Genomic DNA, 111,468 nt, shown 5'->3' on the forward strand with positions numbered 1-111,468 from the left:
GCCGGTTGCTGGGTCAGGCTTAAATCTCGTAGTCGAGAATTACGAGAACACTCTTTGCCATGTCGTAAAGATTCATAAGCGAGTAGGCAAAAACTGAAATTACAAGTGTGGCAATTATTGGTTTTATACTTTCGTTGCCGGAAATGTAACTTGAAGAATTTGCCGTTAGCAAAACGATTGCGGACACTATTAGTGCAATTTGTTCACGTATTGATAACAGCATGTGCTCTTTGGTTTCAGTGAAGCTCTCAGGGCTCCCGTGCTTATCTGTAAGCTCTCGGATTTTTGTCAAAACAATCCCCATTGTTGCCGAGTTCACGGCAAGCAAAGCTACCAGTAAGTTTATTAAGTTATCTTTCAAAAAGCCATTAAGGTAGTGACTCTGAGCAAGGTTCTGAGCTTGATAGCAAATGCACCCTATCCCTAGGGCAATTAGAAAAGTAGTCAGAACCTGCTTTATCATTTTAATATATCCAAAATTGCCTGCACTACGAGTTTAGCATTTCCTTCAATGTTTACCTCATCTATTTCCAGCTCTCTACTCGCTCCTTTTGTTTTTACCTTTTTCTTTATCCCTCTAATCGTAAGTGCGATTGCGCCACCGCCATCGCCCGCATATGAAGCCAAGCCTCCAATGACAGGGTCATCCTTATCCAGAGTAAGGCTAGCATCGTGTGCAGCTTCTATTGCCAGAACGCCCTTTGTAGCGTTGGATTTCTTGGCTAGATTCTTCAGTCCGTCAGGTAGAACTCTAGATATGCCAGCCATGTTCGGCGTAATAAACTCAAACTCAACCTTTTTAACTCTGCCTTCGTAGGTCTTTACGAGATCCCAGAATGCTTTTTTCTCGAACAGGGGCTCCCACTCTACAACGAGTTGATAATTGTGCAAAAACGACTCTACGGACTTCATTGCCATGCGCATTACCGCATCGGTGCTTTGAAAGGCATTGCTGCGATGCTGAATTGCAATAATTTGTTGGTCGGGTTCGTTAAGTATCGCAAAAAGTATTTTTGGCCAGTTTTCAGTAGACTTTGTGCTAAAGTCTTTCGCTTCCAGTGTGATTGATCTGTTTGCTGCTAATCTAAATAAAAGAAAATTCCCTTCTTGGTGGATTGGCCTGACTGCTACATCCGTTCTTCCTGACTGAAAGGCTCCTTCGCTTAATAGAGCGCTTTTGAATATGTCGTTTTTTTGGCTTATCAAGTCTTCTATCGAGCTTGCGCCATATAGGTCGCCTTGAAAAAAACGGTCCCTTGGAAGTATTTGGTATCTATAAAGATGGAATCTAACTTTCGACACGGCCCGTCCCTGCGTTGTGCATCATATTGTTTTGCAAAGCCTTTCAGGGCGCGCAATAAGACCAGCTATTCACTCAACCTTCTCCCGCACAATCCTTCCCGCCTTCACCTCGTCAGCGCAAGCAGTCAGCCTGCCATTGCGATTCTCAGCGCCACCGCCGCCTCAAGCAGCTTATTTGCCTGGTTCGAGACGGCAGTCGCCAAGACATCATTTCCAGCGTCCTTCAGCATTGCTGCCAAATCGAGCAGTTTCCCCACCTCAATCTCAACGACGCGAACGGATTCGGTTATCTGGTATTGAAGTGAGTGCGCCATGCCGTCAGCCCTCGTTCCAGATCGGCTGGGATTCCCGTGGACCAGACGGTCCGCTGCACCTTTAATGATTGTCGCGACAACAGTTAACCGGATTAACACCTACGCCGGGGGCGTGTGACCCAAATCCCCACTGCGCAGCTACCCAGCCTCTGCCCGTACGATCCGACCACCCCGCACCTCGTCAGCAAACCCCAAAAGGCGCGACTCAGATTCTTGGTAGTTGCCGACGATCTTCAGCAGTGCGTCTGCTTCGGCCTGCTTTCCTGCCTCAGACTGCCCATGTGCCTTGCTGAGAATATCGGCGCTGGACCACTTGAGGAGGAATGCCGCTGATATGAGTGTGTCGTGTAGCTGCTGACTTTCCATCGAAATGCTCATGTAAATCCCTTTTAAATTTGGCTGCTAAATTTGACTGCTAAATTTGAGTGAGTTGCCCCACCGACTCCGACTTCCCCCGCACAATCCTCTCGCCCGCGACTTCCGCCGCATAAGCAGTCAGACGATCCTCGTCGTTATGGAAAATCGTGATCATGCGCATGATGGCCTGGGCATCAGCTTCATTCCCGGCCAGGCGAAGGCGTTCGGCGATGCGCAACAGCTCCACCGCTGACCACTTCAGATCGGAGGCGACACCCTGAAGGTCGCGCTTTAGTTCTTGGTTGGGCTTGTTGAGTCCCATCATCACTCCTTGGAAATCCACATGGCGCCCAGTCATCCCCGACGAGGCGCTCGGCGGACGGTTGACCACCAGAAAACACGACCAAGAATTCTGATCTCAGCCATCAGCTCCGGCGTGAAGATCTCGTCAGGATATTCCTCGTAGTTCTCGCTGCGAGCTCTGACATTGCCGCCTGGCATTTTGTAGAGATACTTGGTCCGAAGCATGCCTTCATGGTCAAAGGCATAGATCTCACCATCAATAATGTCTGTTTGGCCGCGATCGACGCCGACAGCTGCGCCATCCAGAATCATTCGCTCCATGCTCCTGCCGTGAACTCTCGCGCACATCGCGTCATTGATGCTTACACCAGCTTCGCGAAGGGTGGCCTTGGAGAAGCGCAGCTTCCTTCCTGGAACCTCAACTACGTGCGTCATGCCGCTTCCGGCAGACAACTGGACTTCTGCAAAATACGGAACCTCAACTTCATCATCATCGAGCGGGGTGTCCTCATCCCAAATACTCATGGGGACGAGGTCTGCGCTTCTACCAGGCTCCGCATCGCTCGGAGTCGAATTAAGGCTAACCATAGAAAGAAGGCGAGTACTCACTTGCTCGGGACTGAAGTCGAGCACCTTGGCCAGCCTGAGAAGCGCCTCAAGGTTCAGCGGAACCTTCCCGGTAGCGAACTGGCTGAAAGCGCTTTGCCCCGACCATCCGCACGCCTCGGCAACGTCTGCCTGTGTGAGGCTCTTCCCGGATGCTTTGGAAGCTGCTTTCTTTTCTTCATAAATAGCTTTGAGCCTGACGCTCTCGGCGAATTCTTCGGGTGTTAAAGGGCGTCTATTTTTCATACGCATAAGGGTATTAGCAGCGCTGTTTAAATCACAAATAGCGGTGCTAGTATTTTGTTGCTCGTAAAAAGCAGCACTGCTACTATCCATGGCGGATACCGAACCGTGGAAATTCCATGAAAACGATTCCTTTGAATGAATATCTCGAAAAGCACGGCACTCAGTCCGTGCTGGCTGCGGCTCTCGGGGTAAATCAGAGCGCGATTTCCCAGATGGTTAGATCTGGAAGAAACATTGAGATCTCGCTTCTTGATGATGGTCGCGTCGAGGCGAATGAAATCCGCCCGATTCCCGCTCGACCACGAAACACAAGTCACGCCGCCTAACTCAATCCCGTCCCATCCAGCGGAAGTGAACCAATGGCCTACAAAAACAAGACGCACCGCAACACCCACCAGCTGAAGTCGCGCCTCAATGACGCCGCTTACGCCGCTCTTGAGGTGGAAGCGTTAGCGCGTGAGATTCAGCCGGGCGCCTTGGTTCGTGAACTCACCTTGGCGGCTCTGCGGTTCAAGGAGGATTACGGGTACTTCCCATTGGTAGATGACGGCGAGTCGGACGAACTGGACGGCTTTCCAGCGCTGGGCGAGCTGGCCCGAGAGCTGAAAATTCAGCCTGGCGCATTAGTTCGCGACCTCATCCGCGCAGCCCTGAAAGCCAGGCGAGAGCAGGACACGATTTCCCAGGTTAACGACAAGAAACTTAGCGCCTGAGTAGGCCATGGAGGAGGCACCAATGTCTGCAATACCCGAAGTAGGGCAGTACACGCAGGACGAGAAGGATGAGCTTGAGCGCTGGGCAGATGAGGTTGGTATCGGCATGGATCAACTCGCTGACCGGATTTTGCAAATGACAGAGCTGGCGGTCGAGCGGCGCAGCGCTGCTCGCCTCGCAACGGGTAAAACAACCTTGCGAAGACGCCTCGCTGATCACTGCGCACAAGAAGCGCGGACAGGAAACGTGGTTTCAATTTTCCCCGTGAGGTAACGGTCTGGCCCCTTATTAGGGGCCAGCTTGGCAACGATTGGGCCGAGCGGGGCTGGCACCTAATAAGGGGCCAAGTAGAAAAAAGGGTCATGGGTTCATCCCTGATCAGTTGATGAATGATCGCGGAAGTAGTGGCTCGGTGCCACGCGAGAAGAAGAGGGGATTTCGCAATGGAAGAATTTGAAAGAACGCTGCACCGGGAAGTGAAGGCTGACGGCGGCACTGCGCTGGCCAAGCGGATGGGTGTGAACGAAACCACGCTGCTGGATTGCGCGAACCCAAACCGGGCGAATCACAAGATGAACATCCAGATGCTGGGGATGGTTCTGACTCACCTGCCACTGGAAGGGCGCCTGAGCGTGTTGAGCGCACTCACCAACCAGTTCGAATGTGACGTTGTGCTGCGCAAGCGTCCAGAGCCGAAGCCGCTCATGGCTGCGCTGTGCCATCTGACCGCCGAATGCGGCGACGTGGGCCGACTGATCTTCGACGCCACTTCTGACAACCACATCAGCCAACACGAAAAAGCCCAAGGCGATAAAGCCATCCAGGAAGCCATCGACGCGCTGCATGTGCTGCGCGAGTCGCTGAAGGCTGCCTGAATTTCAGACACAAAAAAGCCGACGGAGAAGGTCGGCTGATTCGCAAAACTAGAGAGCGCCGATTATGCAGAGCCAACCCAATTCAAGCAATACCCCGAACAATGTCGCGACACGTTTTCCTAATTCGCAAAACGTGTCGCGCCTTAAATCTCGTTCTCAGGGAGTCAAGCAATGACCCCCGACAACATCATCCAGCTGAACAGCAGCAGGGGATTCACCCGTATGGACAACAGCCTGATGGAGGCTTTGGCTACGGTTGACCTGCCAGCGCGCGAACTGCGCGTTCTCATGGCCATTGCACGGCAGACCATCGGCTATCAACTCGAAACCAAGCGCCTGACCGCCGACGATATCGGCAAGCAGACCAACATGCGCCGAGACGTCACGTCGAAAGCGATCAGTCATCTCCTTGAGCGTCGAATCATCTTCCGGGTAGGGGGAAGCCGAGGTGATATCGGGATTTCCCCTATTCGCGAGTGGTGCTTCTATGAGGAAAAACCTGACCGTCTCACTGAGACCAAAACGTCTCACTCAGCCCAAATCGTCTCACTGAGACCTGATGCGAGTGAGACCAAAACGGCAACTTGCCTTCTTTATACAAAGAAAGAACCCCTATTAACTCTTCCTTCGGAAGAGATTAATCCGCCCCAAGAGCAACCCCAACCGCCGAAGCCTGATCGCAAGGCTCCGTTCGGCATGACTCAGTTGCTGGCCGACAATCCGCACAACGTCCCTGAGCAACTGCTGGCCGACTGGCTGACGCAGCGCAAGGCTAAGCGCGCCGCCGTCACCGCCACCGTCTGGTCAACCGTCAACGCTGAGCTGGCCAAGTGCGTAGAAGCTGGAATCACGGCGCCCGACGCAATCACCGAAGCGCTGACTTCTGGGTGGCAAGGGTTCAAGGCGTCCTGGGTGATCAAGCGTATGGCCGAGTCGGCCCCGGCCCCGGTCGTTAAGTCCCGTCACACCGGCTTCGCTGATCGCAACTACACCGACGGACTGATCCAGCGGGAGGACGGTAGTTATGCGTTCTGAACCGGTACAAACGACTCCTGAGTTTCCACCAGGAACTCGCATCCAGCCCGCCGACTGTGACACCCACGGTGAGTTCGAGCAGAAGATCTTCTCGGTCATCGGCCGCGAGCTGAAGACCGGTTGCCCCGAGTGTTCCCGCAAAGCCCAGGAAGCGACGGATGAGTCCGAGCGCCAGAGTAAGGCGCTGATGCTCCGCATGGCCATGGAGCGCAAGCTTGGCTCGGCGCTGATCCCGAAGCGCTTCGCTGGCAAAACCTTCGAGGGCTACGTGGCCACCACCGCCGAGCAGCACAAGGCCCTGAACACTTGCCGCCGGTACGCTGGTGAGTTCTCGCAGATCGCCGAGTCGGGCCGCTGCCTGTTGCTGCTGGGCAAGCCTGGCACTGGCAAAACGCACCTCTCCGTGGCGATCGCAAACGAGATCATGGCCCGATCGAGCGCCACCGCCGTGTACCGCACTGTCGGTTCGGTCCTGCAATCCATTCGCGCCAGCTACGACCGGACCTGCGAACAGAGTGAAAGCCAGATCCTGTCGAGCCTCATCAGCCCATCACTGCTGATTCTCGATGAGATCGGCGTCAGCAAGGAAAAGCCCAGCGACTTCGAGCTGACCACGCTGTTCGCAATCATCAACGGCCGATACGAGGAACAGCGCCCGACGGTGATCGTTTCGAACTTGGACGCCAAGGCTCTGCCGGCCGCGATCGGCGAGCGGTGTGCGGATCGTCTGAGGGAGGGCGGGGTGATCGTCATTCCGTTCGAGTGGGAATCTCAGCGCGGCAAGGAGGGTTTCTGATGATCCCTAAATCCGCAAACACACTGGCCTGCACCATTGCTGGCTTTTCCATCGGCGTGTTCTGCGTCCTGATCACAATGGCGGTGACGGCATGAGCGATGTGATCAGCAAGCCGCGGCACTTTTGGTCGGCAGGATCCAACCGAATTCGCGAAGTGTTCAAGGTTGCCTACCTCTTCGCTACCGAACTGTCCGCCGCCGGCGCCGTCGAGATCATCGTTCGCCCGGTGAAGTCCCGTCGCACCTTGGAGCAGAACGCCAAGTTGTGGGCAATGCTCGGCGACATTTCCCGCCAAGTGGATTGGCCGGTCAATGGCGTCATGCAGAAGCTCGGCAGCGAGGATTGGAAGGCGCTGATGACCGCAGCAGCCCGTCAAGAGATCCGCATGGCCCAAGGCATCAACGGCGGCGTGGTGATGCTCGGTGAGAGCACCAAGCGCATGACCGTCGGCGAGCTGGGCGACGTGATCGAGTGCATGTACGTCTTCGGTGCAGAGAAGGGAATCACCTGGAGCGAGCCGAAAGGGCAGATGCCAGAGCAATGGGAGGCGGCAGCGTGAACACGAAAATAGAGGTTTGGAAGGACGCACCGGGTCTGTCCGGTCGCTACATGGTTTCTTCATGGGGGCGCGTGAAACGAATTGCCCATAGCTACATAACCCTCACGGGCATCCAGAAAAACCACTCGGAGCGAATCCTTCAGCGGAAGAAAACCGAAGACTACCCTAGGTTTAACTTACAGGAAGATGGGAAGGCGAAGGCTTACCTGGTTCACAGGTTGATCGCGCAAGCATTTGTCCCAAATCCGCACGAATACAGCTGCGTAAATCACATCGACGGCGACAAATCCAATCCGCACCCAGAAAACCTTGAGTGGTGCACGCATCAGCAAAACATGCAGCACGCGATAGAGACGGGCCTGTCGAAATTTTCAGTGCCTGTGATGTGCGCTGATGGCGGGTCAGGCTTTTGGTTTCCGTCCCTCAAGAGCGCGGTAGAGCATACCGGTGTGAGCAAGCCATGCATCTGTGCCGCCGCGAAGAAGAAGCAGAAAACGGCCGGCGGCATGGTTTGGGATTACACCGATTTGCTTAGCAAGGAAGCCGCATGATCGCCAAACAACCCAAGCCGAAGAAGTGCAAGAACCCGGCGTGCGGCATTAGCTTCCCGCCGCAGCGATTGGGTCAGGCCGTGTGCAGTCCCAAGTGTGGTCTGGCCATCAAGGACGTGAATCGAGAGAAGGCGCGTAAGTCGCTGGCCCAGATCGAGCGCAAAGAGATCAAGGTCCGCAAGGAGAAGCTGAAGAGCCGGGCGGAACACCTCAAAGACACGCAGACAGCGTTCAACGCCTGGGTGCGTGAGCGGGATGCCGAGCTGCCGTGCGTCAGCTGCGGCCGCCACCACCAGGGAAAGTACGACGCAGGGCATTACCGGACGGTAGGGAGCAACCCTGCGCTGCGATTCGAGCCGCTGAACTGCCACCGTCAGTGCTCGCCATGCAACACCCAGCTGTCCGGAAACATCGTGAATTACCGCATCGCGCTGGTTAAGCGGATTGGCGCCGAGCAGGTCGACTGGCTGGAAGGCCCGCATGAGCCGAAGAAGTACACCGTCGAAGAGCTGAAGGCGATGACCGCCGACTACCGGGCAAAAACAAGAGAGCTGAAGGGGAGAGCGGCATGACATATCGCAACGTGGTATCCGCAGTAGTCCGGGCGCTCGCCGCCGAAACCATCAACTCCGCCGGCGGCTGCGACTTTGAGCCTAAGGTGCAGTGCGCCAAGCAGAAGGGGGAAATCGTCGGCAAGGAGGCAGCGTTCCTCACCGACTGCTGGGTGTTCGGTCGGCTGCACAAGTCGCTGTCGGCCGCGCACTGGCGTGCCTTGGTCGCGAAGTTCTCGACGCACACAGAGCGTAAGCACGCCGCCATTGCCGAGCTGACGAAGGTCATGCGGTCGCCGGCGCCTGAGCGGTTCCTACATTGCGCCATTGTTACCTGGGCGCTGCCAAAGCTGCCGGGGTCGGACGGGAAGCGCTCGACCAACGTGCTGCCTGCTGGGTGGTACGAGATGGACAACTGGTCCAATGAGCCGCACCCGATCAAGACTCAAGAGCGGTGGCGGAGGGAGATTCGTAAGGCTCTGGAGAGCGGTGTCGACATGGCTCTGGTCGAGGCTCAGCACATACTTGAGCATGAAGGCCTTGTGATGTCAGAAGTTGCTTGACTGGCATTGAGCCAATGAGCCATTATCTACCCATCCTGTCATTCCTGCGCGTAACGAGGCTTGACTAGAAAAGCCCGGCCACTGAGTCGGGCTTTTTTGTGGGCGCTCGGTATATGCTTGCCCTTCATTAATGAATTTCAGGTCGGGCTTCATGAAGAGAAATATTCAAACGGCAAGGAGTGTCCTCTATGCCGTTCAAACGTATTCAAAGCCTGATGGGATTGAAAAATTCCACTTGGAATCCCTTCACAGCAACAATGGCTGCTCGCAGGAAGACTGGGACTACGCCGTTAGGCTGCTGGCTGACAGTCGTTACCTCGTGTTTGACACGGGGTATTTTCGAATGACTTGGGCGGGCCATGACCTGCTTGACTCGCTGAGCTGATAATTCGACAAGTTTTCACGAGCCCCGCCAAGTGCGGGGTTTCTTTTAAGCCCGCCAAGTGCGGGTTTTTTGTTGACCAAATCAGGGCCTCGACATTGATCGAGGCTTTTTCGTTTTCGGCTCCACCACACCCATCGTTCTGAGCTGGGAGTGCTGCTGAGGCTGATTCAATTCACGTCATGCCAACGGAGTCGAGCGCATGGAGTATTTACAGCGCCTGCTCGACAAGATCGACAGGTTTGAATTGCTGATCGCGGGATTGGTCGGCGCCGTCGTTGCCAGTTGGTGGCACAAGGACGATCTGTCGGACTGGCGTGCCTGGATGGTGTTCTTGGTTACCGGTGTCGCATGCTCGTTGTACCTGACGAGTATGGTGAGCACCTACCTGAATGTCACCGAGCCCAAGATCGTGGCTGGCATTGGTTTCTTGCTGGGCACGTTCGGCGGCTCCCTTCTTGCGGCGGTCAATCGCGCTATCAAAGCCGCTGACCTCTGGGCGCTTATCCGCCAGCGGTTCGGCGGAGGTAATCCACCATGAATTACGAACTGATCAACTCCATCGCCTGCGGCCTGATTGCCTTGTGGGCCACCTGGTGTGTGCTGAGCGGGAAGGTGAGGGACGGCATTCTCGGCAAGCTCGTCTACTCGGCGATCGCCATCAGCGGGTTTGTCGTCATGGCTCGCAACCAAACTCTGTTCTTCGGGCCGACCAGCGCCGGATTGACGCTGCATGTGTCTCTGGCCCTGGCTGGCGTTCGCCACATCTTCATGGTCACGTACTGGCAGCCAGTGAAGGCATGGCTCTGCCGCACGTTGAACTGTGAGCACTGCATGTCCTGCGACAAGGTTGGCAAGGCATCAGAGAGAAAGACTCCGTGACTCTTCTTCGGATAGTCCCGATGTGGATGTGGGTCGTCCTGGCTGCGCTGGCATCCATCGGCTACCTCTCGTGGCGGCTCGATAGCGTGAAGGCTGATCGGGAGTTCGTAGCAACTGAGCGGGACACGGCCAATGCCAGGGTGACTTCCCTCGGCAACACGCTGCGCCTGCAACGACAAATCACTGATGACATCAACCGAGTCTCCGACGATGCGAAAGCCAAAGCTGAACACGTTACGGCTGCCGTTGTTATTGCTGATGGCCGCGCTCGCAGCTTGCAGCAGCAAATCACCGACCTCATTGCCGCCCGAAAGTCCTGTACTGCCGAGGTTGCCAGTGGAAGCAAGGCAAGAGCCGACCTTACCGTTCTGCTTGCCGACCTGCGTAGAAGCGCTGACGAAAGAGCGGGAAGCCTGGCAGCAGCGCTTGATCGAAGCCGAATAGCAGGCTTTGCGTGTGAGGCGGCTTACTTGGCCGCACAGAACATCAAGTAGTCCGCGACACGTTTCGCGAATCAGCAAATTGTGTCGCGACATTGGAGTGAGCATGACCAACATCACCCGCCTGCACCACGCATTGCCGCTGAGCCCCGCCATTAACTTGGCTATTACTGAGCTTGATAGCACCATCGCCAAAGCGATTGACGCTGCCAAGGCAGCCGGCCTTCCTCAGGGCTTGGTCGTATCACTCTTGCACGGGCACGCCCAGTTGCAGACGCAGATCATGGTTAGCTGACACAGAATGTTCAGCACGCACGCTTTGAAGGTCTACAGCATTGAGCCGTTCACATTCTGCAGCAGCCTCTAATTGGGTTGGATAGCAGGCTTGCAGTCTGCACTTATCTTGATTGTCATAGAGGTTGAAGCCGATAGCGGCGGTCGTGCAGTAGAAGCGTGACCCGCTGCGCGTTGATCCGGTTTCCTTTGGTACTGCGGGGACAACAACGAATCTTGGAATCATGGCCTTTCCCTGTAGTGCCCATGTGTCAGTGAACTTAAGGAATAGCGGCTACTTGCCACTGTATCAAGTGAGCACCTCGGGAATCCGATGAGCAGCTCGCTGCCACCATTCAGATTCACCAATGTGACTACTGCTCAATCATGCGGTTTAGGAGTGTCGGATGACCGCCAAGGTGCTGGAGTTCAAACGTGAGGGATGGCGTGACACAGTCCGCTCGCTACGCAAGATCGCCGATGACCTGGAATCGGGTGAGCGGGAAGCCTGCTCGGTCGGTGTGATCGGCATGCGCACGGAGAGCGGCCGCATCGATGTGTTCGGGTTTGGCCCAATGGCCGACGATATGCAGTCGCTTGCCCTGTTCCGACTGGGTGAGCAGAAGCTGATTGAAATCATTCTGGAAGACGCAGAGCCGTAAGGATTCCCATGACAACCAAGCAACCCGACTGGGAGCGCATTGAACAGCTCTTCCGGGCTGGCCTGCTCTCGGTGCGTGAGATCGCCTCAGCTTGTAGCGTATCTCACACAGCAATCAACAAGCGGTCGAAGGCTGAAGGCTGGGACCGTGACCTCAACGCCAAGATCAAGGCTAAAGCTGATTCGCTGGTTTCCAAACGGGAGGTTTCCACAAAGGTTTCCACGGAAACGCTGGCAACCGAGCGTGGAATCGTAGAGGCGAATGCAGAGGTCATTGCTGACATCAGGATGGCCCACCGAACGGACATTGGTCGGTCTCGCCGACTGGCCAACAAGCTGCTGGATGAGCTGGAATCGCTCACCGATGAGCAGGGGACGATCAAGTCTCTGATCAAGCAGTTCAAGGAAGGCGATCACGAAGACGGCGAGGCGATGGCGGACATGCTGGCACTGGCCAACAAGATCGGCGCGCTCCCATCCCGGACCAAGACCATGAAGGAGCTGGCCGAGACACTAAAAACGCTGGTTGCCCTGGAGCGCCAAGCCTACGACCTGGACACGAAAGCCGGCAGCAATGATGCCGACGAGCTATCGAACATGATGGACGAACTATCGAAGGAAGCCTGACATGAAGCCCGAGCACTTGAAGCTGCTCCGGGATAAGCGATGGCGCCTGAACAACCTCTACTTCATCACGGATAAGAAGGGCAAGAAGGTCCGCTTCCGGATGACGGACGAGCAGATCGAGTACTTCGATGGGATGCACACTCGGAACATCATCCTGAAGGCTCGGCAGCTCGGCTTCACCACCGAGTGCTGCATCATTCAGCTGGATGCGGCTCTGTTCGAGTCGGCCAAGTGCGCGTTGATCGCTCACACCCTGAACGATGCCAAGCGCCTGTTCCGCGAGAAAGTGAAGTACGCCTATGACAACCTGCCTGCTGAGATACGCGCTGCCAACCCTGCTTCTAACGATGCTGCTGGTGAGCTTGTGTTCAGCAAGGGCGGATCGCTCTACGTGTCCACGTCCTTCCGGGGCGGGACTCTACGGTATCTGCACGTATCCGAGTTCGGGAAGATCTGCGCCAAGTTTCCCCACAAGGCCAGAGAGATCGTCACCGGCGCCTTCGAGGCCGTGGCCACTGACTGCTTCGTCACGATTGAATCGACGGCGGAGGGCCGGGCGGGCTACTTCTTCGATTACTCGCAGAGCGCGGAGCGCCAGCAACTGGCCGGCGTGCCCCTGGGTCTGCTGGATTGGAAGTTCTTCTTTTTCAGTTGGTGGAAGAACAAAGCCTACTGGCTTGACCCTACCGACGTGGTCATCCCGCAGCGCCTGACCGATTACTTCAATGAACTGCAAGCCAAGCACGGGATCGTCACGAACGACGGTCAGCGCGCCTGGTACGCGGCCAAGGAGAAGACACTCGGCGATGACATGAAGCGGGAATACCCATCGATCCCGGTCGAGGCCTTCCAGCAGTCGGTTGAGGGTGCCTATTACGCGCAACAACTGACCAAGCTTTACGCCCAGCAACGCATTGGCGCGATACCGAACAACAGCCACCTGCCGGTGATGACCTTCTGGGACATCGGCGTCGGCGACTCCACGGCCATTTGGTTCGTGCGTCAGGTCGGCACCGAATACCACGTCATTGATTACTACGAGAACTCAGGCGAAGGCCTGCGACATTACATGAAGGTGCTCAAGGACAAGGGCTACATCTATTCCGAACACTGGGGGCCGCACGACATCGACAACCGCGAGTTCGGCAGCGACGCCAAGACTCGCCGCGAACTGGCGCGAGAGGGTTACGACATCGACGGTCAGAAATACAGCATGACGTTCCAGGTGGTCCCGAAGATTGGCATCAACGACGGCATCGAGCAGGTCCGGGAAATCCTCCCGCTTTGCGTGTTCGATGAGTCGAAATGTGAGCAGGGCATCAACTGCATCGAGAACTATCGCAAGGAATGGGACGACAAGCGCGGGTGCTGGAAAGACAAACCTCTGCACGACTGGACGTCTCACGGCTCAGACGGATTCCGGTACTTCGCTGTCGCCAAGAGCGCAAGGAAGCCGGTCAAATCAATCAAAATGGGATACGCCCGATGAGCAACGACGTTTCTTTCAAGCGGCCCGAGTACATCGAAGTACTGGATCGCTGGGCGTCAGTGCGCGACGTGTGCGCCGGTCAGCATCGAGTTGTATGCCGATTGCCCGAGCTGAATGCTCATGACAAGTCGGAAGAGAACAAAGGCCGCAATAAGTCGTACCGCGAACGCGCCGTGTTCAAGAACGCAACCGGTCACACGCGCAACGGCTTGCTCGGCCTGGCCTTCCACAAAGACCCGACGCTCACGGTGCCGAAGAAGCTGGAATATCTGCAGGACAACGCCAACGGATCCGGGGTGAGCATCTACCAGCATTCGCAAGGTACGCTGGAAAAGGTGCTTGAGGCCGGTCGTCACGGCCTGTACGTCGATTACCACCAGGACAAAGGTGTTGGTGGCCATTCGGTGATTCTGTCGTACTGCGCCGAGGACATCATCAATTGGCGCGCCGGAATGGTGAACGGCCACAACGTGCTGACGCTGGTCGTGTTGCGGGAGATGATGGAGGTTGAGGACGGCTTCGGATTCAAGGCTGTTGAGCAGTTCCGCGAACTCGTGCTTGAGGCTGAAGGTTTCGTCTGCCGAGTCTGGCGTCGATCTGGCCCGAGAGGTGGCGGTCCGCTTGAGGTCACCGAGATGTTCACGCCGGAAGGCATTACCGGGCGCCTCAAGGAAATCCCGTTCACCTTCATCGGCGCACAGAACAACGATCCATCTATCGACGAATCGCCGCTGTACGACATCGCAATGATCAACCTTGGGCATTACCGCAACAGCGCTGACTACGAAGACAGCGTCTTCTGGTGCGGGCAGGCTCAGCCATGGATCTCTGGCCTGGATGAGCAGTGGCGCGACCATATGGAGAAAAACGGCGTTTACGTCGGCTCCCGGGCGCCAATGCTGCTTCCCGCAGGCGGTGCCTTTGGTTACGCACAGCCATCGCCGAACACCCTGGTCAAGGAGGCCATGGCCGACAAGAACCAGATGATGATCGAGCTAGGCGCCCGCATGGTTGTCGCATCGCTGGCTGCCAAAACGGCTACCGAGTCCCGCGGTGATCAGTCTGCATCAACATCGGTGCTGGCTGGGTGCGTGGCTAATGTCAGCGAGGCTTACACCCGGGCGATCATGTGGTGCGGTCTTTACATGGGCATCACCGACAAGGTTGCGTACCAGATCAATCAGGAGTTCGTCGAGCTGACGGCTGATCCGCAAATGATCACCGCGCTGGTTGGTCTCTGGCAGAACGGTGGTTTTGCGAAAGCCGATCTGCGCATGTACTTGCGCAAGCTTGGGCTGATAGCTCCTGAGCGGACTGACCTGCAGATCGATGAAGAGATCGACGGCGATGGCGCGGGCTTGAATCTCGACAAGGTGGACAACAATGGCAACGGCACCGGTACTGATTGAAGCGACGATTCGCCACCAAGTCCTGCTCGAGCAATTGAAGTCGGGCGAAGTAGAAAAAATCGCGAAGTACCTGCGCGAAATCGACAAGGTGGTGCGCGACCGGTTGAGTCGTGATGATCTGACAGGTTGGGGTCGGGATCGACTGGAGAAGATGCTTGCAGAGGTCGATGGGCAGATCCTTGCCATCTACGCGCGGTATTCGCGACAGCTCAATAGCGACCTAGTGGATATTGCGGAGTACGAGGCAGCATTCGAGGCGCGAAGCCTGGATCAGGTGCTCGTCAATTACTCTGCTGTTGCCCCGACGCTGCCAGCATTGCGGGCAGCGATCAAGGCCAGGCCGCTGCAGGTGCAAGGCGCTGGTGGCGGCAAGCTACTTGAGCCATTCCTTGAGGATTGGACCGGTACCGAGCGCAGCCGAGTAATTAACTCAATACGCCTCGGCTTCAGTCAGGGCCTAACCAACTTCCAGATCATCCAATCGATTCGCGGAACGAAAGCGGCGAACTACACCGACGGCATCCTGGGGATCAACTCCAGAAACGCGGACGCCATCGTTCGAACCGCTGTTCAGCACGTATCGAACGTGGCGCGCTTCGAGACCTGGAGCGCAAATCGTGACGTTGTGACCGGCTACCGCTGGGTTTCGACTCTCGACAGCCGGACGACTCAGGCTTGCCGGTCGCTTGATGGTCGCGTGTTCAGTATGGGCAATGGTCCGATGCCGCCGGCGCATATCCGCTGCCGGTCCACGACTGTAGCTGAGCTGGATAGCCGTTTCGACTTCCTCAAGGAGGGCGCTACGCGATCCAGCAAGGACGGCTATGTCGATGCCGGGGAAACCTATTACGACTGGCTCGCCAAGCAGCCTGTAACGTTTCAGGACCAGGCCATCGGCAAAGCACGGGGCAAGCTGTTCCGTGATGGCGGGCTTTCCACTGAGCGCTTCTCGGCGCTGCAGCTAGACCGACGATTTAAACCTCTGACACTACAACAGCTGAAGGCGCTGGAGCCTCTGGCGTTCGAGCGAGCAGGGATCTGACGAAAAGCATTCATACCGCCGCCTAAGGGCGGTTTTTTATTGCCTGCAAAGCAGGCAGAACAAACCCAAGGGGTGCATCAAGTGGCAGATGAAAACGAAATCGACCTGGAAAACCCGGCAATCAAGGCCGCTATCGCGACTGCCGCCGAAGCATCCGTTACCGGGCTGAGCAACAAAAACAAGGAGCTGCTGGGAAAACTGAAAGATGCCACCGGCCGCATTACTCAGTTCGAAAGCCAGTTCGAAGGCCTGAACATCGATGCGGTGAAGAGCCTGTTGGCCAAGGCCGGACAGGACGAAGAAACCAAACTGCTGACCGAGGGCAAGATCGACGAGGTCTTCGGCAAGCGCACAGAGCGCCTACGAGGTGACTTCGAAAAACAACTGGCGGGCGAGAAAGCCCGTGCGGACAAGTCCGATGCCTTCGCCAGCAAGTTCCGAGACAAGGTGCTCGGTGACTCCATTCGCGCTGCCGCCATCAAGGCTGGCGCGCTGCCCGAGGCGGCGGACGATCTGATCCTTCGCGCCAAAGGCCAGTTTTCGCTGAATGAAGAAGGCGAAGCAGTCGCTGTCGACAAAGATGGCCAGGCCATCCTCGGCAAAGACGGCAAAACCCCACTGTCTCCTCTGGAGTGGGCTGAATCCTTGCGCGAAAGCGCACCTCATCTGTGGCCAAGGGCTTCAGGGACCAATGCCCCGGGCGGGGGTGGCGGTAATGCCGCATTGAAGCGCTCCGAAATGTCCTCCGTTCAGAAACGTGAATTCCTCACGAAGAACGGCCAGGACGCATACCTGAAACTGCCCAAATAACGGAGTAACACATGGCGACTACCATCAACTCGGACATGATCGTTTATAACGACCTTGCCCAAACCGCCTACCTGGAGCGCATCCAGGATGTCATCGATGTGTTCAACGGCTCGTCCGGCGGCGCAATCGTGCTGGATAACGAACTGATCGAAGGCGACCTGCGCAAGCGTGCTTTCTACAAGCTCGGCGGCGCGATCGCTCACCGTGATGTGAACTCGGTCGCGGCCGTTGTCGGCCAGAAGATCGGCGCCGGCGAAGTGGTCGGCGTTAAGGTGCCGTTCAAATATGGCCCTTACGAAACCACCGAAGAAGCGTTCAAGCGCCGCGCTCGCTCCCCGGAAGAGTTTTCCGAGCTGGTAGGTATGGATTACGCCGACGCAGTGCTGGAAGGCTACATCCAGTACGCCATGGCCGCCTTGAAGGCAGCTATCGGTGCGAACGCCAACATGGTCGCGGCTGCCAGCTTTGCTACTGACGGCAAGAAGGCGCTGACCAAGGGCATGCGTAAGTTCGGCGATCGCTTTGGCCGCATCGCGATGTGGACCATGGACTCGGCGACCTATTTCGACATGGTCGATCAGGCCATCACCGACAAGATCTACGAAGAAGCAGGCGTCGTGATTTACGGTGGCCAGCCAGGCACCATGGGCAAGCCGGTGCTGGTGTCCGACACCATTCCAGCCGACACCATCTTCGGCTTGCAGGCGGGCGCGATCAAAATCACCGAGTCCCAAGCTCCGGGGTTCCGGTCTTACCCGATCAACAACCAGGAAAACTTGGCGATGGGCTTCCGCGCCGAGGGTACATTCAACCTGGACCTGCTCGGCTACAGCTGGGCTGACGCGGTTGGCGGCATCAACCCAAGCCTGGCCGCCATCGGCACCGGTGCCAACTGGACCAAGTACGCGACCAGCGACAAGGTCACTGCCGGCGTTCTGATCAATCTGACCTAACAGTCAGCCCCAAACACGGTGGTTCAGCGATGGGCCGCCTTGGAGGATTTCATGGAACTGACTTACTCTGCGCAGAGAACGGACTTTGATCCGGATACGCGCTACCGTAATCCCGAATACTTCGAGCGACCAGAGTCGGGTGTGACCAAGGTCACCGTGGTAGGCGAGTGGCCCTCAGTGGTTGATGCTTACAAGGCCGCCGAAGTCGAAGTGGTCGTGACCAGGGCATCAAAGGAAAAGAAATCAGCCAAGCCTGATACTAAGGAACTGGCAGGTGCCGGGCCTGAACGTTTGAGTGAAACGGAGTAACACATGCTCATCATTGAAGACGGCACCGGCAAGCCAGATGCTGAATCGTTCGCGACGGCCGAAAGCCTGGCGATGTACGCGGTCAAGTTCGGCCGCACCATCCCGGCAACCGAGCCAGAGCAGGAAGCACTGCTGCGCCGCGCTGCCGTCCAGATGATGGCTTTGACCTGGAAGGGCAATAAGTCGAGCTCGGCCCAGGCATTGCCCTGGCCTCGCCGCGGCGCTCAGGTAGACGGCGAGATCCTTTCGCCGACCTACATTCCGGCACGCATCGAATACGGACAGATGGCGTTGGCAGTTGAGATCTACGCCGACGACATCGACCCTCCATCAAAACGAACCGGCGCAGTGATCCGAGAGCGCGTAGAAGGCGCGGTGGATGTGCAGTATGCAGAGGTCAGTAATAACAGCGGCTATCTGCTGCCCGCCGCACCGGATCGCCCCAGCGCGACCCAGTTCGCCGACTACCTTGCCCGACGAGGGCTGTTCGCCATAAGGGCCTGAGCATGAGCGCTTTCTACGACCGCATGGCCGCCACCGCTTTGCGGTTGATTGAGCGATTTGGCCAGGCCGCAACGCTTTCCGATACGCCCGAACCAGACCCTGATGACTACGACCCAGTGACCGGCACGGGCCCCGTCATTGTGCCTGTCACTCAGTCTGGCCAAGTGATCCTGCTGGACTACACAGTGCAGGAGGCCGGCATCATTAACGCTGCCGGCTCGCTGGTTCAGCAGGGCGACAAGAAGATCATGCTCGCTGCCAAAGGGCTTGCCTGGCCGCCAACGATGACGACCACCATCCTTGTCGACGGCCTGACCTGGACGATCGTCAATATCAAATCCACCAATCCAGCCAGCACGCCGCTGGTCTATGAGCTTCACGGGAGGCGCTGATGAGCTTTGCAGACGACATCAAGCGATTCGCCGCCAAGACCTCGAAGGCGCATGACGAAATCACTCGCGGCACGACCATTGCTCTATTCAATGCGGTGATCAATGACACCCCGGTCGACACCGGGCGCGCTCGCGGCAACTGGCAAACCACAGTAGGGCAGCCGGCCACCAATCAAATTGAAAGGGATGGCGCTTCAGCCTCGATCGCGGAAGCGATAACCAATACTCCCATGGGGGCGGGCCAGGAGACGATGCTGGCAAACAACCTCCCATACATCGTAGACCTTGAAAACGGGACGTCGAAGCAGGCGCCTCAAGGCATGGTCCATCGCAACGTTGACCGTTTCCAGAGGCTGATTGACGAGCAGGCCAGGAAGAACCGCGTATGAGCGAGACCAAAATCAACGGCGCGCTGGTTGCTGCCTATCTGGCGAGCAATCTTTACCCAGCAACTAAGACAGCCTGGGAAGGGAAAGCCTTCACGCCGGTAACCGGCCAAGCCTGGGCTCGACTCACGGATATGCCAACCGGTCGCGAGCCGGCGGCGTTCGGTGGTGTCAACCCAGTTGAGCGCAGTGGTTACCTGCAGATCGATATCTACCACCCGAACAACATCGGTACCGGTCCAATCCTCGCCGACGCCGACAAGGCGCTGAGCTTCTACGCACCCGGGCTCGGCCTCGAATACCAAGGTCAGCGTGTGCACATCCGCAAGGCGGAGCGCTCGAAGATCACGCCCGAGGCTGTCTGGACTGGCGTGAGCATCCTCGTTTATTACACGGCCTGGATCTTCCCGACCGCCTGAGCCAACCCGAGCAATACCCGAACCCCGCCCATTGAGCGGGTTTTTTCGTTTCAGGAGATCCCTAAATGGGCAAGTTAGCCAACGGCTCGGCCGTTCAAGCGTATTACGTCGAAGAGGTTGCGGGAGAGATCCCGGCCACTCCGGCATGGAAACCGATCCGCTTCGTCAGCGAAGGACTGACGCCGAACATCAACCAGATCGATACGGCCGAGATGAACCAAACCCGCCAGCGACCACCAAGCCGTGGCGGCACCTACAGCGTGGCCGGCGACATCGCCGTCGAGCTGTCGTTCTCCAGCTTCGACGACCTGATCCAGGCGGCGATGCAGGGCACCTGGACGGCCAACGTCCTGAAGATCGGCAAGGTTGAGCGCTCGTTCGCCATTATGGAGCGCCACACTGACATCGATGTCGATTACGTGTACCGCGGCTGCCGCGTCAGCACCATGGCGATCAGTTCGCCGCTGAATGCTCCGGTTGGCGTCACGTTCAGCATGATGGGTACTAAGGCGCAGAAGTTCACCGTGCCGGTTGGGTCGACCTACCTGCCTGCTACTGCAACCGACATCATGATCACCACCAACTTGGTGTTGAAAGAAGGCGGAGTCGATGTGGCCTACGCCACCGAATGGAGCGTTAACCTCGATAACGGCATGGAAGCGTTGTTCGCTCTGGGCAGTCGGGAGGCTTTCGACATCTCCAACGGTGTCGCGGTGGTCACCGGCTCCATGAGCGCCTACCTCGTCGATGAGGTGTTGTGGGACAAGGTTCTCGATGAGACCTCGACCTCGCACTCCATCGAACTCAAGGAAGGCGCCGACAGCTACACGATCGATCTGCCGAAGGTCCGATATACCCAGGGCCAGAAGCAAGTCAGCGGCCCTGGTGCAGTGATCCCGCAATACACCGTTAGCGCCGGCTACGACGCAACGCTGGCCACCACCATGATGATCACGCGCACCGGCGTGTAATCCAATCCTCACTCCAAGCCCGCCACTGAGCGGGCTTTCTGTTTTCTGGAGCTAATACCGAATGACCACTAAAGCCGAAAAAGTCGCCGCACCTGTCAAGGCATTCGCTCTGTCCGACTTCTTTACCTTGGGCGCGCTGGAGAAGGGCAAGAAGCTGCCGCTGACCCTGCCGGACGGTACCGAAACCGAATATCACCTGATGGTGCTGGGTGCCGATGCGCCGGCGGCGCGCAAGGCTCTGCTGGAAGCGACCCGCATCCTGCGCGATGAGGGCAAGGAAGGCATGTCGGTCGAAGAAGAAACCGAGATCGCTCAGCGTGCCAATCTGCACTATCGCTCCGCGTTGGCGTTTGACTGGTCGCTGCCCGTGCCGTACTCGAAAGAAGCCATCGCCGAGCTGCTGCTCAACAACCCTGGCCTGTCGAATGATGTTGAGCGCCTGGCGAGCGACCGCGCCCGTTTTTTCGCTCCAGAGTTGAAAGCCTCCTAAGCCACTGGGAAGGGGAGGCCAGGCTCAACAGACCGGTCAAAGGATCGGCTGCCACCACCCGCGATCACCTGACGCGGGTATGGGAGATGACCAAGCACAAGCCTCGGGAGCTGGATATTCCGGCAATGCCCGAGGGTATGGGCTATCTGGCCGGCCTCTTCTGGGAGCTCAAGCGCACCAGCGATCCGTTGACCTGGCAGGAAATGGACGCCTGGACGCGGATGATGGATCGGCAGATCGAGCCGGAAGAGGCCCGGGTGCTGATGAGGATGGACGGCATTCATTGTCGGGTGATGAATGAGGCATGAGCCCCGCGCGCTGGGCTTTTTGCATTAGGGGTAAAGCACCCAGCGCCGCTCGGGCGGACACTGGATGCTAGATTGCAAACTTTTGGGCGTAGTCAAAAACGTGCTGGAGAGTAGCTTCATCGTATTCGTCAGGGCTGACGGATATGAAGTTTTCCACCGACTCGCCTAGCCCTGCGAGTGTATTTCTATTTTCTGGAGAAATGTCTTTGTCCCACGGGAGGTGCTTGAGTAGGGCCTTATGGACAGCATCGAGCGGCCATAAAGCTAAAACGCTAACTACTGCAACTCGCACACGTATATACGCATTGGGGTCATCCGCTGAACACTCCAGCGCTCTGTTCAGTTCCATGGTCAGGTCATTCTGGCTGGGCGCCATATCAAGTCCTTATGATTTAGTGGTGGGGGGTTAGCGAGCACTGGTGACGCTTTAAAAAAGCCCAGGCTGATGCTGGGCTACACTTGGATCGCGGCAGACTGCGGATCAAGAATCTCGAGCAGCATCTGGTCGTGCTCCGCGCGCGTTGCTCTGTAGAACATGCACCGATCCAGAAGGATCCTTTTCATGCTCCGGGCCGAGGCGAGATGCCTGGGCTCGACTGAGATCGTGGCGGTCTTGCCACTTCGTGTCTCGGTCACTTCTAAATGGTATCGCCCAATCAAGCCGTCATCCCGCTTGGTGACTCCAAGGCATTTGAAGGTGTGTGAGAGTTCTGGCACGGCGCTCTCCATTGGCTATAGCTTGTTCAGAAGGTCGGCGAAGGCCCAAAGCAAGGTGCCTACTGAGGCAACGAAAAATTCATGCCTTTGAACTTTCCTGGAGATGCTGCTGCGTATCACGTCGGCTGCATGGGTCAGGCGGCGTCTATGTTCCTTTTCAGATATTTCCTGAATCTGCTGAGCTTTGGTTTCTGAGCAAATTCCGTATAAGTGAGGCAGTCTTTTTACCTGCATTAATACGACTTCGGCAGTGACACCATCTACAAGACCTATGACCTTGTTGATGTACCTATCAAGCGCTCCAGTGACCTGGAACATCATCGCTAGACAAACCAAAAAGGCGCCGAACCTAGCGAGCCACGTCCAATCGTCAAGCCGGATGCTGAGCCAAGTCCCGATTGCCAGCACGACTACCATCAGTAGGTAGCCGGCCACCACATAGTGGGTAGGAATGTGAAATGACTTGTTCGCTACTTCATCGACGGGATTCATGCGTTTACTATCAACCTTTGCATCCGAGCTAGTGGGGCTTGGGTGTTATCGCTCGTAACTCTTAACGATGTTTCCATGTTCGTCGGCAGTTATTGCGTGCTCGCCAGTTTTTTCGTCGTACAAGCGTTCCACCCTTCTGATCCCTTCTTCAGCGGTGGATAGCAGATATCTGAGTTGGCTCAAGGCGAGCACGATGCTCTGGTCTGCCGACTCAATCGAGTTCTCTTTCGCCCATGCTTCGTACGCCTCCTGGTCAAGAATGGCTTGGTCGTGTGAATACGACTCCTCAAGCCGAGCGATGATTTCCGCATTGAGGCTCCGCTTTGCGTGTTTGGCGGATGACTCAAGCATTTCACGAAGCTCTACCGGCATTCTCAGTGAGTAGGGGGGCAGAACGTGACGATCAGACATGGGCAGCTCAATGTATAGGGATGGTTTTGATTGTGGATGTGGATTCACAAAGATTCAAGAATCCACTTGACGTCAAAATAGAGTGACTGCATTATGAATCCACATCAGCGCAGGAGCGAAATCATGCAAGACAAGCTAAGGGCTTCACCATTCCCTCTGCGGTTGGCAGATAGAGTGAAAGAAGAGGTCAAGGGCGAGGCGAGCAAAAATCGCCGCAGTCTGAACGCTGAGATCGGTCTTCTTATCGAGGAGGGACTGAAATGGCGGGAAATGCGGAGCAGCAGACAGGTTCAGGCCTAAAACGAAGAAGCCCCGGCGTGCAGGCCAGGGCTTCAGATGTGAACACTTTGGAGAAGGATCACGAAATGAATAGTACCACAGTGGTTGATATGCGCCAGTTTGTTGCGGTCCGGGATGGCCTGCTTTTCACCACCTCGCAGAATGTCGCCGATGCCTTCGGAAAGTTACATAAAGACGTTCTTCGCAAGATTGACAGCCTGGAGTGCTCGTCCGAATTCACTGAGCGCAATTTTACGCTCAGTGGCTACATCGATGGATCTGGGCGCCGCCTCCCTCAGTGGGACATGACCAAGGACGGCTTCATGTTCCTAGTCATGGGCTTCACTGGAAAAAAGGCTGCAGCTATCAAGGAAGGCTATATCGCCGCCTTCAACGATATGGCAATGCTGCTGGGTAAAAGCGCTCAAGGCATCGTGGGTGAAGTGGTCGCGAACGCGCTCGGCAAAGAAGGAGCGCTCATCTTGAGCAATGTAATGCGCTGCCGGGTCGCCAAGCTAGGTTCGGATCATCAGCGTAGCGCTACAGCCAAGTTGGCATCGGCGCTCCACGCACGATTCAATGTTCCGCGCATCGAACTGATCCCCGCCGACCAAATGGACTCGGCTTGCAACTTCATCGCTGCCTACGCGATTGAAGGCGAGTACCTGGGCAAAGAAACAAAACATCAGCCGAACCTGAGCTTTCCCATTGAAGCGCTGACCGCTCGCCGCGAAAGCATGATGACGATCCGCAACGGCGAGCAGGCCTGGCTTGATGTGACGCTACACGATCTGCGTGACATTCGCGGCGATGAAACCCCTTGTGAAAAGCTTCTGGGTGAGCTGACAAAGGCGGGCCATGACATTGAAGGTTGCTGGTGGGAGCTTCGCACCTATCGCAACAAAGTTCGTGAGCTTGTCAGTTTTGCTACGGGTATGAATCGGGTCATTGAAGATCCTCACCGGTACGCCGTTAAGCCGAGGAATGCAGCATGAATGCGCTGATGACCGTTCCATTTCATGGAGTACAGCTCTATCTGGTTGAGCATGACGGGCAGCCGTTCGTTCCGATGCGCCCATTGGTTGAAGGTATTGGGCTCGACTGGAAAAGCCAGCATGCGAAGCTATCAGCGAATCAGCGCCGCTGGGGGATGGTGAACATCACCACGCCTTCGGCGGGTGGCGCGCAAGAGTCGTCTTGTATCCCGCTTCGAAAGCTACCCGGTTGGCTGTCCAAGCTTGAGCCTAACAAGGTCAAAAAGCCGGAAGTGCGGCAGAAAGTCGAAGAGTTCCAAGACGAATGCGATGACGCCCTCTGGCAGTACTGGAACGACGGTCACGCTGTAAACCCACGATCTCAACAGCCAGCGGCAAACGATTCCGCCGTCGAGTTCGGCAAGCTTGCGCTGGCGCATCTGCCAAACCTCGGTGATACCAGCAAGCAGGCTCTGCTGAGTCATATCAGCGAGCTGGCATTTGGTCAGCGCTTGATTCCACTACCCAAAGTGGAGGAAAGCCTCAAGTTGGCTGGCGAGGTCGGCGAGCTGTTGGGCGTAAGCGCCCAGAAGATCGGACGCCTGGCGAATCATCATGGAATGAAAACGGATCAGTACGGAGAGATCCGGCTTGATAAGTCGAAGTACAGCGACCGACAGTGCGAGACTTTCTTTTATAACTCTGCCGCAGTTGAGCGTTTCAGGGAAATCCTGAAGCCCGAGTAACGGCCGGCCCAAGAGCGTCACCTAATTGCAAAACCATTACCTCGCCTTGGCGGGGTTTTGGTCGTTCCTCCTGATGGTGGTAGATTGCCGCTGTCTAAAGGGAGGATGTGAAATGGAATACCTGATTATTTGGCTCGCAATTGCCGGCGCGTGTGCATATTTCGCAAATCAGAAGGGTAGAAGCGCTTTAGGGTGGTTTGTGATCGGCTTCCTCCTTTCCTTCATCGCCCTGATTATCCTATGGGTGCTCCCACCTGTTGGATTTGATGACGCCAAGAGCCAAGAGATCGCTCGCAAGTTTGGCGTATCGTCGCTATACAGAAAATGCCCGGAGTGCGCAGAGCTCGTTCAGCGAGAGGCAATTAAATGCAAGCACTGCCAGGCCGTTCTGCCAGCAATTAGCGCGTGACCACATAGAACAAATAGAACCCGCCTCGGCGGGTTTTTTATTACCCGTAGGCCGGCCAAGCGCCGGCTTTTTTACGCCTGGAGAAAGGCATGACTGAGACAGCACGCCTTGTTATCGCCGTAGACAGCACGCAGGCAAGGTCGGCAACGGCTGAGCTGAGCAATCTTGAGCGTTCATCGAAAAATACAGAGTCCGCGGTGTTGCGGCTTGCCTCTAGCGGCGGACTGGCAGTAACCCAGCTCAGCAAGGTCCAAGAAGTAGGGCGAAGCGCAGCCAATAGCGTCTCAGGTTTGGGTGAAGCACTGAAGGCAACTGCGGGCTTACTAGGTGCAGCGTTCAGCGTGAGGGAAGTGGCTGCTGCCGCTGATGAGTACGCGAACCTGACTAACCGACTGCGATTAGTGACCGAAGGGGCGGTACAGCTAGCTGCTGCTCAGGATGCCGTGTTCAGCGCTGCTCAAGCGTCGCGTCAATCTCTGGAAACCACGGCATCCGTTTTTCAACGTGTTGCCCAGAACGGCAAGCAGTTGGGATTGAGCTTTGCTGACGTAGCAAGCATTACCGAAACCATTGCGAAGTCTGTTGCTCTCAGTGGCGCAAGTGCTCAGGCGGCAGAGGCAGCTCTGACGCAATTCGGTCAGGCGCTCGCATCAGGCGCGCTTCGCGGCGATGAACTGAACTCCATCATGGAGCAGACGCCAGCTCTCGCTCAAACCATTGCTCGCGGACTGGGAGTATCTGTCGGCCAGTTGCGCGCCATGGGTGCCGAAGGGGAGCTTACTTCAGAGAAGCTCATCAAAGCTCTGACCGGTCAAAAAGCAGCGGTAGATGAGCTGGCTACGACAATGCAGGTGACTGGTAGCCAAGCGCTGACGGCGTTCGGCAACTCGCTTACTCAAGCCATTGGAAAGCTGGATGAGGCCGCAGGGGCTAGCAACAAGTTTGCTGGCGCCATTCTTTCAATGTCGCGCGCCCTGGATGGATTCAGCTCCGGCGAGTTCTCAGATTTCTTTCGCGACAACAAGGAAACGGTAGCAGGACTAAATAGCGAAATCGGTACCACGCTATCCCGTATGCGTGATCTGAACACTGCTCGTGCCAAGCTGAACCCAAACGACGCCGGCGATACTGTTCTCTTCAACTTCAAGTTCTACAATCGCGACGAGCTAGACCGTGAGATCGCAGGGCTCAGTAAACGGGCCGATGAAGCCCGCTCCACCATTGAAAAGATGAAGAAGGATGCCGCCGGTGTCAGCGGGCAATCCCCGAAAGGCGACGCTGCTGGGGCTAGCGCTGTAAACGAGGCGTACGAAAAACAGCTTAAAAGCCTTCAAAAAATGGCTGCCCTTCAGGGCGATAACACTGAAGTGGCCAAGACTCGCTATGCAATCGAGCATGGCGAACTCGGTAAGCTGCTTCCGGCGCAGGAAGAATTACTGCTCAAGTACGCTAGAGAGAAGGATGCCAAGGCAGCCTCCGAGGCAGCAGTAAAAAAATACGGATCGGCAGCAGAGAAGGCGGCCAATCAGGAGAAGAAAGCTCTCGATTCCCTACTCGCGCAATCCGCCATATCGACAAACTCTACCAACGCCATGGCTGACGCCTACCTGGCCGGCGCCGACAACGTCCGCGAATTGACGATCCAGCAGAAGATCGAAGAGGAGCTGCTCAAGACTGGTGCCGGTGCGCGGGATGCAGTAACTGCCGCAGTCAATCGCGAAGCCGACGCCAAAGATCGCCTGGACATCGATCAGTCCATTGCCAGCATGCGCATCGAAACCACGCAGACCCTGGCTCAAGCTACAGCCACGCTGCAGGGCAAGACCGCGCTCGAAGCTTTCAACATTCAGAAGTCGATGACTGTTGCACTGGCCGGCAAAAACATCGAGTACGGCAGCGAGGAATATCAGCTTCTGCTCGACCAGACCAAGGCCCAGCTTGACGCCAATAAGGCGCTAGAGCAGGCCGGTCAGGTTGAGGGCATCGTTGATCGCCTGAACCCTCAGATCAAGCTGTTGAAGGATTACACGGCGGAGCAGGATGCACTCAACGCGGCTATTGCTCGCTACCCTGAGAATGCAGCGCTCTATCAAGACGCCCTGGCCAAGCTCGGCCGGGAATACGAAGTCAACCAAAGCAAGGCCACGATCTGGGGGCAGCTCACCGAAGGCGCGATTGATCGCATCGACGGCGTGTTTGCTGATGCCTGGGCGAACATCGGCAGCGGCGCAAACAATCTGTGGGACAGCTTGGTCAAGGGTGCGAAACAGGCCTTTGGCGAGATCGCTCACATGCTCACCACCAAGCCGTTGCTGGCCTCGATCAGCAACTGGCTGACCGGTACCGATAACGGCCAGGGTTTGTCGTCGGTGTGGGGCAAGTTGCTGGGCGGCGCGACCGGCCAGCAGGGCGGAAGCGGCGGCATGTCCGGTATGGGCAGCAACCTGGTCTCGATGGGTAAGAGCATCTACCAGGCGTACAGCGCGATCACTGGTGTCGGCGCCGAGGTCGTGTCGGGTTATGCCTCGGGTGGCGTCTCCGGAGCTATTCAGGGTGGTGCCAGCTACTACGGCAACATGCTCTCCAATATCAGCAGCACGCTGTCGAATGGCTTCACCAGTCTGGTTTCGACGTTTACTGGTGCGACCGCCGTTCAGACCGCTGCAATCATCGGCGCTGAGGGCGTCACTAGCGCGGCGCTGACTGGCGCGGTAACAGAAGGTGCCGCCGCCGTTGGCGCGCAGTTCACTACTGGCGTGGCCACGACCTCGGCGGCGACCTATGCCGCGGCTGAGGCGGGCGCAGCGGCCACTGCCGCCTCCCTTGGTGGGCAGATCAGTGCTGCCGTGTCTTCAATGGCAGCCATGTGGCCACTCGCGGTCGTTATGGGCATGTACCAATCCGGCAAGCTGTATGACTCAGGCGTGCGCCCTGACGCAGGAGAGATCATGGACAGCGGCGGCAAGACAGCCCTCGGCAAGGTCGCCATGGCACCAGGTGCGGCGATGTCGGGTTTCTTCGAGGCGCAAGACAAGGCGCTGAGCAAGGTGGTTGGCGGCAAATGGGCGGCCATTCTCAGCGGCTCGACCCTGCACCAGGCCGTCACAAAGTATGTGGGGGAAAAGCTGTTCGGCGGTTCATGGCAGACCAAGAATTCGGGTATCACCCTGGGTGTAGAGAACGGCCAGCTTGAGGGTCAGCAGTTCATCGACCAGAAGAAAAAAGGCGGACTGTTCTCCAGCAGCAAGAAGCGCACCCGGTATAGCGCACTGGACGCGCAGACTGCTGAGTCCCTGTCTGCTGTCTACGATGCCACCGAGCAAGGCGTTATCGCTTTGGTGTCAAGGATCGGCATTTCTGCAAACGAAGGTACGTTTGACGGTCTGAACATCGCCCAAAGCAAGCTGTCGACCAAAGGCAAGACCGGCGAGGAAGTTCAAAAACTCGTCAGCGATTGGTTCAGTTCCGCATCGGATCAGATGGTCGGCTTCCTCGACGGCGGTACCGGCGGGTTCGGCTACTCCTTCGCGGAGCTGGCGCAGCGCATTGCCAGCTTCGAGACCTTCAACGGCACGCTGGACACGCTGAACATTGCGGTCCTGGGTCTCAGTCCGCACAGCATGGAGCTGGCGAACTCGCTGATTGCGGCGGCTGGCGGGATGGAGGCATTCCAGACTGCGACCAACACTTACTACGACAACTTCTTCAGTGAGGCGGAGAAGGCTGACGACACCCTGTCGGCGATCACCAAGCAGTTTGCCGGGATGGGGGTGACCCTTCCTGGCACGCGCGATGCGTACCGGGGTATGGTCGAAGCCTTGGACATGACGACCGCCTCTGGTCAATCAATGTTCATGACGCTTACCGGCCTGGCCGGCAATGCAGCGCAGGCGTATTCGATCCTCGAGCAGCGGGCAGGTGCCGCGGCCGAGGCTACCGCTGCTGCAGCCGCTGCGGCAAAGGAACTCGCTGACGCGCTGAAAGAAGCGCTGATGGGCTCCGTCTCCAGCGCCATGAGCGCCGTCCAACGAGCCGTCTCCGCCGAAAAGGATGCGTCGACCAAGGCGTACAACGCACGGATCACGTCGCTCAACGACATGGTCAGCACGGCAACCGAAAACGTCAGCGGCTTGACGGCAGTGGGCAACGATCTGAGCGCGGCACTCAAGGCACTCCGCGGCGACTCGGATGACGCCGTGAAGATGCTGCGCGCTCAGGCTCAGGCCACGTTGCAATCAGCATTGGCTACGGCGAAGGCGGGTGGCTCGCTGTCGGGTGTCACCGGTCTGGAGGATGCGCTCGACACCGTCAGCAATAACAACACTGACCTGTACGGCTCCCTGGAGGACTTCGCGCGGGATCAGGGTCGCACAGCCAATGTCGTGGCGGAGCTGAACGGTATCAATGGCAAGCAGCTCACCACGGCCGAGAAGTCGCTGGAAGGGCTTGAGACACAAATCGAGCTGGCCAAGGCGGCTTATGACGCTCAGATGGCGCAGTTCGATCAGCAACTGGCTTTCGCCCAGGCGCAGATGGATGCGCTCAACGGCATCGACTCATCAGTCATTAGTGTATCGGCAGCTATCTCGGCGATGAATGCCTCGGTTGTGGCAGCGCTGTCGGCTATCTCTGGCCCGGCAACGGGCGCCACCTCGACCAACAATGAAACCCTAGTCGAGTCGCTTTACAACTCGGTACTGGGTCGAAAATCAGAGGCGGAAGGAAAAGCTAACTGGGTCGCTTGGCTAAAATCTGGCGCGGTGACCTATGACCAGCTTTTTGCGGGCTTTACTGGCTCGGACGAGTACAAGCAGAAAAAGGCGGCCGGTGTGCCGGGCTTCGCTGCCGGTGGCAACTTCGGCGGCGGCCTGCGGCTGGTCGGTGAGCGCGGCCCGGAACTGGAAGTCACAGGCCCGAGCCGGATCTACAACGCCAACCAGACGGCGGCGATGCTCAGCGGTGGTAGCAACAACGCCAGCGTAGTGGCTGAGCTGCGCGCAGTCCGGGCCGAACTGGAAAGCATCAAGGCCAACACTCAGGCCAGCGCACAAAGCGGAGGAAAACTGGTGCGGACCATTGACCGAGTAACCGACGGCGGCAACGCCATGCTCACCCAGGAGCTTGCATGAAGATTATCAAGCCGCACCTCATCACGGATTCGATGCTGGTGAGTTCGTCGGTGGCGGAAAATGACTACCCGGCCTGGGTGTCTGGAACGACCTATGCGCTCGGCGCGAGAGTAATTCGCACCAGTGTGCACAAGGTGTTTGAAAGGCTGGTGGCAGGGGCGGGAACAGTCGCTCCAGAGCTTGATACGACCAGCCCGGCCGTCTGGCTGGATGTAGGGCCGACGAAGAAGTGGGCGCCGTTCGATAACGTGGTAGGGACGCTCGCAACAGGCGCCTCACCGCTGAATTACACCCTGCGCACCGGATTTACCGACAGCCTGGCCTTGTTCGAGCTGTCGGGCCGCTATGTCGATCTGGTGATGAAGGACGGGGCAGGCGGCATGGTCGTCTACCAAAAGAGGGTCGACCTCGAAGTTACTGACATCGAGACGATCTTCGACTGGTTCTTCACGGAGCTGGATCTGCGTACCGACATTGTCATCACCGATCTCCCGGGGCAGTACGCCAGCGCAGAGCTGTCGATCACGCTGACGACCACCAGCGGCACCGCCTCTGTTGGTGTGATCAAACCCGGGCTGATCAGTGACCTGGGTGAAACGCAGTACGGGGCCAAGGTCGGCATCGACGACTACAGCCGCAAGGAGCGGGACGCCTTTGGTAATACGGTCATTACCGAGCGCGCTTACAGCAAGCGCGGCAGCTTCACGATGATGACCACGCTAGGTACCTTTAATCGCATCTACCGAACTCTGGCCGCACTCAGGGCCACGCCCTGCGTGTACATCGGGACGGAAGAGGCCGGGTACGAGCCACTGCTGATCTACGGCTTCTTCACCAGTTTCAACATCGACATCACCTACCCGAATTACCACCTCTGCTCGCTTGATATCGAGGGCCTTATCTAATGGCAGTCACACCACTCCCGTTTCTTGATCGAACGGCGACGACCTTCAAGACCGACACGGACACCTTCTTTGGCTCGCTATTGCCGACGTTTTCCGTCCAGGTCAATCAGGTTGCAGTGGCAGCAGATACCAGCGCGACCAATGCGGCCAGCAGTGCCACGGCGGCAGCGGGTTCTGCCACTGCGGCGAACTCTTCAAAGAACGCAGCAGCCACCAGCGCGACCAATGCTGCGACAAGCGCGTCAGGTGCCGCTACCAGCGCGACCAATTCGGCCAACAGTGCCACGGCGTCAGCGGGTTCTGCCACAGCCGCGAACACGTCAAAGAACGCAGCAGCTACCAGCGCGACCAATGCGGCCACTTCCGCTACTCAGGCCGCGGCGGCAGCGGCCGGTATTGCCGATGGGCCGGTTACCAGCGTCAACGGAAAAACCGGAGTTGTGGCGCTGGTCAAGGCGGATATTAGCCTTAGCCTCGTGGACAACGTGTCCGTGATGGCGGCGGGGATTGGCAAAGCGCCCTTAATCTCTGATAACCCCAACATGGATAATGTCCTGTTAACTAACGGCTGGTATTCTTGGGGCCCTAGTTCACTTGGGACTAAGCCGCCAGGGCAAGTTCGGGGGATTGTCCTGATCTCTGGCCGCGCCTTTCAAACAGATTCTCGTTGCACTCAACTGTGGTTTACGGAAGACGAAACCCGCGCTTTCATTCGCAGAAGCAACGCCGGTACCTGGAGCGACTGGATTGAGATTACCCTACCGGCACTGACCGGAAATGCTCGCAAGCCTCTGACTCCCGGCGATGCCGCTACCGCAGCAAGTTGGAGCGACACGCTCAGTATTTCCAAATACATCGACAAGCTGCTCTTTTACGGAACTAGCGCTGCATCTTTTGCGCTGGATATTTCGAGAGCAACTGTATTCGATATAACGCTTTCCGTTAACACGACATTTACCCTATCAAACATGCCTTCCCTGTCCGGGGAGAGTTTGACCTTGGTTATCAGGGTTCGGCAGGCCGCCGCCCCGAAAACAATTGCATGGTTTGCAGGCATCACCTGGCTAACGTATGGCGGCGTGGTTCCGCCGACGCCGGGTGCCAACCAAATAATCGAATACGTGCTGAGTACCACAGGCACCGGCGCAACTTGGGTGGGCCGCGTGGGGGCTTCGACATGATGATGGGTAAAGCGCTCTTAGGGGCCAGTCCGCAAATCCCGATTGTCCCCGGCACGCCATATGGTGGGGGCTTCTACGTTGGGCGGATGCTGGTGGACGCTCAGAAATATGCCTTGATTGTTGCCCCCAAGGCCAGCGGGCAAACCACCTTGCAGTGGAAAGCGACTAACACCACGACCGTGAACTCTGCCAGTGCTTGGGATGGTTTCAGTAATACGGCCGCCATGGTTGCCGATGCCGTTAATCATGCCGCCGCTCAATGGTGCACAGCGCTTTCGATTGGTGGATTTGCTGATTGGTTTTTGCCAGCAACAGAACAACTTGAACTCTGTTATCGCAATTTAAAGCCTCGCACAAACAGCAACGACACGGCGACGCTTTCAGGCTTCAACGGTAACTCTGATCCACAGGGCACTACATATACAGCCTCGGACCCAGCGCAAACGCCTTCAGATGCGTTTCGATACGTGACGGAAACTAACGTGCATGGGCCTGAAGAGTTTGATGTTACTGCGGCGTATTGGACTTCGACTAATTCAAGTGCTGCGAGTTCTTATACCAAAGAGTTTTTAGCCGGTGCGCGAGCCGATGCTACTAAGGTCAGCAGTCTTTTAGTCCGTGCCTGTCGAATGATTAAAATAGGATAACTTCATGAAATTGGTACTGACAGAAACTCGGAAAGTCATTAGTCCTAACGAACTGCGCGCGACTTATCCTGAAGTGTCGTTTCCACCCGACAGCGACATGAACAATGAGATGTTGCAGGATTATGGTGCGGCGGTGCTCAAAGAAGATCCGCGCCCGGAACTGCAACTACTCGAAGGCCTGGAATACGGTGATATCCGCGAACAGGATGGCCGCTGGTTCCGCGCATGGGTGGTGATCCCGGCGGATCCCGCCCAAGTGGCCGAGGCGGTTAGGTCGACTTTCGAGCAAGCGATTCAGAGCCATCTGAATGCTGGCGCTGTGGCCGCAGGCTACGACGATGTCAGCACGGTCGTGAGTTACGCGGAAGAGCCGGCAGTGCCGAAATTCCAGAATGATGGCATCGCTTTTCGCAAATGGCGCTCACTGGTCTGGGCCTATGCCTACGAGCAACTGGATGCGGTGAAGTCGGGCGAGCGCGAACAGCCTACGGTGGATGAATTTCTGCTTGAGCTGCCGGCGCTGGAATTACCAACATGAGCCGCTTCGTCACCACCCTGAAAACTGAGCAGACCGACCGGCGCACCTACACGCTTCTCGATGATCTGGTGCTGGCTGATGATGACGAGCGCACGATCATTGTGCCGACCGGTTTCATCACCGACTTTGCCAGCATCAAGGTACTGCACAACGTCTTCCTGTTCGTGCTGTTTGCTCTGGTGTCCGGTTATGGCAACTACGCCGCGACCGTGCATGACTGGCTGTACTTCGGCGGGCAGGTGAGCCGCAAGTAGGCGGACGCGGTGCTGTACCGGGCGCTGAGGGCGGAAGGTGTAGCGCGATGGCGGGCCTGGTTGTTCTGGGCTGGCGTCAGGATAGGCGGCGCCAAGCAGTACACGACAACCCCGACCCGTTCGGGGTTTTCTTCGTCTGGAGATTGAAAAGACGAAGCCCCGGTGAGCTGTAATCACCAGGGCTTCTGTTTTTCAGATGGGGAACATCGAAAACTTGCTGCAATGCTATCAGCGGGAATAGAAAAGCAAAACCCCGGAGCTTCTCGGCCACCGGGGTTTCTATTTTCCCTCGCACCCTTTAATACGGGGGGAACGTGGCGCGAATCCTAGCTCAGATAATTGAGCTGGGACAAGGAGTGACTTGGCGATATCACATCGCCATACTACTCACTGGAAAAGCTGTCAAAACTCAAGGAGTGAGGATGCATCGATCTATTGTCATCGTACTTTCTGTGCTGCTGTTGGCCGGGTTTGTGTTTGTCTGGTACGTTGCGCCCCCAGGTTTATTGCCCGTACCCGGATGGGCGCCCTATATATGACCTTTTAAAATTATCTCGAACGGAACCCGCCTTGAGCGGGCTTTTTTTTGCGTCTGCGCTGAACCTGGCTATGGAGCGGTTCCAGATCTGCTTCCTGGTATTCACAGGTAGTGGCTGAAGTATCGCGACCAGGTCAGCAACCGGAAGGAAGATGCCGAGCGCTCCCCAGATTTGGCGCCGCGCCCGATTCGTCCCGCTTAAACGATCCGCCACTGTATGCCCGCCATCGAACCGAATGAGAAGCTGATTTCAGTTCGCACCCAACTTAAATTTTATGTTGTTTGAAGGCCACTAAGACCATGACGGCGGAGGTGTGTAGCAGCCTGGCTGATTGGCCGGGGTCGCATCACAGCGGACGGTATAGCCCTTGTTGTTGAATTCCCTTCCGCCTTCACCGGTACCGCGCTCACTGTATGAGGAGCAGCCGTCGAGCAAAGCGGCAATCAAAAGAATTGTTGTGTACTTCATAAATGCCTCCATGCGTGGAGTGCACAGCTTAACCATTGATCCCGCCGAGTGCGGGCTTTTCGTCTGGAGAAAAGTATGCCGATCACCGCGCAGCAAATGCTGCAGATTCTTCCGAACGCCGGCGCCAAAGCCGGCGTTTTTGCGTCAATGGATGCCAGAGGCTCACAACGAGGGCGTCACTCGAAGCGCGCCTTCGGAATATCTCCGCGTTTGTTCTGCAGATAGATCGTGTATGGCAGCACGACCGTGTCGGCCACACCAGAAAGGGCAAAATCGAAAAGTATTAATGGCGCCGCAGGGTGGCCATCAAAGCCGACAGAATGACGGGGCTCTGCATCCAACGTGCAGTAATTCAGCGCGGCGCCGCTATAAATTCGTGGAATTGAGTCGCAATGTGAGTGCCATCGGGCGAGCTTGTTGCTCGCTACCATGTCATCTCTGAAGACAGTGTTGATCGTCCCGCAACCTGTCAACAAGGTCGAAATTAATAAAATGCTTGCGAATTTCATGTTTGGGCGTCCGTGCTTGAGTTGAAACGTGATGTTTAGGAAACATTGAAACATTTTGTCCGATCCCAAACGGATTGACCACATCTTCACCGAGCAGGGGAATGGCTGATACATGCCCTCACTGGCTCGATCTCTAAAAATCTACGCGCCGGCCAGTTGCCGGTTTTTTTTCGCCAGGAGAAAAGTGATGACTGCAACCGATAACGACCGAGACATCCTCGCGCGTACGCTATGGGGTGAGGCCCGCGGCGAAAGTTTGGCCGGCCAGATTGCCGTGGCTTGGACAATCCGCAACCGAGTGAACGATGGCAAGGCCAAATCATGGTGGGGCGAGGGTTACGTCGGCGTTTGCCAGAAACCGTACCAGTTCAGCTGCTGGAACAGGAACGACCCGAACTACGTTTACCTGAGTGGCGCGAAGCCGATCCCATTCCGCGAGTTCGCCCAAGCGCAGATCGCCGCTGACCAGGTTTTGGCCGGTAAGGTGTTAGATCCAACTGGTGGCGCTACCCACTATTTCGCGACCACCATGCCGAAGCCACCGGTCTGGGCGAAGGGTGCCAAGCAGACGCTAAAGCTTGGCCGTCACATCTTCTTCAAGGACGTACCATGAACCCCGCAGCGCTGAAGCTGGCGGTGGCCGGCGTGCTGGCGCTGTTGTTGCTGGCGGTGGGCGGGACGTGGAAGGTGCAGGACTGGCGCTACAGCGCCCTGTACAAAAAAGGCCCCGCTCTGGATTTCTCAGAGCAGGGCTTTCTACGTTTTGCGGATTAGTTAAGGTGAACGAGCTGGCAGCTTATTATTGCAGGCTAACGATTACTCATAACGCATCTTGCTCACCTTCCTGCTCATCCTCCCCGGCGCCATTCTCAGCAAACCATTCCAACGCATCTGCTCGCTCCAAGGTCATGCTCAGTTCGCACCCCGCCCCTTCAAGGAGGTCCATAGTGCCACCAGTGAGGGAATAGTACATGCTGCAATCAGCATCTCGAAATTTCACCCATAAAGCTTGGCCTTCTTGCAGTTTTCTCATCTTCCCGACAGGTAGGACAGTTATCGCCGACTTATAAGCCTTATTCAGCCGGGCATTCTGCTTGACTAACTCTTCATGACTGCAATCACTGAGCGAGGATGTGTTGCCTCCTGAGTTCTGAGTGCAAGTACTGTATTCAGGAGAATACTCACTTTTTGCAAAAGCGCAGGAGGAGGAGAGAATTGCAAGGAGAACTGGTGCGATAATGTAGTTGCGCATAAGAGATGGCTCCATCTTTGATATTGCGGCGGTCTTTAGAAGCAAAGGTTTAGATTGTTAGAGTACTTTGAATATCAGTTTATGGCTTAGGTCAAAAAATCTTGGGTCGATGGCTATGACTTTGGAATTGCGCTCGCCCATCTGCTGCCCTTTAGCCATGAAATAAGTACCCTCCATTTTCACTCTTTTACCATTCAGAGCTTTCAAAACCTCCAGTTCATTCCCGTCAACGCTAGAGATTTGTACTAGTCCGACTCCGTATTGTTCACCCCTAAGACTTTCCGATTCAAAGTACAGCCAGTCTTTCCAAGGTCCGACACCCGGCTTGATGTGTCCTATGAACCGTCCGTTCTCTCGCTTGTATTTCTCAAGACCCTGAATCGTATACCCAGGGGTTGCACCAATTACATAATCAATATTGGTAATTGGAACGTCTATCGCAACATCCTTTGCATACGCTATTGTTCTTTCAGAAACCGCATCGGCCTTAATAAATGCATTAGCAGTGCCGGCATTCTTGAGGGAGATGGCATATTGTGTAAGGTTCAATTTTTGCATAAACAATACATTCGGCTTGCCAGCAGTGCCGCCGGATATGCCACCGGTTTTGAAAAAATCATACAGCGTTTCGTCCAGACTATAACCAGCCTTTGCAAATGCTTTATTCATGTACTTGGCATAAACATAGGATTGCTCCGGGGTGGGGATTGCAAATTTTGGTACCCGGGCCATTTCACTCTTGAAATCGTCTTCGTAGTAGTCCTTGAAGGCGTTCACGATCCTTTGCGATGCGGCCATGTCCAAAGGGGCGGCGGGTTGAGCTGCCTGAGCGACGGCACACAGTGACAGCAGGCAGGACGATAAAAGCAATCGAAACATGAGGCATCCTTGAGAGAGTGCGGCTGGCAATTCTCCATGCGGCCAGTCCATGATTTCAGGACGCTTTCAATCAACCAAATTGGTGCTTGAATGCGTTAGGAGTCACCAGAGGATCGGCTAGGTGTCATAGATCTTTAGGTTTCAACCGCTCTGCGACTGCGCCGAGGCTGCTCGGGGGGATTCATTTTTGATTTGTAGCGGGGCCGCATTTCAAAAGTCGGAGCTGAAAAAGGTTAACGACTTCATAGGGGCTGAATCTTGCGGTCGCGCTCGAAAGCCGTTGGCGGCCGCGAACCTTTTTACAGGAAAGTGATAGTGTTCGGTCGGCAGAACGCCGGAGGAGGTGGGGGGACTACTGTACGAATATACAACGCTAAGTTATTGATTCTTATAGGGGCATGTAGCGGTTTTTCACCTATCTAAAAACACCTGTTTATCGTTGTGGATCAACAGCTTGCATAGGTTTCGGGGTCGCCTTGACATGGTGGGCGCCTAAACGCCCAACCAAAGGACTATGTTACTTCGAGGTATTGGCAACGTAGTACGAAATGTCTTCGCCGAGCTGAGCGAAGCTATCTACGTCATTTTCGAAATTCTTGACGTCACTCGCCCGATACTCAGCCAACCCCAGGATGATGGCGTCACGGAAATGATCCACGGCAATTGGAGTGCCGAGCTTTTTGAATGCTGACTTAAGAGCCTTGTGAAAACGCTGCTCGTCCAGTGCGTGACCTGTATGCCAGGTCTCCAGGGCGAGCCAAGGTTGCAGTGAGAGTTTCAGCTGCTCAATATCCATATCACTTCTCCAGAATAATCAGCCGAATACGGTCGGAAGCTCGTACCAATTTTTGTACCACTGACCGTGTAAAGCAGGTTAAAACCGGGTATTCCAAAGTAAGGAGGTGCCCGGTTTCATTGGCCCTGAGTACGTTGTCTTACCCCTTTAGAATCGCGGTGTAATTCTGTTCACAGTGCAAGGTCACTCCGGCGTCATCAACACCGCCAGCGTCAGCTTGATGAATTCTTCGTTCTTGTCGATGGTATCCAGGGCACCGCGGACGTTGTCGGCGACGTCAGCCGAACCGCGGACCTCGACCCAATTGGAAAGCTCCAGGATGGCGGCCTCAAGGGCGAGCTGGTTTTCGTTGATCTTGTACAGCAGGGAAGGGAGAAGGTCTGAATGTGGCATCGCAAATCCTCGGTTTTGAGGACAGCGTAGCATCGCGTTACATGAAGGATGTTTAACGATCGGCAGGACGCCGGAGGAGGGAGAAAACCGGAAAGTTTTGTAACGGTTACCAAATAGTTTTGTAACGCCCCCAATAAAGAAGAGCCGCCCCCCAAACCCTAGAAACGACAAAGCCCTGAAAAATCAGGGCTTTGTCGGTACAAATATGGCGGAGGCGATGGGATTCGAACTCATGGACCTGTTACAGTCGACGGTTTTCAAGACCGTTGCCTTAAACCACTCGGCCACACCTCCGTTTGCGTTGCGGGCGCCATAATACCTGAATGAAACACACTGTCAAACTCTCCGCATAGCTTGTTACAGAGCGTCTGTTATGATCTTTGCGACTGAACGTTTCAAACCAACAGGAGTGTCGCCATGCGCGAACAGGATTACGCAGTTAATAACAGCGTGCAGGCTGAGCAGCTAGAGGTTAGCCGCGTCCTGCGCAACACTTACGGCTTACTCGCTCTCACCCTCGCATTCAGCGGCGTGATGGCGTATGTCGCTCAGCAGATGCGCGTCGGCTACCCGAACATTTTCGTGGTGCTGATCGGGTTCTACGGCCTTTTCTTCCTCACCAACAAACTCCGTGATTCGGCTTGGGGCCTGGTGTCGGCATTTGCCCTGACCGGTTTCATGGGTTTCCTGCTCGGCCCGATCCTCAACCGTTACCTGGGTATGCAGGGCGGCGCCGAGGTGGTCAGTTCCGCATTTGCGATGACTGCGCTGGTGTTCGGCGGCCTGTCGGCCTATGTGCTGATCTCCCGCAAGGACATGAGTTTCCTAAGTGGTTTCATCACTGCGGGTTTCTTCGTGTTGCTGGGTGCGGTCGTTGCCAGCTTCTTCTTCCAGATCAGCGGTCTGCAACTGGCGATCAGCGCAGGTTTCGTGCTGTTCTCCTCGGTCTGCATTCTGTTCCAGACCAGCGCCATCATTCACGGCGGCGAGCGCAACTACATCATGGCGACCATCAGCCTGTATGTATCGATCTACAACCTGTTCGTCAGCTTGTTGCAGCTGTTCGGCATCATGAGCCGCGATGATTAATCGTCACCCTTGAGGAAAAAACCCGCTTCGGCGGGTTTTTTCTTGCCTGCGATTTGAGTGGGAACTCACGCCATCGGTGGCAAGCGGCGCTTGACCGGGGTTTTCTTGACGATTGCAGTGTTGGTTTCGGCGTGGGTGTTGAGGCGGTCGAGCAGGATGTCCAGTTGTTCCATCGAGCGCACATGCAGGCGGGCGATGAAACAATCGTCGCCGGTGACTTTATCGCACTCGGTAAATTCGGGAATGGCCTGGATCTGCCGTTCCACTTCCTGCAACTGGCCTGGCAGCGGTCGAATACGGACGATGGCCTGGAGTTGATAACCAAAGCATTTGGGGTCGATCTCGACGGTGTAACCCTTGAGCACGCCACGCTCTTCGAGACGACGCAAACGCTCGGCGACGCTGGGCGAAGACAGGCCGCTGATCTGCGCCAGAGCCTTGAGCGAGCGGCGTGAGTCTTCCATCAATGCCGTGATCAGCACTTGGTCGATATCGTCGGTCATGACGAACCCCTATTAGGCAATTAATTAAAACCGCCTTGATAAAAAAGGCAGATTTCGAGTTTAGCCTGCTTTTTGCGCTGGAGAAGCCCCTCGGCGGATTGGCATACTTTGGGCTCAAACACAGGAGTCTGATGATGGACAAAACCATACGTCACGGGTCATTTGAAATGACCGCCGCCATGCTGATTTCCGGGACCATCGGCTGGTTCGTGCTGGTGTCCGGGCAACCGGTGCTGGACGTAGTGTTCTGGCGTTGCGTGTTCGGCGCCGGCACCTTGTTGCTGATCTGCGCGGCATTCGGCTTCCTCCGTCCCGGCATTCTCACCCGCACCACGTTCTTGCTGGCTGTGCTCAGTGGCGTGGCGATTGTCGGCAACTGGGTGCTGTTGTTTGCTTCTTACTCCCGCGCCTCGATTGCCATCGGTACCGCGGTTTACAACGTTCAGCCGTTCATGTTGGTGGGGTTGGCAGCGTTGTTCCTCAACGAGAAAATCACTCTACAGAAACTGTTCTGGCTGGGTATTTCGTTTCTCGGGATGCTGGCGATTGTCAGCGCACATGGCGGGCAGGGCGAGAGCGGTAATGATTACCTGATGGGCATCGCTCTGGCGTTGGGGGCGGCATTTCTTTACGCGATTGCCGCGTTGATCATCAAGCGCCTGACCGGTACACCGCCGCATCTGATTGCGCTGATTCAGGTCACCACCGGCGTGCTGTTACTCGCGCCATTCGCGCACTTTTCGGCACTGCCGCAAGCGCCGAGTGCCTGGGCCAGTCTGGTAACCCTGGGCATTGTCCACACCGGCGTGATGTATGTGCTGCTCTACGGCGCGATTCAAAAACTGCCGACGGCACTGACCGGTGCGTTGTCCTTCATCTACCCGATTGCGGCGATTTTCGTTGACTGGTTTGCCTTTGGCCATCGCCTGGAACCGCTGCAATGGATCGGCGTAGCCGCGATTCTGTTGGCCGCTGCCGGCATGCAACAGGGTTGGACCCTGAAATTTCGTCGGACGGTAACAACGCAGTAAGCCGTAAAGAAACGTCAGATGTTCCAGCGCGGTGCCGTCTTGGCCAAGCGCTGGCGCATCTCGCCGATGTTGGCGGCTAGCTGTCGGACCAATAACTGATATCCGTCCAGCGGGTTGTAAACCGTTGCGGTCAGGCTTGAATCCGACGGCAGTTCGACGGGCCGGTTCAACCGCTGGGAGGCACCGGATTTCAGCGCCCTGGCCATACCGATCAGTTGCACCCGAATCAGCCGATGCTCGGCTTTCAACGCCAATTGAAGACGGGCCATCGCATCGGGGTCACTGGCGTCAGGTCGGGTGTTGCCGAGGATTTCCAGAGTGCTGACACACATCCGCAAGTGGCGCTGAATGGCATCGAGTTCGGTCATGGAAATCCGCACTTCCTTGGACACCGACGGCATCAACGAGCGCAGTTGCACCATCACTGTGTTCAGGCGGCCCACCAGTTTATGGTGTTCGTCATCGGTAACCGATTGGCCATTGATGATGCGGCCGTAGATCGTCGCGCAGTCGCGCAAGGCATCGGCCAGGTTGTAGCGCCAGGAATAAACCGCGTAGAGCGGCAAGGCGAAAGAAAACGCCAGGGCCAGGGCGATGCCGATCAGGATGTCCACCCCACGCCACAGCCCGTCGGTGATCGGGTTGTCGCCATGCCCCGCGACAATAAACACGGTAATCGCCGAGAGCAGCGCGGTGTAACCGCCCTTGCCGATGGCGTGGTAGGAGAAGAATCCGCAGACCACGGCCATCGCGAAATAGGTCAGCCACGGCATCCCGAGCCACGCCTGTTGCGCCACCAGCAGCAAGCCGACGCCGGCTCCGATCAAGGTGCCGATGGCGCGTTCGGCGGCTTTTTTGCCGATGTTGCCGTGATGCTGCAGGCCGCCGATCACCACCAGCATCGTCACCGACGCCCACTCACCGTGGGGCAGGTTGATGCCGGTGGTCAGCAGGATAGTTGCCAGCAACCCCAGCGACACACGCACCGCGTGGATCACCCGGGCGTGGCGATAGCGCCGATACGGGTCGAGTAACGGACGCAGCAGTCGGCGCAACAGAGGTGGCAGTCGATGGGCTCTGAATGTGCTCAGGCTCGGTTTCCTCAGAAAATGTAATCGGTGGTCAGGAAGCTCGAACTGCGTCCGCTGATGATCTCGCTGATGAGTTCTTTGTTGGTTTCCTGGAACTTGGTCGCCACAAGCGTGCGAATCGAAAATACCCGCAACGCATCATGCACCGACAGCGTGCCTTCGGCAGAGTTCTTGCGACCGTTGAACGGGAAAGTGTCCGGGCCGCGCTGGCACTGGGCATTGAGATTGATCCGGCCAACCTGGTTGGCAAAGGTATCGACCAGCCGGCCGACCGCCACTGGGTTGGTGCCGAAGATACTCAGTTGCTGGCCGAAGTCCGATTCCAGAACGTAATCGATCACCGTGTCCAGATGCCGGTAAGGCACGATTGGCACGACCGGGCCGAACTGTTCTTCCTGATAGACGCGCATCTGCGGCGTCACCGGGTACAGCACGGCGGGGTAGAAGAACGAGGCGCGGGCCTCACCGCCGTTGGGGTTGACCACGGCGGCGCCTTTGCTCACGGCATCCGCCACCAGCGAGTGCAGGTAATCGACCTTACTCGCTTCCGGCAATGGCGTCAGCGCCACGCCGTTGTCCCACGGCATGCCGGGTTTGAGGTTGGCAAGTCTGGCGTTGAATTTGTCGATGAACGCTTCGACCACGTCTTCATGGACGAAGAGGATTTTCAACGCGGTGCAGCGCTGACCGTTGAAAGACAAGGAACCGGTGAGCGCTTCGCTGACCGCGTTGTCCAGATCGACTTCGGGCAGCACGATGCCGGGGTTTTTCGCGTCCAGGCCCAATGCCGCACGCAAGCGGTGCGGTTTTGGATGGAGTTTTTTCAGGTCACTGGCGGCTTTGTTGGTGCCGATAAACGCGAAGATGTCGATTTTACCGCTGGCCATCAGCGCGCTGACGGTCTCGCGGCCGCTGCCGTAGATCACGTTGATCACCCCGGCCGGGAAGCTGTCGCGGAACGCTTCCAGCAGCGGACGAATCAGCAGTACACCGAGCTTGGCCGGTTTGAACACCACGGTGTTGCCCATGATCAGCGCCGGAATCAGCGTGGTAAAGGTTTCGTTCAACGGGTAGTTGTAAGGTCCCATGCACAACGCCACGCCCAGCGGTACGCGGCGGATCTGGCCTAGGGTGTCCTGTTCCAGTTCGAAACGGCTGGAGCGGCGGTCGAGCTCCTTGAGCGCATTGATGGTGTCGACGATGTAATCGCAGGTGCGGTCGAACTCTTTCTCCGAGTCCTTGAGGTTTTTGCCGATTTCCCACATCAGCAGCTTGACCACGGCTTCGCGCTGTTCACGCATGCGTGCTAGGAAAGCTTCGACGTGCTGGATGCGTTCGGCTACGCGCATCGTCGGCCACAGACCCTGGCCCCGGTCATAGGCGCGGACGGCGGCGTCGAGCGCGGTCAATGCGGTGTCGGCATCGAGCAGCGGCGTGCTGCCGAGGATTACTTGTTCGTCGCCATTTTCGCCGGTCAGGTACACCGGGCTGCGGACTTGGGCGAGGGGCCCGGACCAGGTTTTCAGCTCACCGTCGACCAGGTATTCACGCTGCTCGGTCTGGCCGTCGAGGCGGTATTTTTCCGGGATGTCGCTGGCGTCGGGAAACAGGTTGCCAAGGATGTGTGCTGTGGTCATGTCGCTACCCCGTCTGGATTGGGTGATGCAATTGATGAATCGTTTTAGCAGACCTCGGACTCGCTTGTCATGACTCATCTTAGGATTCTTTTGGTACGACGTTGCGGATCGTCGTAGCGGCTACAGGGTTACGGGGCTGCGACCTTTTGCCCTGAAAACACACAAGTAACCATCCTGCGGTTAAACTTCGCGCTCTTTCTGAAGGAGTTCATATGAGTTACTACCAGCCGGGCATTCTCGCCACCCCAGTTCCGCCTCAAGCTCGTCATATGTTCTTCGCACTCGAATCCGCCGCTGCCTTGCCGGCCGCGCTGGAGAATCTCAAGGGACTGGTGGACGGGAAGTCGGCCGTGGTCGGGTTCGGTGAGTCCCTGGTCAAGGCCCTCAAGGGGCAAATCGACGGCCTGCGCACCTTTCCAGCGTTGACCGGTGTCGGCGTCGACAACCCGTCCACCCAGCACGCGCTCTGGTGCTGGCTGCATGGTGTCGACCGTGGCGAATTGCTCAACCGCAGCAACGCCATCGAAGCCGCGCTGGCCCCGGCCCTGCGCCTGGTGCAGATGAACGAAACTTTCCGTCACCTTACCGGCCATGACCTGACCGGTTACGAAGACGGCACCGAAAACCCTCACGACGAAGCCGCCGTCGCCGCCGCGCTGGTGAGTAACGGCGCTGACGGAACGGTCGGCGGCAGTTTCGCCGCGATCCAGCAATGGCAGCACGACCTGAAGGGTTTCCACGCGATGCCGTCCGATGAGAAGGACAACATCATGGGCCGTCGTTTGAGCGACAACGAAGAAATCGACGACGCGCCGATCTCCGCTCACGTCAAACGTACCGCCCAGGAAAGCTTCGCCCCCGAGGCCTTCGTGGTGCGCCGTTCCATGCCGTGGATCGAAGGCGATCGCGCCGGCCTGATGTTCCTGGCCTTCGGTTTCTCCCTCGACGCCTTCGAAGCCCAACTGCGCCGCATGAGCGGTCTGGAAGACGGCATCACCGACGGCTTGTATCGCATCAGCCGGCCGATCACCGGCGGCTACTACTGGTGCCCGCCGCTCAAGGACGGGCATCTGGACCTGCGCGCACTGCGCGTCGGCTAAACATCAGGGAGTGAGTATGAACGCGGTGCGCTGGGGCATGATCGGGTGTGGCAGCGTCGCTGAACGCAAGAGCGGACCGGCCTTCTACAAGGCGCCCGGCTCGGCGCTGGTGGCGGTGATGGGCCGGCGTCTGGACGCGGTGTCGGATTACGCCGCGCGTCACGGCATCGCTCGGGTCTACACCGATGTCGACGCGCTGATCAATGATCCCGAAGTCGACGCGGTGTACATCGCAACGCCACCTGACAGCCATCACGCTTACGCCTTGAGAGTGGCCGCCGCCGGCAAACATTGCTGCGTCGAGAAACCCATGTCGTTGAATGCCGGGCAAAGCCGCGAGATGCAAAAGGCCTTTGCCGATGCCGGGCTGCACCTGTTTGTTTCCTACTACCGGCGTTCACTTCCGCGCTTCCAGCAAGTGCGGCAATGGCTGGAGGAAGGGCGGATCGGCGAGGTCCGGCACCTGACCTGGTCCCTGACCAAAGCGCCATCTCCGACCGATCTTGGCGGTACCGATAACTGGCGCACCGACCCGGCGATTGCGGGTGGTGGTTATTTCGCCGACCTGGCCAGTCATGGCTTCGATCTGTTCCAGTACCTGCTTGGCGACATCGTCGAAGTCGCCGGGTTTACCGCGCACCAGGCCGGTTTGTATGCCGCCGAGGATGCCGTCAGCGCCAGTTGGCGGTTTGCTTCCGGCGCCCTGGGTATGGGCTGCTGGAATTTCGTCGCAGACCGCCGCGAAGATCGGGTCGAGCTGATCGGCAGCACAGGCCGGATCAGCTTTTCCGTATTCGATGAGCATCCGGTTCAGCTTGAAGCCGATGAAAGCCTCAGCCTGCACATCGAGAACCATGAGCACATTCAGTGGCATCACGTGCTGGGCATGAACGCGCATATTCGGGGAGAAGCGCGGCATCCAGCCGTGGCCGAACAAGCGCTGAAAACCGATTGGGTGATGGACCAGATCCTCAAGCGCGGCTAACGCTCACCGAATGCCCCACCGATGTAGCAGCTGCCGAGCAGCGTGAGGCGGCGGTTCGGCGCATCTGAAAGTCGAAATCCCTTGCTCCGTTGAAACTCAATCCAAATGGAGAGCGAAGAGGCCGGCATAGCTTCCATCTGCATTGACTGAACGGTCGCCATCGCGAGCAGGCTCGCTCCCACAGGTTTCGTGGTGTAGGCAGGATTTGCGGCTGGCTTCGATCCACTGTGGGAGTGAGCCTGCTCGCGATGAGGCCGGCCCTGAGTAGTACGGAGCCTCATTCACCCTGTCGGCCTCCGCCGACACCGTAATTTGTGTTTACCTCGGGTTGTGTGGTCGACCAGCCAGCTGACTGGCGGTCCTTGCCAGGAAAAAACCAAAAGAGTACAAATGTACTCCATGACGACTTTAACTCCCCGCCGTACCGCCATCCTGACCTTTATCCGCGATCGAATCGCCGAGCAGGGTCAGTCCCCGAGCCTCGCTGAAATCAGCGAGGCGTTCGGTTTCGCCTCCCGTAGCGTGGCGCGCAAGCATGTGCTGGCGCTGACCGAGGCCGGTTTTATCGAGGTCAATGCGCATCAGGCCCGGGGCATTCGTTTGCTCGGACAACCGGCGCGGCCCGAGTTGCTGGACATTCCGGTACTCGGCCGAGTGGCAGCGGGTGCGCCGATCGGTGCCGATGCCGAGGTTCACAGCCGCTTGCTGCTCGACCCGTCGATCTTCTCGCGGGTGCCGGATTACATGCTGCGGGTCCAGGGTGACTCGATGATCGAGGACGGCATTCTCGACGGCGACCTGGTGGGCGTGCACCGCAATCCCGAGGCGGTCAACGGCCAGATCGTCGTCGCGCGACTCGACGGCGAAGTCACCATCAAACGTTTCGAGCGGGTCGGCGAGGTTGTCCGATTGCTGCCACGCAATCCGGCCTACAAGCCGATCACCGTCGAAGCCAGTCAGGACCTGGCCATCGAAGGGGTGTTCTGCGGCCTGGTGAGGCAAGGGTGATGGGCGCCGTCGTTGCGCTGGATACGCTGTTCAATGGCGGCCAGGTCTGGAAGGGCCGGCCTGCGCCACCGGCCGTCAGCCCGCAACCCACCGGGCATGCTGCGCTGGATGCGGCGTTGCCCACCGGTGGCTGGCCGGAAGCGGCGCTGACCGAAATCCTTTTGGCCGGGCAGGGTGTTGGCGAGTTGCAACTGGTGTGGCCGGCGCTGGCGCGGTTGTCCGCCGCGGGCGAGCGCATCGTGCTGGTGGCGCCGCCTTACGTGCCATATCCCCAGGCCTGGCAGAACGCCGGGGTCGATCTGCGTCAGTTGTCGATCATCCAGGCCAGCGAGCGCGATGCCTTGTGGGCAGCGGAACAATGCCTGCGTTCAGGCAGTTGCGGCGCAGTGCTGTGCTGGCCGCACAAGGCCGATGACCGGGCGTTGCGGCGCTTGCAGGTGGCGGCGGAAACCGGCTCGACCCTGGCGTTTGCCTACCGCTCGATCAATGAGGCGATCAACCCTTCGCCCGCGGCACTGCGCATCGCCATCGATGCCAGGCCTGCACAATTGCGCGTGCTCAAGTGTCGGGGCGGGTTGGCGCGTTCGGCGCCGATTGCCTTCCCCGTGGGACATTGAGGTTGCCATGCGCTGGGTGTGCATTCTCTTCCCGCAATTGGCGCTGGACGCGGTACTGCGTCAGCGTTCCGATCCCGATGAACCGCTGGCGCTGCTGACCGGCCCGGCCCAGCGTCGGGTGTTGCAAGCGGTCAACGCTTCGGCCCGGGCGCTGGGCTTGCGTCCGGGCCAGTCGATGACCGCCGCCCAGGCCTTGAGCAAAGGCTTTGTCACGGCTGAATACGACGCGGCCGAGATCGAGCACTGGCAGCAGTTTCTGGCCGCCTGGGCTTATCGATTCAGTTCACAAGTCAGCGTGCATTACCCGCGTGCGGTGGTGTTTGAAATCGAGTCCAGCCTGGGACTGTTCGGCGCCTGGCCGCAATTCGAGGCGCGGTTGCGCGCCGAACTCGGCGAGTTGGGGTTTCGCCATCGGATTGTTGCCGCGCCCAACCCGGTGGCGGCACGGGTGCTGGCCAATGCTTATGACGGTCTGGTGGTGCCCGACGATCAAGCCTTGCAGCATCATCTAGGGCAGTTGCCTATCGACCGGATCGGGCTGGAAACCAGCGTGGCCACCGCGTTGTCGCGCATGGGGCTGCGCACCTTGAGCCAGGTTCAGGCGTTGCCTCGCCATAGTCTGGCCCGGCGTTTCGAGGCCCGGGTGCTCAAGCATCTGGACGCCTTGCTCGGCTTACGGCGGCTGGCGCTGGCGTTCTACCTGCCGCCGGACCGGTTCGATGTGCGCATCGAGCTCAACTTCGACGTGCAGTCCCATCAGGCGCTGCTGTTTCCGTTACGCCGGCTGACCGGCGACCTGTCGGCGTTTCTTTGCGGTCGGGACAGCGGCGTGCAGCGTTTTGACCTGCACCTGGAGCACGCCGGGCTGCCGGACACCGTCATCAAGGTCGGCCTGCTCAGCGCCGAACGTGATCCGGCGATGCTCTTTGAACTGGCCCGGGGCCGGTTGGAGCACATCCAGGTCGCGGCCCCGGTGCGCGGTTTTCGCCTGCGCGCCGAAGACTTGCCGGCCTTCGTTCCCCAGTATCAGGAGCTGTTCGACGACCGCCCGCAGCAGTCCTTGCCCTGGGAGCAACTGCGCGAACGCTTGCGCGCGCGGTTGGGGGATGACGCGGTGCAGGGCTTGCGGTTCCAGGCCGATCACCGGCCGGAATGCGCGTGGCAGGCCAGTGTCGACAGTCAGCGCTGTGCAGGGCTGCCCGGCGTGCAACGTCCGGGTTGGCTGCTGACCGAACCGCTGGCGGTGCACGAAGGTTCGGCGCGCATCCTGATGGGGCCGGAGCGCATCGAGTCCGGTTGGTGGGACGGCGCCGATGTGCGCCGCGATTACTTCCTGATCGAAACCCGTTCCGGCCAGCAGGGCTGGGCCTACCGTGCGGTCGGTGAGGACGGTCCGTTGTGGCTGCAAGGCTGGTTCGCATGAGCATCGACTATGCCGAGCTGCACTGCCTGTCGAACTTCAGTTTCCAGCGCGGTGCTTCCAGTGCCCTCGAACTCTTTCAGCGGGCGAAAAAGCAGGGCTATCAGGCCTTGGCGATCACCGATGAATGCACCCTGGCCGGTATCGTCCGCGCCTGGCAAGCGGCCAAAGCCGTGGAGCTGCCGCTGATCATCGGCAGCGAAGTGCGCATCGAGAACGGTCCGAAACTGGTGTTGCTGGTGGAAAACCTCGAGGGTTATCAAGCGCTGTGCCGATTGATTACCCGAGCCCGACGCCGCACGCAGAAAGGCCAGTATCAAGTGCTGCGCGAGGACTTCAGCGAACCCTTGCCGGGCCTGTTGGCATTGTGGGTGCCGGACGCGGTCGATGACTTCGAACAGGGCCGCTGGCTGAAACAGACCTTCGCCGATTGCCTGTGGCTGGCCGTCCAGCTGCATCGCGGCCAGGACGATACCCGACGGCTGAACGAGCTGTTGATGCTGGCAAGGGAGCTGCGAATCCCGGCAGTGGCCAGCGGTGATGTGCACATGCACGCTCGTGGACGGCGCGCCTTGCAGGACACCATGACTGCGATCCGTCATCACGTGCCGGTGGCGGAGGCCGGGTTGCGTCTTCATCCCAATGGCGAGCGGCATGTGCGCAGTCTTGAGGCTCTGCAATCGATCTACCCGCAAACCCTGCTCGACGAAACGCTGAACATCGCCCGGCGCTGCGCCTTCGACCTCGGTCAGTTGCGTTATCAATATCCCCGGGAATTGGTCCCTGAAGGCCAGACAGCCACCTCCTGGCTGCGGCATCTGACCGAGGAGGGCATCGCGTGGCGCTGGCCAAAAGGACCGCAGGCCAAGGTGCTGACGCAGATCGACAAGGAACTGGAGCTGATCGCCGAACTGGGCTACGAAAGCTATTTCCTGACGGTTCACGACATTGTGCGATTCGCCCGTGAGCAAAAAATCCTGTGTCAGGGCCGTGGTTCGGCGGCCAACTCGGCGGTGTGCTTTGCCTTGGGCATCACGGAAATCGATCCGGATCGCACCACGCTGTTGTTCGAGCGCTTTCTCTCCAAAGAGCGCAACGAACCGCCGGACATCGACGTCGATTTCGAACACGAACGCCGCGAAGAAGTCTTGCAGTACGTGTTCCAGCGTTATGGCCGCAGTCGTGCGGCGCTGACGGCGGTGGTCAGCACGTATCACGCGGCCGGCGCAGTGCGTGATGTGGCCAAGGCCCTGGGTTTGCCGCCGGATCAGATCAACGCCCTGGCCGATTGCTGTGGCCACTGGAGTGATGAAACACCGCCCGTGGAGCGCCTGCTTGAAGGCGGGTTCGATCCCGAGAGTCCGGTGCTGCGCCGGGTGCTGAGCCTGACGGGGCAGTTGATCGGGTTCCCCCGACACCTGTCCCAGCACCCCGGCGGTTTCGTGATTTCCGAGCAGCCTCTGGACAGCCTGGTCCCGGTGGAAAACGCCGCCATGGCCGAGCGCACCATCATCCAGTGGGACAAGGACGACCTCGATGCCGTCGGGCTGCTCAAGGTGGATATCCTGGCGCTGGGCATGCTCAGTGCGATCCGCCGCTGTTTCGATCTGTTGCGCCGTCATCGTCATCGGGACCTCAGCCTGGCGACGATCCCGGCCGAAGACTCGCCGACCTACGACATGATCGGCCGTGCCGACACCATTGGCGTATTCCAGATCGAGTCCCGGGCGCAGATGTCGATGCTGCCGAGGCTCAAGCCACGGACCTTCTATGATCTGGTGATCGAGGTGGCAATTGTCCGTCCGGGGCCGATTCAGGGCGGGATGGTGCATCCGTACCTGCGCCGCCGAAACAAGGAAGAACCGGAGGTCTATCCGTCCCCGGCACTGGAAGTGGTGCTCAAGCGCACGCTGGGCGTGCCGTTGTTCCAGGAACAGGTGATGCAGATTGCGATCGTCGCCGCCGACTACAGCCCCGGCGAGGCCGATCAGCTGCGCCGCTCCATGGCGGCCTGGAAACGCCACGGCGGGCTGGAACCGCACAAGGATCGCCTGGCCGCCGGGATGAAGAAAAACGGCTACACGGCCGAGTTTGCCGCGCAGATCTTCGAGCAGATCAAAGGCTTCGGCAGTTATGGTTTTCCTGAGTCCCACGCCGCCAGTTTCGCCTTGCTGACCTACGCCAGTTGCTGGTTGAAATGCCATGAGCCGGCGGCCTTCGCCTGTGCGCTGATCAACAGCTGGCCCATGGGTTTCTACAGCCCGGACCAGATTCTGCAGGACGCGCGCCGGCATCATTTGCAGATTCGCCCGGTGGACGTGCGCGCCAGCGATTGGGATTGCAACCTTGAGCCGATCACTGGGGCTCAACCGGCGATTCGCATGGGATTGCGGATGGTCAAGGGCTTTCGCGAGGACGATGCCCGGCGCATCGAAGCCGCACGGTCGAAGGGGGCGTTTATCGACATTGCCGACCTCGGCGAACGGGCGCGACTCGACGCCCGCGCCCAGGAACAACTGGCCGATGCGGGTGCGCTGCGTGGCCTGGCGGGTGACCGTCATCGGGCGCGCTGGGAAGTGGCGGGTGTGCAGAAACAGCTTGGCTTGTTCGCCGGTCTGCCGAGTCAGGAGGAGGGCGCGGTGTCGTTGCCCAAACCCACTGTCGGCGAGGACCTGCTGGCCGATTACAACAGTGTCGGCACCACGCTCGGCCCGCATCCGCTGGCTCTATTGCGGGGTGAATTGAAAGCCCGGCGCTGCCGCAGTTCGAAGGAACTGCTGGAGGTCGAGCATGGACGACCGGTCAGTGTCGCCGGGCTGGTGACCGGCCGACAACGCCCGGGCACCGCCAGTGGCGTGACCTTTGTCACCCTTGAAGATGAGTTCGGCAACGTCAACGTCATCGTCTGGCGCGACCTGGCCGACCGGCAGCGCCAGGTGTTGGTCGGCTCGCAATTGCTCAAGGTCGACGGGCGTTGGGAAAAGGAAGGCGAGGTGCGGCATTTGATTGCCGGACGGTTGAGCGACCTGAGCCCATTGCTCGACGGCATCAGCGTACGCAGCCGGGATTTCCGCTGAACCCAACTTGATCGTTCCCACGCTCTGCGTGGTAACGCCTCCCGTGACGCTCTGCGTCACAGCGGACGCAGAGCGTCCCTGGCTGCGTTCCCACGCAGAGCGTGGGAACGATCATTTACCTGACGGCCAAAACCTTTCGCCGCCCCCCGGCGCATCCGTCCACGCCTGCAACGAGCGTGTCGGCAAATCGAAATAATCCCTCGTGCGCGCATACCCATGCCCACCCATCCGGCCAATCGCATCGAGCCCGAGTTGATCGATGTACAAGGTTTTCGGGTCGATCAATTCATCCCGCACGTGCGCCATCAACACTTCGCCAAAGATAATCTCCCGTGACTGCCCGATGGACAGCGCCATCATCCGTCGACATTCCAAGGCCACCGGGGCTTCGCCGATTCGTGGGCATTTGACCGTGGTGCCGGGAATGGCGGTGAGGCCGGCGGCCGTCAGTTCGTCGAAACCGGGGGCGAACGGCACGGCGCAGACGTTCATGGCTTCCACCAGGGCATCGCTGACGATGTTCACGGTGAATTCCTGGTTGAGCTGGATATTGCGCGTGGTGTCCTTGGGGCTTTGGTCGCCGTAGTTTTCCACGCCCAACGCGAGGATCGGCGGGTCGGCCGAGAGGGCGTTGAAGAAGCTGAAGGGCGCGGCGTTGATTCGGCCTTCGCCGTCGATGGTGGTGACCAGGGCAATTGGCCGGGGCACCACGCTGCCGATCAGAATCTTGTACTTGTCTCGCGGGCTCAGTTGGCTGAAGTCAAAGCTTTGCATGGGCAGAATTCTCTAAAGAAGGGGATCAATCGCGCTCAGCGGCGCGTCTGCGCTGTAGTCGTCAGCGAACGGGATCGCCGGTTTGAACAGGCCTTTCCAGTCCGCTTGGCCGAAGGCCCGGTCGCTGTGGCTGCGCATCAGTTTTTCGAATTGTTGTTGCGCCTGGCGTTGCAGGGCGGGGTAGTCGACGCCTTGAACCTGACCGTCCCGCATCACGCAGCGGCCGTTGATGTAGCTGGCGATGCAGTCGTCACCGCGCCCGGCCAGCACCAGGTTTTTCAGTGGATCGAACAAGGGGCCCAAATGCAGGCCGCGAAGGCTGAACACCGTGATGTCGGCCTTGGCGCCCGGTGCCAGGCGACCCAGATCATCGCGGCCCAGGGCCTTGGCGCCGCCGAGGGTGGCGGCGTTGTACAAATCCAGGGTGCTGGTGAGCGAGTTCCCGCCCTCCATCAATCGCGCGATGTTCAAACCCTGGCGCATGTTTTCCAGCAAATCCGCCGGCCAGGTGTCGGTGCCCAAGGCGAAGTTGATGCCCTTGGCCCGATAGCGACCGAAAGAGTTCAACGCCTCGCCGTCACGGGCAAACACCACCGGGCAATGCACCAGACTCGCGCCGCCATCCACCACGCGTTGCAGATCATCATCGCCGCAGGTGTAGAGGCCGTGGGGCAGCAGGCTGCGCGGGGTCAGCAAATCCAATTGTTGCAACCAACCCAGCGGCGAAGTACCGCGCAGTTGCTCGACCATCGCCACCTCACCGAGCCCCTGGCAGCAATGCAAACGCATCGGCGCGTTCAGTTCCCGACTCAGCGCGGCAGTGCGTTGCAGCAGGGCCGGGGTGCAGGTCTGGATCCGGTCCGGCAGCAGCGCGCCACGAATCAAGCCCTCGTGCGCACCGTCGAAATCACGGAAAAACCGCGCAGCCGCCTCGAGCCCCGCCATGCCCCGCGTTTCATCCCAGTGATGCCCGAGGCTTCCATCGGCGCGCCAGTAACTCATGCCGCTCATGTAGCAGGGGCCGAGGTAAGTGCGCAGCCCCAACTCGCCCGCCACACCGGCTACCGCAGCAAACTCGTCGTAGGTCTCGGCCCATTCGCGGTAGTACATCGAGGTGATCGGCATGGCGGTGGTGATGCCGTTGCGGATCAGCTGGGTGAAGGCGTAGCGGTATTTGAAGACTTCTTCATCGGGGCTGTAACTCTCCCGCGGACCTGCCGTCAGGTAATCCTCGGACCACATCCGGCCCATGTCGCGTTCATCGCCGTTGTCCAGCGTCAGCACCGTCGAATCAAGATCGCCGAGTGCATCCAGGTCGATGAAACCCGGACCGATCAATGCGTTGCCGTAATCGACCCACTGATCTACCGGCCCTGGATAGCCACGCCCGACAAACACAATGCGCGAACCTTCGAACACCACTTCGCCGTCGCGCCACAGCACATGCCGGGTGCCGTCGAACCCGACCACGCAACTGGCTTTCAATCCAATCCTTTTCACAGACGGCTTACCAGCAGTCGGCCACCGGCGGCGATCAACTCACCGGCGCGATAAACCTGCCGCACCGGCCGCGACACCACCGCTTCACCCAGCGTGTGCACCGGCATCAGCAAAAAGTCCGCCGGCTGACCGATCTCCAGCCCATAACCCTCACAGCCCAACGCCCGAGCGCCATTCACTGTGGCGGCTTCAAACGCCGCCATCAGTTCATCGTCTTTGTTCAAATCGAAACGAAACGCCAGCAGCATCGCCCGTTCGAGCATGTCGCCGTTGCCCATGGGCGACCAGGCATCACGAATGCCGTCCGAACCCAGGCACACGTTCACCCCGGTCTCGCGCAATGCGAGAAACGGCGGCACCGCGCAATCGGCCGGCGCCGAACTCATCAGGGAAATGCCCAGGGCCGCCAAACGCTCGGCCACCGGTTTGACCTGACTCCACGGCAACATCCCAAGGCAGTACGCGTGGCTGATCATCACCCGACCCTGACGCCCGAAGCGTTCGGTGTAGTCGGCGATCAGTGCGATCTGCCACAGGCCCAGTTCGCCCTTGTCGTGCAGATGAATGTCGACGCCACGTTCGAATTCGCTGGCCAGCTTAAACACGAAGTCGAGCTGGGCGATGGGGTCGTTGTCGATGCCGCACGGGTCGAGCCCGCCGACATTTTCCACGCCCAGGGCCATGGCTTCGCGCATCAGTTCGGCGGTGCCGGGGCGGCTGATCAGGCCGGTTTGCGGGAACACCACCAGTTGCAGGTCGATCAGGTCGCGGTAGCGTTCGCGCAGCTGTTGCATGGCCTCGACGTGGCGCAGGCCGAATTCCGGGTCGATGTCGACGTGACAACGCATCGTCAGCGAGCCACGGGCGATGCAGTTTTCCAGCAGGGCGCCGGCACGCTGGGCAATCGGTGCCTGGACGTCACGCAGCACGCGGCGCTCGTTGGCGATGTAGTCCTTGAGCGTCGGGCCGGCGCTGTTCGGGTGCCAGGGTTGGCCCCAGAGGGTTTTGTCGAGGTGGATGTGGCTTTCAACCAGGGCCGGGGTGAGGAGCTGGTTTTGGCCGTCGATGTCGGTGGTGGCCAACGGCGCGTTGGACGCTGGGCATCGATCTTTGAACAGGCCGTTTTCAAGAAGCAGGTCTTCGGCGGGGGAGCCGTAAGGGCGGACGTTGCGTAGCCAGGTCATTTCAAACCTCAAATTTTGTGGTGTTTGGGAGGGCCTCTTCGCGAGCAAGCCCGCTCCCACATTGGATTAGCGGTGTTTACACAATCCCTGTGGGAGCGGGCTTGCTCGCGAAGGCGGCGCCTCGGTCTCGGATCAACCCTTGAGCTTTGACCAGATCCGGTCCTGCAGCTCGCGCGCCTTGTTGCTGCACTCTTTTTCCGGGCGCAGGCGCGAGGCGAACTCGTCGGGCATGTTGATCGCGTCCATCACCCGCCATTTGGCGTCGATCAGTTTGTCGCTCTGGATAGCGTTGGCGTAGGCGATGGCGTTGGACACGGCGGCGGCGTTTTCCGGTTTCATCATCCAGTCGATGAAGAGCTTCGCGTTGCCAGGGTGCGGGGCGCTTTTCGGTACGGCGAAGTTGTCCTGGAACATCGCCAGGCCTTCGCGCGGGTACACGTACTTGATGGTGCTTTTTTGCAACGTGGCCCGGGCGGTGGAGCCGTTCCAGTTCTGCATCATGATCACTTCACCGGAGGCCATGCGGTCGACGGTGTTGTCCGAGCTGTACATCTTCAAGTGCGGTTTCTGTTTTTGCAGCAGCTCCAGAATGCGCTTGGCGTCCTGCGGGTTTTCGCTGCATTCGTCGACGTTCAGGTAATGGCTGGCGGCGTTGATCACACTGCTGGACGTGTCGAGGGCGGCGAGTTGGCCTTCAAGTTCCTTGCGCGGTTCGAAGAACTCTTTCCAAGAGTCATCGAGCTTGCCGCCGGGCACCCGCGCGCTGTCATAGGAAAACCCGGTGGTGCCCCACAGGTACGGAGCGGAGAACTTGCGGCCCGGGTCGAAACTCGGGTCGCGGAACGCCGGTTTGACGTACTGGAAGTTGGGCAGGGTCGACGCGTCGATTTGCAGCAGCAGGTTCTGGTTGATCAACGTGCGCATGATCGACTGCGACGGCACGATCACGTCATACGCCGCGCCACCGGCCTGCAACTTGGCCAGCAGGGTTTCGTTGCTGTCGTAGCCGTCCATGGTGACCTTGATCCCAGTCTCCTTCTCGAACTTGGCCAGCAGTTCCACCGGGTAGTAGTCGGTCCAGTTATAGAAGAACAATTCCTTGGGTTCGGCGGCCTGCGCGGTGAAAACGCTGAAGCAACCGAGGGCCAGACCGGCGACGCCGTAACGCATGCTTTTGAAGATCGTGTTTTTCAACATCATGGTTTTACGCTCCGAAAGTACCGCGAAGGAAAGGGCTCATTGGTTTTTGCCGCGCTGTCCCAGCCAGAAGGCCAGCACCACCAGCACGATGGAGATCACCAGCATCAGGGTCGAGATCGCGTTGATCTCCGGCGTCACGCCGGACTTGATCGCCGAGAAGATGTACACCGGCAACGTCGTCGAACCGGGGCCGGCCACGAAGAAGGTCATGATGAAATCGTCGAGGCTGACCACGAACGCCAGCACCGAACCGGACAACACTGCGGGCCACAGCAGCGGTAGCGTCACTCGACGAAACACCTGCCACGGGTTGGCGTACAAATCGTTCGCCGCCTCCAGCAAGCTCTTGTCCAGGTCATTGAGCCGCGCACGGATCGGCAGGTACGCGAAAGGAATGCAGAAGCCAATGTGCGCGACGATCACCGTCAGCAAACCGAGCTTGATCCCCAGCGCCATGAACAGCAGCAGCGTGGCCACGGCGGTGACGATCTCCGGCAGGATCAGCGGCAGATTGATCCCGCCTTCGACCATCTTCTGTCCATAGAACGGCCGGTACGTCGCCAACGCCGCGAGCAACGCAATCGCCGTGGCACACACCGTGGCGATGCTGGCGACGATGATCGAGTTCAGCGCTGCGGTCTGGATCGACGGGTTGGCCAAAATCCTTCCGTACCAGGCAAAGGAGAACTCAGTCCATACCGTGGCCGAACGGTTGGCGTTGAAGCTGTAGGCGATCAGCACGAAGATCGGCACGTACAGATACGCCAGGATCAACAGGCTGACTTCGCGGGTCAGCGGTAGTTTTTTCAGGTGCAGGGCGATCATGCGGTGGCTCCCCGACGTAGAGTTTTGGCGGCGCTACGGCTGTAGAGGGCATAAAGCACCAGGGACAGCAGCAGAATCCCCAGCAACAGGAATGACAGCGAACTGCCCAGCGGCCAGTTGCGCGCGGTGCCGAACTGTTGCTGGATCAGGTTGCCGATCATCAGTGTCTTGCCGCCGCCGAGAATCGCCGGGGTAATGAACGCACCGAGACTGGGCACAAACACCAACAACGCGCCGGCAATCACGCCGGGCATCGACAGCGGCAGAATGATCCGCTTCAGCGCGTGCCAGCGATTGGCGCCGAGGTCGTAAGCCGCTTCCACCAGACGCCAGTCGAGTTTTTCCAGGGTCGAATAGATCGGCAAAATCATGAACGGCAGGAAGCTGTAGACCAGCCCGACGCTGACGGCGAAGTCGTTGTAGAGCAGGGTGATGCCACCCGCCTGGGGGAACAGCGCGTTGAGGCTCTGGGCGACCCAGCCGTGCTCACGCAGGATGATCAGCCAGGCGTAGTTGCGAATCAGCAGGTTGGTCCAGAACGGAATGGTGATCAGCAACACCATGAGGTTGCGCCGCTGCGGTGTCAGGCTCGACATCCACAAGGCCACCGGGAAGCCGAACAGGAAACACAGCAACGTGGTGCCGCCGGCCTGGAACACCGAGCGCAACAACGCCTGGGCGTAGACCCAGTTCAGCTCCAGTTCACCGTCGAAACCTTCCTGGAAAAACAGCTGCACGTAGCTTTGCAATTGCCAGTCGGCCTGCCAGTCGACGCCGCCATACACATTGCGCGGCAACAGGCTGATGTAGCCCATGATGCCAAGCGGAATGGCGATCAACGCCAGCAAAGTCAGAACCACCGGGCTGAGCAACAGCGCACGGTTGAGGGCGGGAGAAGTGCTGCTGACGGTCATCTCAGGCCTCCATCAACAGGCAGGCGTGGGGCGGCAGGTTGACCGCGACGCGATCGCCGACCACCCGGCCACGGTTCAGGCCTTCGTTGTTTTCGCGCAGCATGACCTTGATGTCGTTGTTCAACCGGCACTGGTAAAGGGTCGCGGTGCCGACATACAACACCGCTTCGATCACGCCGCGCAGGTGATGCGGTTGCGCCGGATCGACCAATTGCGAGCGTTCCGGGCGAAACGCCAGTTGCACACTGGTGCCGTCGAAGCCTTGGGCCGGGCAGGGGATTTCTACCGGCATGCCGTTCGGCACGAACAGTTTTTCGTTTTGCTGGCCGCGTTTGATGTGGCCGGGGAGGAAATTGATGTCGCCGATAAACTGGGCGACAAACTGATGTTTGGGTCTTTCGTAGATATCGTTCGGGGTGCCGATTTGCAGGATCTTGCCGGCGGACATCACGGCGATTCGATCGGACAGGGTCAGGGCTTCTTCCTGATCGTGGGTGACGAAAATGAAGGTGATTCCGGCTTCCTTCTGCACGCGCTTGAGTTCGACCTGCATTTCCTTGCGCAGCTTCAGGTCCAGCGCCGACAGCGGTTCGTCGAGCAACAGCACTTTGGGTTTCGGCGCCAGAGCCCGGGCCAGCGCCACGCGCTGTTGCTGGCCGCCGGACAATTCGGCCGGTTTGCGCTGGGCCAGGTGTTGCATTTGTACCAGCGCGAGCATCTCATCGACCCGTTGCGGGATGAGCTTGCGATCAAGACCCTGCATCTCAAGGCCGAAGGCGATATTCTGCGCGACGCTCATGTGCGGAAACAGCGCGTAGCTCTGGAATACGGTGTTGACCCGGCGCTTGAACGGTGGCAAATCATTGACCGGTTCGCCCGCCAGACGAATCTCGCCTTCGCTGACCTGTTCGAAGCCGGCGATGGTGCGCAGCAGGGTGGTCTTGCCGCAGCCGGAAGGGCCGAGCAAGGTGAAGAATTCATTGTCGGCAATGTCGACTGAAACGTTGTCGAGGGCTGGAGCCAGCCCCGGATCGTCGGAATACCGCTTGGAGACGTTACGCACTTCAATCGCAGTTGGATGACCCATATTGGTGCATTCCTCTAATTATTGTATGCAATATCTGGATGCAATCTACAAATAACCGGATTAATCTGCTCGTGCAACCCCCTTTTTCAAAGGCTGTTCATCGCCTGGGGCCGGTTGTTTAGCGCTAAAGGAGTGTTCAGATGACCGAGAAAAAACTCGAGACCACGGTCGACCGCGTCTACCAAGGGGTTTACGAGGCGATCAGCAAACGTTCATTGCGTCCCGGGATGAAGCTCGGCGAAGCGTCATTGGCCGAACTTTTCAATGTCAGCCGGACATCGGTTCGTGCCGCGCTCAAACAGTTGGAGGCCGATGGCCTGGTCACCACCGAGCCCAACAAAGGGGCGTCGGTGTCGTTGCCCAGTGATGAGGAAATTCGCTCGCTGTTTGAAACGAGGCGCCTGATCGAGATCGGCATCGTCACCGAGCTGTGTCGTCGTCGTGATACTGCCGTGACCCAGGACCTGCGTGATCACCTGTTGTTGGAGGATGAAGCGCACCGCAGTGGCGACCATGAACGGTTGATTCATTTGCTGGGTGAGTTCCACATCAAACTCGCGCAAAGCCTGAACAACCCGGTGTTGCTGGACTGGTTCCGCAAGCTGATTTCCCGCGCCTCGCTGTACGCCGCCGCCCTGGATGACGACAGTCACGAAGCGTGCCGCGATGACGAACACCTGCGGCTGATCGAGTACATCGAAGCCGGTAACCAGAGCGCGGCGATCGAACTGACCTGCATGCATTTGAATGGCATCGAGAAGGCCATTCTCGACGTCGCCGCCACGTTGAAAACCGACTACCACCCGCTCAAGCACCTGATCGAGGTTTAGTGGACTGCGCGATCACTGTGGCGAGGGAGCTTGCTCCCGCTCGGCTGCGAAGCAGTCGTAAAAACCATTCGCCGCGGTGTGTCAAATAATCCGTGAGGGCCTGTTTCGGGAGCGCTTCGCACTCCAGCGGGAGCAAGCTCCCTCGCCACAAAAGCCTGGATGATGTGAATCAGCTAACCTCTATGAAACCATTGGCGACGACGGTGCTCGAAACAAACGGGCACGCACCGTCCTCATGCCGTTGCGATCCCTTAAGCCGGTCATCTACAGGGATACAGAGTCAGTCGATGCAGTTTCTAGACGATAGCCATGGGTGTGCAGGCTGGAACGGTGAAATGGCCGAGCGCATCCGCGCGTTCGACTGGAGCGTGACTGAGCTCGGGCCCATGCACGCCTGGCCCAGAAGCTTGTGCAGCGCGGTGCAGTTGATGCTCGCGTCGCCACTGCCGATGGTGATGCTGTGGGGCCGGCCGGGTTACATGATCTATAACGATGCGTACTCGAAATTTGCCGGTGGCCGCCATCCTTACCTGTTGGGTTCCCCGGTGGAACTGGGCTGGCCGGAAGTCGCCGAATTCAATCGGCATGTGGTCGACACTTGCCTGGCCGGTGGCACGCTGTCCTATCGCAACAAAGAGCTTGTGCTTTTGAGGGACGGCATACCCGAAGACGTCTGGCTGGACCTCTATTACAGTCCGGTGGCGGATGACGACGGGAAACCGGCCGGGGTCATGGCGATGGTTGTCGAGACCACTGAACATGTGATTTCCGAACGCCGTCGTCAGGCCGCCGAGGACGCCTATCACGCCGACAACGAGCGGGTGCGCCTGGCGCTCAATGCCGGGGCTCTGCTTGGTTCGTTCGTCTGGGACATCAAGGACAATGTGCTCTCCGGCGATGAGCGTTTTGCCCGCACTTTTTCCTACCCGCCCGACCAGAACCTGGCCGACCTGCCAATGGACATCGCGCAGGCACGGATCCATCCCGATGACCGCATCTGGATGCAGGAGCAGATCAATCAAGCAATGAAAACCGGCGACCCCTTCAATGCCGAGTGTCGGGTCCTGCGTCCAGAGGGCAGTTATCTGTGGGTTCTGGCGAGTGGAGGCTGCGAGTTCAATGAGCAGGGCGAACCGTTCCGTTTTCCCGGGGTGTTGATCGATATCCACGAACGCAAGATCGCCGAAGAATCCCTGCTGAAGTTCACCCGTAATCTGGAGCAACGTGTTGCCGACGAAGTCGAAGCGCGACTGGCTGCAGAAGAACAACTGCGTCAATCGCAGAAACTCGAAGCCATCGGCGGCCTCACCGGCGGCGTAGCCCATGACTTCAACAACCTGTTGCAGGTGATCTCCGGTAATCTGCACTTGCTGGCGCGGCATGAACCGGACAATGCCAATGTGCAGCGCCGGGTCAGCGCTTCGATTGCCGCGGTCGAACGTGGCGCCAAACTGTCTTCGCAATTGCTCGCATTCGCCCGTCGTCAGCCCTTGTCACCAGCGGTCTGTGATCTGCGCCAGGTCTTCGATGGGCTCGGGGAATTGTTGCAGCGGGCGCTGGGGGAAACCATCCAGATCAATGTCAGCGCGGCCGAAGCCCTTTGGCACATCTACGTGGACCGCAATCAACTGGAAAACGCCGTCCTCAATCTGGCGATCAATGCCCGTGACGCCATGAAAGGCGAGGGGACCATTGACCTGAGTGCCGAGAACATTGTCCTTGATCGCAAGTTTTGTGCAGGCAAGGGCATCGTCGCTGGCGACTATGTCTGCGTGGCGGTGGCTGACAAAGGTATCGGCATGTCGCCGCAAGTACTCGCACAAGCTTTCGAGCCGTTTTTTACTACCAAGGCCGATGGCCAGGGCACGGGGCTGGGCCTGAGCATGGTGTTCGGTTTCGTCAAGCAGAGTGGCGGGCATATCGAGATTTCCAGCGTGATCGGGCAGGGCACGCGGGTGCAGCTGTATTTCCCTCGCAGCTTGCGCCCGATGCTCAACGAAACGGTACGGCATGACCCGCAACAGCGAGGCGGACACGAAACCATTCTGGTGGTCGAGGACAACGAGGCGGTGCGCAGCTCAGCGGTGGAGTTGCTGAGTGAAGAAGGTTATCGGGTGCTGACGGCGGCCAACGGCGACGCCGCGATGCAGATGTTGCTGGATGGCGTCGTGGTCGACCTGATTTTCACCGACGTGGTCATGCCCGGCCTGATCAAAAGCGCGGACCTGGCCGCCTGGGCCAAGGTGCAGACGCCGCCGGTGGCCGTGTTGTTCACCTCGGGCCACACACGTGACATTATTTCGCGCAATCACCAGCTCAGTCCTGATACTTATTTGCTGAGCAAACCCTATGGTCCCCAGGCGCTGACCCAAATGGTGCGCACCGTCCTCAATGGCTAACTCGATTGATCGTTCCCACGCTCCGCGTGGGAATGCCTCTAGGGACGCTCCGCGTTCCAGCTCTCGAAAGGGACGCGGAGCGTCCCGGGCTGCATTCCCACGCGGAGCGTGGGAATGATCAGGTACAGGTGAACCGCATTTTTTTGAACCTTCCAATCAAGGCCGCTCATGACATCCAAGCGCACTTCCAATCCCCCCTCCGGCATGGTCAGGGTGCGCGGCGCCCGGGAACACAATCTGAAAAACGTCGATGTCGACATCCCCCGGGATGCCTTGGTGGTGTTCACTGGCGTGTCCGGTTCGGGGAAATCGTCGTTGGCGTTCTCGACCCTCTACGCCGAAGCGCAACGCCGCTATTTCGAATCCGTGGCGCCTTATGCGCGGCGCCTGATCGATCAGGTCGGCGTGCCGGATGTCGACTCCATCGAAGGCTTGCCGCCGGCGGTGGCGCTCCAGCAACAACGGGGAACGCCGAGCACGCGCTCTTCGGTGGGCAGCGTGACGACGTTGTCGAGCCTGATCCGCATGCTGTACTCCCGGGCCGGCAGTTACCCGCCGGGGCAACCGATGCTGTATGCGGAAGATTTTTCGCCCAATACGCCTCAGGGCGCGTGCCCCGAATGTCATGGGTTGGGGCGGGTGTATGAAGTCACCGAAGCGTTGATGGTGCCGGACCCGAGTCTGACCATTCGCCAGCGCGCGGTCGCCTCCTGGCCCACCGCCTGGCAGGGACAGAACCTGCGCGACATTCTGGTGACGATGGGTTACGACGTCGATAAACCGTGGCGCGATCTGCCGAAAAAACTGCGCGACTGGATTCTCTTCACCGAAGAAACACCCACGGTGCCGGTGTATGCCGGGCTCACCCCCGAAGAAACCAGAGTCGCGCTCAAACGCAACATGGAACCGAGTTACCAGGGCACGTTCACCGGCGCCCGGCGCTACATCCTGCACACCTTCAGCCATTCCCAAAGCGCACTGATGAAGAAGCGTGTCGCGCAATTCATGCTCGGCAGCCCGTGCCCGTTGTGCGACGGCAAACGGCTCAAGCGCGAGGCGCTGTCGGTGACCTTTGCCGGTTACGACATCGGCGAACTGTCGCAGATGCCATTGCTGCAAGTGGCCGAAGTCTTGAAACCAGTCGCCGCTCATAGCTATCTCGAACAGGCCGAGGCAGTGGGCGAAGTGCTGACGCACGACCAGACCCGCGAAGCCCGCGAGCAACGAGTGGCCCACGGCGCCAGTGGTCACGCTAACGCGCCGGATGTACGCCACACACCGAACCTGTCGGTGGAGAAACGCCTGGCCGCGCAGCGGATCGCTCAGGACTTGCTGGAACGGGTCAGCACGTTGACCGATCTGGGGCTTGGTTACCTGGCGCTGGACCGCAGCACGCCGACGCTGTCGTCCGGTGAATTGCAGCGCCTGCGCCTGGCGACGCAATTGGGTTCGCAGTTATTCGGCGTGATCTACGTGCTGGATGAACCGTCAGCCGGATTGCATCCGGCGGATGGCGAAGCCTTGTTCGAAGCACTGCAACGCTTGAAAGCTGCCAGTAACACCTTGTTTGTGGTCGAGCATGACCTGGAAACCATGCGCCGCGCCGATTGGTTGATCGATGTCGGCCCGGCGGCCGGCGAGCATGGCGGCCAAGTCCTGTACAGCGGGCCACCGCCAGGGTTGGCCGGGATAACGAACTCCCAGACCCGCGCCTACCTGTTCGCCGAGCAAGTCACCCAATCACGTGTCAGCCGAAAGGCGACCGATTGGTTGCGACTCGAAGGCATCACCCGCAACAACCTGAACAACCTCAGCGCCGAGTTTCCACTGGGCTGTTTCACCTCGGTGACCGGTGTCTCCGGTTCCGGCAAATCGAGCCTGGTCAGTCAGGCGTTGCTGGAACTGGTGGGTGCGCATCTTGGGCGTGCGGCAAGTGACAGCGAGCCGCAAGAGTTGAGCCTTGAGGACGACGCACCGCAAGTCAGCGGCGGACAGGTCACGGCGGGGCTGGAATCGATCAAGCGCCTGGTGCAAGTCGATCAGAAACCCATCGGCCGCACGCCGCGCTCGAACCTGGCGACCTACACCGGGCTCTTCGACAACGTGCGCAAACTGTACGCCGCCACGCCTGAAGCCCAGGCCGAGGGTTACGACGCGGGCCAGTTTTCCTTTAACGTCGCCAAGGGGCGATGCCCGACGTGCGAAGGTGAAGGCTTTGTCAGCGTCGAGTTGCTGTTCATGCCCAGCGTCTATGCCCCGTGTTCGACCTGCCACGGCGCGCGCTACAACCCCGAGACGCTGGCAATCATCTGGCAAGGGTTGAACATCGCCCAGGTGTTGCAACTGACGGTGGACGAGGCGGTCACGGTGTTTGCCGAGCAACCGGGTATCCGCCGCTCGCTCGAGGTATTGCGCGATATCGGCCTGGGTTACCTGCGCCTCGGTCAGCCGGCGACCGAGTTGTCGGGCGGTGAAGCCCAGCGGATCAAACTGGCCACCGAACTGCAACGCAACCAGCGCGGGGCAACCTTGTATGTGCTCGACGAGCCCACCACCGGTTTGCACCCACGGGATGTCGATCGCTTGCTCGAACAGTTGAATACGCTGGTGACGGCGGGGCATACGGTGATCGTCGTCGAACATGAAATGCGCGTGGTGGCGCAGAGTGACTGGGTGATCGACATCGGCCCCGGTGCGGGGGATCAGGGCGGAAAGATTGTTGTGGCAGGCACACCGCAGAAGGTTGCCAAGAGTAAAAAGAGCCGGACGGCGCCTTTTTTGGCCAGAATCCTTTGATCGTTACCGCGCGGGACGATCGGTTCACGTACCGTCCGGCGTGCGCCGGATTTTGTCCAGCCGTTCACTCGAGCATAGGCGACTCATTCGATGGAACGTTGTTTGCGCAGCGGCTTCGAATCTTCAAGGCCCGACTGTTTCAGCCGCGCATGTGCAGTGATGAACGAGGTACTTATGAACGATGACAGTGATCTTGAGGAAAACGCAAAAACCCCCGAACCGGAAAGCGCAGACAAAGCGGTCGACCAGAAGCAACGCCACACCGATAACGACAACGAGTTCAGCCCGGGCTTCAAGCCGAATCCCGACCGGCCCAAACCCGGGGATGACACCGATGCCGATATCGATACTGATGGTGGTTAGTCAGGAACTGAAAAGGCCGCATCAAACGATGCGGCCTTTTCGTGGGAGGGTTATTTGTCTGGATGAGCAGCCTGGAGCTTTTTCGCCATTTGCAGATGTTTCTCCAGCGCCGGCAGCATTTTCTGCGCGAACCCTTTCAGATCAGTGGCGCCTTTGGTTTTGTCGTCCGTTACGGTGTTGGCTTCTTTCTTGAACAGCTCAATGGTGTCTTCATGGGCTTTCACCTGATTGTTGGCGTAGGCCGCGTCGAAAGATTCATCGCGCAAGTCGAGGATTTTCTCTTTCGCCTGTTTGACTATCGTCGTGCTGTCCGGTACCTCGATGTCGTGCTTTTTCGCCAGCGCCGCCAGTTCATCGTTGGCCTTGGAATGGTCGGTGATCATCATGTTGGCGAATGCCTTGATGTCCGCCGATGAGCTTTTTTCCAGGGCCAATCGGCTCGTTTCGACTTCCGCGATACCACCCGCGGCCGCCTTGTCGACGAAGTCATTGGAAGTGGCAGCGAAAGCCGTGCCCATGCTGGTGCTCAAGGCAACGGCCAACGTGAGGTGGCGCAGGGTAAATCCGTCCATTGGTTATTCTCCACACAGGTTTTCATGGGCGATCGATTGATCGTTAACCTGTGGATGCCGACGAGCGGGCAAAGGTTTTATTGCGTTTACGGCAGGGCGACGAACGGGCACCGCTGGTCTGATAGGCGGTCGACAGAACGGGCTAACCGAGGCCATTCTGATAGTTGGTGAACGCCATTGATCGCGTTTGCCTCCGATCAACAAACGGAGGTGTTCCATGCCGGTGCCACACGACCTTTATCAGGATCTCAAACTTTCAAAGGAAGATATCCAGCAAAAACGCACCAAGGATCCATTACTGGATTCACTGATCAACAAGTATTCACAGGCGGATGCTGAGGTCGTAAAGGCCGAAACCGCCAAATCGGATGCGCCCAGCGATGACGCATTGAAGAAACTCAAGGAGAAGCGCGTGCAGGTTAAGCAAAAGATCGTTGATCGGCTCCAGACGCCGTCCTGACGCGCCCTGTCTGGTCACCGACGATCGGTGACTGAAAAATTGGAACGGCGATAAATACCGGCACCTCGAATGTTCAGGGTCCGAATCTACGGCTCCATGCGAGGTGCCCCATGAATCCAGGATTCGCCAGCTGCTACATTATTGAGCTTACTTTTGTAACGCCGTACTGAGTGGTAAACGCGCCATGTGTCTGGCCTTCAACGACCCGAAATACAACCAGTCTCCATACTCGCGAACGGTGGTGATCGGCGAATAGTTGTCGCGGCTACCGTCCTGCAAGTTGGCGATCACTTTGCCGTCCAGATCCAGGCCCAGGGCGAAGGCGCGTTTCTCCACCGGCTTAGGCAGGAAAGTCATGGCCCGCACAATCATCTTGCGCACGAATGGATGCGGCGCGGTGGCATCGAGCAAGGCATTGCGCGGCGCATAGAGCGCCACCCAGAAGCGGTCGCGACCATTGAACGCGAGGTTGTCCGGCAACCCTGGCAGGTTGTCGATGAATAGATCACGGGTGCCGGCTTTCGGCCCGCTCAACCAGTAGCGACTGATGCGATAGGCGCCCGTTTCGTTGACCAACACGAAGGCATCGTCCGGTCCCAACGTCACGCCGTTGGCGAATTCCAGCTTGTCCAGCAAGACCGCGGTCTTGCCAGTCTGGAAGTCATAACGCAGCAAGCGGCCATCGCCGCCGTGCTCGATGATCGCGTCGCCGTCACTGCCGTAGCCAAAGCGGCTGGAGGCATCGCTGAAATAGGCGTAATGCCCGGACTTGTCGATTACCACGTCGTCGGTGAAACCGAAGGGCACGCCGTTGGCGGCTGTGGTCAATGGAATCAACCGGCCCTGGACATCCAGTGACAGCAAGCCCTTGACTCCGTCGGCAATCACCAGCATCCCGTTGGGATGACGGGCCAGCCCCAAGGGTCTGCCGCCCGTATCGGCCAGGACCTTGGTGACCTTGCCGTCGAGGCTGGTACGGATCAATCGGCCGTCATGCAAACCCGTGATGAGCGCGTCTTCCTCCAGCAGCAACGCTTCCGGGCCGTCGATATCAGCGGCGCCAACGCGCTCCACACCTTTGAGGCGCTGATTGTCGGCATAGATGCCGCTGGTGAGGGAGGGCGCCGGTGACGGTGTCCAGGCCACCGGTTGTACCTTGGTCGGCATCAGTAGCAGAAAGGCGCCGATGGCAATGATCAGCAGCAATACCATATGGCGAAACCTGGCGGTTCGACTCACGCGCTGACTCCTGCCGGGGCCCACTGTTTTTGCGCCAGCTCGCGCAATGTCAGCATCGAAGCTGCCGATTCACGATCGATGCGGCGCTTGAGCAGCAGTCGATTGGCAATGCGCATCGCCAGGCTGCTGAACTGATACTCCAGGGTGCGGACAAAGCGTGTGCTATCGCCTCGGGCCTCGCATTCGTAAGTCACCACCAAAGACAACCCGTGATCGTCATGGGCCCAGGCACTCCAGCGGCGTCCTGGCAGGTATTCGTTAACCTCCCAGTGCAGGTGTCCCTCACGCCCGCCGGCCTTGATGTCTTCCTCGAACCGCCCACCGGCCTGCAGCGGACCGCTCTGGCCATTGACCTTCAGAGACGAGGGATGCCACTCCGGCCAACGGGTCACGGTGCAGGCATAGGCGAGCACGTCAATCGGGTCTCCAGCAATGTCGATGTGATGCTGCATGCAGGTCATGGGCGTTCTCGTCGAGTGCAGGTCAGTCGGCTCCGGTTCCCAATAGAGGGTGCCGAACAGGTAGTCCATCAGCGGCAAAACGATGTTGAAATTGCGCTCCTGCATCAGCTCACGACGGTGATGCAGTTCATGCAGGCGGCGCATCTGGCAGATCCACGGCAACCGTGTGAGGAGGTTTTCCGGCGGCAGGTGCTCGCAGGCATGGAACACTTCGTAGGCCAGGTAGCCGAGGACCAGGCAGCCGCCGATCAACCCGGCGACGTTGGCATCGAACTGCTTGAACAGCCACCAGACGGGCAGGGTGATGACGAGCGTGTGCAACACGATCAGCCAGGCTGGAAACAGAATCACCCGCCAGTCTCGCGCCGTTTCGTAGGTCATGTGTCCAGGGGCGAAAAAGCTGTGATGGTCGCCGGCATGGCGGGCATAGAACATTCGCGCGAAGTTCTTTTTGTGATGTCCCAAGTGCCGATGGGCCATGTACACGCCGAAGTTGAAAAACAACAACGTCAACGGCACCGCCAGCCATTGCAGTGGCTGAACCTGGTGCACCGTGCTCCAGAATCCGCCGATGGCCAGCAAGCCGAACAGCAGCACAAAAGTGCCGTGCAGCCATGGGTTGTAGAGCGGATGAATTGCAGCGCGGTAGCGGGCGCGGAATGCTTCGGTGGTCTGCCTCACTGCAATCACCTGTCGTTATTGTTATCTCCAGCAGATTAGACGATCCCGGCGTTTTGGCTGGCCCAACCTTGAGGACACAACCGCCATGCTTCGGTGTAAACCGGATTCAGGTCAGCGGGTTCCAGCGTTGCGACCAGTCATCGTCGGATTTGATCACTTCGCGCAGCAGGTCGAAGGCTTGTTGCAGGGTCGCCGAGTCGCGGTCGCGGGAGTAAACCAGATAGGTCGGGTAGCTGAATTCGGGGGCTTTGGGCACTTGCTCCAGCACACCGCTTTGCAGATAACTCTGGACCACCCGAGTGCGAAAGTAGCCGCTGCCGCCGTTTTCCAGAATGTACTGCAAGCCCAGTGGGCCAAGGTTGAAGCTCAGCGCGGCTTTGGCTTTTTCCGGCAGGGCTGCATCGTGTTGACGGCGAAAGTCCGGGCCCCAGTCGATGTACACGTAGGGATCAGGTCGTGCGGCCAGGCGGATGAGGACCAGTTTTTCTTCCAGCACCTGTTCGACTTGCAAGCGTGGCCAATACTCGGGCTGGTAAACCAGCGCCGCATCCAGCACCCCCAGTTCCAGCTGGCGCAGCAGGTTTTCACCGTCACGGATTTCCATGCGCAGGGCGTGGCTGGGGATCTTCTCGCGTAGCGCGCCGGCCCAACTGAGCATCAGCGGATTGCACAGGCTGACCTCGCCACCGATGTGCAACACGTCGCGATAACCCTCGGGCAACGGCAAGTCCCGGCGCGCCGCTTCCCAGGTTTCGACCAGTTGATTGGCGTAGACCACGAAGGCTTCACCGTTCGGCGTCAGACGCGCACCGGCGCGGTTGCGCACGAACAGGGTGCTCCCGAGTTGGCTTTCCAGTTTTTGCACGCGCGCGGTGATCGCGGTCTGGGTGACGTGGAGTTTTTCGGCGGCTGCGGCAAGGCTGCCGTGGCGGACGATTTCCAGAAAGGTGCGGGCGAGATCGATATCCATGGGGCGGCCGGTGCGGGAGGTGCGCCATTGTAAGAGCACCGCTCACCTGTGGCGAGGGAGCTTGCTCCCGCTGGGGCGCGAAGCGGCCCCAAAACCTGTCGCCACGATTTTCCAGATACGCTCCCGTCGGATGGTTTACGGCTGCTGCGCATCCGAACGGGAGCAAGCTCCCTCGCCACAGTTTCCCCTTTCACTTGGCTATTCGTTCAAAACGCAAAACACGAACAACCAAACGCTCCCCAGAAACCGGCGAAATCGCTGACCGGCGCCGACGACAGCCGCGCCCGTTCATGACGATGCGCATGCACCGCGCAAGCCCCGACACATTGATGAACCTGCGCCGTCAGCGGCGCCACGGGTTTCCAATGGCCCGGCACTTTGGCAACGGGCGACCACTCCGGTACCACCGGGACGGGAGGCGGCCCGAGTTTTTCAAACTCGACGCTGCCGTAGACAATCTTGCCGTCAACGATGGTCAGGACCGATTCGATCCATTTGACCGCTTCATCCTCGATGTGGAAATAGTCCGCCGACAGCGCAATCAGGTCCGCGAGTTGCCCGACCTTGATCTGGCCTTTTTTACCCTGCTCGGAGGAAAACCAGGCGCTGCCGTGGGTGAAGAGTTCCAGCGCGGTATCGCGGCTCAAGCCTTGCGGGTACAGCGCCAGACCACCGACGGTGCGACCGCTGATCAGCCAGTACAGCGAAGTCCAGGGGTTGTAGCTGGAAACGCGTGTGGCATCGGTGCCGGCACCGACCGGTATGCCTTCGGCGAGCATACGAGCGATGGGCGGGGTGGCTTCGGCAGCCTTGGCGCCGTAACGGTCGACGAAGTACTCGCCCTGGAAGGCCATGCGGTCCTGGATCGCGATGCCGCCACCCAAGGCTTTGACTCGTTCGATGTTCTGCGGGGTGATGGTTTCGGCGTGATCGAAGAACCACGGCAAACCGTCGAACGGAATGTCGCGATTAACCTTCTCGAACACGTCGAGCATGCGGCTGATGGACTCGTTGTACGTGGCGTGCAAACGGAACGGCCAGCGCTGCTCCACCAGATGGCGGACCACCGGTTCCAGTTCCTGTTCCATGGTTTGCGGCAGATCGGGGCGGGGTTCGAGAAAGTCCTCGAAGTCGGCCGCCGAGAACACCAGCATTTCCCCGGCACCGTTGTGCCGTAGAAAATCATCGCCCTGACCGTAGTGGGAGCTGCTGGTCCAGTTCTTGAAATCGGTCAGTTCTTCCTTGGGTTTCTGGGTGAACAGGTTGTAGGCGATCCGCACTGTGAGCTGTTGGTCTTTGGCCAGTTGCTGGATGACTTGATAGTCGTCCGGATAATTCTGATAACCGCCGCCAGCATCGATGGCGCTGGTGACACCCAGGCGGTTGAGTTCACGCATGAACTGACGGGTCGAATTGACCTGGTATTCCAGCGGCAGTTTCGGTCCCTTGGCCAGGGTCGAGTAGAGAATCATCGCGTTGGGGCGGGCGATCAGCATGCCCGTCGGGTCGCCATTGGCATCACGCTGGATTTCGCCACCCGGCGGATTTGGCGTATCGCGGGTATAGCCGACCACCTTCAACGCGGCGCGGTTGAGCAGGGCACGGTCGTAGAGATGCAGGACGAACACCGGGGTATCCGGCGCGGCCTTGTTCAGTTCGTCAATCGTCGGCAGGCGTTTTTCGGCGAACTGGAACTCGTTCCAGCCACCGACCACCCGCACCCATTGCGGCGTGGGCGTGCGGTCGGCCTGATCCTTGAGCATGCGCAGCGCGTCGACCAGTGAGGGCACGCCTTCCCAGCGCAGTTCAAGGTTGTAGTTGAGGCCACCACGGATCAGGTGCAGGTGCGAGTCGTTAAGGCCGGGAATCACCGTGCGACCGTGCAGGTCGACAATTTGTGTGCCGGGGCCTTGCAGGGCCATGGCCTGGGCGTCGCTGCCAACCACCACGAAGCGTCCGTCCTTGATCGCGACGGCACTGGCCTGAGGTTTCTTGCGATCGACGGTGTGCAGGCGGCCGTTGTACAGGATGAGGTCGGCGGGGGCGTCGGGCATGGTTTTACTCCCTGCGATTAGCGGGCTGATCCAGGCACCGACGGCGCCTGCCGTAAGGCCTTGCAGTACACGTCGGCGGTTAAATCCGTCGTGGTCGTCAGGTGGGCTCATGGGCAGTGCTCCGCGCAAAGGTTCTTGATAAAAAAGCGAGGCAAGCAGCCGATGTCTGACGCATGCGGCCAGAAGGAATATAGACGGCAAATCCACAGGTAGCCGTTTTCCAATGGCGAAAAACGACGAATCCCGCCACGAGGGGCGGGATTCGTTTGCAGCCAGGCGTGCCCCCGAAGGTCGGGGGCGGCACGCTTAGGCCGGGAACAGCTCGGACAGTTTCATGGCCAGCATCATGTCGCCTTCGGCGCGCAGCTTGCCACCCATGAAGGCTTGCATGCCGTCGGTTTCGCCGCTGACGATGCCTTCCAGGGTTTCGCCGTCCATCACCAGAGTCACCTGGGCATCCGGGTTTTCGCCTTCCTGGAGCTCGCAGGTGCTGTCCTTGACGATCAGCGAGAAATTCTTGGTGTCGTCGATGCGGAAACCGAATACCAGGTCCAGACCGGCAGCAGCGGCTGGGTTGAACTTGGCTTTCATTGCTTGTACGGCGTCAGCTACGGAGGTCATGGTTCGATCCTTTCTTGGGTAATTAGAGCTGGGTGAATACAGCCAGGGTCACAATAGTCCGGACTCAGCGAAACGTGATGAGATCCGGGGTCTTCAACAGTTGCAGGTGCGCATGACTATTGAAAGAAGACAGAGCCACTTCGCGACCGCGAAACTTCAGCAGGTTGAGCGAGGTGTTGACGATTTGCCAGTTCAGTTCAAACGCCTGCTTGGCGGGCATTTGCGTAATGAGATGGAGCAGGGCCGTGATAGTGCCGCCGGAGGTGAACACGGCGATTTTCTGGGTGTTGTCGGCGCTTTCGAGGATCCGCTGCAGACCGGCCTGCACCCGTTCGACAAATCCCAGCCAGCTTTCCAGGCCCGGTGTGTCATAGGTGCCGGCGAGCCAGCGTTCGATGATCAGGGCGAAGATGCGCTGGAACTCGCCGCGATTTTGCGCGGCATTGCGCAGGATGTGCAGCGCTTCGGGTTCGTCCGGTAACATCCCTGGCAGCAGCGCGCGGATCACCGCGTCGGCGTCGAACTCATTGAACGCGGAATCGATTTCCAGGACGGGAACCGACAGGCCTGCCGCAGCGAACTGTTCCAGCGCGCTGTTGGCCGTGTGCTGCTGGCGGCGCAGGTCGCCCGAGAGGCAGCGATCGAAGCTGATGCCCAGCTCGGCGAGGTGCTGGCCGAGGACTTCTGCCTGGCGAACACCGGTCGGCGACAGGACGTCATAGTCGTCTGCACCAAAGGAGGCCTGGCCATGTCGAATCAAGTAGATACTGCCCACGTCCGCGTCATCCCGGTACGTTGAAGGTTCGGCGAGGTTATGAGGATGACGGTAAGCTGTCAATGAAAAAACATACGCTTGTTTGAAATGCCCGATACAGGGCTGTTGCCAGAGGTTTCACGGCTGGCCGCCAGGGCGGCGCATGGGTATGCTGGAGGCATCCCGCGCGCGTTCATGCAGCGCATCGTATTAAAGGAGTCCCTGTGGAGTTTTTTGCCGAGTACGCAGTTTTTCTGGCTAAGACCGTGACACTGGTGATCGCCATTCTGGTGGTCCTGGCCAGTTTCGCGGCGTTGCGCAGCAAAGGTCGACGCAAGTCGGTCGGCCAGTTGCAAGTCAGCAAACTCAATGATTTCTACAAAGGACTGCGTGAACGCCTGGAGCAAACCTTGCTCGACAAGGAACAGCTCAAGGCCTTGCGCAAGGTCGAAGCCAAATCCGAGAAAAAGCAAAAGAAGAAAACCGAAGCCAAGCCACGGGTGTTTGTGCTGGATTTCGACGGCGACATCAAGGCCTCGGCCACTGAAAGCCTGCGCCATGAAATCACCGCGCTGCTGACCCTCGCCACGCCCAAGGATGAAGTGGTGCTGCGCCTGGAAAGCGGCGGCGGCATGGTTCACAGCTACGGCCTGGCGTCCTCGCAACTGGCGCGTATCCGGGATGCCGGCGTGCCGTTGACCGTGTGCATCGACAAGGTCGCGGCCAGCGGCGGCTACATGATGGCGTGCATCGGCGAGAAGATTATCAGCGCGCCGTTCGCGATTCTCGGCTCGATTGGTGTTGTGGCGCAGTTGCCTAACGTCAACCGTCTGCTGAAAAAGCACGACATCGACTTCGAAGTGCTGACCGCCGGCGAGTACAAGCGCACGCTGACGGTGTTTGGCGAAAACACCGAGAAGGGCCGCGAGAAGTTCCAGGAAGACCTGGACATCACTCACCAGTTGTTCAAGAACTTCGTTTCGCGCTATCGCCCGCAACTGGCCATCGACGAAGTGGCCACCGGCGAAATCTGGCTCGGTATCGCCGCGCTGGACAAGCAACTGGTGGACGAACTCAAGACCAGCGATGAATACCTCGCCGAACGAGCGAAGAAGTCCGAGCTGTACCACTTGCACTACGCCGAACGCAAAAGCCTGCAAGAGCGCATCGGCATGGCGGCCAGTGGCTCGGTCGATCGTGTGCTGCTGAGCTGGTGGAGCCGGTTGACCCAGCAACGCTTCTGGTAATACTCGACAAGCATCACCGTAAAAAAAATGAAACCGTGGATTCTTCCCCGGTTTCATTTTTTTTGGGCGGGTTTCAAGTCCATCCACTTTCCTTACGGTGTTTGAGAATTTTCCTGGGATCTGTGTCGATCGCTCCCGCTTCCGGTTGATCCGTGGTCAGTTAGGCTGGTGTTCCTGAAATGCTTGCAATGGAATGCGCCATGATCGACCACCCTCAAAAAGCCGACGATGTACCGACCTCTCCCGGCATGCGCCAAGTGCTGAAGTCCGCCATGGATGCTGCGCTGCCGCTCACTCCCAGCCAGTTTTGCGAACACCTGATCAAAGAAAAGTGGGGTCATGATATTGATCCCGCCACCGCACAGCTGGTGACCCTCGATTACGACTACAAGGGGCATCCCGCGCAAAACGGCATCCACCAGGGACGGGTGGCGAGTGCCATGTCGCTGGTGCAGGTGCTGATTTCCAACTATCAAACCGTGGGTGACGGGGGCTTCGGTGAAACAGCGTTTGGGTTGTATACGCCGCCTGACATCGGGCCATCCATACAGATCGTGGAGCACGTCGACGAGTTTGCCGATAGTGGCGATGGCAACCACGACAGTTATGAAGGCCTCTATCGCCGAAACGTCGGGCAAATCTTCGGGCCAGCCAACCAGATCGCCGTGCGACCGGCGGACTTCAAAAAGTGGGTCTGGGAGCTGGCTCTCAAGGATCTGTATCAGGCCTATCTTGATCAAGCCTGGCCATCGGACGAAGTGATCGTCGCACCTGCCCCCCATGCACTGAAAACCTCGGCCAAAGCCGCCTTCGTCATGGCCGCTTTACTGCAGCGGGGTGAGAGCAGTCTGGACACGGAAGGGCTCGCACTGGCCTTGCAGGCGGCAGGGCTGCCGTCGGATCAGGCATGGGCAACGCTCACATTCGAACAATTACAGGCACCCACCAGGGTGCCTGCGATGCTTGTTACGGGACGCTTGAAGCTTTATCGCTACACCTCGAAAGACATCTGGGGCTTCCGTGAACCTGGCGGCAGGATTCTGTTGTACATCCCCGGTAACTCGTCGCCCCTGCATGCGTTTGAAGACTCCGGGCAATTGCACCAGTGGGTTGTAGAGCAGGGCAGGCGTGACGATACGAAACAGGCCTTGGCCGCTCACTTCGCCGAGGATGATCGCAAGGACGGCACTTTCCATGCCGGTGTGTTGACGGCGCTGGACGGCATGGCGGTCTACCCGAGGGAGCACCGGCTGACCAAAGAGGCGGGGTTTTTCAACGATGACGGCTTTTGGGAGCCTGCCCGATACATCGGCTTCGATGATTCGCCATCAGGCACCGATCCGTTTGCCCAGTTGGTCCTGACCATGAAGGAGGCCTCCCTGGCCGGGGTCAACACCATTCGTGACGATGCGCAGGTCAACCGGGATAACTTGAGTGCCGTCACCGAACCGGTTGTGCAATGGATCAACCGTTTCGGTCCTTTGGCGTTGTTCGTGCCCGGCGGAGAAGGGTTGTTGGTGCTGGCCGGTATCATCGATGCCGGGTATGGCCTTGATCAGGTCGTCAACGGTGCGACATCGAGCGATAGAGCGGCGGGCGTGACGCGCACGGTATTTGGCTTGCTTAATGCGCTGCCGCTGGCCGGCGCAGGTGCGGCGCTCAAGGGTGAAGCGGCCGAGGCCGGTGCCATTGCCGAGAGCGCTCGCGAACCTGGCGCAGCGCCGGGGGAGGAGGTTGCCAGACCGACGCCGGACCAGGCCGTTGCTCCGGCTGCCGAATTACCCAACCGGGTGCCGTCGACCCGCTTGGAGCTTCTGCGCGGACTCGGCCCGTCGGTGGCGTCTTTCAGCGATGAAATGCTGGCGCAGATCGCCAAGGTCAGTGCTGTCGATGATGACATGCTGCGACTGATGCAGGTCGGGCGTCCGCCGACGCCTTTGCTGGCCGATACCATCAGCCGTTTCAGGATCGATCAGGAACTCGAGCAAGCCGCTGTGGCCCAGGGCGAGCGAGTCGAACAGTTCAACAGCCGTTACGAAGCGCTTCAGCACTCGGAACATGCACCGGTCCGGTTGTTTCAACGCCAATACCCCGGCCTGCCCAAAAGCGCCATTGAGCAAATGCTCGACCGTTATGGCGTGGATATCCAGAGCCCTTCCGACGCGGTCCAGGTTCGGCAGATGTTCAACCGTCTCGACAGCAAGGCCCAGCAATACCAACAGCATGTACGGCTCAATCGTGCGTATGAGGGGGTGTACCTTCCCTCGGTGGTCAACCCGGCGTCCGACACGCTGGCCCTGCATTCCCTCAAAAATCTGCCCGGATGGCCAAAGAACCTTCGTATCGAAATCCAGGACGGTTCCCTCGCAAGCCGCGTTCTGGACCGTAGCGGTGCGTTTGACGCCACCGATGTTCGACGGTTGATCAAGGTGGAGAGCCGTTACCTGAGTCGCGGTGTGCAAACGGACTTTTATGCGGCACTCCTTGACGTTCTGTCCGTGGACGAACGCGAGGCGCTGCAACTTTCATCGCTTGATCCAGCCCACGAACTGCGGCTGAAACTCGGTGATCGGGCAATGCAGCGTTCGGAATTCATGCTCGGTCTGGGCAGGATGGATTCCGGCCTGCCCTTCGAGGCGCAAGGGCTGCGTGGTGGCGGCTTCCCTGGTACGCCTCAGGCCGAAGAGCTGACGCACGAGATGATGAGGTTGCAGCTCAAGGAGCTTTATCCGGATTTCTCGGATGCCGAGGCCGATGAAGTCCTACTGCGTAGCGGTGGCAGGGCCCAGGCTCATATCGACGCGCTGAAGCAGGCGTTTCAACAATTGCACATCGACCTGAGCGGCTGGATCGATCAGGTGGCGCAAGACATTGTGGAAATGGACATTCCCTTCCTGAACGAAGCTGACAACGAGGCACAGGGGCTGACTGAAGAGCAGATTGAAGTACATAACGAGAACATGGTTCAGAGCGCCATGGACTACGAACGTGAAACCAGGATCGAGCTGGCTGACGAGCTGATCACCCTCTGGCGAAAGCGGGCATCGCAAGATCAGCGCATCTATTCAGGCGAACAGCTTGTCGGGTTCAAGCTCGACATGGCGGGCGAGGACTATCATCGATTGCCGGTGATGAACATCCGGTTCAACGATGTCGTCGAGTTGTCGATGCCGCACTTCCATGTGACCGAGCGTGAAACCTTGAATGGGTTCCTCGAGTGTTTCCCCAATCTGCAGACCTTGAATCTTGAGGGTGTCGAGTTGACCCAATTCGACCCCGAGGGTGAGGTGCAGGCTGTTCTGCCGACGGCCATGTTCAGCCTGACTCATCTCACGTCGCTGAATCTCCGGGCCACCGGCCTGGTCTTCACCGAAGAGACGGCATCACAGCTGAGCGGGTTGGCCAGGCTTCAAACGCTGGACCTGAGTGAAAACCCCTTGGGCATACCCCCCATGTTGCTCGGGATGAATGACTTGCGTCGGCTGAACCTGAGCGACACCCGGATTACCCGGTGCCCGATCGGCATCAGGGATGAGCCCTATATGACCTCTCTGGACTTGCGTGACAACCGGATCACCCGCGTTCCCCCCGCAGTGATAAATCAGGCCGTCTCGGTGGATCGTGTGCTGCTGGGGGGCAATCCACTGACAGACGAGGACACACTCCGCCGACTGATCAGCCATCGTGAACAAACGGGAATCAATTTATGGCTGAGCGCGCCAGGTGCTGACTATGGACAGCCGATTGTGTGGCTACGAGACTGCGATGAACCGCTGCAACAGTCCCGAAAAGCCCTTTGGCAGCGGCTGGTAGACAAACCCTCCGGTACGCGGTTCTTAAGCGCAATCGACAGGCTGAGCCTGACCGCCGACTTTCAGGTCAGCTATTTGTCGCTTCAGGCGCGAGTCTGGCGACTTTTGGAGGCGGCAGATGCTTCGGACGAAGTATTGAGTCGATTGAGCGCAGTGCTAGGCCGGCTTGAAAACCCATGGGTGGCGTTCAGGGCATTGGAACAGCGCGCAGGTTTTTGAACGGATTTGTTCGTGGCGTGACTGTACTAGGAGGGAGCCTTGAACCCCGCGAAGGGGTTCAAGGTTTGACGATCAGCGGCGACGGAACAGCGGCAGCGGTTCGTCGGTGGCGGCCTGATAGGTCACCGAGAAGTCCCTGAGACCTTCCAGGGCTTCGTACGGGTCTTTATCGGCGCGAATCGCAAAAGCGTCGAAACCGCAGCGGTGCAGGTAGAACAGCTGGTCGCGCAGCACATCGCCAATCGCTCGCAGTTCACCTTTGAAACCATAACGGTCACGCAGCAGGCGGGCGTTGGAGTAATTGCGACCATCAGTGAAAGCTGGGAAATTCAGGGCGATCACCTGGAAATTTTCCACGTCGTCCCCGATTTCTTCCGCTTCTTCATCGGCATCCAGCCACACGCCCAAACCGCCATCGCGGGCCTTGAGCATACGGCTGTGTTCGCGCCACAGCTGCAAAGGGACGATGTAGTCGTCGCAGTTGCTGATCTCGTCGATGTTGAAGTCCTTGGGCAGCAAGTGCCAGGTCTCGTCGACGACTTCGTTGTTCTTAATTATTCGCTGCATAGACGCGCTCCTTGAAGAGGTCGATGCCAATACGCTGATAGGTGTCGATGAAACGCTCGTCTTCGGTACGTTGTTCGATGTACACGTCGATCAGCTTTTCGATCACGTCAGGCATGGCGTCCTGGGCGAAGGACGGGCCGAGAATTTTACCCAGGCTGGCGTCGCGACTTCCGCTGCCACCCAGGGAAACCTGGTAGAACTCTTCGCCTTTCTTGTCCACCCCGAGGATGCCGATGTGGCCGACGTGGTGGTGACCACAGGCGTTCATGCAGCCGGAGATGTTCAAATCCAGTTCACCGATATCGAACAGGTAATCCAGGTCTTCGAAGCGACGCTGGATCGACTCGGCGATCGGGATCGACTTGGCGTTGGCCAGGGAGCAGAAGTCACCGCCCGGGCAGCAGATGATGTCGGTCAGCAAGCCGATGTTTGGCGTGGCGAAGCCCTGCTCACGCAACTCTCCCCACATCGCGAACAGTTGGGTCTGCTCAACGTCGGCCAGAATGATGTTCTGCTCGTGGGAGGTGCGCAGCTGACCGAAGCTGTAACGATCGGCCAGGTCGGCAACGGCATCGAGCTGCTTGTCGGTGATGTCGCCCGGTGCAACACCGGTCGGCTTCAGGGACAGGGTCACGGCCACATAACCCGGCTTCTTGTGAGCCATGGTATTGCGGGTGCGCCAGCGCGCGAAGCCCGGGTGCTCTTTATCGAGTTCGGCCAACGCCTGGGTCTGGTCGTCCAGAGCCTTGTACTCGGGGTCGACGAAGTGTTTGGCCACACGATGCACTTCGGCTTCGGTCAACGTGGTCTGGCCACCGCGAAGGTGCTCCATTTCCGCATCGACTTTTTGCGCGAAGACTTCAGGGGTCAAGGCCTTGACCAGAATCTTGATCCGCGCCTTGTACTTGTTGTCACGACGGCCGTAGCGGTTGTAGACCCGCAGGATGGCGTCGAGGTAGCTCAACAGGTCTTGCCACGGCAGGAATTCATTAATGAACGCGCCCACCACCGGGGTACGGCCCAGACCACCACCCACCAGCACACGGAAGCCCAGCTCGCCAGCGGCGTTGTGCACCGGCTCAAGGCCGATGTCATGGACTTCGATGGCCGCACGGTCGGAAGTCGAACCGTTGATGGCGATCTTGAACTTGCGCGGCAAGTAAGCGAATTCAGGGTGGAAGGTGGTCCATTGGCGGACGATCTCGCACCACGGGCGCGGATCGATCAGCTCGTCGGCAGCGACACCGGCGAACTGGTCGGTGGTGACGTTGCGCAAGCAGTTGCCGCTGGTCTGGATCGCGTGCATCTGCACGGTCGCCAGTTCGGCAAGGATGTCCGGGATGTCTTCCAGCGCCGGCCAGTTGAACTGCACGTTCTGCCGGGTGCTGATGTGGGCGTAGCCCTTGTCATAGTCGCGGGCAATTTTGGCCATCATTCGCGTCTGGCGCGAAGTCAGTTGGCCGTAAGGCACCGCCACCCGCAACATCGGCGCGAAGCGCTGGATGTAAAGGCCATTTTGCAGGCGCAGGGGGCGGAATTCTTCTTCGCTCAGCTCGCCTGCCAGATAGCGTCGGGTCTGATCACGGAACTGCTTGACGCGGTCCTCGATGATCCGCTGATCGTACTCGTCATATACGTACATATAAGTCCTGTTCTCAGGCTTGGGCCGGTCGGATCCAGTTGCGTTTTTCGCCTAGAAGTTTCCGATACTGCCTCGGCAATTCTGCGCGCACGGCCGCGCACTCCCAACGGAGCCGGGGCAAGATACCAGTTTGCAGTTATGCGCAAAAGTGATGTTTGAGTATATGTAAAGAACCAAAACGACTAATGAATACCAATTAGCCAGAACCCACATTTGTGGTGCGGGCAATCATCGTCTTAACTGTGCTCGAGTCTTTATGCAATCACCGATAAAACCGACAAGAGGCGATGCAATGAGCAACCCTACCAAAACGTCAAAACCCGATAGCACGGTCGATGCTTGGGCCATTCTGTTCCTGATCATCCTGGTCGTGGGCACAGCGGTATTTTGGGTCAGTCATCAATAACCGACCCCGTCCGGGCCCCATTCCGACGAATGTCGGGCAATAACCGGGGCAAGCGCCGTTTCCCGGGGCTTCGCTGGCGATAATGCGCGGCGAATTGCCGGGGGCTCGAACGATTAATGTGGAAGGTTTTTTACTCGTTCCTGCTGATATTCGGCGCGGTTTACGGACCCCGGCGCACGAGCGGAATCGCGTTAAACCCCGGCCAGATGCAACACCAGTTGCACGATGCCGTACAGCGTCAACGCAAACACCGCGGTGAACAAAATCCCCAGAATCACGAAATGACTGGGCTTGCCGTGAGTGAAATCCCGGGCCCGGTTCTTCCCGCTCTGCACCCCGAACGCCGCCGCCATGACGCTGTGCAGCATTTGCCAGAAAGTAGGCGGCTTGTTGTCGGCTGGATCGTCCATAAACCCCTCGTCACCAATGTGTGAGAAGTAAGCATAGACAATGTTGCAGTGATTGATCGTTCCCACGCTCTGCGTGGGAATGCAGCCCGGGACGCTCCGCGTCCCTAAAGCGGACGCAGAGCGTCCATTGAGGCATTCCCACGCAGAGCGTGGGAACGATCGGGCACTCGACCGAGTTGCCTCTATTAGTTGTCGTAACCCAGGTTCGGCGCCAGCCAGCGCTCGGTCACGCTCAGTTCCTGACCTTTGCGCGAGGTGTAGCTCTGCACCTGGTCCTTGTCGATCTTGCCCACGGCAAAATATTGCGCCTGCGGGTGAGCGAAGTACCAACCGCTGACCGCTGCCGCCGGGAACATGGCGTAGTGCTCGGTAAGGAACACGCCACTGCGGCCAGCTTTCATTTCCGAGGCCTCAGGGTCCAGCAACTTGAACAGTGTGGATTTCTCGGTGTGATCCGGGCAGGCCGGGTAGCCCGGGGCAGGGCGGATACCGGTGTATTGCTCTTTGATCAGGGCCTCGTTGTCGAGCGTCTCGTCCTTGGCGTAACCCCAGTAGTCTTTACGGACCTGCTGGTGCAGCCACTCGGCGCACGCCTCGGCCAGACGGTCGGCCAGTGCCTTGACCATGATCGAGTTGTAGTCGTCGCCGGCACCCTGATAAGCCTTGGCCACTTCTTCGGCGCCGATCCCGGCGGTGGTGATGAAACCACCCACGTAGTCGGTCACTTCGCTGTCTTTGGGTGCAACGAAATCCGCCAGGGAGAAGTTCGGTTTGCCGTCAGTCTTGATGATCTGCTGACGCAGGTGATGCAGCTTGGCAATCGGCTTGCCGTCATCGCCGTAGACTTCAATGTCATCCTCGCGCACCTGATTGGCCGGCCAGAAGCCAAACACCGCACGGGCGCTGATGAGTTTCTCGTCGATCAGCTTGGCGAGCATTTCCCGGGCGTCAGCGTACAACGCCGTGGCGGCTTCACCGACCACTTCATCCGTGAGGATGCGCGGGAATTTGCCGGCCAGGTCCCAGGAGATAAAAAACGGCGTCCAGTCGATGTATTCGGCCAACACCTTCAGGTCGATGTTCTCCAGCACCCTGGCACCGGTAAACGTCGGTTTGACCGGCTCGTAAGTGCTCCAGTCGAACTGCGGCTTCTTGGCGATGGCCGCCGGGTAGCTCAGGCGCTCGGTACGGGCGCTGCGGTTGGCGGTGCGCTCGCGGACTTCGATGTATTCCAGGCGAGTCTTCTCGATGAACGCCGGCTTCAATTCCTTGGACAGCAACTGCGTCGCCACGCCCACGGCGCGGGAAGCGTCGGTGACGTAGATCACTGCGTCGTTGCTGTATTTCGGCTCGATCTTCACGGCCGTGTGTGCTTTGGAGGTGGTCGCGCCACCGATCATCAGCGGCAGATGGAAGTCCTGGCGCTGCATCTCGCGGGCTACGTGGACCATTTCATCCAGCGAAGGGGTGATCAGGCCGGACAGGCCGATGATGTCGCACTTCTGCTCCTTGGCTACCTGCAGGATTTTCTCCGCCGGCACCATCACGCCGAGGTCGACGATGTCGTAGCCGTTACAGCCCAGCACGACGCCAACGATGTTCTTGCCGATGTCGTGCACGTCGCCTTTTACCGTGGCCATGAGGATCTTGCCCTTGGCTTCCGGTTTGTCGCCTTTTTCCAGTTCGATGAACGGGATCAAGTGGGCCACGGCCTGCTTCATCACGCGGGCGGATTTCACCACCTGCGGCAGGAACATTTTGCCGGCGCCGAACAGGTCGCCGACGATGTTCATGCCGGACATCAGCGGGCCTTCGATCACTTCGATCGGGCGGGCGAACGACTGACGGGATTCTTCGGTGTCTTCAACAATGTGCGTGGTGATGCCTTTGACCAGCGCATGCTCCAGACGCTTGTTGACGTCCCAGCCGCGCCATTCCTCGGTCTCGGCTTCCTTGACGCTGCCGTCGCCCTTGTACTTGTCGGCAATGGCGAGGAGGGCGTCAGTGCCTTCCGGGGTGCGGTTGAGCACGACGTCTTCAACGGCGTCACGCAGTTCGGCCGGGATCTGGTCGTAGATCTCCAGCTGGCCGGCGTTGACGATACCCATGGTCAGGCCGTTGCGGATCGCATACAGCAGGAACACCGAGTGAATCGCCTCGCGCACCGGGTTGTTGCCGCGGAACGAGAACGACACGTTGGACACACCACCGGAGGTCAGCGCGTACGGCAGTTCGTCACGGATGTAGGCACAGGCGTTGATGAAGTCCACAGCGTAGTTGTTGTGTTCTTCTATGCCGGTGGCGATGGCGAAGATGTTCGGGTCGAAGATGATGTCTTCCGGCGGGAAGCCGACTTCGTTGACCAGAATGTCGTAGGAGCGTTTGCAGATTTCTTTCTTGCGCGCTTCGGTGTCGGCCTGGCCGGCTTCGTCGAAGGCCATCACGACGACGGCGGCACCGTAGCGTTTGCACAGTTTGGCGTGATGAATGAACTGCTCGACGCCTTCCTTCATGCTGATGGAGTTGACGATGCCCTTGCCCTGGATGCACTTGAGGCCGGCTTCGATCACTTCCCACTTGGAGGAGTCGATCATGATCGGTACGCGGGAGATGTCCGGCTCACCGGCAATCAGATTGAGGAAGGTCACCATGGCCTTCTTCGAATCGAGCATCCCTTCGTCCATGTTGATGTCGATCACCTGGGCGCCGGCTTCGACCTGTTGCAGGGCGACTTCCAGGGCTTCGGTGTAGTTGTCTTCACGGATCAGGCGGGCGAACTTGGCGGAACCGGTGATGTTGGTCCGCTCGCCGACGTTGATGAACAACGAGTTGCGATCGATGGTGAACGGTTCCAGGCCCGACAGGCGGCAGGCCTTTGGGATGTCCGGAATTGCACGCGGCGCGTAACCGGCCACGGCGTTGGCGATGGCTTCGATGTGGCCCGGCGTGGTGCCGCAGCAGCCACCGACAATGTTGAGGAAGCCGCTTTGGGCGAATTCTTCGATGACTTTTGCGGTTTGCGCCGGCAGTTCGTCGTACTCGCCGAATTCGTTCGGCAGGCCGGCGTTCGGGTGCGCGGAAACGTGGGTGCTGGCCTTGTTCGACAGCTCTTCCAGGTAGGGGCGCAACTCGCTGGCGCCGAGAGCGCAGTTCAGGCCGACCGAGATCGGCTTGGCGTGGGCCACGGAGTTCCAGAACGCTTCGGTGGTCTGGCCGGAGAGCGTGCGGCCGGAGGCGTCGGTGATGGTGCCGGAGATCATGATCGGCAATTCGACGCCGAGTTCTTCGTACACACCTTGCACCGCGAAGATCGCCGCTTTGGCGTTCAGGGTGTCGAAAATGGTCTCGATCAGGATCAGGTCGGCGCCGCCTTCGATCAGGCCTTTGGTGGCCTCGGTGTAGTTTTCCACCAGTTCATCGAAGGTCACGTTGCGGTAGCCGGGGTTGTTCACGTCAGGCGACAGCGAGCAGGTGCGGCTGGTAGGGCCGAGCACGCCAGCCACGAAGCGTGGTTTGTCCGGGGTTTCCAGGGTTTTGGCGTCTGCGACCTTGCGCGCCAGACGCGCGCCTTCTACGTTTAGCTCGTACGCCAGGCCCTGCATGCCGTAGTCGGCCTGGGATACTTGGGTGGCGTTGAAGGTGTTGGTTTCCAGAATGTCGGCGCCGGCATCCAGGTAGGCTTTCTCGATGGCGCCAATCACGTCCGGGCGCGTCAGGATCAACAGGTCGTTGTTGCCCTTGACGTCGCTCGGCCAGTCGGCGAAGCGTTTGCCGCGGTAATCCTGCTCTTCGAGCTTGTAGCTCTGGATCATCGTGCCCATGCCGCCATCGAGAATCAGGATGCGCTCTTTGAGGGCGTGCTTGAGAGCTTGAAGGCGAACGCTGCGATCGGACATTTGGACTACTCGGTAAGGCCATGACGAAGGGGCGGAATAATAGCAAACCTGTGCGGTTTTAGAGCATGTCCCGGTTTTGCATGAATATCGCTCATGTTGGGGCGGGGTGCAGACCGGTAGAATCGCGGCGTTTTTTCATGATCGGGACCAGGGATATGTCTTATCGCGTCATCAGCATGGTTTTGCTGTTTTTAAGCTGGGGCGCTGCCGCGCAGGATCCGGCCATTTCCTCTGCTATTTCCTATAGCCGCGACATACAACCGATCTTCACCGAAAAGTGTGTGGCCTGCCATGCCTGCTACGACTCCGCCTGTCAGCTCAATCTGGGCAGTGGCGAAGGGGTGGCTCGCGGTGCGACCAAGACCCTGGTCTACGACGGCGAACGCCGCCAGGCTGCCGCGCCGACCCGGCTGTTTTATGACGCCTTCGGTAAGCGCGCCTGGCAGCAAAAGGACTTCTATTCGGTGCTCGACGCTCAAGGCAGTCAGGCCGCGTTGATGGCGCGGATGCTTGAATTGGGCCACAAGACCCCGTTGCAACCCAATGCCAAGCTGCCGGAGGACATCGTCCTTGGCCTGAACCGGGAAAACATGTGCGCCTTGCCGGCCGAGTTCGATAGCTATGCCAAATCACATCCCCAGGAAGGCATGCCACTGGCGGTGACGGGGCTGACCGATCAGCAATACCAGACACTGCAACGCTGGCTGGCCTCCGGCGTGCCGATTGACGAGCAAGGTCTGGTGCCGAGCGCCAAGGAGGCGTTGCAGGTGGTGCTGTGGGAAAACCTGCTCAACGCTCCGGGTGCACGGCAAAGCCTGGTGGGGCGGTGGTTGTTCGAGCATTGGTTTCTCGCTCACCTCTATTTCAAGGACGGCGAGCCAGGGCATTTCTTTCAGTGGGTACGTTCGCGCACGCCGACCGGCCAGCCCATTGATTTGATCAACACCCGTCGTCCCAATGACGATCCGGGCACTCAGGTCTATTACCGTTTATGGCCGGTGCAAGGCGTGATCGTGCACAAGACTCACATCACCTATCCGCTCAGCGCCGCGAAGATGGCGCGGATCAAAAGTCTGTTCTACAGCGGCAACTGGCAGGTCAATGCGCTGCCGGGTTATGGGCCGGAACGACGGGCCAACCCGTTCACGACCTTTGAAGCGATCCCGGCTCAGGCGCGTTACCAGTTCATGCTCGATAACGCCGAATACTTTGTGCGCACCTTTATTCGTGGCCCGGTCTGCCGCGGCCAGATCGCCACCGACGTGATTCGCGACAACTTCTGGGCGCTGTTCCAGGCTCCGGAGCATGACCTCTATATCACTGACCCGAACTATCGCGGCCAAGCCACGCCGCTGCTGGCGATGCCGGGGCAGAACGATGACGTCGGCAGTGTCCTGAGCCTGTGGCGCGACTACCGTGACAAACGCAACGAATACGAGGCCCTGCGCCGAGACAGCTACGCCGACCTGCCAGCCCCGAGCTGGTCGACCCTGTGGGCCGGCAATGACAACGCGCTGCTGAGCATCTTCCGGCATTTCGATAGCGCCTCAGTGAACAAAGGCCTGATCGGCAACGTTCCGCAAACCATCTGGCTGTTCGATTACCCATTGCTGGAACGCACGTATTACCAGTTGGCAGTCAACTTCGATGTATTTGGCAACGTATCCCATCAGGCCCAGACCCGGCTTTACTTCGACTTGATTCGCAATGGTGCCGAGCAGAACTTTTTGCGTCTGATGCCGGCCGACTCACGGGACGGTTATCTCGACGATTGGTACCAGAACGGCGGAAAGCTCAAGTTGTGGCTGGATTACGAGTACATCGACAACGACAAACCCACGGCACTGACGCTGGACGAAAAGGATCCGAAACGCGATTTCGCCCTGAAATTGCTGGCCCGGTACGGCGAACTCAATGCCAACCCTGACCCGATTAACCGCTGCGATGGCGCTTACTGCTCGCGGCCAAACATCGATCTGGCATTGCAGAACGCCGAACAGGCCTTGAGCCGTCTGACTTCACGTCCGTCTGCGGGGCTGAAGGTCATCGATCAATTGCCAGAAGCCACGATGCTGCGCATCGAGACTCAAAGCGGCAAACGCGGGGTCTATAGCCTGCTGCGCAACCGGGCCCACAGCAACGTGGCGTTCCTGCTGGGGGAGTCGCGGCGCTATCAGCCGGGGCTCGATACGTTGACGATTTATCCAGGTGTACTCAGCAGCTACCCGAACTTCATGTTCAATATTCCGGCCGGCCAAGTGCCGGCTTTCGTTGATGCGATGGAAGCCGCGAAGGACGCTGCCAGTTTCGAGAAAATCGTCGAACGTTGGGGCATTCGCCGCAGCCATCCGCAGTTCTGGCGATATTTCCATGATCTGAGCCGCTATATCCACGAGACCGACCCTGTGGAAGAGGGCGTGCTGGACATGAACCGGTACGAGAATCTCTGATGCACGGGGTGCTTGCTCCCACATTTGATCATCTGTGCTTTCCCGACAAAAATACTAGGACTTTGTACGGCGCGTTGATTGGCGTAAACTGCGCCCAAGCCTGCGAGGAGTTTCCATGACCGCTATTACCATTACCGACGCCGCCCACGATTATCTGGCTGATCTGCTCTCCAAGCAGAACACCCCAGGCATCGGCATCCGCGTCTTTATCACCCAGCCTGGCACCCAATACGCCGAAACCTGCATTGCATATTGCAAGCCGGGCGAAGAAAAACCCGAAGACACGGCGCTGGGGCTCAAAAGCTTCACCGCTTACATCGACTCGTTCAGCGAAGCGTTCCTGGACGATGCGGTTGTCGACTACGCCACCGATCGTATGGGCGGCCAGCTCACCATCAAGGCGCCAAACGCCAAAGTACCGATGGTCAACGCTGACAGCCCGATCAACGAGCGTATCAACTATTACCTGCAAACCGAGATCAACCCGGGGCTGGCCAGCCACGGCGGTCAGGTCAGCCTGATCGATGTGGTCGAAGACGGCATTGCCGTGCTCAAGTTCGGCGGCGGTTGCCAGGGCTGTGGCCAGGCAGACGTCACCCTTCGCGAAGGCATCGAGCGCACCTTGCTCGAGCGCATTCCCGAGCTCAAGGGCGTTCGTGACGTCACCGACCACACGCAGAAAGAAAACGCCTACTACTAAGTAAGGTGTTCGCTGCAGACATAAAAAAACAGCGCTGTGGCGAGGGAGCTTGCTCCCGCTCGATTGCGAAGCAATCGCAAAGCAGCTAATGCATTTTCCCGTGATGAATGCGTTGGCTGATGTTGGGACCGCTCTGCGGTCCAGCGGGAGCAAGCTCCCTCGCCACAAGTACTTCAGGGTCTGTAGAGATGCGCATGCCCCGCGCGATACAGCGACGATTCACTGAAGTGATCGCTACCCAACACCCGACCCACCAGAATCAACGCCGTGCGCCGAAACCCCTTGGCTTCAACCTTCGCGGCAATGTCCGCCAACGTCCCCACCACCCAATCCTGATCCGGCCAGGTCGCCCGGTGAATCACCGCGATCGGGCAATCCGCGCCGTAATGCGGCAGCAATTCGGCCAGGATCTTCTCCAGATGATTGACCCCCAGATGAATCGCCATCGTCGCCCCGTGCTGCGCCAGGCTGCCAAGCTCTTCGCCAGCGGGCATCACGGTTTTGTCGGCATAACGGGTCAGGATCACGCTTTGCGATACGTCGGGTAACGTCAGTTCCGCACCCAACAGTGCCGCGCAGGCCGCCGTGGCCGTGACGCCGGGAATGATTTCAAACGGGATGTCGAGTTCGCGCAGGTAGCGGATCTGCTCGCCAATTGCACCATAAAGACTCGGATCGCCGGAGTGCACCCTGGCCACGTCCTGGCCCTTGGCGTGGGCGGATTTGATCAGCTCGATGATCTGTTCCAGGTGCAGTTCGGCGCTGTTGACCACCTGTTCGGCGCAATGGCCTTCCAGCACGGCGGCGGGCACCAGGGAGCCGGCATAGATGATCACCGGGCAGCTGCGAATCAGCCGTTGGCCTTTGACGGTGATCAGTTCCGGGTCGCCGGGACCTGCGCCAATGAAGTAGACGGTCATCGTCGGTTCCTGTGAAAAAAGGGGCTGGGCAAGGCTTCAGATGAAGATTGCTCATGATCGAAGGCGGGGATTATCGAAGATTTCAGGCGGCGCCGGCCAATGCCAAGGTGGCCTGGGCGTATTTTTGTCGTGAAATCAGCAATTTTGCCGGGGCCTGGGCCAGGTGTTCAGCCAGAGCCAGGGCGGCACTTTCCGCTACGCCGTAGCAGCCGGTGCGTTCGAACGCGATGTCGGAGCGGTGGCTGAGTTGCGGTTGATAGACAGCCAATTGTTCGCAGCTGAAATACTGCAACGGCAACGCAAGCTGTTCGGCCAATTCGATCAAGCCAGGTTCTTCGCGCTTCAGGTCGATGCTGGCCAGGGCCTTGATCTGGTGAAGTTCGATCTTATGAGCCTGCAATGCCTGATCGAGCAGCGCCCGCAGCGTGCTGACGGGGCAGCCGCGCTGGCAGCCCAGGCCGACCACTAAAGTCGGCGCTGTGCTGATCTCACTCATGCGTGGTACTGACCATCGCTTTTGCGGCGGAACAACCAGGCACTGATCAGGCCCAGGGCCAGCCAGAATGCCACGTTGGTCAGCTGCGAAGCGATTTTGAACTGAGCTTCCAGGGCTTGCGGAGCCAGCATCGAGTGAACTTCCGGTTGTGGTGCGCCGATCACGTGAGGCACGGCCAGGATTGCCACGCCGAGCACTTTCATCAGCCAGTGACGGCTGAACACGATCAATGCGATGCCGACTGCGGTGGAGGCAGCCGTGCTGATCCACCAGATTTGCCGTTGCGCCAAATCAGCGGCGGCAGTGCCAGGCAGCTCAGGCGGCAGACCGAGGGTCGGTGCCAGTACGAACGTCGCATAACCGGCCAGGCCCCAAAGCAGGCCCTGGGAGGTTTTGGTCGGTGCGCGCAAGGTGTAGAGACCGGCCAGCATCAGGGCGAAACCGACCGCTATCACCAGGTTGCCGCCGGTGGTGGACAGCACGCGCTGCCAGCCGTCTGCCGGTTCCCAGGCCTCGGCATCGTGGGTGTGAGCGGCGACAGCACCTGCGGCGTGTTCGTGAACTTCAACCGCGGCGGGCTCGGATTTTTCGTAAGTCTCGGCCTGCAAAATCAACGGTGCCACCCAGAAGCTTTGCAGCAGGGTCAGCAACAGGGCGGCCAGCAGCCCGGTGAACCCTGCGGTTTGCGCAATACGCTTGATCATGTCAGCTGGTCTCAATGGCACGGAAATGCAGAGCTGTGGCGGGTATCGTGCGCGGCATTGTGCACCGCTTCGATGTGCGAGAAACCGGCGAAATACACAAGGCTGGCACCCAGGATCGACGCGCATACGGCGGCGGTCAGGCGTTGGGTCAGGGTATGGGTGGTGCTGGCGGTGCTCTTATCGGTGTTGCTGCCGGTGCTGCTGATGATCGACATGGCGCTTCCCTCTGGTCTGTCAGCGGGTGATATAGAGCGCATGGAAGACCCCTGCGAGACGGGCACGCAGAGGTTCAAACAGCGCCCGCCCACCGCGGGTTTGTTATTCAGTGATCGTAATGGTCACTTTGTGTTGCGGGCCGGTCTCCGGGCTCACGAGGGGCACTGGCTTTCGCCTTGACCTGCAAGCATCACCTTCCCATGCCGAACTGCTGGCACAGTGGATCTGACGCTTCGCTCGCTTACCGTTGCGGGGGCAGCACCGGACTGACATGACTTTAGAGTAAAGCACATGATTCACCGGTTTCCCGTTTCACCCTGTGAAGGGCACCCGTAACAAGGCGTGTAGGAGAGCATGGGCGGGGGTTGGGCGTCAATTGGCAAGGGTTCTCGTTTGAGTTGATCGTTCCCACGCTCTGCGTGGGAATGCAGCCCGGGACGCTCCGCGTCCCTTTCACAGCCGAACGCGGAGCGTCCGTTGAGGCATTCCCACGCAGAGCGTGGGAACGATCATCAAAGGGGGCACCACAGAATTCAGGTCAACATTGACCCGCCCCCACACGATGCGTAGCCTTGCGCTTTCGAGGTTCTTCGGCGTCTGCCGAAGCTAAGAAGGGAACGCGGTCGATGCCGCGGCTGCCCCCGCAACTGTGAACGGTGCTGTTCGCTGCCACGCCACTGCAAACCCTGTGCAACGGGTTCGCGGGAAGGCGCAGCGAATGCCAGGCCCACAAGCCGGCACACCGTCAGCCAGGAGACCTGCCTCGACACAGATTCTCACTACAACCGGGCGGGGTGATCCGGTGGCGAACTCTTCCGCGCGCGCATCCGCCGCTGCGATTGTCGTCCCGTATGCCCGCCACCTTGCCAAAGGGCATCCGATGAAAACACTGGCCAAACTCCCCGTCACCATCGTTACCGGTTTCCTCGGCTCGGGCAAAACCACGTTGCTGCGGCACATGCTCGACAACGCTCAGGGCCGTCGCATTGCGGTGATCGTCAACGAGTTCGGCGAGCTGGGTATCGACGGCGAAATCCTCAAGCAGTGCTCCATCGGTTGCACTGAAGAAGAAGCCAACGGCCGCGTCTACGAACTGGCCAACGGCTGCCTGTGCTGCACCGTTCAGGAAGAATTCTTCCCCGTGATGCGCGAATTGGTCGCCCGTCGCGGCGACCTCGACCACATCCTCATCGAAACCTCGGGCCTGGCCCTGCCAAAACCGCTGGTGCAAGCCTTCCAGTGGCCGGAAATCCGCAGCGCCTGCACCGTTGACGCGGTCATCACCGTGGTCGACAGCCCTGCGGTCGCCGCCGGCACTTTCGCGGCGTTCCCGGACCAGGTCGATGCCCAGCGCAAACTCGACCCGAACCTGGACCACGAATCGCCGCTGCACGAACTGTTCGCCGACCAACTGGCCAGCGCCGACCTGGTGATCCTCAACAAGGCCGACCTGATCAGCCCTGAAGACCTGGCCCGTGTACGCCTGGAAGTCGCTGAAGAACTGCCGCCTGCGGTGAAAGTCATCGAAGCCAGCAGCGGTCGTGTGCCACTGGACGTGCTGATCGGCCTCGGCGCCGGCTCTGAAGAACACATCGACAGCCGTCACAGCCATCACGATCACCACCATGAAGGTGAAGACGGCCATCACGATGAGCATGACCACGATGCCTTCGACTCCATCTCCATCGAACTGCCGCAAGCCGACGAAAGCCTGCTGCTGGACGCGTTGACTCAACTGGTGGTCCAGCACGGCATCCTGCGCGTCAAAGGTTTCGCGGCGATTCCGAACAAGCCGATGCGCTTGCTGATCCAGGGCGTGGGCACACGATTCGACAAGCACTTCGACCGTCAGTGGGGGGCCGACGAAGCGCGTACCACGCGCCTGGTGTTGATCGGTCAGGCGCTGGACGCCACGCTGCTTGAAGCGCAATTGCGCGCTGCGCTCAGCGTTTAAGCCATGCACCTGCTCAGGACCCAGCCCGGCGGTTTCGTGTCGGATGACAACATTGCCGACCTTGGACAAACCCCCGCCGAGCTGGTGATCCTGTGCAGCGGCGACTCCAGCCTGGCGCTGCTCGCCGAAGCGGCGCAGCAGTTGCCCGACGATTATCCCAGCGTGCGTCTGGCCAATCCGATGCAGGTGCAGAATCACGCCTCGGTCGACCTGTATGTCGACGAAGTGCTGCGCCATGCCAAGGTGATTCTGATTTCGCTGCACGGAGGCATCGCCTATTGGCGTTACGGCGTCGAGCGCCTGGTGCAGCTGTCGGAACGCGGCGTGCAGCTGATTCTGGTGCCCGGCGATGACCGCCCGGACCCGGAACTCAGCGACCTAAGCACGGTGGGCGCGCAAGACCGCGATCGACTCTGGCAGTTTCTGCGTCAGGGCGGCATGGGCAATGCCCTGGACTTTTTCCGCTGCCTTGCCAATCGCTGGCTGGATCGCGACTACGCCTGGGCCGAGCCGCAAACCCTGCCGCGCACGGCGGTTTACCATCCGCACAAAAGCCCCGCTGAACTGAAGGATTGGCAAGCCGACTGGCAGGCCGGTCAACCGGTGGCGGCGGTGCTGTTTTACCGCTCGCATTTGCAGGCGGCCAACACCGGTTTCATCGATGTTTTCTGCCAGCGTTTGCAGGCGGCGGGGTTGAACCCGTTGCCGATTGCTGTGGCCAGTCTGAAAGAGCCCGGCTGCCTGGCGGTGGTCGAGGACTGGCTGGATGAAGTCGAGGCCGGCGTGATTCTCAATACCACCGGTTTCGCCCAATCCAGCCCCGAAGCGCCGCATTTGCGACCGTTTCGCCGCAATATCCCGGTGATCCAGGCGATCTGCGCCCAGGACAACGAGCCCGGATGGCGCGCCAGCGAACAAGGCCTCGGGCCGCGCGATCTGGCGATGCACATCGCGCTGCCGGAACTGGATGGGCGGATCATTAGCCGGCCGATCAGCTTCAAGGACCTGGCTTGGCGCAGCGAGCGTAGTCAATCCGATGTGGTCTGCTATCGACCTGCACCTGCGCGCATGGATTTTGTCGCTGAGCTGGCGCGACGCTGGATTGATCTGGCGCGAGTGCCCAACGCTGAAAAACGCATCGCCCTGATCCTCGCCAACTACCCGACCCGCGACGGGCGCATCGGCAACGGTGTCGGCCTCGACACTCCGGCCGCGGCGCTGAACATCCTGCGTGCGCTGCATAAAGAAGGTTATCCGCTGCCGGCCGAGTTGCCTGACAGCGGCACCGCGTTGATCCAGCAATTACTCGGCGGCGTCAGCAATGACCTCGACACCCTCGACCAGCGCCCGTGTATGCAAAGCCTCGCGCTGGACGACTACAACCTGATGTTCGACGCCTTGCCCGAATCCAATCGCCAAGCGGTGCTGGAACGTTGGGGCTTGCCGCAAAGCGACCCGATGTTCCGTGGCGGGCGAATGATGATCGCTGGGCTGCGCTTTGGCCTGACCTTCGTCGGGATTCAACCGGCGCGGGGGTATCAGGTCGATCCGAGCGCGGTGTATCACGACCCGGACCTGGTGCCGCCGCACGGTTACCTCGCGTTCTATTTCTGGTTGCGCAACACCTACGGCGCCCACGGGGTGATCCACGTCGGCAAGCACGGCAACCTCGAATGGTTGCCGGGCAAAGGCGTCGGGCTGTCGGAGCATTGCTGGCCGGATGCGCTGCTCGGTCCGCTGCCGAACATTTATCCATTTATCGTCAACGACCCGGGCGAGGGCGCACAGGCCAAGCGCCGTACGCAAGCGGTGATCATCGATCACCTGATGCCGCCGCTGACCCGTGCCGAAACGTACGGCCCGTTGCGCAACCTCGAATTACTCGCCGACGAGTATTACGAAGCGCAAATGCTCGATCCGCGCCGTGCCCGGGAATTGCAGCGCGACATCCTGCAACTGGTGCGCGAGACGCACATCGACCGCGAACTGCAACTGGACGAAAAACTCGACAGTGAGGCCGATGCAGCGATCTGGTTGCCGCGTCTGGACACCTATTTGTGCGACTTGAAAGAGTCGCAGATCCGCGACGGTCTGCATGTGTTTGGCGAGTCGCCGACCGGGCGCCTGCGCATCGACACCTTGCTGGCGTTATTGCGCATTCCGCGAGGCGATGGGCGCGGTGCGCAATCGAGTCTGCTGCGGGCCTTGGCCAAGGCGTTCACGCTGGGCTTCGATCCGCTGGATTGTGTGCTCGCCGAACCTTGGACCGGGCCACGTCCGATTGAACTGCAAACCCTCACCGATGAAGTCTGGCGCACAGCCGGTGATACCCGAGAACGCCTGGAACTGTTCGCCGCTCAACTGATCTCGCAAACGCTAAACCAACCTCAAGCCAACCCCGGCCCCTGTGGGAGCGGGCTTGCTCGCGAAAGCGGAGTGCCAGTCGACATTGATTTACCTGACCCACCGCTTTCGCGAGCAAGCCCGCTCCCACAGGAGGTAGGTTGGTCTGACGTGAGCGCCATCATCGACAACCTGCGCGAAGTCGTCGCGCCACGACTGGACGCCTGCGGTCCGGCAGAAATGCGCGGTCTGCTCGACGCCCTCAGCGGCCGCTTCGTGCCGGCCGGTCCCAGCGGTGCGCCGAGTCGCGGACGGCTCGACGTGCTGCCGACCGGGCGCAACTTCTATTCGGTGGACGTGCGTAATCTGCCGACCACCACCGCGTGGCGTATCGGTTTCCAGTCAGCCAACCTGATTCTTGAGCGACACCTGCAAGACCACGGCGATCACCTGCGCCAGCTCGGCCTGTCGGTGTGGGGCACCGCGACCATGCGCACCGGTGGCGACGACATCGCCCAGGCCATGGCGCTGATGGGCGTGCGCCCGGTCTGGGCCACCGGCAGTCAGCGGGTCGACGACTTCGAGATTCTGCCGCTGAGCCTGCTGGACCGTCCGCGCGTGGACGTGACCTTGCGCGTCTCCGGATTCTTCCGCGATGCCTTTGCCAACCTGATCCGCCTGTTCGACGCTGCCGTGCAAGCGGTCGCCGCCCTCGACGAGCCGGACGACCTCAACCCCTTGGCCGCCAAGGTGCGTGCCGAGCGCGAAGCGTTAATGCAATCGGGGCTGGATGAAGAGGCAGCCAAGCGTCAGGCCGGTTGGCGCATCTTTGGTGCCAAACCCGGTGCTTACGGCGCGGGCGTGCAGGGCGCCATCGATGGTCGTCTGTGGCAAAGCCGCGACGACCTGGCCGAGGTATATCTGAACTGGGGCGGCTACGCTTACGGCGGTTCCGACGAAGGCACCTCGGCGCGAGAACAGTTCGCTCAGCGCTTGAGCCAGGTTCAGGCGGTGCTGCAAAACCAGGACAACCGCGAACACGACTTGCTCGATTCCAACGACTATTACCAGTTCCAGGGCGGCATGCTCGCGGCGGTGGAAAGCCTCAGTGGTGAAGCGGCGGCCAGTTACCATGGCGATCACAGTCAGCCGGACCTGCCGAAGATCCGCACGTTGAAGGAAGAGCTGAACCGGGTGATTCGCTCGCGGGCAGCCAATCCGAAGTGGATCGACGGCGTGAAGCGCCACGGCTATAAAGGCGCGTTTGAACTGGCGGCGACGGTCGATAACCTGTTTGCCTTCGACGCTACCACGCAGCTGATCGACGATCACCAGTACGCGTTGCTGGCGGATGCGTATTTGCTGGACCCGGCGACCCGGGATTTTGTTCGTGAGCACAATCCGCATGCGTTGCGCGACATGACTGAACGAATGCTGGAGGCGCAGCAGCGGGGGATGTGGAAGGCGCCTGGCGAGTATCGCGAGGCGCTGGAGAATTTGTTGCTGGACATCGAAGAAGACAGTTAGCCGGATCGTTCCCACGCTCCGCGTGGGAATGCCTCAACGGACGCTCCGCGTTCGGCTCTTGGGACGCAGAGCGTCCCGGGCTGCATTCCCACGCAGAGCGTGGGAACGATCACATTACCGACCACAAACGAGACCCGACATGACCGACACCCCCCATTTCCCGCTTTCCGCCGTGGTCGGCGCCGACGATCTGAAACTCGCCCTCTACCTGACCGCCATCGACCCGAAAATCGGCGGCGTGCTCATCGAAGGCCCCCGCGGCATGGCCAAGTCAACGCTGGCCCGTGGCCTGGCGGACTTGCTCGCCAGTGGCCAATTCGTCACCTTGCCGCTCGGCGCCACCGAAGAACGACTGGTCGGCACCCTCGATCTGGACGCCGCCCTGAGCGAGGGTCGCGCACAGTTTTCTCCCGGTGTACTGGCCAAGGCTGACGGCGGCGTGCTCTACGTTGATGAGGTCAACTTATTGCCCGATCACCTGGTGGACCTGCTGCTGGATGTGGCTGCCAGCGGCACCAACCTGATCGAGCGCGACGGCATTTCCCATCGGCATTCGGCGAAGTTCGTGCTGATCGGCACCATGAACCCGGAAGAGGGTGAGCTGCGTCCGCAACTGCTCGACCGTTTTGGCCTGAACGTCGCTCTCAGCGGTCACACAGCACCGACCGAGCGCGGCCAGATCATCCGGCGCCGGCTGGATTTCGACAGCGATCCCCACAGCTTCTGCGCCGAATGGGAACGCCAACAGCAGTCGCTGCGCGAACGTTGCCAGAAAGCACGCAGCACGCTGGCCAGCATCCCGCTCGACGATCATGCGCTGGCGCAGATTACCGAGCGTTGCTTTGCCGCCGGGGTCGACGGCTTGCGCGCCGACCTGGTCTGGTTGCGTGCCGCCCGTGCCCACGCCGCTTGGCGCGGGTCGAGTGCGATCGCCGAGGAAGACATCGACGCCGTTGCCGAGTTTGCCTTGCGCCATCGCCGTCGCGAGTCATCGCCACCGGCGCCGCAACAAAATCAGCCGCCCTCTACGCAACATTCCAACCCGAGCGAAGGCCAGGGCCAATGGGGTGAATTGCCCGCTCAGGCGCTCCCGGTCGGCGCCCGCCGTGACGTGCCGAGCTGGCCAAAAAAGCCCTAGGCATTCGCCCTCGATCTGACGCGGGGGCGAATGCCAGACCCCGCGCCGGACGACTGGAAAACGGCAAACAGGGTAAACGTCATGCGGCACGCAGCGGCTCGATCAATTGGCCCGGCACCTTGCTGAACGGCCGCCCGCGTCAACGCGACGATGTCTTGTTTCACCTGCGCACCCGTTCGCCCCACGAACTGTGGCTGGTGATCGTCGACGCCTCGGCTTCGACTCGTCGCCATCAGGCGTTAAGCGATGCCAAAGGCTTGCTGGCGCAACTGTTCGACGATGCCTATCGCCAGCGTGCGCGCCTGGCGTTGCTCACGGCCAGTGGTCATGTGCCGAAATGGCAAGTGCAAGGGTTGAAAGCCTCCGCGGGTTTGCGTAATTGGTTAGATGGGCTGGGAGCGGGCGGGGGTACGCCGTTGCTGGCGGCGCTGGATGAGGCGGGGCGCTGGCTGGCGGTCAGGCAGAAACGTTTTCCGGCGGAGCGGCAGCGCTTGTTGCTGGTGACCGATGGCCGATTGAAGGACTGGTCGATGTTGCCGGCGCTTGATTGTCCGGGTCTGCTGATCGACATCGAACGCGGGCCGATCCGGCTTGGGCGGGCTAAGGTGATGGCTGCCGAGTTACAGGCCGAATATCGACATATCGATGATATGGAGTGAACCGAAAAGATCTTCACAGGAGTGAGTCATGCGCGTTCTAGCCGCCAACCTTCAGGACGATTTCCGCGTCAAAGCCTACGCCGGCACCAATGGCGTGCTGTTGGCCATGGACCTGGCCGAACATCGGCGCAAAGGCCTCTTGGGTTTCGCCATCGAAAAGCAGCAAGGCCCCAAGCCCTGGCTGTTCCTGTTCAACAGCCTGACCTTCCCCGGCAAGGCGCATACCTTTCCCCAATTTCACGCCACCCCCAGCGATATCGCGCCATTACAGAAATTTCGTTGGGCCGATTACGCGGTCAATCCGGGGATGACGATTCATTACCGAATCCACCTGGCCTATGGCAGCGTTGATGCGCCGCAACTGGGTGAATTTCTGGAAGTGACGGTCACCTCCGACAATGGTCAGCCGAATAACCAAAGCGTGATCTTCAATCGCGCAGTGGCCGCCAGCCAGGCGTTCCAGCGCAAGTTTCCCGAGCTCGATGCGCTGATCAGCGCCAACAAGAACCTGCCCATCGAAGCCTGGCCGGATGTCCCGCGGCAATGGCTGGAAAACGGTTTGCTCGGACGTTTGCTGGGGTTTATCGGGCGTGCGGTGGATGGCCAGTGGGCGCTGGACATTGCCATCTACGAGTATGAATTGCAGGCCATTGTCGATGCGGTCAATGCCGCGTTCGAGCGTGGGGTGAACGTTCGAGTCCTGTATCACGCCCAACCGGGCGATGAGGACACCATCATGAACGAGGCCAGCCTGGAAAAAATCCCGGCAGAGAACAAGCGCGGACGGGTCACCCATAACATCTTCCACAACAAGTTCATGGTGCTGAGCCGGCTCGACGTAGCGGGACAGCGTCAGCCCGAAGCGGTGCTTTGCGGCAGCACCAATTTCACGCCCAACGGCGTTTACCGCCAGGCCAACGTGGTGCATGTGCTGGACGACACACGCGTCAGCACCAGCTATCTGGACACCTTCGAGCAGGTCTGGGCTAACCCTGCGGATGTCGGTGCCACCCGAAACTGGCTTACGCAAAACAACCCGATAGATTCGCTGCAGCCGATGTTCACCGGTTTCTCACCCCGCTCGGGCAAAGGGGACCTGCAAGCGTTTGTCGAGATCATCAACGCTGCAAAAAAAGACGTACTGTTCGTCACCGCGTTCGCTTTGCCCGACGACATCCTGAACGCTTTGCTCGGCTTGCCCCACGACGACATTTTGCGTTACGGCCTGCAAAACACCGCCAGCCGCATCACCGGTTTCCACGCCGACCGCAGCGCCGAATTCGCCGCCACCGCGCTGCTCAACACCGGGCTGGAAGGCTGGCTTCGAGAAAACATGAAAGGCCAGAAGGGCAACCTGCTGGTGCACACCAAAGCCGTGGTCACGGATTTCACCAGCGATGCGCCAACGATCATCAGCGGCAGCCATAACCTCAGTGCCGCGGCCAGCAATGGCAATGACGAGAACTACCTGATCATTCGCGGCGATACCGACCTGGCAGACCGTTATGGCCTGGAACTGCTGCGGTTCTACGAGCATTACCGCTTTCGCTACTTCGCCAGGAAACTCGCGCTCAAGCAGGTCCATCCGTTGGCGGCGGATGACAGCTGGACCGATGACTATTACCTCGACGGGGATTTGCGTCAGCTCTCCCGATTGCGTTTTTCCGGACGGTAAACACATTCGCAGCGCAAACGCACCCCTTGTGGGAGTGAGCTTGCTCGCGATAGCGGTGTGTCAGGCGACTTCAATATCGACTGGTCGGGCGCTATCGCGAGCAAGCTCGCTCCCACATTCGATCTTCGTTGGCAGCGGATGACAGCTATCCAGATTGCGTTTTTCCGGACGGTAAATATGCTCGCGGGACAAACGCACCCCTTGTGGGAGTGAGCCTGCTCGCGATAGCGGTATGTCAGGCGACATCAATATTGACTGGTCGGGCGCTATCGCGAGCAGGCTCACTCCCACATTCGATCTTCATCAATTTGATCACTTGGTTCCCATCGCCTGCCGATACTGGCGGGTCCGCCGGGCGATGTACACGCGGTCGAGAATCAACGCCCATAGCGCCGAAACATCGGGGCGGGTCTTGCGCCCACGGCTCAGGCGATTGAGCTGGAATTTCACGACGGCCATGCTCGCCAGTGCCGCCAGGGGTTTGCGCTTCCAGCGAATCGGCGGCAGCTGCGGGTGACTGTTCTGACCTTCGCGCCAGCGTTTGACCAGTTGAGGTTCAATCGCGAGCGCTGTACCGATTCCGGCCATGGCGATGCCGCTGTCGAGCACTTGTTCGACGATCGCCAGGCGTCGAATCCCGCCCGTTACCATCACCGGCATGTTCGCCACACGGGCCAGCTCACCGGCCATTTCCAGAAAGTACGCTTCACGCGCCAGGGTCCGACCATCCCGGGCCTCGCCTTGCATGGCCGGGGCTTCGTAGCTGCCGCCGGAGAGTTCCAACAGATCGATCGATTGATCGTTCAGCCACTGGATGACTTGCCGGGCATCGTCGGCATCGAAACCGCCGCGCTGGAAATCCGCGGAGTTGAGCTTCACCGCCACGCAAAATGTCGGCGATACAGATTTGCGCACGGCGCTGACCACCGCCAACAACAAGCGCGCGCGATTTTCCAGGGAACCACCCCAGCGGTCGGTTCGGCGGTTGGTCAGGGGCGAGAGGAACTGGCTGATCAGATAACCGTGTGCGGCATGAACCTGCACCCCGGTGAACCCGGCCTTTTCCGCCAGGGCAGCGCTGGTGGCGAAGCGTTGGATGACCTCTTCGATGTCACGCTCGCTCATGGGCTTGGGCTCGGCAAACATCTTCGAGAACGCGCCCAGATCCAGTGCCACCGCCGAAGGCGCCCACGCTTGCTGACCGAGGTTGGCCATGGTCTGACGGCCAGGATGATTGAGCTGCATCCAGAACTGCGCGCCTCCGGCCCGACCAATAGTGGCCCATTGGCGAAAGCGTTCCAGGTGCCGCTCATCTTCGAGCACCACACCACCGGGGCCGGTCATGGCGCGGCGGTCGATCATCACGTTGCCGGTCAGCAACAGGCCGGCTTCGCCTTCGGCCCACGCCTGATACAGCCGGAACAAGGCCTCCGCCGGTGCCTGCCCGCTGTCGGCAAGGTTCTCTTCCATCGCGGCTTTGGCGATGCGGTTGCCGATGGTCTGGCCGTTGGGCAAATTCAACGCTTGGAAGGGCGACATACTTGACTCCTCATCAGTGATGAGCAGAGGCTAAGCTTAAAGTTAACTTTAATGTCAAGCGCGCAAATGGGGCCGTGATGAAGATTGGTGAATTGGCGCAGTTGAGTGGGTGGGAATGGGATTGCGCATCAGCGTGCCCACCACCAGCGCACCCAGCAATGCCAAGAACCCCGCGACCCACAGCAGCAGACTGAAGCCGCCGACGAAGGCTTGCCGGGCCAAAGGTTCGACCACCGTACGCGCGGTTTCCGGCAACAGGCCCATCGCCGCCGTCATGTCACCGGCCACCACCCGCGAGGCAATGTCCTGGGTTTGGCCGAGCCATTGCGCACCTTGTGCTGTCAGGCTCGTACGCAGCAATAGTTCGGTTTGACTGGACAACAACGCACCAAACACGCCAATGGCCAGCACGATTGCGCTGAAACGCATGGTGGTGCTCATGCCTGAAGCCATGCCGGTACGCTCCCGTGGCACGCAGGCCATGATGTTCTTCTGCGTATCGCCATTGAGCAGCCCGGCACCGGCACCCGTCACGGCAATCGCCAGGGCGAAGGGCAGGTAGCCGCCACTACTGACCGCCCAGGCACTGAGCAGATTGCCGCTGCCGACCAGGGTCAAACCGGCGGCCATCAACGTGGCGGGGGCAAATCGATTCGCCAGACGTATACCGATGCGCGGGCAAATCAGCATGGTCAGGGCAAACGGCAACATCCCAAGCCCTGAAGCAATGGCCGAAAAACCCAGGCCGTTTTGCAGGTAGAACGGCAGCAGGGTCATCATCACTTGGGCGCAACCGGCGTAGGCAAACATGCCCAATAGCGCGCCGATGAAACGCGGATGCTTGAACAGTTGCAGGTCGACCATCGGCCGCCGCTGCATCCGTTCAATCACCACGAACAGCCCCAGCAACAAGGCGCCGCCGATCAGCCGAGCGTAGGTCAGCGGATTGCTCCAGCCAATCCGGTTTGCCTCGATCAGCCCCCAGATCAGGCACAGCAAACTGGCACTGAACGCCAGGCTGCCCCAGGGATCGAGGCGTGCGGACTGAGTGTCGCGGGACTCCGGTACGGCGCGGCAGACCATCACCATCAGGAACAATCCGACGGGCAGATTAAGGTAGAAAATCCAGCGCCAGCCCATGTATTCGGTGATCAGCCCGCCGACTGTCGGCGCAGCGGTCATCGCCACCCCCATGCACGCGCCCCAGAACGCCCAGGCCTTGGCCCGTTCCACTTCGTCGTGAAAGGTGTGGCCGATGGAGGCGAGGGCCGAGGTCAACAGCAAGGCCGCGCCGACACCCTTGATCGCCCGGGCGATGTCGAGGAGCAGCGCAGTGGGCGCGGCACCGCAACCGATGGACGCGAGAATGAAAATGACCAGGCCGCAGAGCAAGGTTTTCTGCCGGCCGAAGCGGTCGGCGATGCTGCCAGCCGGCAACAACAGAGCGGCAAAGGCCAGCATGTAAGCGCTGACCACCCATTCGATGTCGGCGAAGTTTGCGCCCAGGTCGCGGGCGATCGTAGGCAGCGTCACGGCGACGATGTTGGTGTCGAGAACGATCAGCGAGCAAACGCCTGAGGCTGTGAGTAATGTCAGGCGCGGGCTCACCTTGGGTTTGACGGGCATGGCAGCGTTTCTCTACTGTGGAAGTCTGTGCAGCTTATCGTCTGTTGGCGTTCCCCTTGTTAGGCGTGCCTTGTCACTTCATTACCTTTGAGCTAACGCACCCATGGACATACGGCATTTCCGCTATTTTCTGGCCGTTGCCCGGCAAGGCAACTTCACCCGCGCCGCCGAACAACTCGGCATCGCACCGCCGACCTTGACTCGACAGATCCAGGACATGGAGAACGAACTCGGCACGCGATTGTTCGTGCGCCAGACACGTGAAGTCAGCCTGACCGAGGCTGGCGCCGCGCTGCTGATCGAGGCCGAGGCGACGGTGCGGCAATTCGAATACGCTCAGTACAACGCCCAGCGCGCCGGGCGCGGGGATATTGGCCATATCGAACTGGGTTACGTGGCGTCGGCGGTGTATTCGGGCGTGCTGCAGAAACAGGTGCAAGCTTTCGGCCGCGAGTGTCCTGACGTCAGCCTGAACGTACGGGAAAGTCCCATGGCGTCATTGCCGATGATGGTGCTCGAGGGGCGTTTCGATATTGGCTATGTCCGCTCACCCATGACCTTGCCAGAGGGCCTGGAAGCCATTCGCCTGGACGCAGAAGGCTTTGTGCTGGCGCTTCCGGCCGAGTCCTGGCTGTGCCGACTGCCAGAAATTGGCCCGGAACATTTGCAGAACGAGACATTCATCCTGCCGGAGCAAATCAGCGGCACTTTGCAAGTCGCCGCCGAGGGCGGTTTTGCACCGAAACTGGGGGCGCAGCCGGGCGGGCTGGTGGCGGTTATTGCGTTGGTGTCGTTGGGGCAGGGCGTTGCGGTCGTGCCCGAATCAGTGGTGGGGCATGTGGGTTTGCCCGGGGTGTTGTACCGGGCAATCAAGGGTTGCGAGGCGAGCTCGTGGTTGTCGTTGATTTATCGGCGGTTCGAAAAATCACCGGCAGTGGCGAGGTATATCGAACAGGTCAAAAATCGCTGATTACAGATTTTGTAATGATTTCTAGCTGTAGGAAATGTCGCGTTCGCCTGTACGCTCCAAGGCCTTTTTCCTTTCAGGACCTGCATGAACACCCTCTTGGAGCCTCCCGGTTATCCTTTCTCCTCGCGCGACTGCGCGGTCTTGATGCACGCGAAACACCCAGTCTTTCGACTTCTGAAGACCTATGACATTGCTGTTCCACGGCCTTCGCGCCGCGCCTTGCCGTGCCCGGCATTCTGAATTCACTGAAGAGATCGAGACGTTTTTATGGAATGGATAGCTGACCCCACCGCGTGGCTGGGCCTGTTGACGTTGATTGTGCTGGAGCTGGTGTTGGGCATCGACAACCTGGTGTTTATCGCCATCCTCGCCGACAAACTGCCGCCCGAGCAGCGCGACCGTGCGCGGATCATCGGTCTGTCCCTGGCGTTGCCGATGCGCCTGGGCCTGCTGGCGAGTATTTCTTGGCTGGTGACGCTGACTCAGCCGCTGTTCGAGGTGTTCGACAAGAGCTTCTCCGGCCGCGACCTGATCATGCTGTTCGGTGGTGTGTTCCTGTTGTTCAAAGCCACCATGGAATTGCACGAGCGGCTCGAAGGCCATATCGGCCAGCGCTCGTCCAACGCGGGTTATGCGCTGTTCTGGCCGATCGTGGCGCAGATCGTGGTGCTCGATGCGGTGTTCTCTCTGGACGCGGTGATTACCGCTGTGGGCATGGTCGATGAACTGGCGGTGATGATGATCGCCGTGATTATTTCCATCGGCCTGATGATCGTCGCCAGCAAGCCGCTGACCCGTTTCGTCAACGAACACCCGACGGTGATCATGCTGTGTCTGGGCTTCCTGATGATGATCGGCTTCGCGCTGACTGCTGAAGGCCTGGGTTTCCACATTCCAAAGGGCTACCTGTACGCGGCCATCGGCTTCTCGATCCTGATCGAGATCTTCAACCAGATCGCCCGGGCTCGCCGCAAAAAGTCCATGCAAGGCTTGCGACCGATGCGTGAGCGCACGGCCCACGCCGTGCTGCGTTTGCTTGGTGGCCGCAAGCTGGCGGCGGAGGAGGTCGGCGAGGAAATTGCCGACATGCTGGACAACGGTGAAGCACCGAGCGCAGAACTGTTCGATCGGCGTGAGCGAGTGATGATCAGCGGTGTGCTGCAACTCGCCGAACGGCCGATCCGCACCTTGATGACCGTGCGCGCTGACGTCGACTACATCGACCTGTCCGACAATGCCGAGGCCATTCGCACACGCCTGATGCATTCGTCCTATTCGCGCCTGCCACTGATTCGCGATGGCGCCGTGGATGAGCCGCTGGGCTTCGTGCACAAGAAGGAATTGCTCAAGGAATACCTGGCCGGCAACTCGCCCGGTCTTGAGCATCTGGCGCGCAAAACCATCAACTTGCTGGACAGTTACTCGATCCTCAATGCCCTGGAGCAGATGCGCAAAGCCTCGACGCACATTGCGTTTGTGGTCAATGAGTTCGGTGACTTCGTCGGTGTGTTGACCATGACTGACATTCTCGAATCGATTGCCGGCGAGTTGCCTGACGCCAGCGAAATCGAGGGCCCGGATGTGTTCGAGGAGAAGGGTGGATTCATGGTCAGCGGTGCGTTGAACCTCGCGCGCGTGCGACAGCGGACCGGGTTTGCGGCAGAGCCCACAGACGACTATCAGACCCTGGCCGGGCTGGTGGTGAGCTTGCTGGATCGCCTGCCGATGATCGGTGACAGCCATGAGTGGGAAGGCTGGCGGATGACCGTGGTGGCGATTGAAGAGCGGCGGGTCACACGTGTGTTGCTGGCGCGTATCGACGGGTAATTTTCGCCGGATTTGAGGGGCTTTCGCGGGCTTGCTCGCGAAAGCGCTCTATCCGGCGCCAGACAACTCAAGCCCTGCCCACCTGACGTGCCCGAGGCACGGTGCACAAGGTCCGCAGGGTTTGGTGCAACCAGGCCAGGTCGTGGCTTGGTTTGCGAGCCGCGTATCTGGGTTTGACCTTGCCAATGTGCTTGGCGAAGTCCTCCTGCAAGGTTTGCTCAGTACCGATTCCCTTGAGCTTCTTCAGTAATTTCCCCTCCTTGTAAAACAGCACCGTGGGTGTGCCGGTGACGTCCGGGTGCCGGGGGACTCTCTGGTGTTCAGCATGTAGATCTGCGCGTGATGCCGATACGGTTCGGCAATCTGGCGAAACACCGGTCCGGCCATTTCGCAGGCGGGACAGTGTTCACTGCCGAAGTACAGGATCACTGGGCGCCAGGTTTTCAAGGCCTTGCGATAGACCGGGGCCAGCGTTTTGCGAGCGATTTTCGAGCTCATTGAAATCTCCTTTTCACAACGGCCATTGACGGTCCATCGACGGTAAAGGAAGGCGCAGGGATGGGTCTACTGTCAGAAATAACAGGTAGGTAGGTTTTCCTACGTAGTCTTGGACACTCCTTACCGTGTTACAGGATCAACCCGACCGACTCAGCGGGCTTGGAACTGGATGCAGCCGATCGCTAATCGACCTTATCAAGCTTATTTTCCGCCTCCCTTGTCCAACGCAGTACCGCACCGAATTAGCCCATAAAACCTCCAACTGTGAACCAGGTACCCGCACTTTGTAGCCAACGGTAGCGGTCATTCACCTGTGCGTTTCGTAACGTTGGTTTTGTATTTTTCTCCATCCATCTGATTCAAAACACTTTTCAATCTCCCCAACATTCCCCTCACATCCTGTGGCACACTTTCTGCTGTCTATTCCGTTGTTACATACCATCTTCCGGTATAGCGGAATAAACATCACCCTGGAGTGCTTGCCATGCATCGCCGACCTTCCTTGTTTAAAGCGTGTGTTTTTGTTTTCGCGGCTTCGGCTGCTGTCATGGGCGTGGCCCAGGCGGCGGACAGCAAGCTCGATAGCGTGCTGGCCCGCGGGAAACTGATTGTGGGCACGGGCAGTACCAATGCGCCGTGGCACTTCCAGGGAGCGGATGGCAAGTTGCAGGGTTTTGATATCGATATCGCGCGGATGGTGGCCAAGGGGTTGTTCAACGATCCGAGCAAAGTCGAGTTCGTGGTGCAGTCGTCCGATGCGCGGATTCCTAACCTGCTGACCGACAAGGTCGACATGAGCTGTCAGTTCATTACCGTCACCGCCAGCCGCGCCCAGCAAGTGGCGTTCACGCTGCCGTACTACCGCGAAGGCGTCGGCCTGCTGTTGCCGGCCAACAGCAAGTACAAGGAAATCGAAGACCTGAAAGCCGCCGGCGACAGTGTGACCGTGGCGGTGTTGCAGAACGTGTACGCCGAAGAACTGGTGCATCAGGCCTTGCCCAAGGCCAAGGTCGATCAGTACGACAGCGTGGACCTGATGTATCAGGCCGTGAACTCCGGCCGTGCCGACGCCGCTGCGACCGATCAGTCGTCGGTGAAATACCTGATGGTGCAGAACCAGGGGCGCTATCGCAGCCCGGCGTATGCCTGGAGCCCGCAAACCTACGCCTGCGCGGTCAAGCGCGGCGACCAGGACTGGCTGAACTTCGTCAATACTGTCCTGCATGAAGGCATGACAGGCGTTGAGTTCCCGACGTATGCCGCGTCGTTCAAGCAGTGGTTCGGTGTAGACCTTCCAACACCTACGATCGGTTTCCCCGTCGAATTCAAATGATCCCGTGAGAGCGGGGCGGTGATGTATCGCCCCGCTCAAGGTACTGCTGACCATGAACTATCAGTTGAATTTTGCCGCCGTGTGGCGCGATTTCGACACCTTGCTGGCGGGGCTCGGTCTAGGCCTTGAGCTGGCGTTGGTGTCGATCGCCATCGGTTGCGTGATCGGCCTGATGATGGCGTTTGCTTTGCTGTCAAAGCACCGCTCATTGCGGGTGCTGGCGTCGGTGTATGTGACGGTGATCCGGAACACGCCGATTCTGGTGTTGATTCTGTTGATCTACTTCGCCTTGCCCAGCCTGGGCATTCGTCTGGACAAGATCCCGTCGTTCATCATCACCCTGTCGCTGTATGCCGGGGCCTACCTGACCGAAGTGTTCCGCGCTGGGCTGTTGAGCATTCCCAAAGGCCTGCGCGAAGCCGGGTTGGCGATCGGTCTGGGCGAGTGGCAGGTCAAGGCGTACATCACCGTGCCGGTGATGCTGCGCAATGTGCTGCCGGCCTTGTCGAACAACTTCATTTCGCTGTTCAAGGACACTTCGCTGGCTGCGGCGATTGCCGTGCCGGAACTGACCTATTACGCACGCAAGATCAATGTCGAGAGCTACCGGGTGATTGAAACCTGGCTGGTGACCACCGCGCTCTATGTGGCGGCCTGTTACCTCATTGCCATGATGCTGCGCTACCTCGAACAGCGTCTGGCGATTCGCCGATAGGAGGCCCACATGTACGAATCCCCCAGTTGGTTGCATGAGTTATGGGTTGCCCGGGAAGTGTTGTGGCAAGGCTTTTTGACCAGTGTGCAGGTCTCGGCCCTGGCGATTCTGCTGGGCACGATGGTCGGCATCGTCGCCGGCCTGGTGCTGACCTACGGCAAATTCTGGATGCGCGCGCCGTTTCGGTTTTACGTCGACATCATTCGCGGCACGCCGGTGTTTGTATTGGTGCTCGCCTGCTTTTACATGGCGCCGGCGCTGGGCTGGCAGATCGGTGCCTTTCAGGCGGGTGCGTTGGGGCTGACGCTGTTCTGCGGCTCCCACGTCGCCGAAATTGTACGCGGCGCGTTGCAAGCGCTGCCCAGTGGTCAGATGGAAGCGAGCAAGGCCATCGGCCTGACGTTCTTTCAGTCTTTGGGCTACGTGTTGCTGCCTCAGGCGTTGCGGCAGATCTTGCCGACATGGGTCAACTCGTCGACCGAGATCGTCAAGGCTTCGACGCTGCTGTCGGTGATCGGGGTTGCTGAATTGCTACTCAGCACGCAACAGATCATCGCCCGGACCTTCATGACCCTCGAGTTTTACCTGTTCGCCGGATTGCTGTTTTTCGTCATCAACTACGCCATCGAATTACTCGGCCGGCACATTGAAAAGCGGGTGGCCTTGCCATGACTCCATCTAATAACGCTCAAAACGATCAGCCCCTGCTGGACATTCGCGGGTTGCACAAAAAGTACGGCCAGCTCGAGGTGCTCAAGGGCGTTGACCTGACCATGCAGCGCGGCAACGTCGTCACGCTGATCGGTTCCAGCGGCTCGGGCAAGACCACGCTGCTGCGTTGCGTGAACATGCTCGAAGAGTTCCAGGGCGGGCAGATCATGCTTGATGGCGAGTCCATCGGTTATGACGAGGTCAACGGCAAGCGCGTGCGTCACGCGGAAAAAGTCATCGCGCGGCATCGGGCCATGACCGGCATGGCATTCCAGCAGTTCAACCTGTTTCCGCACCTCACGGCGTTGCAGAACGTCACCCTCGGTTTGCTCAAGGTCAAAAAGCTGCCCAAGGATGAAGCGGTGGCCCTGGCGGAAAAATGGCTGGAGCGGGTCGGCTTGCTGGAACGCCGCGATCACTTCCCCGGTCAGTTGTCCGGTGGTCAGCAGCAGCGTGTGGCGATTGCCCGGGCGATTGCGATGAACCCGAGCCTGATGCTGTTCGACGAAGTCACTTCGGCCCTCGACCCGGAACTGGTGGGCGAAGTGCTGAGCGTGATCAAAGGCCTGGCCGAGGATGGCATGACCATGCTGCTGGTGACCCACGAAATGCGTTTCGCCTTCGAGGTCTCGGACAAGATCGTTTTCATGAATCAGGGGCGGATCGAAGAGCAGGGGCCACCCAAGGAACTGTTCGAACGCCCGCAATCACCGCGTCTGGCGGAGTTTCTCAAGAACACGCGGTTCTGATTTTTTTCAAAAGCATTTTTACTTCAACCAGGAGAAACACTCATGAGTATTACTCGTTACGGCACCGGCAGCACCGCCGGTGGCGGCCAGCCCCGTCCTTTCGCCCGCGCCGTTGAAGCCGATGGCTGGCTGCATGTGTCCGGGCAAGTACCGGCGCTGGATGGCGAAATCATTGTGGGTGGCATCGTCGAACAGACTCACCAGACCATGAAGAACCTGATCGCGATTCTCGAAGAGGCA

113 protein-coding genes, 1 tRNA gene, 2 pseudogenes and 2 riboswitches (1 of these 118 cut by a window edge) are annotated in these 111,468 nt (G+C 59.1%); of the genes and pseudogenes, 71 read left to right on the top strand and 45 right to left on the bottom strand.

Translation table 11 applies throughout. From position 1 onward, the window contains the following. Positions 1-19: 19 nt before the first annotated feature. The 6 genes from PFAS1_RS23330 to PFAS1_RS23355 form a co-directional block, all read right to left on the bottom strand. Positions 20-463, bottom strand: a complete 444-nt coding sequence (locus tag PFAS1_RS23330) for a hypothetical protein (RefSeq protein WP_076030690.1) — start codon at positions 461-463, stop codon at positions 20-22. After that, complete coding sequence (locus tag PFAS1_RS23335) at positions 460-1,302, bottom strand: hypothetical protein (RefSeq protein ID WP_076030691.1); 843 nt, start codon at positions 1,300-1,302, stop codon at positions 460-462. The genes PFAS1_RS23330 and PFAS1_RS23335 overlap by 4 nt, the downstream gene beginning before the upstream one ends. Positions 1,303-1,427: 125 nt before the next feature. Further along, on the bottom strand, positions 1,428-1,616 hold the full coding sequence (locus PFAS1_RS23340) for a hypothetical protein (RefSeq protein ID WP_076030692.1): 189 nt from the start codon (positions 1,614-1,616) through the stop codon (positions 1,428-1,430). Positions 1,617-1,754: 138 nt separating this feature from the next. Then, a complete protein-coding gene (locus PFAS1_RS23345; protein WP_076030693.1) occupies positions 1,755-1,994 on the bottom strand; it encodes a hypothetical protein in 240 nt (79 codons plus the stop codon). 37 nt (positions 1,995-2,031) lie between these two features. Continuing rightward, a complete protein-coding gene (locus tag PFAS1_RS23350; protein ID WP_076030694.1) occupies positions 2,032-2,295 on the bottom strand; it encodes a hypothetical protein in 264 nt (87 codons plus the stop codon). 32 nt (positions 2,296-2,327) lie between these two features. Continuing rightward, the gene (locus PFAS1_RS23355; protein ID WP_232252158.1) at positions 2,328-3,218 is read right to left on the bottom strand and encodes a LexA family transcriptional regulator; all 891 of its coding nucleotides are present in this window, start codon (positions 3,216-3,218) and stop codon (positions 2,328-2,330) included. Positions 3,219-3,244: 26 nt separating this feature from the next. Between PFAS1_RS23355 and PFAS1_RS23360 the strand changes: the two genes are divergently transcribed. From PFAS1_RS23360 to PFAS1_RS23430, 14 genes are all read left to right on the top strand, one after another. Then, complete coding sequence (locus PFAS1_RS23360) at positions 3,245-3,454, top strand: Cro/CI family transcriptional regulator (protein ID WP_076030695.1); 210 nt, start codon at positions 3,245-3,247, stop codon at positions 3,452-3,454. A gap of 33 nt (positions 3,455-3,487) precedes the next feature. After that, a complete protein-coding gene (locus PFAS1_RS23365) occupies positions 3,488-3,841 on the top strand; it encodes a hypothetical protein (protein ID WP_076030696.1) in 354 nt (117 codons plus the stop codon). 22 nt (positions 3,842-3,863) lie between these two features. Beyond that, the gene (locus PFAS1_RS23370; protein ID WP_076031582.1) at positions 3,864-4,115 is read left to right on the top strand and encodes a hypothetical protein; all 252 of its coding nucleotides are present in this window, start codon (positions 3,864-3,866) and stop codon (positions 4,113-4,115) included. 170 nt (positions 4,116-4,285) lie between these two features. After that, positions 4,286-4,717, top strand: coding sequence for a phage regulatory CII family protein (locus PFAS1_RS23375; RefSeq protein WP_033061777.1), 432 nt, complete (start codon positions 4,286-4,288; stop codon positions 4,715-4,717). A gap of 171 nt (positions 4,718-4,888) precedes the next feature. Next, on the top strand, positions 4,889-5,752 hold the full coding sequence (locus tag PFAS1_RS23380; protein ID WP_076030697.1) for a replication protein: 864 nt from the start codon (positions 4,889-4,891) through the stop codon (positions 5,750-5,752). Beyond that, the gene (locus tag PFAS1_RS23385) at positions 5,742-6,548 is read left to right on the top strand and encodes an ATP-binding protein (protein ID WP_076030698.1); all 807 of its coding nucleotides are present in this window, start codon (positions 5,742-5,744) and stop codon (positions 6,546-6,548) included. The genes PFAS1_RS23380 and PFAS1_RS23385 overlap by 11 nt, the downstream gene beginning before the upstream one ends. A 91-nt stretch (positions 6,549-6,639) precedes the next feature. Beyond that, the gene (locus PFAS1_RS23390; RefSeq protein WP_076030699.1) at positions 6,640-7,107 is read left to right on the top strand and encodes a recombination protein NinB; all 468 of its coding nucleotides are present in this window, start codon (positions 6,640-6,642) and stop codon (positions 7,105-7,107) included. After that, on the top strand, positions 7,104-7,658 hold the full coding sequence (locus PFAS1_RS23395) for an NUMOD4 motif-containing HNH endonuclease (protein ID WP_198044924.1): 555 nt from the start codon (positions 7,104-7,106) through the stop codon (positions 7,656-7,658). Before PFAS1_RS23390 ends, PFAS1_RS23395 begins: the two co-directional genes overlap by 4 nt. Further along, positions 7,655-8,230, top strand: a complete 576-nt coding sequence (locus tag PFAS1_RS23400; RefSeq protein ID WP_076030701.1) for a recombination protein NinG — start codon at positions 7,655-7,657, stop codon at positions 8,228-8,230. Before PFAS1_RS23395 ends, PFAS1_RS23400 begins: the two co-directional genes overlap by 4 nt. Further along, positions 8,227-8,772, top strand: a complete 546-nt coding sequence (locus PFAS1_RS23405) for a hypothetical protein (protein WP_076030702.1) — start codon at positions 8,227-8,229, stop codon at positions 8,770-8,772. Before PFAS1_RS23400 ends, PFAS1_RS23405 begins: the two co-directional genes overlap by 4 nt. Before the next feature lie 584 nt (positions 8,773-9,356). Then, positions 9,357-9,695, top strand: a complete 339-nt coding sequence (locus PFAS1_RS23415; RefSeq protein ID WP_076030704.1) for an MFS transporter — start codon at positions 9,357-9,359, stop codon at positions 9,693-9,695. Beyond that, positions 9,692-10,036 carry a hypothetical protein gene (locus tag PFAS1_RS23420; protein WP_076030705.1) on the top strand — a complete coding sequence of 115 codons (345 nt, stop codon included), beginning with the start codon at positions 9,692-9,694 and terminating at the stop codon, positions 10,034-10,036. The genes PFAS1_RS23415 and PFAS1_RS23420 overlap by 4 nt, the downstream gene beginning before the upstream one ends. 20 nt (positions 10,037-10,056) lie before the next feature. Then, a complete protein-coding gene (locus PFAS1_RS23425; protein ID WP_076030706.1) occupies positions 10,057-10,530 on the top strand; it encodes a DUF2514 family protein in 474 nt (157 codons plus the stop codon). 52 nt (positions 10,531-10,582) lie between these two features. Next, the gene (locus PFAS1_RS23430; protein ID WP_076030707.1) at positions 10,583-10,771 is read left to right on the top strand and encodes a hypothetical protein; all 189 of its coding nucleotides are present in this window, start codon (positions 10,583-10,585) and stop codon (positions 10,769-10,771) included. Here PFAS1_RS23430 and PFAS1_RS30455 read toward each other — a convergent pair. Further along, positions 10,721-10,996, bottom strand: coding sequence for a hypothetical protein (locus PFAS1_RS30455; RefSeq protein ID WP_083671759.1), 276 nt, complete (start codon positions 10,994-10,996; stop codon positions 10,721-10,723). The genes PFAS1_RS23430 and PFAS1_RS30455 overlap by 51 nt on opposite strands. 160 nt (positions 10,997-11,156) lie before the next feature. Here PFAS1_RS30455 and PFAS1_RS23440 point away from each other — a divergent pair, with 160 nt between their 5' ends. The 15 genes from PFAS1_RS23440 (at position 11,157) to PFAS1_RS23510 (ending at position 21,519) form a co-directional block, all read left to right on the top strand. Then, the gene (locus PFAS1_RS23440) at positions 11,157-11,411 is read left to right on the top strand and encodes a hypothetical protein (RefSeq protein WP_076030708.1); all 255 of its coding nucleotides are present in this window, start codon (positions 11,157-11,159) and stop codon (positions 11,409-11,411) included. A gap of 8 nt (positions 11,412-11,419) precedes the next feature. Next, positions 11,420-12,037 carry a hypothetical protein gene (locus PFAS1_RS23445; RefSeq protein ID WP_076030709.1) on the top strand — a complete coding sequence of 206 codons (618 nt, stop codon included), beginning with the start codon at positions 11,420-11,422 and terminating at the stop codon, positions 12,035-12,037. A 1-nt stretch (position 12,038) separates the two neighbouring features. Beyond that, positions 12,039-13,526: a terminase gene (locus PFAS1_RS23450; protein ID WP_076030710.1), complete on the top strand. Its 1,488-nt coding sequence runs from the start codon at positions 12,039-12,041 to the stop codon at positions 13,524-13,526. Next, positions 13,523-14,935, top strand: coding sequence for a DUF4055 domain-containing protein (locus PFAS1_RS23455; protein WP_076030711.1), 1,413 nt, complete (start codon positions 13,523-13,525; stop codon positions 14,933-14,935). The genes PFAS1_RS23450 and PFAS1_RS23455 overlap by 4 nt, the downstream gene beginning before the upstream one ends. Then, positions 14,910-15,977 (top strand): minor capsid protein, encoded by a 1,068-nt coding sequence (locus tag PFAS1_RS23460; RefSeq protein WP_076030712.1) that lies wholly within the window; start codon positions 14,910-14,912, stop codon positions 15,975-15,977. Before PFAS1_RS23455 ends, PFAS1_RS23460 begins: the two co-directional genes overlap by 26 nt. Positions 15,978-16,058: 81 nt before the next feature. Then, positions 16,059-16,787, top strand: coding sequence for a hypothetical protein (locus tag PFAS1_RS23465; protein WP_076031584.1), 729 nt, complete (start codon positions 16,059-16,061; stop codon positions 16,785-16,787). An 11-nt stretch (positions 16,788-16,798) separates the two neighbouring features. Beyond that, entirely contained in the window at positions 16,799-17,740 is a 942-nt protein-coding gene (locus PFAS1_RS23470) for a major capsid protein (RefSeq protein ID WP_076030713.1), read from the top strand. Positions 17,741-17,791: 51 nt separating this feature from the next. After that, a complete protein-coding gene (locus tag PFAS1_RS23475; RefSeq protein ID WP_076030714.1) occupies positions 17,792-18,049 on the top strand; it encodes a hypothetical protein in 258 nt (85 codons plus the stop codon). Positions 18,050-18,052: 3 nt separating this feature from the next. Then, positions 18,053-18,553: a DnaT-like ssDNA-binding protein gene (locus tag PFAS1_RS23480; protein WP_076030715.1), complete on the top strand. Its 501-nt coding sequence runs from the start codon at positions 18,053-18,055 to the stop codon at positions 18,551-18,553. A gap of 2 nt (positions 18,554-18,555) precedes the next feature. Next, on the top strand, positions 18,556-18,945 hold the full coding sequence (locus PFAS1_RS23485; protein ID WP_076030716.1) for a hypothetical protein: 390 nt from the start codon (positions 18,556-18,558) through the stop codon (positions 18,943-18,945). Next, entirely contained in the window at positions 18,945-19,334 is a 390-nt protein-coding gene (locus PFAS1_RS23490; RefSeq protein WP_076030717.1) for a hypothetical protein, read from the top strand. Before PFAS1_RS23485 ends, PFAS1_RS23490 begins: the two co-directional genes overlap by 1 nt. Further along, positions 19,331-19,750, top strand: coding sequence for a phage tail terminator-like protein (locus PFAS1_RS23495; RefSeq protein WP_076030718.1), 420 nt, complete (start codon positions 19,331-19,333; stop codon positions 19,748-19,750). Before PFAS1_RS23490 ends, PFAS1_RS23495 begins: the two co-directional genes overlap by 4 nt. Positions 19,751-19,815: 65 nt before the next feature. Beyond that, the gene (locus PFAS1_RS23500; RefSeq protein ID WP_076030719.1) at positions 19,816-20,721 is read left to right on the top strand and encodes a phage tail tube protein; all 906 of its coding nucleotides are present in this window, start codon (positions 19,816-19,818) and stop codon (positions 20,719-20,721) included. 61 nt (positions 20,722-20,782) lie between these two features. Then, complete coding sequence (locus PFAS1_RS23505) at positions 20,783-21,211, top strand: Ntn hydrolase family protein (protein WP_076030720.1); 429 nt, start codon at positions 20,783-20,785, stop codon at positions 21,209-21,211. Between the two features lie 86 nt (positions 21,212-21,297). Continuing rightward, positions 21,298-21,519, top strand: coding sequence for a phage tail assembly chaperone (locus PFAS1_RS23510; protein ID WP_156886748.1), 222 nt, complete (start codon positions 21,298-21,300; stop codon positions 21,517-21,519). A 67-nt stretch (positions 21,520-21,586) separates the two neighbouring features. On the opposite strand, the gene PFAS1_RS23515 is transcribed toward PFAS1_RS23510, so the two are convergent. The 3 genes from PFAS1_RS23515 to PFAS1_RS23530 all read right to left on the bottom strand — a co-directional run bounded on the left by PFAS1_RS23515 (position 21,587) and on the right by PFAS1_RS23530 (position 23,139). Further along, complete coding sequence (locus tag PFAS1_RS23515; protein WP_076030722.1) at positions 21,587-21,895, bottom strand: hypothetical protein; 309 nt, start codon at positions 21,893-21,895, stop codon at positions 21,587-21,589. A 356-nt stretch (positions 21,896-22,251) separates the two neighbouring features. Beyond that, positions 22,252-22,728, bottom strand: coding sequence for a hypothetical protein (locus tag PFAS1_RS23525; protein ID WP_076030724.1), 477 nt, complete (start codon positions 22,726-22,728; stop codon positions 22,252-22,254). Positions 22,729-22,773: 45 nt separating this feature from the next. After that, on the bottom strand, positions 22,774-23,139 hold the full coding sequence (locus PFAS1_RS23530) for an Arc family DNA-binding protein (RefSeq protein ID WP_076030725.1): 366 nt from the start codon (positions 23,137-23,139) through the stop codon (positions 22,774-22,776). Positions 23,140-23,262: 123 nt separating this feature from the next. On the opposite strand from PFAS1_RS23530, the gene PFAS1_RS29345 reads away from it, so the two are divergent. From PFAS1_RS29345 to PFAS1_RS23555, 6 genes are all read left to right on the top strand, one after another. Further along, entirely contained in the window at positions 23,263-23,439 is a 177-nt protein-coding gene (locus PFAS1_RS29345; protein ID WP_198044925.1) for an Arc family DNA-binding protein, read from the top strand. 65 nt (positions 23,440-23,504) lie between these two features. Next, entirely contained in the window at positions 23,505-24,413 is a 909-nt protein-coding gene (locus PFAS1_RS29790) for a Rha family transcriptional regulator (RefSeq protein ID WP_198044926.1), read from the top strand. Beyond that, positions 24,410-25,138, top strand: coding sequence for a phage antirepressor N-terminal domain-containing protein (locus PFAS1_RS23540; RefSeq protein WP_076030726.1), 729 nt, complete (start codon positions 24,410-24,412; stop codon positions 25,136-25,138). The genes PFAS1_RS29790 and PFAS1_RS23540 overlap by 4 nt, the downstream gene beginning before the upstream one ends. 112 nt (positions 25,139-25,250) lie before the next feature. Continuing rightward, positions 25,251-25,547 carry a zinc ribbon domain-containing protein gene (locus PFAS1_RS23545; RefSeq protein WP_076030727.1) on the top strand — a complete coding sequence of 99 codons (297 nt, stop codon included), beginning with the start codon at positions 25,251-25,253 and terminating at the stop codon, positions 25,545-25,547. A gap of 89 nt (positions 25,548-25,636) precedes the next feature. Beyond that, entirely contained in the window at positions 25,637-30,676 is a 5,040-nt protein-coding gene (locus PFAS1_RS23550) for a tape measure protein (RefSeq protein ID WP_083671761.1), read from the top strand. Next, positions 30,673-31,581: a hypothetical protein gene (locus tag PFAS1_RS23555; RefSeq protein WP_076030729.1), complete on the top strand. Its 909-nt coding sequence runs from the start codon at positions 30,673-30,675 to the stop codon at positions 31,579-31,581. The genes PFAS1_RS23550 and PFAS1_RS23555 overlap by 4 nt, the downstream gene beginning before the upstream one ends. A gap of 106 nt (positions 31,582-31,687) precedes the next feature. Here the strand turns inward: PFAS1_RS23555 and PFAS1_RS23560 are convergent, their stop codons facing one another. Further along, complete coding sequence (locus PFAS1_RS23560) at positions 31,688-31,942, bottom strand: hypothetical protein (RefSeq protein ID WP_076030730.1); 255 nt, start codon at positions 31,940-31,942, stop codon at positions 31,688-31,690. 79 nt (positions 31,943-32,021) lie between these two features. On the opposite strand from PFAS1_RS23560, the gene PFAS1_RS23565 reads away from it, so the two are divergent. The 5 genes and pseudogenes from PFAS1_RS23565 to PFAS1_RS30060 all read left to right on the top strand — a co-directional run. Beyond that, the gene (locus PFAS1_RS23565; protein ID WP_076030731.1) at positions 32,022-32,762 is read left to right on the top strand and encodes a pyocin knob domain-containing protein; all 741 of its coding nucleotides are present in this window, start codon (positions 32,022-32,024) and stop codon (positions 32,760-32,762) included. Continuing rightward, entirely contained in the window at positions 32,759-33,409 is a 651-nt protein-coding gene (locus tag PFAS1_RS23570; protein ID WP_156886749.1) for a DUF1566 domain-containing protein, read from the top strand. Before PFAS1_RS23565 ends, PFAS1_RS23570 begins: the two co-directional genes overlap by 4 nt. Before the next feature lie 4 nt (positions 33,410-33,413). Further along, positions 33,414-33,947 carry a hypothetical protein gene (locus PFAS1_RS29350; protein WP_083671762.1) on the top strand — a complete coding sequence of 178 codons (534 nt, stop codon included), beginning with the start codon at positions 33,414-33,416 and terminating at the stop codon, positions 33,945-33,947. Further along, entirely contained in the window at positions 33,944-34,201 is a 258-nt protein-coding gene (locus PFAS1_RS30055) for a DUF1353 domain-containing protein (RefSeq protein ID WP_232252159.1), read from the top strand. Before PFAS1_RS29350 ends, PFAS1_RS30055 begins: the two co-directional genes overlap by 4 nt. Positions 34,202-35,283: 1,082 nt before the next feature. Continuing rightward, positions 35,284-35,352, top strand: a pseudogene (locus PFAS1_RS30060) (glycoside hydrolase family 19 protein); the annotation flags it as partial. 32 nt (positions 35,353-35,384) lie between these two features. On the opposite strand, the gene PFAS1_RS23585 reads toward PFAS1_RS30060, so the two are convergent. Beyond that, positions 35,385-35,717, bottom strand: a complete 333-nt coding sequence (locus PFAS1_RS23585; protein WP_076031586.1) for a YceK/YidQ family lipoprotein — start codon at positions 35,715-35,717, stop codon at positions 35,385-35,387. A 187-nt stretch (positions 35,718-35,904) separates the two neighbouring features. Between PFAS1_RS23585 and PFAS1_RS23590 the strand changes: the two genes are divergently transcribed. Both PFAS1_RS23590 and PFAS1_RS29795 read left to right on the top strand, forming a co-directional pair. Next, complete coding sequence (locus PFAS1_RS23590) at positions 35,905-36,330, top strand: cell wall hydrolase (protein ID WP_076030733.1); 426 nt, start codon at positions 35,905-35,907, stop codon at positions 36,328-36,330. Beyond that, complete coding sequence (locus tag PFAS1_RS29795; protein WP_198044927.1) at positions 36,327-36,491, top strand: hypothetical protein; 165 nt, start codon at positions 36,327-36,329, stop codon at positions 36,489-36,491. The genes PFAS1_RS23590 and PFAS1_RS29795 overlap by 4 nt, the downstream gene beginning before the upstream one ends. Before the next feature lie 46 nt (positions 36,492-36,537). Here PFAS1_RS29795 and PFAS1_RS23600 read toward each other — a convergent pair whose 3' ends face one another. From PFAS1_RS23600 to PFAS1_RS23620, 5 genes are all read right to left on the bottom strand, one after another. Next, a complete protein-coding gene (locus PFAS1_RS23600; RefSeq protein ID WP_076030734.1) occupies positions 36,538-36,969 on the bottom strand; it encodes a lysozyme inhibitor LprI family protein in 432 nt (143 codons plus the stop codon). Positions 36,970-37,026: 57 nt separating this feature from the next. Further along, the gene (locus tag PFAS1_RS23605; RefSeq protein WP_076030735.1) at positions 37,027-37,848 is read right to left on the bottom strand and encodes a hypothetical protein; all 822 of its coding nucleotides are present in this window, start codon (positions 37,846-37,848) and stop codon (positions 37,027-37,029) included. A 517-nt stretch (positions 37,849-38,365) separates the two neighbouring features. Beyond that, entirely contained in the window at positions 38,366-38,644 is a 279-nt protein-coding gene (locus PFAS1_RS23610) for a hypothetical protein (protein ID WP_076030736.1), read from the bottom strand. 183 nt (positions 38,645-38,827) lie between these two features. After that, a complete protein-coding gene (locus PFAS1_RS23615; RefSeq protein WP_076030737.1) occupies positions 38,828-39,037 on the bottom strand; it encodes a hypothetical protein in 210 nt (69 codons plus the stop codon). Positions 39,038-39,243: 206 nt separating this feature from the next. After that, a tRNA-Ser gene (locus PFAS1_RS23620) sits at positions 39,244-39,331 on the bottom strand. 123 nt (positions 39,332-39,454) lie between these two features. On the opposite strand from PFAS1_RS23620, the gene PFAS1_RS23625 reads away from it, so the two are divergent. After that, positions 39,455-40,126: a Bax inhibitor-1/YccA family protein gene (locus PFAS1_RS23625; RefSeq protein ID WP_045057637.1), complete on the top strand. Its 672-nt coding sequence runs from the start codon at positions 39,455-39,457 to the stop codon at positions 40,124-40,126. Between the two features lie 65 nt (positions 40,127-40,191). On the opposite strand, the gene PFAS1_RS23630 is transcribed toward PFAS1_RS23625, so the two are convergent. Further along, positions 40,192-40,629, bottom strand: coding sequence for an Lrp/AsnC family transcriptional regulator (locus PFAS1_RS23630; protein ID WP_076030738.1), 438 nt, complete (start codon positions 40,627-40,629; stop codon positions 40,192-40,194). A 134-nt stretch (positions 40,630-40,763) separates the two neighbouring features. Between PFAS1_RS23630 and PFAS1_RS23635 the strand changes: the two genes are divergently transcribed. Then, entirely contained in the window at positions 40,764-41,660 is an 897-nt protein-coding gene (locus PFAS1_RS23635; protein WP_076030739.1) for a DMT family transporter, read from the top strand. Positions 41,661-41,674: 14 nt separating this feature from the next. On the opposite strand, the gene PFAS1_RS23640 is transcribed toward PFAS1_RS23635, so the two are convergent. After that, complete coding sequence (locus PFAS1_RS23640) at positions 41,675-42,718, bottom strand: FUSC family protein (RefSeq protein WP_074877646.1); 1,044 nt, start codon at positions 42,716-42,718, stop codon at positions 41,675-41,677. 44 nt (positions 42,719-42,762) lie between these two features. Beyond that, positions 42,763-44,388, bottom strand: a complete 1,626-nt coding sequence (locus tag PFAS1_RS23645; protein WP_076030740.1) for an NADP-dependent glyceraldehyde-3-phosphate dehydrogenase — start codon at positions 44,386-44,388, stop codon at positions 42,763-42,765. Between the two features lie 212 nt (positions 44,389-44,600). On the opposite strand from PFAS1_RS23645, the gene PFAS1_RS23650 reads away from it, so the two are divergent. The 6 genes from PFAS1_RS23650 to PFAS1_RS23675 all read left to right on the top strand — a co-directional run bounded on the left by PFAS1_RS23650 (position 44,601) and on the right by PFAS1_RS23675 (position 52,595). After that, a complete protein-coding gene (locus tag PFAS1_RS23650; RefSeq protein WP_076030741.1) occupies positions 44,601-45,488 on the top strand; it encodes a Dyp-type peroxidase in 888 nt (295 codons plus the stop codon). A gap of 16 nt (positions 45,489-45,504) precedes the next feature. After that, on the top strand, positions 45,505-46,473 hold the full coding sequence (locus PFAS1_RS23655) for a Gfo/Idh/MocA family protein (RefSeq protein ID WP_076030742.1): 969 nt from the start codon (positions 45,505-45,507) through the stop codon (positions 46,471-46,473). Positions 46,474-46,863: 390 nt separating this feature from the next. Further along, positions 46,864-47,481, top strand: coding sequence for a transcriptional repressor LexA (lexA, locus tag PFAS1_RS23660; protein WP_076030743.1), 618 nt, complete (start codon positions 46,864-46,866; stop codon positions 47,479-47,481). Further along, positions 47,481-48,098, top strand: coding sequence for a translesion DNA synthesis-associated protein ImuA (gene imuA, locus PFAS1_RS23665; protein WP_033061610.1), 618 nt, complete (start codon positions 47,481-47,483; stop codon positions 48,096-48,098). Before lexA ends, imuA begins: the two co-directional genes overlap by 1 nt. A 7-nt stretch (positions 48,099-48,105) precedes the next feature. Next, on the top strand, positions 48,106-49,521 hold the full coding sequence (locus tag PFAS1_RS23670) for a Y-family DNA polymerase (RefSeq protein ID WP_076030744.1): 1,416 nt from the start codon (positions 48,106-48,108) through the stop codon (positions 49,519-49,521). Continuing rightward, positions 49,497-52,595: an error-prone DNA polymerase gene (locus PFAS1_RS23675; RefSeq protein ID WP_198044928.1), complete on the top strand. Its 3,099-nt coding sequence runs from the start codon at positions 49,497-49,499 to the stop codon at positions 52,593-52,595. Before PFAS1_RS23670 ends, PFAS1_RS23675 begins: the two co-directional genes overlap by 25 nt. Positions 52,596-52,706: 111 nt before the next feature. On the opposite strand, the gene PFAS1_RS23680 is transcribed toward PFAS1_RS23675, so the two are convergent. From PFAS1_RS23680 to PFAS1_RS23710, 7 genes are all read right to left on the bottom strand, one after another. Next, positions 52,707-53,369 (bottom strand): flavin reductase family protein, encoded by a 663-nt coding sequence (locus PFAS1_RS23680; RefSeq protein ID WP_074877629.1) that lies wholly within the window; start codon positions 53,367-53,369, stop codon positions 52,707-52,709. Between the two features lie 12 nt (positions 53,370-53,381). Further along, a complete protein-coding gene (locus tag PFAS1_RS23685) occupies positions 53,382-54,869 on the bottom strand; it encodes an amidohydrolase family protein (protein WP_076030746.1) in 1,488 nt (495 codons plus the stop codon). After that, positions 54,866-56,053 (bottom strand): amidohydrolase family protein, encoded by a 1,188-nt coding sequence (locus PFAS1_RS23690; protein WP_076030747.1) that lies wholly within the window; start codon positions 56,051-56,053, stop codon positions 54,866-54,868. The genes PFAS1_RS23685 and PFAS1_RS23690 overlap by 4 nt, the downstream gene beginning before the upstream one ends. A gap of 132 nt (positions 56,054-56,185) precedes the next feature. Then, entirely contained in the window at positions 56,186-57,250 is a 1,065-nt protein-coding gene (locus PFAS1_RS23695) for an extracellular solute-binding protein (protein ID WP_076031587.1), read from the bottom strand. 39 nt (positions 57,251-57,289) lie between these two features. Further along, positions 57,290-58,078 (bottom strand): ABC transporter permease, encoded by a 789-nt coding sequence (locus PFAS1_RS23700; protein ID WP_008154998.1) that lies wholly within the window; start codon positions 58,076-58,078, stop codon positions 57,290-57,292. Further along, the gene (locus PFAS1_RS23705) at positions 58,075-58,992 is read right to left on the bottom strand and encodes an ABC transporter permease (protein ID WP_076030748.1); all 918 of its coding nucleotides are present in this window, start codon (positions 58,990-58,992) and stop codon (positions 58,075-58,077) included. The genes PFAS1_RS23700 and PFAS1_RS23705 overlap by 4 nt, the downstream gene beginning before the upstream one ends. 1 nt (position 58,993) lies before the next feature. Further along, the gene (locus PFAS1_RS23710; protein ID WP_076030749.1) at positions 58,994-60,079 is read right to left on the bottom strand and encodes an ABC transporter ATP-binding protein; all 1,086 of its coding nucleotides are present in this window, start codon (positions 60,077-60,079) and stop codon (positions 58,994-58,996) included. 140 nt (positions 60,080-60,219) lie between these two features. Between PFAS1_RS23710 and PFAS1_RS23715 the strand changes: the two genes are divergently transcribed. The 4 genes from PFAS1_RS23715 to PFAS1_RS23730 all read left to right on the top strand — a co-directional run bounded on the left by PFAS1_RS23715 (position 60,220) and on the right by PFAS1_RS23730 (position 66,467). Then, positions 60,220-60,909: a GntR family transcriptional regulator gene (locus tag PFAS1_RS23715; protein ID WP_076030750.1), complete on the top strand. Its 690-nt coding sequence runs from the start codon at positions 60,220-60,222 to the stop codon at positions 60,907-60,909. 287 nt (positions 60,910-61,196) lie between these two features. Beyond that, positions 61,197-63,308 (top strand): hybrid sensor histidine kinase/response regulator, encoded by a 2,112-nt coding sequence (locus PFAS1_RS23720; protein WP_076030751.1) that lies wholly within the window; start codon positions 61,197-61,199, stop codon positions 63,306-63,308. Between the two features lie 168 nt (positions 63,309-63,476). After that, positions 63,477-66,104 (top strand): excinuclease ABC subunit UvrA, encoded by a 2,628-nt coding sequence (locus PFAS1_RS23725; protein ID WP_076030752.1) that lies wholly within the window; start codon positions 63,477-63,479, stop codon positions 66,102-66,104. Between the two features lie 174 nt (positions 66,105-66,278). After that, complete coding sequence (locus tag PFAS1_RS23730) at positions 66,279-66,467, top strand: hypothetical protein (protein WP_074877613.1); 189 nt, start codon at positions 66,279-66,281, stop codon at positions 66,465-66,467. 50 nt (positions 66,468-66,517) lie between these two features. Here the strand turns inward: PFAS1_RS23730 and PFAS1_RS23735 are convergent, their stop codons facing one another. After that, positions 66,518-67,039 (bottom strand): DUF4142 domain-containing protein, encoded by a 522-nt coding sequence (locus tag PFAS1_RS23735; protein ID WP_076030753.1) that lies wholly within the window; start codon positions 67,037-67,039, stop codon positions 66,518-66,520. A gap of 217 nt (positions 67,040-67,256) precedes the next feature. On the opposite strand from PFAS1_RS23735, the gene PFAS1_RS23740 reads away from it, so the two are divergent. Beyond that, on the top strand, positions 67,257-67,499 hold the full coding sequence (locus tag PFAS1_RS23740; protein ID WP_076030754.1) for a DUF465 domain-containing protein: 243 nt from the start codon (positions 67,257-67,259) through the stop codon (positions 67,497-67,499). Positions 67,500-67,646: 147 nt separating this feature from the next. Here PFAS1_RS23740 and PFAS1_RS23745 read toward each other — a convergent pair whose 3' ends face one another. The 6 genes from PFAS1_RS23745 to PFAS1_RS23770 form a co-directional block, all read right to left on the bottom strand. Continuing rightward, positions 67,647-68,711, bottom strand: a complete 1,065-nt coding sequence (locus PFAS1_RS23745) for an SMP-30/gluconolactonase/LRE family protein (protein ID WP_418329260.1) — start codon at positions 68,709-68,711, stop codon at positions 67,647-67,649. A gap of 23 nt (positions 68,712-68,734) precedes the next feature. Further along, a complete protein-coding gene (locus PFAS1_RS23750) occupies positions 68,735-69,880 on the bottom strand; it encodes an SRPBCC family protein (protein WP_076031588.1) in 1,146 nt (381 codons plus the stop codon). 106 nt (positions 69,881-69,986) lie between these two features. Then, the gene (locus tag PFAS1_RS23755) at positions 69,987-70,850 is read right to left on the bottom strand and encodes a LysR family transcriptional regulator (protein ID WP_074877605.1); all 864 of its coding nucleotides are present in this window, start codon (positions 70,848-70,850) and stop codon (positions 69,987-69,989) included. A 206-nt stretch (positions 70,851-71,056) separates the two neighbouring features. After that, positions 71,057-72,904 carry an amidohydrolase gene (locus tag PFAS1_RS23760; protein WP_076030756.1) on the bottom strand — a complete coding sequence of 616 codons (1,848 nt, stop codon included), beginning with the start codon at positions 72,902-72,904 and terminating at the stop codon, positions 71,057-71,059. 306 nt (positions 72,905-73,210) lie between these two features. After that, positions 73,211-73,525 carry an SCP2 sterol-binding domain-containing protein gene (locus tag PFAS1_RS23765; RefSeq protein ID WP_008154977.1) on the bottom strand — a complete coding sequence of 105 codons (315 nt, stop codon included), beginning with the start codon at positions 73,523-73,525 and terminating at the stop codon, positions 73,211-73,213. 64 nt (positions 73,526-73,589) lie between these two features. After that, on the bottom strand, positions 73,590-74,300 hold the full coding sequence (locus PFAS1_RS23770; RefSeq protein WP_076030757.1) for a histidine phosphatase family protein: 711 nt from the start codon (positions 74,298-74,300) through the stop codon (positions 73,590-73,592). 203 nt (positions 74,301-74,503) lie between these two features. Between PFAS1_RS23770 and sohB the strand changes: the two genes are divergently transcribed. Both sohB and PFAS1_RS23780 read left to right on the top strand, forming a co-directional pair. Beyond that, entirely contained in the window at positions 74,504-75,526 is a 1,023-nt protein-coding gene (gene sohB / locus PFAS1_RS23775) for a protease SohB (RefSeq protein WP_076030758.1), read from the top strand. Positions 75,527-75,726: 200 nt separating this feature from the next. After that, positions 75,727-79,557 carry a leucine-rich repeat domain-containing protein gene (locus PFAS1_RS23780; protein ID WP_076030759.1) on the top strand — a complete coding sequence of 1,277 codons (3,831 nt, stop codon included), beginning with the start codon at positions 75,727-75,729 and terminating at the stop codon, positions 79,555-79,557. Positions 79,558-79,629: 72 nt separating this feature from the next. Here PFAS1_RS23780 and PFAS1_RS23785 read toward each other — a convergent pair whose 3' ends face one another. From PFAS1_RS23785 to metH, 4 genes are all read right to left on the bottom strand, one after another. Next, positions 79,630-80,124 (bottom strand): DUF934 domain-containing protein, encoded by a 495-nt coding sequence (locus PFAS1_RS23785; protein WP_074877594.1) that lies wholly within the window; start codon positions 80,122-80,124, stop codon positions 79,630-79,632. After that, positions 80,108-81,766 (bottom strand): nitrite/sulfite reductase, encoded by a 1,659-nt coding sequence (locus PFAS1_RS23790; RefSeq protein ID WP_076030760.1) that lies wholly within the window; start codon positions 81,764-81,766, stop codon positions 80,108-80,110. The genes PFAS1_RS23785 and PFAS1_RS23790 overlap by 17 nt, the downstream gene beginning before the upstream one ends. A gap of 597 nt (positions 81,767-82,363) precedes the next feature. Next, the gene (locus tag PFAS1_RS23795) at positions 82,364-82,582 is read right to left on the bottom strand and encodes a DUF2970 domain-containing protein (RefSeq protein ID WP_076030761.1); all 219 of its coding nucleotides are present in this window, start codon (positions 82,580-82,582) and stop codon (positions 82,364-82,366) included. 185 nt (positions 82,583-82,767) lie between these two features. After that, complete coding sequence (metH, locus tag PFAS1_RS23800) at positions 82,768-86,478, bottom strand: methionine synthase (protein ID WP_076030762.1); 3,711 nt, start codon at positions 86,476-86,478, stop codon at positions 82,768-82,770. Positions 86,479-86,633: 155 nt separating this feature from the next. Between metH and PFAS1_RS23805 the strand changes: the two genes are divergently transcribed. Then, complete coding sequence (locus tag PFAS1_RS23805; protein WP_076030763.1) at positions 86,634-88,928, top strand: fatty acid cis/trans isomerase; 2,295 nt, start codon at positions 86,634-86,636, stop codon at positions 88,926-88,928. A 115-nt stretch (positions 88,929-89,043) separates the two neighbouring features. Continuing rightward, positions 89,044-89,628, top strand: coding sequence for a Fe-S biogenesis protein NfuA (nfuA, locus tag PFAS1_RS23810; protein WP_046048486.1), 585 nt, complete (start codon positions 89,044-89,046; stop codon positions 89,626-89,628). Between the two features lie 173 nt (positions 89,629-89,801). Here the strand turns inward: nfuA and cobM are convergent, their stop codons facing one another. The 4 genes from cobM to PFAS1_RS23830 all read right to left on the bottom strand — a co-directional run bounded on the left by cobM (position 89,802) and on the right by PFAS1_RS23830 (position 91,963). Further along, on the bottom strand, positions 89,802-90,548 hold the full coding sequence (gene cobM, locus PFAS1_RS23815) for a precorrin-4 C(11)-methyltransferase (protein ID WP_074877584.1): 747 nt from the start codon (positions 90,546-90,548) through the stop codon (positions 89,802-89,804). An 82-nt stretch (positions 90,549-90,630) separates the two neighbouring features. After that, the gene (locus PFAS1_RS23820) at positions 90,631-91,044 is read right to left on the bottom strand and encodes a cobalamin biosynthesis protein (RefSeq protein ID WP_076030764.1); all 414 of its coding nucleotides are present in this window, start codon (positions 91,042-91,044) and stop codon (positions 90,631-90,633) included. Further along, on the bottom strand, positions 91,041-91,748 hold the full coding sequence (locus tag PFAS1_RS23825) for a CbtA family protein (protein WP_076030765.1): 708 nt from the start codon (positions 91,746-91,748) through the stop codon (positions 91,041-91,043). Before PFAS1_RS23825 ends, PFAS1_RS23820 begins: the two co-directional genes overlap by 4 nt. Positions 91,749-91,759: 11 nt before the next feature. Continuing rightward, the gene (locus PFAS1_RS23830; protein WP_074877577.1) at positions 91,760-91,963 is read right to left on the bottom strand and encodes a CbtB domain-containing protein; all 204 of its coding nucleotides are present in this window, start codon (positions 91,961-91,963) and stop codon (positions 91,760-91,762) included. A 121-nt stretch (positions 91,964-92,084) separates the two neighbouring features. Further along, positions 92,085-92,313: riboswitch (cobalamin riboswitch) on the bottom strand. Positions 92,314-92,530: 217 nt separating this feature from the next. Then, positions 92,531-92,744, top strand: a riboswitch (cobalamin riboswitch). A 100-nt stretch (positions 92,745-92,844) separates the two neighbouring features. On the opposite strand from PFAS1_RS23830, the gene cobW reads away from it, so the two are divergent. The 5 genes from cobW to PFAS1_RS23855 all read left to right on the top strand — a co-directional run bounded on the left by cobW (position 92,845) and on the right by PFAS1_RS23855 (position 101,260). Further along, a complete protein-coding gene (cobW, locus tag PFAS1_RS23835; RefSeq protein ID WP_076030766.1) occupies positions 92,845-93,918 on the top strand; it encodes a cobalamin biosynthesis protein CobW in 1,074 nt (357 codons plus the stop codon). A gap of 3 nt (positions 93,919-93,921) precedes the next feature. Beyond that, complete coding sequence (gene cobN / locus PFAS1_RS23840) at positions 93,922-97,788, top strand: cobaltochelatase subunit CobN (RefSeq protein ID WP_076030767.1); 3,867 nt, start codon at positions 93,922-93,924, stop codon at positions 97,786-97,788. 139 nt (positions 97,789-97,927) lie between these two features. Then, positions 97,928-98,926 (top strand): magnesium chelatase ATPase subunit I, encoded by a 999-nt coding sequence (locus tag PFAS1_RS23845; protein ID WP_076030768.1) that lies wholly within the window; start codon positions 97,928-97,930, stop codon positions 98,924-98,926. Between the two features lie 119 nt (positions 98,927-99,045). Then, positions 99,046-99,585 (top strand): vWA domain-containing protein, encoded by a 540-nt coding sequence (locus PFAS1_RS23850; protein ID WP_198044930.1) that lies wholly within the window; start codon positions 99,046-99,048, stop codon positions 99,583-99,585. Positions 99,586-99,613: 28 nt separating this feature from the next. Beyond that, the gene (locus tag PFAS1_RS23855; protein ID WP_076030770.1) at positions 99,614-101,260 is read left to right on the top strand and encodes a phospholipase D-like domain-containing protein; all 1,647 of its coding nucleotides are present in this window, start codon (positions 99,614-99,616) and stop codon (positions 101,258-101,260) included. Positions 101,261-101,572: 312 nt separating this feature from the next. Here PFAS1_RS23855 and PFAS1_RS23860 read toward each other — a convergent pair whose 3' ends face one another. Continuing rightward, positions 101,573-102,799, bottom strand: coding sequence for an NADH:flavin oxidoreductase/NADH oxidase family protein (locus PFAS1_RS23860; protein WP_076030771.1), 1,227 nt, complete (start codon positions 102,797-102,799; stop codon positions 101,573-101,575). Between the two features lie 54 nt (positions 102,800-102,853). Beyond that, positions 102,854-104,425: an MFS transporter gene (locus tag PFAS1_RS23865; protein ID WP_076030772.1), complete on the bottom strand. Its 1,572-nt coding sequence runs from the start codon at positions 104,423-104,425 to the stop codon at positions 102,854-102,856. Positions 104,426-104,528: 103 nt separating this feature from the next. Here PFAS1_RS23865 and PFAS1_RS23870 point away from each other — a divergent pair, with 103 nt between their 5' ends. Together PFAS1_RS23870 and PFAS1_RS23875 are read left to right on the top strand one after the other, a co-directional pair. Continuing rightward, complete coding sequence (locus tag PFAS1_RS23870) at positions 104,529-105,395, top strand: LysR family transcriptional regulator (protein WP_074877560.1); 867 nt, start codon at positions 104,529-104,531, stop codon at positions 105,393-105,395. Between the two features lie 267 nt (positions 105,396-105,662). Next, on the top strand, positions 105,663-107,222 hold the full coding sequence (locus PFAS1_RS23875; protein WP_076030773.1) for a TerC family protein: 1,560 nt from the start codon (positions 105,663-105,665) through the stop codon (positions 107,220-107,222). Positions 107,223-107,289: 67 nt separating this feature from the next. Here PFAS1_RS23875 and PFAS1_RS23880 read toward each other — a convergent pair. Continuing rightward, positions 107,290-107,720, bottom strand: a pseudogene (locus PFAS1_RS23880) (thioredoxin family protein). Between the two features lie 484 nt (positions 107,721-108,204). Between PFAS1_RS23880 and PFAS1_RS23885 the strand changes: the two are divergent. The 5 genes in view from PFAS1_RS23885 to PFAS1_RS23905 are tightly spaced (at most 52 nt apart) and all read left to right on the top strand, a layout consistent with a single transcriptional unit that may run on beyond the window. After that, positions 108,205-109,053: a transporter substrate-binding domain-containing protein gene (locus PFAS1_RS23885; RefSeq protein ID WP_076030774.1), complete on the top strand. Its 849-nt coding sequence runs from the start codon at positions 108,205-108,207 to the stop codon at positions 109,051-109,053. 52 nt (positions 109,054-109,105) lie between these two features. Beyond that, the gene (locus PFAS1_RS23890; RefSeq protein ID WP_076030775.1) at positions 109,106-109,768 is read left to right on the top strand and encodes an amino acid ABC transporter permease; all 663 of its coding nucleotides are present in this window, start codon (positions 109,106-109,108) and stop codon (positions 109,766-109,768) included. Between the two features lie 9 nt (positions 109,769-109,777). Beyond that, positions 109,778-110,440, top strand: a complete 663-nt coding sequence (locus PFAS1_RS23895; protein ID WP_074877545.1) for an amino acid ABC transporter permease — start codon at positions 109,778-109,780, stop codon at positions 110,438-110,440. Continuing rightward, the gene (locus tag PFAS1_RS23900) at positions 110,437-111,228 is read left to right on the top strand and encodes an amino acid ABC transporter ATP-binding protein (RefSeq protein WP_076030776.1); all 792 of its coding nucleotides are present in this window, start codon (positions 110,437-110,439) and stop codon (positions 111,226-111,228) included. Before PFAS1_RS23895 ends, PFAS1_RS23900 begins: the two co-directional genes overlap by 4 nt. 42 nt (positions 111,229-111,270) lie before the next feature. Beyond that, positions 111,271-111,468, top strand: partial view of a RidA family protein gene (locus tag PFAS1_RS23905; protein ID WP_007898265.1) — the 5' portion only. The gene runs 192 nt beyond the window's last position; 198 of the gene's 390 nt are visible here — the first part of the coding sequence; it begins with the start codon at positions 111,271-111,273; the stop codon falls past the right edge of the window.

Origin of the sequence: Pseudomonas frederiksbergensis (assembly GCF_001952935.1) — a bacterium.
In the GTDB taxonomy this organism is placed as follows: Bacteria; Pseudomonadota; Gammaproteobacteria; order Pseudomonadales; family Pseudomonadaceae; genus Aquipseudomonas; species Aquipseudomonas frederiksbergensis.

What these genes read in the sequence shown, in the direction of transcription:
- PFAS1_RS23330 (WP_076030690.1), bottom strand. Translation starts at nt 463, where the DNA reads ATGATAAAGCAGGTTCTGACTACTTTTCTAATTGCCCTAGGGATAGGG.
- PFAS1_RS23340 (WP_076030692.1), bottom strand. Translation starts at nt 1,616, where the DNA reads ATGGCGCACTCACTTCAATACCAGATAACCGAATCCGTTCGCGTCGTT.
- PFAS1_RS23345 (WP_076030693.1), bottom strand. Translation starts at nt 1,994, where the DNA reads ATGAGCATTTCGATGGAAAGTCAGCAGCTACACGACACACTCATATCA.
- PFAS1_RS23350 (WP_076030694.1), bottom strand. Translation starts at nt 2,295, where the DNA reads ATGGGACTCAACAAGCCCAACCAAGAACTAAAGCGCGACCTTCAGGGT.
- PFAS1_RS23355 (WP_232252158.1), bottom strand. Translation starts at nt 3,218, where the DNA reads ATGGATAGTAGCAGTGCTGCTTTTTACGAGCAACAAAATACTAGCACC.
- PFAS1_RS23360 (WP_076030695.1), top strand. Translation starts at nt 3,245, where the DNA reads ATGAAAACGATTCCTTTGAATGAATATCTCGAAAAGCACGGCACTCAG.
- PFAS1_RS23365 (WP_076030696.1), top strand. Translation starts at nt 3,488, where the DNA reads ATGGCCTACAAAAACAAGACGCACCGCAACACCCACCAGCTGAAGTCG.
- PFAS1_RS23370 (WP_076031582.1), top strand. Translation starts at nt 3,864, where the DNA reads ATGTCTGCAATACCCGAAGTAGGGCAGTACACGCAGGACGAGAAGGAT.
- PFAS1_RS23375 (WP_033061777.1), top strand. Translation starts at nt 4,286, where the DNA reads ATGGAAGAATTTGAAAGAACGCTGCACCGGGAAGTGAAGGCTGACGGC.
- PFAS1_RS23380 (WP_076030697.1), top strand. Translation starts at nt 4,889, where the DNA reads ATGACCCCCGACAACATCATCCAGCTGAACAGCAGCAGGGGATTCACC.
- PFAS1_RS23385 (WP_076030698.1), top strand. Translation starts at nt 5,742, where the DNA reads ATGCGTTCTGAACCGGTACAAACGACTCCTGAGTTTCCACCAGGAACT.
- PFAS1_RS23390 (WP_076030699.1), top strand. Translation starts at nt 6,640, where the DNA reads ATGAGCGATGTGATCAGCAAGCCGCGGCACTTTTGGTCGGCAGGATCC.
- PFAS1_RS23400 (WP_076030701.1), top strand. Translation starts at nt 7,655, where the DNA reads ATGATCGCCAAACAACCCAAGCCGAAGAAGTGCAAGAACCCGGCGTGC.
- PFAS1_RS23405 (WP_076030702.1), top strand. Translation starts at nt 8,227, where the DNA reads ATGACATATCGCAACGTGGTATCCGCAGTAGTCCGGGCGCTCGCCGCC.
- PFAS1_RS23415 (WP_076030704.1), top strand. Translation starts at nt 9,357, where the DNA reads ATGGAGTATTTACAGCGCCTGCTCGACAAGATCGACAGGTTTGAATTG.
- PFAS1_RS23420 (WP_076030705.1), top strand. Translation starts at nt 9,692, where the DNA reads ATGAATTACGAACTGATCAACTCCATCGCCTGCGGCCTGATTGCCTTG.
- PFAS1_RS23425 (WP_076030706.1), top strand. Translation starts at nt 10,057, where the DNA reads ATGTGGATGTGGGTCGTCCTGGCTGCGCTGGCATCCATCGGCTACCTC.
- PFAS1_RS23430 (WP_076030707.1), top strand. Translation starts at nt 10,583, where the DNA reads ATGACCAACATCACCCGCCTGCACCACGCATTGCCGCTGAGCCCCGCC.
- PFAS1_RS30455 (WP_083671759.1), bottom strand. Translation starts at nt 10,996, where the DNA reads ATGATTCCAAGATTCGTTGTTGTCCCCGCAGTACCAAAGGAAACCGGA.
- PFAS1_RS23440 (WP_076030708.1), top strand. Translation starts at nt 11,157, where the DNA reads ATGACCGCCAAGGTGCTGGAGTTCAAACGTGAGGGATGGCGTGACACA.
- PFAS1_RS23445 (WP_076030709.1), top strand. Translation starts at nt 11,420, where the DNA reads ATGACAACCAAGCAACCCGACTGGGAGCGCATTGAACAGCTCTTCCGG.
- PFAS1_RS23450 (WP_076030710.1), top strand. Translation starts at nt 12,039, where the DNA reads ATGAAGCCCGAGCACTTGAAGCTGCTCCGGGATAAGCGATGGCGCCTG.
- PFAS1_RS23455 (WP_076030711.1), top strand. Translation starts at nt 13,523, where the DNA reads ATGAGCAACGACGTTTCTTTCAAGCGGCCCGAGTACATCGAAGTACTG.
- PFAS1_RS23460 (WP_076030712.1), top strand. Translation starts at nt 14,910, where the DNA reads ATGGCAACGGCACCGGTACTGATTGAAGCGACGATTCGCCACCAAGTC.
- PFAS1_RS23470 (WP_076030713.1), top strand. Translation starts at nt 16,799, where the DNA reads ATGGCGACTACCATCAACTCGGACATGATCGTTTATAACGACCTTGCC.
- PFAS1_RS23475 (WP_076030714.1), top strand. Translation starts at nt 17,792, where the DNA reads ATGGAACTGACTTACTCTGCGCAGAGAACGGACTTTGATCCGGATACG.
- PFAS1_RS23480 (WP_076030715.1), top strand. Translation starts at nt 18,053, where the DNA reads ATGCTCATCATTGAAGACGGCACCGGCAAGCCAGATGCTGAATCGTTC.
- PFAS1_RS23485 (WP_076030716.1), top strand. Translation starts at nt 18,556, where the DNA reads ATGAGCGCTTTCTACGACCGCATGGCCGCCACCGCTTTGCGGTTGATT.
- PFAS1_RS23490 (WP_076030717.1), top strand. Translation starts at nt 18,945, where the DNA reads ATGAGCTTTGCAGACGACATCAAGCGATTCGCCGCCAAGACCTCGAAG.
- PFAS1_RS23495 (WP_076030718.1), top strand. Translation starts at nt 19,331, where the DNA reads ATGAGCGAGACCAAAATCAACGGCGCGCTGGTTGCTGCCTATCTGGCG.
- PFAS1_RS23500 (WP_076030719.1), top strand. Translation starts at nt 19,816, where the DNA reads ATGGGCAAGTTAGCCAACGGCTCGGCCGTTCAAGCGTATTACGTCGAA.
- PFAS1_RS23505 (WP_076030720.1), top strand. Translation starts at nt 20,783, where the DNA reads ATGACCACTAAAGCCGAAAAAGTCGCCGCACCTGTCAAGGCATTCGCT.
- PFAS1_RS23510 (WP_156886748.1), top strand. Translation starts at nt 21,298, where the DNA reads ATGACCAAGCACAAGCCTCGGGAGCTGGATATTCCGGCAATGCCCGAG.
- PFAS1_RS23515 (WP_076030722.1), bottom strand. Translation starts at nt 21,895, where the DNA reads ATGGCGCCCAGCCAGAATGACCTGACCATGGAACTGAACAGAGCGCTG.
- PFAS1_RS23525 (WP_076030724.1), bottom strand. Translation starts at nt 22,728, where the DNA reads ATGAATCCCGTCGATGAAGTAGCGAACAAGTCATTTCACATTCCTACC.
- PFAS1_RS23530 (WP_076030725.1), bottom strand. Translation starts at nt 23,139, where the DNA reads ATGTCTGATCGTCACGTTCTGCCCCCCTACTCACTGAGAATGCCGGTA.
- PFAS1_RS29345 (WP_198044925.1), top strand. Translation starts at nt 23,263, where the DNA reads ATGCAAGACAAGCTAAGGGCTTCACCATTCCCTCTGCGGTTGGCAGAT.
- PFAS1_RS29790 (WP_198044926.1), top strand. Translation starts at nt 23,505, where the DNA reads ATGAATAGTACCACAGTGGTTGATATGCGCCAGTTTGTTGCGGTCCGG.
- PFAS1_RS23540 (WP_076030726.1), top strand. Translation starts at nt 24,410, where the DNA reads ATGAATGCGCTGATGACCGTTCCATTTCATGGAGTACAGCTCTATCTG.
- PFAS1_RS23545 (WP_076030727.1), top strand. Translation starts at nt 25,251, where the DNA reads ATGGAATACCTGATTATTTGGCTCGCAATTGCCGGCGCGTGTGCATAT.
- PFAS1_RS23550 (WP_083671761.1), top strand. Translation starts at nt 25,637, where the DNA reads ATGACTGAGACAGCACGCCTTGTTATCGCCGTAGACAGCACGCAGGCA.
- PFAS1_RS23555 (WP_076030729.1), top strand. Translation starts at nt 30,673, where the DNA reads ATGAAGATTATCAAGCCGCACCTCATCACGGATTCGATGCTGGTGAGT.
- PFAS1_RS23570 (WP_156886749.1), top strand. Translation starts at nt 32,759, where the DNA reads ATGATGATGGGTAAAGCGCTCTTAGGGGCCAGTCCGCAAATCCCGATT.
- PFAS1_RS29350 (WP_083671762.1), top strand. Translation starts at nt 33,414, where the DNA reads ATGAAATTGGTACTGACAGAAACTCGGAAAGTCATTAGTCCTAACGAA.
- PFAS1_RS30055 (WP_232252159.1), top strand. Translation starts at nt 33,944, where the DNA reads ATGAGCCGCTTCGTCACCACCCTGAAAACTGAGCAGACCGACCGGCGC.
- PFAS1_RS23585 (WP_076031586.1), bottom strand. Translation starts at nt 35,717, where the DNA reads ATGAAATTCGCAAGCATTTTATTAATTTCGACCTTGTTGACAGGTTGC.
- PFAS1_RS23590 (WP_076030733.1), top strand. Translation starts at nt 35,905, where the DNA reads ATGACTGCAACCGATAACGACCGAGACATCCTCGCGCGTACGCTATGG.
- PFAS1_RS29795 (WP_198044927.1), top strand. Translation starts at nt 36,327, where the DNA reads ATGAACCCCGCAGCGCTGAAGCTGGCGGTGGCCGGCGTGCTGGCGCTG.
- PFAS1_RS23600 (WP_076030734.1), bottom strand. Translation starts at nt 36,969, where the DNA reads ATGCGCAACTACATTATCGCACCAGTTCTCCTTGCAATTCTCTCCTCC.
- PFAS1_RS23605 (WP_076030735.1), bottom strand. Translation starts at nt 37,848, where the DNA reads ATGTTTCGATTGCTTTTATCGTCCTGCCTGCTGTCACTGTGTGCCGTC.
- PFAS1_RS23610 (WP_076030736.1), bottom strand. Translation starts at nt 38,644, where the DNA reads ATGGATATTGAGCAGCTGAAACTCTCACTGCAACCTTGGCTCGCCCTG.
- PFAS1_RS23615 (WP_076030737.1), bottom strand. Translation starts at nt 39,037, where the DNA reads ATGCCACATTCAGACCTTCTCCCTTCCCTGCTGTACAAGATCAACGAA.
- PFAS1_RS23625 (WP_045057637.1), top strand. Translation starts at nt 39,455, where the DNA reads ATGCGCGAACAGGATTACGCAGTTAATAACAGCGTGCAGGCTGAGCAG.
- PFAS1_RS23630 (WP_076030738.1), bottom strand. Translation starts at nt 40,629, where the DNA reads ATGACCGACGATATCGACCAAGTGCTGATCACGGCATTGATGGAAGAC.
- PFAS1_RS23635 (WP_076030739.1), top strand. Translation starts at nt 40,764, where the DNA reads ATGGACAAAACCATACGTCACGGGTCATTTGAAATGACCGCCGCCATG.
- PFAS1_RS23645 (WP_076030740.1), bottom strand. Translation starts at nt 44,388, where the DNA reads ATGACCACAGCACACATCCTTGGCAACCTGTTTCCCGACGCCAGCGAC.
- PFAS1_RS23650 (WP_076030741.1), top strand. Translation starts at nt 44,601, where the DNA reads ATGAGTTACTACCAGCCGGGCATTCTCGCCACCCCAGTTCCGCCTCAA.
- PFAS1_RS23655 (WP_076030742.1), top strand. Translation starts at nt 45,505, where the DNA reads ATGAACGCGGTGCGCTGGGGCATGATCGGGTGTGGCAGCGTCGCTGAA.
- lexA (WP_076030743.1), top strand. Translation starts at nt 46,864, where the DNA reads ATGTACTCCATGACGACTTTAACTCCCCGCCGTACCGCCATCCTGACC.
- imuA (WP_033061610.1), top strand. Translation starts at nt 47,481, where the DNA reads ATGGGCGCCGTCGTTGCGCTGGATACGCTGTTCAATGGCGGCCAGGTC.
- PFAS1_RS23670 (WP_076030744.1), top strand. Translation starts at nt 48,106, where the DNA reads ATGCGCTGGGTGTGCATTCTCTTCCCGCAATTGGCGCTGGACGCGGTA.
- PFAS1_RS23680 (WP_074877629.1), bottom strand. Translation starts at nt 53,369, where the DNA reads ATGCAAAGCTTTGACTTCAGCCAACTGAGCCCGCGAGACAAGTACAAG.
- PFAS1_RS23690 (WP_076030747.1), bottom strand. Translation starts at nt 56,053, where the DNA reads ATGACCTGGCTACGCAACGTCCGCCCTTACGGCTCCCCCGCCGAAGAC.
- PFAS1_RS23695 (WP_076031587.1), bottom strand. Translation starts at nt 57,250, where the DNA reads ATGTTGAAAAACACGATCTTCAAAAGCATGCGTTACGGCGTCGCCGGT.
- PFAS1_RS23700 (WP_008154998.1), bottom strand. Translation starts at nt 58,078, where the DNA reads ATGATCGCCCTGCACCTGAAAAAACTACCGCTGACCCGCGAAGTCAGC.
- PFAS1_RS23705 (WP_076030748.1), bottom strand. Translation starts at nt 58,992, where the DNA reads ATGACCGTCAGCAGCACTTCTCCCGCCCTCAACCGTGCGCTGTTGCTC.
- PFAS1_RS23710 (WP_076030749.1), bottom strand. Translation starts at nt 60,079, where the DNA reads ATGGGTCATCCAACTGCGATTGAAGTGCGTAACGTCTCCAAGCGGTAT.
- PFAS1_RS23715 (WP_076030750.1), top strand. Translation starts at nt 60,220, where the DNA reads ATGACCGAGAAAAAACTCGAGACCACGGTCGACCGCGTCTACCAAGGG.
- PFAS1_RS23720 (WP_076030751.1), top strand. Translation starts at nt 61,197, where the DNA reads ATGCAGTTTCTAGACGATAGCCATGGGTGTGCAGGCTGGAACGGTGAA.
- PFAS1_RS23725 (WP_076030752.1), top strand. Translation starts at nt 63,477, where the DNA reads ATGACATCCAAGCGCACTTCCAATCCCCCCTCCGGCATGGTCAGGGTG.
- PFAS1_RS23730 (WP_074877613.1), top strand. Translation starts at nt 66,279, where the DNA reads ATGAACGATGACAGTGATCTTGAGGAAAACGCAAAAACCCCCGAACCG.
- PFAS1_RS23735 (WP_076030753.1), bottom strand. Translation starts at nt 67,039, where the DNA reads ATGGACGGATTTACCCTGCGCCACCTCACGTTGGCCGTTGCCTTGAGC.
- PFAS1_RS23740 (WP_076030754.1), top strand. Translation starts at nt 67,257, where the DNA reads ATGCCGGTGCCACACGACCTTTATCAGGATCTCAAACTTTCAAAGGAA.
- PFAS1_RS23745 (WP_418329260.1), bottom strand. Translation starts at nt 68,711, where the DNA reads ATGGTATTGCTGCTGATCATTGCCATCGGCGCCTTTCTGCTACTGATG.
- PFAS1_RS23755 (WP_074877605.1), bottom strand. Translation starts at nt 70,850, where the DNA reads ATGGATATCGATCTCGCCCGCACCTTTCTGGAAATCGTCCGCCACGGC.
- PFAS1_RS23760 (WP_076030756.1), bottom strand. Translation starts at nt 72,904, where the DNA reads ATGCCCGACGCCCCCGCCGACCTCATCCTGTACAACGGCCGCCTGCAC.
- PFAS1_RS23765 (WP_008154977.1), bottom strand. Translation starts at nt 73,525, where the DNA reads ATGACCTCCGTAGCTGACGCCGTACAAGCAATGAAAGCCAAGTTCAAC.
- PFAS1_RS23780 (WP_076030759.1), top strand. Translation starts at nt 75,727, where the DNA reads ATGATCGACCACCCTCAAAAAGCCGACGATGTACCGACCTCTCCCGGC.
- PFAS1_RS23785 (WP_074877594.1), bottom strand. Translation starts at nt 80,124, where the DNA reads ATGCAGCGAATAATTAAGAACAACGAAGTCGTCGACGAGACCTGGCAC.
- PFAS1_RS23790 (WP_076030760.1), bottom strand. Translation starts at nt 81,766, where the DNA reads ATGTACGTATATGACGAGTACGATCAGCGGATCATCGAGGACCGCGTC.
- PFAS1_RS23795 (WP_076030761.1), bottom strand. Translation starts at nt 82,582, where the DNA reads ATGGACGATCCAGCCGACAACAAGCCGCCTACTTTCTGGCAAATGCTG.
- metH (WP_076030762.1), bottom strand. Translation starts at nt 86,478, where the DNA reads ATGTCCGATCGCAGCGTTCGCCTTCAAGCTCTCAAGCACGCCCTCAAA.
- PFAS1_RS23805 (WP_076030763.1), top strand. Translation starts at nt 86,634, where the DNA reads ATGTCTTATCGCGTCATCAGCATGGTTTTGCTGTTTTTAAGCTGGGGC.
- nfuA (WP_046048486.1), top strand. Translation starts at nt 89,044, where the DNA reads ATGACCGCTATTACCATTACCGACGCCGCCCACGATTATCTGGCTGAT.
- cobM (WP_074877584.1), bottom strand. Translation starts at nt 90,548, where the DNA reads ATGACCGTCTACTTCATTGGCGCAGGTCCCGGCGACCCGGAACTGATC.
- PFAS1_RS23820 (WP_076030764.1), bottom strand. Translation starts at nt 91,044, where the DNA reads ATGAGTGAGATCAGCACAGCGCCGACTTTAGTGGTCGGCCTGGGCTGC.
- PFAS1_RS23825 (WP_076030765.1), bottom strand. Translation starts at nt 91,748, where the DNA reads ATGATCAAGCGTATTGCGCAAACCGCAGGGTTCACCGGGCTGCTGGCC.
- PFAS1_RS23830 (WP_074877577.1), bottom strand. Translation starts at nt 91,963, where the DNA reads ATGTCGATCATCAGCAGCACCGGCAGCAACACCGATAAGAGCACCGCC.
- cobW (WP_076030766.1), top strand. Translation starts at nt 92,845, where the DNA reads ATGAAAACACTGGCCAAACTCCCCGTCACCATCGTTACCGGTTTCCTC.
- cobN (WP_076030767.1), top strand. Translation starts at nt 93,922, where the DNA reads ATGCACCTGCTCAGGACCCAGCCCGGCGGTTTCGTGTCGGATGACAAC.
- PFAS1_RS23845 (WP_076030768.1), top strand. Translation starts at nt 97,928, where the DNA reads ATGACCGACACCCCCCATTTCCCGCTTTCCGCCGTGGTCGGCGCCGAC.
- PFAS1_RS23855 (WP_076030770.1), top strand. Translation starts at nt 99,614, where the DNA reads ATGCGCGTTCTAGCCGCCAACCTTCAGGACGATTTCCGCGTCAAAGCC.
- PFAS1_RS23860 (WP_076030771.1), bottom strand. Translation starts at nt 102,799, where the DNA reads ATGTCGCCCTTCCAAGCGTTGAATTTGCCCAACGGCCAGACCATCGGC.
- PFAS1_RS23865 (WP_076030772.1), bottom strand. Translation starts at nt 104,425, where the DNA reads ATGCCCGTCAAACCCAAGGTGAGCCCGCGCCTGACATTACTCACAGCC.
- PFAS1_RS23870 (WP_074877560.1), top strand. Translation starts at nt 104,529, where the DNA reads ATGGACATACGGCATTTCCGCTATTTTCTGGCCGTTGCCCGGCAAGGC.
- PFAS1_RS23875 (WP_076030773.1), top strand. Translation starts at nt 105,663, where the DNA reads ATGGAATGGATAGCTGACCCCACCGCGTGGCTGGGCCTGTTGACGTTG.
- PFAS1_RS23885 (WP_076030774.1), top strand. Translation starts at nt 108,205, where the DNA reads ATGCATCGCCGACCTTCCTTGTTTAAAGCGTGTGTTTTTGTTTTCGCG.
- PFAS1_RS23890 (WP_076030775.1), top strand. Translation starts at nt 109,106, where the DNA reads ATGAACTATCAGTTGAATTTTGCCGCCGTGTGGCGCGATTTCGACACC.
- PFAS1_RS23895 (WP_074877545.1), top strand. Translation starts at nt 109,778, where the DNA reads ATGTACGAATCCCCCAGTTGGTTGCATGAGTTATGGGTTGCCCGGGAA.
- PFAS1_RS23900 (WP_076030776.1), top strand. Translation starts at nt 110,437, where the DNA reads ATGACTCCATCTAATAACGCTCAAAACGATCAGCCCCTGCTGGACATT.